Origin of the sequence: Streptomyces sp. 7N604 (genome assembly GCF_052245475.1) — a bacterium.
Taxonomy (GTDB): Bacteria; Actinomycetota; Actinomycetes; order Streptomycetales; family Streptomycetaceae; genus Streptomyces.
The window spans coordinates 55,627-170,969 of sequence record NZ_JBQQBX010000017.1; the positions used below are offsets into that span (position 1 = coordinate 55,627).

At 70.1% G+C, this 115,343-nt stretch carries 78 protein-coding genes and 2 pseudogenes (1 of these 80 running past the window's edge); 21 read left to right on the plus strand and 59 right to left on the minus strand.

The genetic code is table 11. From position 1 onward, the window contains the following. Nucleotides 1-153: 153 nt before the first annotated feature. Both ACTWP8_RS19805 and ACTWP8_RS19810 read right to left on the minus strand, forming a co-directional pair. A complete protein-coding gene (locus tag ACTWP8_RS19805; protein WP_443323481.1) occupies nucleotides 154-591 on the minus strand; it encodes a hypothetical protein in 438 nt (145 codons plus the stop codon). A gap of 308 nt (nucleotides 592-899) precedes the next feature. Further along, nucleotides 900-1,877 (minus strand): ParA family protein, encoded by a 978-nt coding sequence (locus tag ACTWP8_RS19810; protein WP_443323482.1) that lies wholly within the window; start codon nucleotides 1,875-1,877, stop codon nucleotides 900-902. A gap of 3,362 nt (nucleotides 1,878-5,239) precedes the next feature. On the opposite strand from ACTWP8_RS19810, the gene ACTWP8_RS19815 reads away from it, so the two are divergent. Then, a complete protein-coding gene (locus ACTWP8_RS19815; RefSeq protein WP_443323483.1) occupies nucleotides 5,240-5,644 on the plus strand; it encodes a hypothetical protein in 405 nt (134 codons plus the stop codon). Between the two features lie 5 nt (nucleotides 5,645-5,649). Next, nucleotides 5,650-6,123, plus strand: a complete 474-nt coding sequence (locus tag ACTWP8_RS19820) for a hypothetical protein (protein ID WP_443323484.1) — start codon at nucleotides 5,650-5,652, stop codon at nucleotides 6,121-6,123. Nucleotides 6,124-6,348: 225 nt separating this feature from the next. Here the strand turns inward: ACTWP8_RS19820 and ACTWP8_RS19825 are convergent, their stop codons facing one another. After that, nucleotides 6,349-6,567: a hypothetical protein gene (locus tag ACTWP8_RS19825; RefSeq protein ID WP_443323485.1), complete on the minus strand. Its 219-nt coding sequence runs from the start codon at nucleotides 6,565-6,567 to the stop codon at nucleotides 6,349-6,351. 444 nt (nucleotides 6,568-7,011) lie between these two features. Further along, nucleotides 7,012-7,542, minus strand: coding sequence for an AlbA family DNA-binding domain-containing protein (locus tag ACTWP8_RS19830; protein WP_443323581.1), 531 nt, complete (start codon nucleotides 7,540-7,542; stop codon nucleotides 7,012-7,014). A gap of 36 nt (nucleotides 7,543-7,578) precedes the next feature. On the opposite strand from ACTWP8_RS19830, the gene ACTWP8_RS19835 reads away from it, so the two are divergent. The 9 genes from ACTWP8_RS19835 (at nucleotide 7,579) to ACTWP8_RS19875 (ending at nucleotide 60,313) form a co-directional block, all read left to right on the plus strand. After that, complete coding sequence (locus ACTWP8_RS19835) at nucleotides 7,579-7,860, plus strand: hypothetical protein (protein WP_443323486.1); 282 nt, start codon at nucleotides 7,579-7,581, stop codon at nucleotides 7,858-7,860. A 726-nt stretch (nucleotides 7,861-8,586) separates the two neighbouring features. Next, nucleotides 8,587-8,823, plus strand: coding sequence for a hypothetical protein (locus ACTWP8_RS19840; protein ID WP_443323487.1), 237 nt, complete (start codon nucleotides 8,587-8,589; stop codon nucleotides 8,821-8,823). 1,534 nt (nucleotides 8,824-10,357) lie between these two features. Further along, nucleotides 10,358-11,356 carry a bifunctional DNA primase/polymerase gene (locus tag ACTWP8_RS19845; RefSeq protein ID WP_443323488.1) on the plus strand — a complete coding sequence of 333 codons (999 nt, stop codon included), beginning with the start codon at nucleotides 10,358-10,360 and terminating at the stop codon, nucleotides 11,354-11,356. After that, nucleotides 11,353-12,873 (plus strand): DNA primase family protein, encoded by a 1,521-nt coding sequence (locus tag ACTWP8_RS19850; RefSeq protein ID WP_443323489.1) that lies wholly within the window; start codon nucleotides 11,353-11,355, stop codon nucleotides 12,871-12,873. The genes ACTWP8_RS19845 and ACTWP8_RS19850 overlap by 4 nt, the downstream gene beginning before the upstream one ends. Then, nucleotides 12,870-13,271: a DUF6009 family protein gene (locus ACTWP8_RS19855; protein WP_443323490.1), complete on the plus strand. Its 402-nt coding sequence runs from the start codon at nucleotides 12,870-12,872 to the stop codon at nucleotides 13,269-13,271. The genes ACTWP8_RS19850 and ACTWP8_RS19855 overlap by 4 nt, the downstream gene beginning before the upstream one ends. 480 nt (nucleotides 13,272-13,751) lie before the next feature. Further along, the gene (locus tag ACTWP8_RS19860) at nucleotides 13,752-14,240 is read left to right on the plus strand and encodes a hypothetical protein (RefSeq protein ID WP_443323491.1); all 489 of its coding nucleotides are present in this window, start codon (nucleotides 13,752-13,754) and stop codon (nucleotides 14,238-14,240) included. A 63-nt stretch (nucleotides 14,241-14,303) separates the two neighbouring features. Then, nucleotides 14,304-42,584, plus strand: coding sequence for an SNF2-related protein (locus ACTWP8_RS19865; protein ID WP_443323492.1), 28,281 nt, complete (start codon nucleotides 14,304-14,306; stop codon nucleotides 42,582-42,584). Nucleotides 42,585-44,430: 1,846 nt separating this feature from the next. Continuing rightward, nucleotides 44,431-57,978, plus strand: a complete 13,548-nt coding sequence (locus ACTWP8_RS19870) for a hypothetical protein (protein WP_443323493.1) — start codon at nucleotides 44,431-44,433, stop codon at nucleotides 57,976-57,978. Nucleotides 57,979-57,991: 13 nt separating this feature from the next. Continuing rightward, a complete protein-coding gene (locus tag ACTWP8_RS19875) occupies nucleotides 57,992-60,313 on the plus strand; it encodes a hypothetical protein (RefSeq protein ID WP_443323494.1) in 2,322 nt (773 codons plus the stop codon). 366 nt (nucleotides 60,314-60,679) lie between these two features. Here the strand turns inward: ACTWP8_RS19875 and ACTWP8_RS19880 are convergent, their stop codons facing one another. Further along, complete coding sequence (locus ACTWP8_RS19880; protein WP_443323495.1) at nucleotides 60,680-61,513, minus strand: AraC family ligand binding domain-containing protein; 834 nt, start codon at nucleotides 61,511-61,513, stop codon at nucleotides 60,680-60,682. 66 nt (nucleotides 61,514-61,579) lie between these two features. On the opposite strand from ACTWP8_RS19880, the gene ACTWP8_RS19885 reads away from it, so the two are divergent. From ACTWP8_RS19885 to ACTWP8_RS19895, 3 genes are all read left to right on the plus strand, one after another. After that, a complete protein-coding gene (locus ACTWP8_RS19885) occupies nucleotides 61,580-62,557 on the plus strand; it encodes a DMT family transporter (protein WP_443323496.1) in 978 nt (325 codons plus the stop codon). Between the two features lie 728 nt (nucleotides 62,558-63,285). Next, on the plus strand, nucleotides 63,286-63,846 hold the full coding sequence (locus tag ACTWP8_RS19890) for an NUDIX hydrolase (protein ID WP_443323497.1): 561 nt from the start codon (nucleotides 63,286-63,288) through the stop codon (nucleotides 63,844-63,846). A 266-nt stretch (nucleotides 63,847-64,112) separates the two neighbouring features. Beyond that, nucleotides 64,113-64,268 (plus strand): hypothetical protein, encoded by a 156-nt coding sequence (locus ACTWP8_RS19895; RefSeq protein ID WP_443323498.1) that lies wholly within the window; start codon nucleotides 64,113-64,115, stop codon nucleotides 64,266-64,268. An 87-nt stretch (nucleotides 64,269-64,355) separates the two neighbouring features. Here the strand turns inward: ACTWP8_RS19895 and ACTWP8_RS19900 are convergent, their stop codons facing one another. The 4 genes from ACTWP8_RS19900 to ACTWP8_RS19915 are packed head-to-tail and all read right to left on the minus strand — an operon-like array spanning nucleotide 64,356 to nucleotide 67,174. Continuing rightward, entirely contained in the window at nucleotides 64,356-65,528 is a 1,173-nt protein-coding gene (locus ACTWP8_RS19900) for a GNAT family N-acetyltransferase (protein WP_443323499.1), read from the minus strand. Between the two features lie 10 nt (nucleotides 65,529-65,538). Further along, the gene (locus ACTWP8_RS19905) at nucleotides 65,539-66,069 is read right to left on the minus strand and encodes a MaoC family dehydratase (protein WP_443323500.1); all 531 of its coding nucleotides are present in this window, start codon (nucleotides 66,067-66,069) and stop codon (nucleotides 65,539-65,541) included. Further along, nucleotides 66,066-66,935: an HpcH/HpaI aldolase/citrate lyase family protein gene (locus ACTWP8_RS19910; protein WP_443323501.1), complete on the minus strand. Its 870-nt coding sequence runs from the start codon at nucleotides 66,933-66,935 to the stop codon at nucleotides 66,066-66,068. Before ACTWP8_RS19910 ends, ACTWP8_RS19905 begins: the two co-directional genes overlap by 4 nt. A gap of 8 nt (nucleotides 66,936-66,943) precedes the next feature. Further along, nucleotides 66,944-67,174 carry an acyl carrier protein gene (locus ACTWP8_RS19915; protein ID WP_443323502.1) on the minus strand — a complete coding sequence of 77 codons (231 nt, stop codon included), beginning with the start codon at nucleotides 67,172-67,174 and terminating at the stop codon, nucleotides 66,944-66,946. A 205-nt stretch (nucleotides 67,175-67,379) separates the two neighbouring features. Here ACTWP8_RS19915 and ACTWP8_RS19920 point away from each other — a divergent pair. Then, nucleotides 67,380-68,582 (plus strand): annotated as a pseudogene (locus ACTWP8_RS19920) (IS110 family transposase). A 5-nt stretch (nucleotides 68,583-68,587) separates the two neighbouring features. Here the strand turns inward: ACTWP8_RS19920 and ACTWP8_RS19925 are convergent. The 4 genes from ACTWP8_RS19925 to ACTWP8_RS19940 all read right to left on the minus strand — a co-directional run bounded on the left by ACTWP8_RS19925 (nucleotide 68,588) and on the right by ACTWP8_RS19940 (nucleotide 72,337). After that, nucleotides 68,588-69,580, minus strand: coding sequence for a beta-ketoacyl-ACP synthase 3 (locus tag ACTWP8_RS19925; RefSeq protein WP_443323503.1), 993 nt, complete (start codon nucleotides 69,578-69,580; stop codon nucleotides 68,588-68,590). After that, nucleotides 69,580-70,602 (minus strand): 4-hydroxy-2-oxovalerate aldolase, encoded by a 1,023-nt coding sequence (gene dmpG, locus ACTWP8_RS19930; protein ID WP_443323504.1) that lies wholly within the window; start codon nucleotides 70,600-70,602, stop codon nucleotides 69,580-69,582. Before dmpG ends, ACTWP8_RS19925 begins: the two co-directional genes overlap by 1 nt. Nucleotides 70,603-70,612: 10 nt before the next feature. Further along, on the minus strand, nucleotides 70,613-71,479 hold the full coding sequence (locus ACTWP8_RS19935) for an acetylating acetaldehyde dehydrogenase (protein WP_443323505.1): 867 nt from the start codon (nucleotides 71,477-71,479) through the stop codon (nucleotides 70,613-70,615). 69 nt (nucleotides 71,480-71,548) lie between these two features. Then, nucleotides 71,549-72,337: a 2-keto-4-pentenoate hydratase gene (locus ACTWP8_RS19940; protein ID WP_443323506.1), complete on the minus strand. Its 789-nt coding sequence runs from the start codon at nucleotides 72,335-72,337 to the stop codon at nucleotides 71,549-71,551. 229 nt (nucleotides 72,338-72,566) lie between these two features. Here ACTWP8_RS19940 and ACTWP8_RS19945 point away from each other — a divergent pair, with 229 nt between their 5' ends. Then, nucleotides 72,567-73,940: a hypothetical protein gene (locus ACTWP8_RS19945; protein ID WP_443323507.1), complete on the plus strand. Its 1,374-nt coding sequence runs from the start codon at nucleotides 72,567-72,569 to the stop codon at nucleotides 73,938-73,940. A gap of 77 nt (nucleotides 73,941-74,017) precedes the next feature. Here ACTWP8_RS19945 and ACTWP8_RS19950 read toward each other — a convergent pair whose 3' ends face one another. The 3 genes from ACTWP8_RS19950 to ACTWP8_RS19960 all read right to left on the minus strand — a co-directional run bounded on the left by ACTWP8_RS19950 (nucleotide 74,018) and on the right by ACTWP8_RS19960 (nucleotide 75,761). After that, nucleotides 74,018-74,776 carry an NUDIX hydrolase gene (locus ACTWP8_RS19950; protein WP_443323508.1) on the minus strand — a complete coding sequence of 253 codons (759 nt, stop codon included), beginning with the start codon at nucleotides 74,774-74,776 and terminating at the stop codon, nucleotides 74,018-74,020. A gap of 297 nt (nucleotides 74,777-75,073) precedes the next feature. Continuing rightward, nucleotides 75,074-75,391, minus strand: coding sequence for a hypothetical protein (locus ACTWP8_RS19955; protein ID WP_443323509.1), 318 nt, complete (start codon nucleotides 75,389-75,391; stop codon nucleotides 75,074-75,076). A gap of 97 nt (nucleotides 75,392-75,488) precedes the next feature. Next, nucleotides 75,489-75,761: a hypothetical protein gene (locus tag ACTWP8_RS19960; protein WP_443323510.1), complete on the minus strand. Its 273-nt coding sequence runs from the start codon at nucleotides 75,759-75,761 to the stop codon at nucleotides 75,489-75,491. A 281-nt stretch (nucleotides 75,762-76,042) separates the two neighbouring features. Here ACTWP8_RS19960 and ACTWP8_RS19965 point away from each other — a divergent pair, with 281 nt between their 5' ends. Then, nucleotides 76,043-76,270, plus strand: a complete 228-nt coding sequence (locus ACTWP8_RS19965; protein ID WP_443323511.1) for a hypothetical protein — start codon at nucleotides 76,043-76,045, stop codon at nucleotides 76,268-76,270. Here the strand turns inward: ACTWP8_RS19965 and ACTWP8_RS19970 are convergent. Continuing rightward, nucleotides 76,218-76,409, minus strand: a complete 192-nt coding sequence (locus tag ACTWP8_RS19970; RefSeq protein ID WP_443323512.1) for a helix-turn-helix domain-containing protein — start codon at nucleotides 76,407-76,409, stop codon at nucleotides 76,218-76,220. The genes ACTWP8_RS19965 and ACTWP8_RS19970 overlap by 53 nt on opposite strands. A 926-nt stretch (nucleotides 76,410-77,335) precedes the next feature. Here ACTWP8_RS19970 and ACTWP8_RS19975 point away from each other — a divergent pair. The 3 genes from ACTWP8_RS19975 (at nucleotide 77,336) to ACTWP8_RS19985 (ending at nucleotide 80,952) form a co-directional block, all read left to right on the plus strand. Further along, complete coding sequence (locus ACTWP8_RS19975) at nucleotides 77,336-77,902, plus strand: peptide deformylase (protein WP_443323513.1); 567 nt, start codon at nucleotides 77,336-77,338, stop codon at nucleotides 77,900-77,902. Between the two features lie 126 nt (nucleotides 77,903-78,028). Then, complete coding sequence (locus tag ACTWP8_RS19980; RefSeq protein ID WP_443323514.1) at nucleotides 78,029-78,202, plus strand: DUF6087 family protein; 174 nt, start codon at nucleotides 78,029-78,031, stop codon at nucleotides 78,200-78,202. Nucleotides 78,203-78,300: 98 nt separating this feature from the next. Then, on the plus strand, nucleotides 78,301-80,952 hold the full coding sequence (locus ACTWP8_RS19985; protein ID WP_443323515.1) for a TOTE conflict system archaeo-eukaryotic primase domain-containing protein: 2,652 nt from the start codon (nucleotides 78,301-78,303) through the stop codon (nucleotides 80,950-80,952). Nucleotides 80,953-81,294: 342 nt separating this feature from the next. Here the strand turns inward: ACTWP8_RS19985 and ACTWP8_RS19990 are convergent, their stop codons facing one another. From ACTWP8_RS19990 to ACTWP8_RS20100, 23 genes and pseudogenes are all read right to left on the minus strand, one after another. Continuing rightward, nucleotides 81,295-81,516, minus strand: a complete 222-nt coding sequence (locus ACTWP8_RS19990; RefSeq protein ID WP_443323516.1) for a hypothetical protein — start codon at nucleotides 81,514-81,516, stop codon at nucleotides 81,295-81,297. A 342-nt stretch (nucleotides 81,517-81,858) separates the two neighbouring features. Then, a complete protein-coding gene (locus ACTWP8_RS19995) occupies nucleotides 81,859-82,839 on the minus strand; it encodes a hypothetical protein (RefSeq protein WP_443323517.1) in 981 nt (326 codons plus the stop codon). A gap of 1 nt (nucleotide 82,840) precedes the next feature. Next, nucleotides 82,841-83,872, minus strand: coding sequence for a helix-turn-helix transcriptional regulator (locus ACTWP8_RS20000; RefSeq protein ID WP_443323518.1), 1,032 nt, complete (start codon nucleotides 83,870-83,872; stop codon nucleotides 82,841-82,843). Beyond that, nucleotides 83,872-84,618 (minus strand): SDR family NAD(P)-dependent oxidoreductase, encoded by a 747-nt coding sequence (locus ACTWP8_RS20005; RefSeq protein ID WP_443323519.1) that lies wholly within the window; start codon nucleotides 84,616-84,618, stop codon nucleotides 83,872-83,874. The genes ACTWP8_RS20000 and ACTWP8_RS20005 overlap by 1 nt, the downstream gene beginning before the upstream one ends. After that, entirely contained in the window at nucleotides 84,615-85,031 is a 417-nt protein-coding gene (locus ACTWP8_RS20010) for a hypothetical protein (protein ID WP_443323520.1), read from the minus strand. Before ACTWP8_RS20010 ends, ACTWP8_RS20005 begins: the two co-directional genes overlap by 4 nt. A 22-nt stretch (nucleotides 85,032-85,053) precedes the next feature. After that, nucleotides 85,054-86,058 carry an amino acid--tRNA ligase-related protein gene (locus ACTWP8_RS20015; protein WP_443323521.1) on the minus strand — a complete coding sequence of 335 codons (1,005 nt, stop codon included), beginning with the start codon at nucleotides 86,056-86,058 and terminating at the stop codon, nucleotides 85,054-85,056. After that, nucleotides 86,055-87,017, minus strand: coding sequence for a S66 peptidase family protein (locus tag ACTWP8_RS20020; protein ID WP_443323522.1), 963 nt, complete (start codon nucleotides 87,015-87,017; stop codon nucleotides 86,055-86,057). The genes ACTWP8_RS20015 and ACTWP8_RS20020 overlap by 4 nt, the downstream gene beginning before the upstream one ends. Before the next feature lie 84 nt (nucleotides 87,018-87,101). Beyond that, nucleotides 87,102-88,505, minus strand: coding sequence for a B12-binding domain-containing radical SAM protein (locus ACTWP8_RS20025; protein WP_443323523.1), 1,404 nt, complete (start codon nucleotides 88,503-88,505; stop codon nucleotides 87,102-87,104). After that, complete coding sequence (locus ACTWP8_RS20030; RefSeq protein ID WP_443323524.1) at nucleotides 88,502-89,593, minus strand: radical SAM protein; 1,092 nt, start codon at nucleotides 89,591-89,593, stop codon at nucleotides 88,502-88,504. The genes ACTWP8_RS20025 and ACTWP8_RS20030 overlap by 4 nt, the downstream gene beginning before the upstream one ends. A gap of 343 nt (nucleotides 89,594-89,936) precedes the next feature. Further along, entirely contained in the window at nucleotides 89,937-90,587 is a 651-nt protein-coding gene (locus ACTWP8_RS20035) for a hypothetical protein (protein ID WP_443323525.1), read from the minus strand. Beyond that, a pseudogene (locus ACTWP8_RS20040) lies at nucleotides 90,584-90,682 on the minus strand (DUF5999 family protein); the annotation flags it as partial. The gene ACTWP8_RS20035 and the pseudogene ACTWP8_RS20040, both read right to left, overlap by 4 nt. Before the next feature lie 17 nt (nucleotides 90,683-90,699). Then, nucleotides 90,700-91,440: a lysostaphin resistance A-like protein gene (locus ACTWP8_RS20045; RefSeq protein WP_443323526.1), complete on the minus strand. Its 741-nt coding sequence runs from the start codon at nucleotides 91,438-91,440 to the stop codon at nucleotides 90,700-90,702. A gap of 530 nt (nucleotides 91,441-91,970) precedes the next feature. Beyond that, on the minus strand, nucleotides 91,971-94,163 hold the full coding sequence (locus tag ACTWP8_RS20050) for a tetratricopeptide repeat protein (RefSeq protein WP_443323527.1): 2,193 nt from the start codon (nucleotides 94,161-94,163) through the stop codon (nucleotides 91,971-91,973). Then, nucleotides 94,160-94,636: a hypothetical protein gene (locus ACTWP8_RS20055; protein WP_443323528.1), complete on the minus strand. Its 477-nt coding sequence runs from the start codon at nucleotides 94,634-94,636 to the stop codon at nucleotides 94,160-94,162. Before ACTWP8_RS20055 ends, ACTWP8_RS20050 begins: the two co-directional genes overlap by 4 nt. 123 nt (nucleotides 94,637-94,759) lie before the next feature. Further along, on the minus strand, nucleotides 94,760-95,887 hold the full coding sequence (locus ACTWP8_RS20060; protein WP_443323529.1) for a cytochrome P450 family protein: 1,128 nt from the start codon (nucleotides 95,885-95,887) through the stop codon (nucleotides 94,760-94,762). Then, nucleotides 95,884-97,338 (minus strand): cytochrome P450, encoded by a 1,455-nt coding sequence (locus ACTWP8_RS20065; protein WP_443323530.1) that lies wholly within the window; start codon nucleotides 97,336-97,338, stop codon nucleotides 95,884-95,886. The genes ACTWP8_RS20060 and ACTWP8_RS20065 overlap by 4 nt, the downstream gene beginning before the upstream one ends. Continuing rightward, nucleotides 97,335-97,928: a GTP-binding protein gene (locus ACTWP8_RS20070; protein ID WP_443323531.1), complete on the minus strand. Its 594-nt coding sequence runs from the start codon at nucleotides 97,926-97,928 to the stop codon at nucleotides 97,335-97,337. The genes ACTWP8_RS20065 and ACTWP8_RS20070 overlap by 4 nt, the downstream gene beginning before the upstream one ends. Beyond that, nucleotides 97,909-98,265 carry a DUF742 domain-containing protein gene (locus tag ACTWP8_RS20075; RefSeq protein WP_443323532.1) on the minus strand — a complete coding sequence of 119 codons (357 nt, stop codon included), beginning with the start codon at nucleotides 98,263-98,265 and terminating at the stop codon, nucleotides 97,909-97,911. Before ACTWP8_RS20075 ends, ACTWP8_RS20070 begins: the two co-directional genes overlap by 20 nt. 23 nt (nucleotides 98,266-98,288) lie before the next feature. Beyond that, nucleotides 98,289-98,693, minus strand: a complete 405-nt coding sequence (locus tag ACTWP8_RS20080; RefSeq protein ID WP_443323533.1) for a roadblock/LC7 domain-containing protein — start codon at nucleotides 98,691-98,693, stop codon at nucleotides 98,289-98,291. A gap of 3 nt (nucleotides 98,694-98,696) precedes the next feature. Beyond that, nucleotides 98,697-99,938, minus strand: a complete 1,242-nt coding sequence (locus ACTWP8_RS20085) for an ATP-binding protein (protein WP_443323534.1) — start codon at nucleotides 99,936-99,938, stop codon at nucleotides 98,697-98,699. Between the two features lie 131 nt (nucleotides 99,939-100,069). After that, a complete protein-coding gene (locus tag ACTWP8_RS20090) occupies nucleotides 100,070-100,564 on the minus strand; it encodes an ATP-binding protein (RefSeq protein ID WP_443323535.1) in 495 nt (164 codons plus the stop codon). Between the two features lie 630 nt (nucleotides 100,565-101,194). Continuing rightward, the gene (locus tag ACTWP8_RS20095) at nucleotides 101,195-101,443 is read right to left on the minus strand and encodes a hypothetical protein (RefSeq protein ID WP_443323536.1); all 249 of its coding nucleotides are present in this window, start codon (nucleotides 101,441-101,443) and stop codon (nucleotides 101,195-101,197) included. 81 nt (nucleotides 101,444-101,524) lie between these two features. After that, nucleotides 101,525-102,730 carry a helix-turn-helix domain-containing protein gene (locus tag ACTWP8_RS20100; protein WP_443323537.1) on the minus strand — a complete coding sequence of 402 codons (1,206 nt, stop codon included), beginning with the start codon at nucleotides 102,728-102,730 and terminating at the stop codon, nucleotides 101,525-101,527. 195 nt (nucleotides 102,731-102,925) lie between these two features. Here ACTWP8_RS20100 and ACTWP8_RS20105 point away from each other — a divergent pair, with 195 nt between their 5' ends. Beyond that, entirely contained in the window at nucleotides 102,926-103,552 is a 627-nt protein-coding gene (locus ACTWP8_RS20105; protein WP_443323538.1) for an HAD family hydrolase, read from the plus strand. A gap of 152 nt (nucleotides 103,553-103,704) precedes the next feature. Here ACTWP8_RS20105 and ACTWP8_RS20110 read toward each other — a convergent pair whose 3' ends face one another. The 19 genes from ACTWP8_RS20110 to ACTWP8_RS20200 all read right to left on the minus strand — a co-directional run. Then, nucleotides 103,705-103,836: a hypothetical protein gene (locus ACTWP8_RS20110; protein ID WP_443323539.1), complete on the minus strand. Its 132-nt coding sequence runs from the start codon at nucleotides 103,834-103,836 to the stop codon at nucleotides 103,705-103,707. Between the two features lie 31 nt (nucleotides 103,837-103,867). Continuing rightward, entirely contained in the window at nucleotides 103,868-104,308 is a 441-nt protein-coding gene (locus ACTWP8_RS20115; RefSeq protein ID WP_443323540.1) for a hypothetical protein, read from the minus strand. Continuing rightward, a complete protein-coding gene (locus ACTWP8_RS20120; protein WP_443323541.1) occupies nucleotides 104,308-104,838 on the minus strand; it encodes a WhiB family transcriptional regulator in 531 nt (176 codons plus the stop codon). The genes ACTWP8_RS20115 and ACTWP8_RS20120 overlap by 1 nt, the downstream gene beginning before the upstream one ends. A gap of 41 nt (nucleotides 104,839-104,879) precedes the next feature. Next, a complete protein-coding gene (locus tag ACTWP8_RS20125; RefSeq protein WP_443323542.1) occupies nucleotides 104,880-105,281 on the minus strand; it encodes a hypothetical protein in 402 nt (133 codons plus the stop codon). Between the two features lie 49 nt (nucleotides 105,282-105,330). Further along, nucleotides 105,331-106,065, minus strand: coding sequence for a hypothetical protein (locus ACTWP8_RS20130; RefSeq protein ID WP_443323543.1), 735 nt, complete (start codon nucleotides 106,063-106,065; stop codon nucleotides 105,331-105,333). Between the two features lie 83 nt (nucleotides 106,066-106,148). Beyond that, a complete protein-coding gene (locus ACTWP8_RS20135) occupies nucleotides 106,149-106,667 on the minus strand; it encodes a hypothetical protein (protein WP_443323544.1) in 519 nt (172 codons plus the stop codon). A gap of 6 nt (nucleotides 106,668-106,673) precedes the next feature. After that, entirely contained in the window at nucleotides 106,674-106,838 is a 165-nt protein-coding gene (locus ACTWP8_RS20140) for a hypothetical protein (protein WP_443323545.1), read from the minus strand. A 93-nt stretch (nucleotides 106,839-106,931) separates the two neighbouring features. After that, a complete protein-coding gene (locus ACTWP8_RS20145) occupies nucleotides 106,932-107,093 on the minus strand; it encodes a hypothetical protein (protein ID WP_443323546.1) in 162 nt (53 codons plus the stop codon). 114 nt (nucleotides 107,094-107,207) lie between these two features. Next, nucleotides 107,208-107,609 (minus strand): hypothetical protein, encoded by a 402-nt coding sequence (locus tag ACTWP8_RS20150; protein WP_443323547.1) that lies wholly within the window; start codon nucleotides 107,607-107,609, stop codon nucleotides 107,208-107,210. Then, entirely contained in the window at nucleotides 107,606-107,758 is a 153-nt protein-coding gene (locus ACTWP8_RS20155) for a hypothetical protein (protein ID WP_443323548.1), read from the minus strand. Before ACTWP8_RS20155 ends, ACTWP8_RS20150 begins: the two co-directional genes overlap by 4 nt. Beyond that, nucleotides 107,755-108,252 (minus strand): hypothetical protein, encoded by a 498-nt coding sequence (locus tag ACTWP8_RS20160; protein WP_443323549.1) that lies wholly within the window; start codon nucleotides 108,250-108,252, stop codon nucleotides 107,755-107,757. The genes ACTWP8_RS20155 and ACTWP8_RS20160 overlap by 4 nt, the downstream gene beginning before the upstream one ends. Then, nucleotides 108,249-108,890 (minus strand): GGDEF domain-containing protein, encoded by a 642-nt coding sequence (locus tag ACTWP8_RS20165; RefSeq protein ID WP_443323550.1) that lies wholly within the window; start codon nucleotides 108,888-108,890, stop codon nucleotides 108,249-108,251. Before ACTWP8_RS20165 ends, ACTWP8_RS20160 begins: the two co-directional genes overlap by 4 nt. After that, a complete protein-coding gene (locus ACTWP8_RS20170) occupies nucleotides 108,887-109,150 on the minus strand; it encodes a hypothetical protein (protein WP_443323551.1) in 264 nt (87 codons plus the stop codon). Before ACTWP8_RS20170 ends, ACTWP8_RS20165 begins: the two co-directional genes overlap by 4 nt. Before the next feature lie 157 nt (nucleotides 109,151-109,307). Then, nucleotides 109,308-109,619 (minus strand): hypothetical protein, encoded by a 312-nt coding sequence (locus ACTWP8_RS20175; protein ID WP_443323552.1) that lies wholly within the window; start codon nucleotides 109,617-109,619, stop codon nucleotides 109,308-109,310. 113 nt (nucleotides 109,620-109,732) lie between these two features. Beyond that, nucleotides 109,733-110,599, minus strand: a complete 867-nt coding sequence (locus ACTWP8_RS20180) for an AAA family ATPase (RefSeq protein WP_443323553.1) — start codon at nucleotides 110,597-110,599, stop codon at nucleotides 109,733-109,735. Between the two features lie 197 nt (nucleotides 110,600-110,796). Then, nucleotides 110,797-111,399, minus strand: a complete 603-nt coding sequence (locus ACTWP8_RS20185; protein ID WP_443323554.1) for a hypothetical protein — start codon at nucleotides 111,397-111,399, stop codon at nucleotides 110,797-110,799. Further along, nucleotides 111,396-111,989, minus strand: a complete 594-nt coding sequence (locus tag ACTWP8_RS20190) for a hypothetical protein (RefSeq protein ID WP_443323555.1) — start codon at nucleotides 111,987-111,989, stop codon at nucleotides 111,396-111,398. The genes ACTWP8_RS20185 and ACTWP8_RS20190 overlap by 4 nt, the downstream gene beginning before the upstream one ends. Before the next feature lie 513 nt (nucleotides 111,990-112,502). Then, a complete protein-coding gene (locus ACTWP8_RS20195) occupies nucleotides 112,503-113,147 on the minus strand; it encodes a hypothetical protein (protein ID WP_443323556.1) in 645 nt (214 codons plus the stop codon). Between the two features lie 323 nt (nucleotides 113,148-113,470). Continuing rightward, a protein-coding gene (locus ACTWP8_RS20200; protein WP_443323557.1) for a DNA translocase FtsK crosses the window boundary here: on the minus strand, nucleotides 113,471-115,343 show its 3' portion. The gene runs 689 nt beyond the window's last position; only the last 1,873 of its 2,562 coding nucleotides appear in the window; its start codon lies beyond the right edge, outside the window; its stop codon occupies nucleotides 113,471-113,473.

Here is a 115,343-nt window from a genome sequence, read left to right on the forward strand (position 1 = left end):
TCGGAGCCCAAAACCTGACCGCGACCTACGCGACAAGCACTTCGGGGCTACGCGCTGGAAGCTGCGAGAGCCTCAGTCACGTGGCTCCCGCTAGCTCACCTTCTGGACTCCAACGGCGCCGCGGGGCCTCGCGGCACCTGCTGCGACACGGACTCAGCCGTTGCCCTTGGCTCCGGATGCTTCTCCCCCATCCCTGCGGCCAGCACCTTCCGGCCTGTCCTTGCGGCCGGGCAGATAGTAGTTCAGGGAGATCGCGACCAGCTTGTTCCGGTCGGGAACCTTGGCCTCGGCGGTTGCCAGCTCGATCTCGTCCAACTCCTCTTCGGTCATACGGACATACACCGATTCGGATCCCGTACCGGCGTACTCCCGGTCCTTCGGCGCGCGGTTCGCTCCAAACCGCCGACGTGACGGCGCCTTCGGCAGCGCGAAGGCGACGACGGTGTCCCAGCCGACCTCGTGGGCATGCTCCAGCGCGTCAAAGATGAACTCGAGGTGCCCCTTGCGCTTCTGGCCGGTCGTCAGCGCCTTTGCCTGGGCCCTGTTAAGGCGACGCCTTACGCCGGTTGATACAGCGAAGCTCACTGGCACGCCTGTGGGTTCAGCAGTCTGATCGCTGGTCGAGCGCGGAGCCGGGGCCCGCCTGGTGCGCCGCCTCGTGCGTGCCGGTGCCTCCTCCTCGTCGACTGGCTGGCCAACAGGTTCGTCCAGGGGCTGCCCGACTGCAGGCTCATCGAGTGGCTGGCTGACAAGGCCAGATGGCCCCGCTGCTCCTGGCGTGGATTGATGCTGCCCGCTCGTCTGCGATGCGGCTGCGGCCTTCTTCTTCCGTCCGCTCAGTGATGAAAGGGACGGAGGAGCGTAGGCGTCGGTCTGTCCCGTGGTTTCCGTAGTCACTATCAGGACTCCTCGATGCGCTGCTTGAGTCCAGCCGAACGGGTGATGACTTGCTCGGTGAACTCTTCGTAGTCCTCGTAGACCGCCTTGACCGTGTCCGGGAGGCTGGCGTCTCCCTGCTCCATGCGATCGAAGAGGGCCACCAGTGGCTCGCTGTCTATGTCACGTGATTCCTGAGCAACGGCCTCACTGTGACCGATGTTCTTCTCGAACTTGTAGTAGTTCGGCCCGAGGATCTCCTTGAGGCGCTTCTCAGCCTTGCCGTGAATCTGGGTGGACTTGCGGCCCGTCGCGAAGAGCACCACCCCGAGGAGAGTCAGCAGAGGGTTCACATTGCGGGTGGTCTCGAACTGGTTCTTCATCTCCTTGACGCCATCGAGGGAACCTCGGTCCGTCTTGGCGGGAGTGATCACCCATCGCCCAGCGCCCATCGCAAGGCGCTGCAGGGTCGGATTCTCCGGCGGCGTATCGATGATGATGTAGTCGTAGTTGCCGGCGATCGGCAGGAGACACTGCAGCAGGCGCAGATCCGCGTTCAACGTGTACTTCTGCATCAGCCTGTTGTAGAGCGGGGTGACGTCTTCCTTGAGCTCCGATCCCCCGGGCACTAGGTCGAGACCAGGGCGCACGTTGATCGGCTTGAGTGAAGTGCCGTCTCTCAGGCAGTCCAGGATCCCTCGGCCATGATCGTTGAGCTCCTCAGGGGCTCCGAACTCGTGGATTGTCAGGTTGCCCTGCGCGTTGAGGTCGATCACCAAGACCCGTGCATCCGGATCTGGCGGGACGTCCCTCTCCGGATCCCCGTCCCGCAGCTTCTTGAGGAGCATCAGGGCGAGGTTCGCGGTCACCGAGGTCTTCCCCGCACCGCCCTTGTCATTCGCGATGACGTAGATGTGCCACAGATCCAGCCACGGAACCTCGACCGGCGTGTAGGGATCGAACTTACTGAGCACGAAGCTCTGGGGCAGTGCCAGGCTCAACTCATCAACCTCCGCTCGGTCCTGGAGAGACACCGCTCCAGGTGGTGGGCATGCGTGCAGCCGGACCTCTCGCTAGTCGCGGCGGTACGCAGGGAGCATTGAACCACGATGATCACGCTGCTGTATGCACAACACGCTGATCCTCTCGCGCATCATGCGTACCTCACCTCCGGAGGCAGCACTGTGACGCACCTTTGCTACACAACCACGAAGGCATGGCGCACGACGCCATCTGGTCACGTGATGTAGTCGCACGCTTCCCGCTTGGAGGTGTCCTAGGTGGCCCGCTACTGCTCAACGTTTGCGTAAGAGTTTGTGAGCACTTTTCGTAGTCCACATCGCTCCTGACCTGCCCATACACCTTGCTTTGCTTCCTGCATGCCTTCCTGCATCACTTCCTGCATCTGGTTCTGCTAGACGGACGCGTCCCGATGCATCAACACCTGTGGCCTAGCAGACGTCTAACCCAGAGTCTTCACTCTTCGTGAGCACTGGAGTTGGCCTGGGTTTACACAGATGGCGTGGCCCATCTTCTGCCAACCCGGGATAACTTGGTCTGCACACCCACTGCTTCAGTAGGTCAGTCATAGCGACTCACCCAGCTTGATGAGATGCATGACGCTATGGTGCTGCACTTCAGTGACATCCGTCTTGTTGACCTAGCGCTTCACTTCGTTGACCACGGTGTGAGACCACTGGATCATCACCAAGGTTCAGATTCCTAGGATCACTTGGGGTTTATCCTGAATTCTAAGCGATGTCTAAACGGCCTGCCTACCAGTAGTTCTACTAGTCGTGCACCACCAGCGTTATCAGTCTTGAGTCGAGTGCGTGTTGCGCTATTGCTAATACGTCCGCACTCTAGTATTCACTCCGTTCGTTCTACCGTGCTGTATGAGGGTTGATAAGATCGCCAACAACGCATGGGGGTTAATGCTAGCGAAACCCTAGCCTTCTCATCAGTTAGGTTCCCAAGTGGTCGAGTATGATTTAACATGCAACTCGCACTCCGCGCTCTCTCCATGTCTCCCTGACATGGAATCTGGCGTATATAGCTAATTGGAGCACATAGAGACACCCTTCGCCTAAGCGCATGAGTAAGAGGAATGACTAACCCCACTGGAAAAATAGGCACAACACCACTTGTCAAAACGGTGCTCAACATTGTTCTCGCAACACGGTGCAACACAGAGCACTCCCATAGAATAGAAGCCGTTCGAAATTCACTTACACAAGAGGTTGCTGCAGCAATAGCGACGTCACCTAGGCCATCACCCGTGAAGTCGAAATCTCCTATTTATGTGCATTGACGCATCCTCCGAAAGGCCTTCTGACCTGCGGAAATGCGCTGTGCGGGCCTCTCGGGGGGTCGGCGGGGTGATTCCCTTCAGGACCGGCAGTTGAGCCGCCAGAGGCGCCTCCAGCGCCTTGGCGGCCGTGCCGACTGCCTTGAATTCTCGCGCCGCCCGAGGCGAGCTTGCTGAATCCTCCGCGTGAAGCCCATCAGGCTCAAGCTCGGCCTCAGTACCAACGGTCTGCGGTGGTCTCTGTCACTAGCAGGTGCCGGTAGGTTTCCCGCTCTCCAGAAACACCAGCGACGAGTGGGTGCCTAGGGCCCGAGGTTCCCTGACCGCAACTGTGGGGGACAGCGAAACCAAATTGAGAGGGGCGGCGGCGTCGCTCGCTCGCTACTCATCGCGGAGGGGCAGGCGGGGGACGGACGCCCCATGACTCTCCGCCTCACAATCACGCCTGCCATCGCCTCAATGTGAACGGCGCGCGCAAACTCGGCGGAAGCGTCGAACATGTGGGCTGGCCAAACCGATGCTTCAACCAACAGGGGCGGTCTCATTTGGGGCCCGACCAGCACTCTCCCTTCGTGTCCCAAACGAGGAGAGGAGGGGTCAAGCTTGGGATGAGGCCCCGGTCGAGGAGCGCGTGTGGAGCCCGCAGTCGGCAAGTAGTAGTGCTCGAGGCGCCGCCGACCCCAGTCGACCGATACTCCCCCAATGCTGCCGCTGCTGCGGTAGTGGCTGCCTCGTGGGCACCCTGCTGCCTGCGGTCGCGTCACCTCGCCTTGAGACAACCAGACTTGCTGAACCGACCTGCGCCCTGCACCCCCCAATCCAGGGGTATCCCGTCGAGCAGCTGTAAAGCGTTGTCTCCCAGTTGCGGCGAAGATGATCTGGACGGGCGGGTCGGGGAGTGCGGGCCTGAAAACGTGATCCAGCAAGACCGACGGAGTCAGCCGAAACGTACTCCAGGCTTCGAGCGGCGCTCACCAAGGCTTATCCACCCGCGCGGGTGACCGAGCGGACTCTCACAGTCGGCCTATGGGCATTGGAGGACAAGCGATCACGCGGTGGGTCCGAGCGGGCTCACCGGCCATGATGAAGCGCAGCGCCTTGCAGCCGAGGGACGCGCATAGCGGGAGCCACGTGATGGGTGTGGGGGAGTGGCTGTGATGCCACGTCGGCCCCGGCAGCTCGAGCATATGACTGCTCCAGTCACCGATACGGAGGCGTCTGAAGCCGCCTCGTACCGGAGCACCTCGAATCCTGCCTGCATGGCGGGGGAGAGGGCTAAGATAGCCCTGCAACTCCGGCGTGGTAAGGCGCCTCAGAATCCGGCTTAGAGTGCGCAACTTAACACCAAGCCGGGAGCTAGGCGGCGGACCGCGGCCGGCAGGGGAGGGCGCCAGCATCGGTCCCGGAGCAGAGACATATGCCCGTTTTGCCCATGACTTTCGCTCCGCTCAGACGCCGTTTGACCTGCCGTTTTTCCGCCTGCTGGACGATCTCCGGCCTCCCGGTGTGATTCCCTTTGGGGAGGGGAGATAGGCCGCCAGGGAGGCGCTGAGGGCGTTTACGGGCTGCGTGGGCCCTGTGGCCCCAACGGCTCGTATCTCACGTCTCACTGACTAGCCGTGGGCGACCGAGGGGCCTCTCCCGCGTCGCCGGCTGCGCGCCTGGCCGGTGCTCCGCGAGAGTGTTGCGTGCCAGCTCCGTCCGGCCCCGCCCTGGGCTGTGGAATGCGAACGGCCTTCCCCCTGCCTGAAAGCGCCGGAGAGGGCCCGGCGGAGGACGGGCCGCTCAAGGACGCCAACGACGCCGTCGGCCTCGGCGGCCAACGCGTCCACGTCGCCGATCAAGTAGCGGCCGCCCTTACCCAGGGTGATGCGGCCCTCGCGTCCCGCGGCGTGAAGGACTCCTGCCGGGTAACCGGCGCGTCTCGCTGGGACGAGGACGCGGCGGCACCTCCACGCCGCCACGGAGGCTTTCTCCCTGACGCTGTGGCTGGCCCGCCACGTCGGCTGGGGGCACCGGCCCCTGGATCGCGCACTGGAGGCATTCGCCGACGGCGTGCCGGTTCCGGAGCGCACCGTGCGCCGGGCCTACCTCGCGGCGGTCGACGCCATCACCCTCAACGGCATCGCCTTCGAAGACCTCCAGGCACCGCCGGCCGGAGACGATGATGAGCAGGCGGCCGAGATCGCTTCCCGGGCCTTCGCCGCGGGTGCGCGCGGGACGATGCTGCCCGCTCGCATCCGGAGGTTGGATGAGCGCCTCGCTCAGCACCTGCGAGCGGCCGGAGCATGGCCACCGCAGGACCTGGACCGCCTCGACTGCGGGCCGACGGTCGGCGAGCGGTTCACCACCGCCGACTTCAGCACTGTCGCAGTGATCACCCTCTTGCGAGGAGGTGCCGCCGTCACGCCCGAAAGCATGGCCAGATCGCTCGGGCCCTCCAACCGACCAGCCCTGTAAACCCGATGGCGTCCCTGACCGAGCATGTCCTCGAAGCCCCCGCGGCGGCCACCGTGTTCTCGACCGAAGCAGGGCTGGGCACCGTCCCCGTCGGCGATATACGTGACGCGCTCCGTGCCATCGCCAATGCCACCGCGCTGGAGGACCTCAAAGCGGCGTGGTACGCCACCCAGGACACCCGCGCCTGGGCAGTGGACCTGTGCCAGCGCTCCGAAACGGCACTGGGCGCCCGGCGGCTGGACGACGACGCCGTGCGGGAATGGTTCGACACCCGCTCCTGGCCCGCGGGAACGTGGCTGATCACCATGCTCCGCGAGCGACACCCGTCTCCCGCCGGTGACGCCCTGACGACCTTGCTCCTGCTGATGCAGCGAGAGTCCTTCCGCATGCTGCGGCGAGCCATACCCGACGGGCAGTGGGACCTCCTGGTCCATCCAGCGGTCATCCCTCCGCCCCTGCAACCTCTACTCGCCTCCTGAACTCCGGTCTCCTCGGCCGCGCCCGCGCCCTCGCGTTTCCCAAATCTTCAGTCGCTTCAGTCGCTGCTGCCTGCCCTCAGGGCCTTGACCTGGTACGTCTGTTTGAGATGCGTGGCGATCACTGGACCGGACAGCGTCGCTCCCGCTCGTCCTGGGGCGTTACCGGCCACGAGACTTACGCAGGCCGAGCACCGGCGCGCCCGGCTCCTGGCAAGCGCGATCAAGTCAAGGAAGTCGTGTGGGACTCAGCCAGAACTGGTTGAGGATGCCCACAGCGAGTTCCCGTGCGACCGCCCGCAGGACATCGGGGTCCGTACGGGCGGGGAGCTCAGTGGTTGCTGGCTGAAGGGCGCCGCGGCCGCCGGGGGTAAGACGGGTCACGATGTCCCCGGAGTGGTCCGGGGCGAGGGGTGTGAACGAGTCTGCGGTGTCGGACGTGACCATACGCGCGGTGAGGTCCGCGCCGCCGTCCCGGCGTACGACCCGGCCGAGCGCTCGGTCAGAGCCACGGCGCCGAGAACGGCGGCTTCAACCACCTGATAATGATCGGCAGCGGTACCTCGATGTCCTGGAGCTGTTGCTTCCAGTTCCACGAGAGGTTGGCGGCCAGAACCCGCGTCCCCATCGCAATGGAGTTCGACCATGACCGGGCGCCTGAAGAGCGGGTCCACCTCGCTCAGCACGTTACTCACCACCCAGCGGCGCAGCCCAGTACGAGGATTGGCAATTGACGGGCCCAGCGCCTCTGCCACGTCAGGAGTGACGACCATCGGTCCTGCGGAGTGAAGCTGTCAGGCCGCGGCGCTTCGTTCACACCGCGTACCGCATCGTCGTGGGCGAGCGCCGGCCCACTGCGGGGGAGTGGCCGATGGGGCCGCGCCAAGATGATCAACCACGCCGTCTGGGAGAGGACTCGGCGAGTGCCGTGTCGGCCGCGAAGTCCAGGATCTCGCGCAGCCCCTCCTCGCCCGCTGTCGGCGGGCGAAGCGCTCCTGGTAGGCGCGGGCGAGCTGGTGCTCGGCATCCAGCCGGTGGGCGGGACATCCCGGAATGGCACGACCGGGCCCGCTGCTCCTTGTCCGTCGAGGCTGTGCCGTAAACCAAGTGTGGGGCCATCTCGCTAGCGGGCACGTCGACCAGGAGGACCGAGGTCTGGCCGTCGCTGGAGCTGAGGATGTCGATATACAGGTCGGTCAGGTACGGCTGGACGTGGTTGCGCACCCAGTGCGCCAACTGCTGCTCGATGACGGTTGGGTCAATGCCGACGAGCTGCGCCTCGTCGCTCACGCCGAAGACCAGCAGTCCGCCGCAGGGAGGCCATGGGGGCGACGTCCTTGGCCCATTCGTTCCAGCGGCCCTCGCGCGGCCGCCCTGCCATCTTGCCTTCGGAGCTCCACTCCCCAGCCAACACTCAAGCAGCTGGCCGCTGCCGAGGGCATGGACACACCGCGGTGGATGGTCATCAACTCACAGCTGTCGCCTGCTGCGATGGCCTCCTCCGTCCACTACACCCTGGGCTGGCCGGTGTTCTTCAAGCCCTCCTCGGGCGGCGGAAGCCTCGAAGGGGCCGTGGTCCGCACCGAGCTGCAGATGATCGAGCTGCTGAAGGCGACTCGGGAGCACCCGTACGAGCAGTACATGGTCGAGGAGTTCAGCCCGAGCCGCGTCCGTGCACGGTCGGCCTGCTCGAGGTCGACGGGAAGCTCACCACCCTGCCGGTCCTCGAGGTGGAGGTGACCGGCGGCCGGGCTTTCTACGACTACACCGCCAAGCACACCCCGACCAGCACATCGATCACTGCCCGGCAACCTTCCCCGACGAAGTCACCAGCGACTCCAGCAGGAGGTCCTGCACGCGCACCGCGTGATCGGCGCCCACGGCGTCCCCCGTGGACCTCCTGGTCACCCCCAACGGCCGCACCGCCCTGCTGGAGATCAACACGCTCCGGGCCTCTCGCACCGGGGGAACCTGGCCACCATGGCGAACGCGGCGGGCATCGACCATCCCGACCTGATCGGGCACGTGCTGGCGACCGCCTTCACCAAGCCCCTCGCCGCAACTTCCCACCAACAGGTGGCTCCCGCAGCGGCACCTGAACTCCCGGGCAGGTTGCCAGAGCGCGCCACCGTCGCCCGGCTCTGCCGGTCCGCGTCCGGCCGTACGGGCCGGCCGCGGCCAGCCCGTCTCGCCGCGGGCCGCCGGCTGTTCGCCGCCCGCCGCGCCCGCCCACCGCCCCGGCCTGGCTGGGGCGCTGCTGTTGCGAGCCCGACAACACCCCGGGCGCCCGTACGCGTTGCTCCCCGCCGCAGAACGCCGGCCCAGAGGCCGGCCGCCTGGCCGGGGTGTTGCGGGGGAGCAGCAACACCCCGGCCCGTCCGGACGGCCGGTGTCCGCCAATCCCGGCGCGGCGGCGGGCCCGGCGGCGATACTGCGGTGACCGACCCGACAGCACAGGAGGCACAGGTGGCCAAGACCGACATCCGGCACCCGGCGCTGACCGGCGACCCCTGGCCGGTAATCGGCGTGCGGGTACGCCCCGAGGACCGGCGCCTGAGGGCGGCGTCCTGGCGCCCAGCCCCGCTGGCTGTACCGGAGGACGTGCTGCTGCCCTGCCCGGGGCCGGAGCGTGCGGGCTACCTCGGCCGGACTGCCCACCCTCGGCGGGCGCCCCTGAACCCGCGCCGCGACAACCGCCCGTAGGCTTCTGGTTGGTGCCGCGGGACCAGCCTGGCCGCCGGGGAAGACGCCAACGTCGCAGGGTCGAGCAGGGTCGGGGCTGACATGGTCATGCCGCGCCGGAGCCGGGCCACCTCGTACGACTCCAACGCCCCCGCTGCCACCACACGGCGCGGCCCCTCGGTCCGACGGCGCTGAGCCTCCTCGCCGACACCGCCGCCGCGCACCTGAGTCGAGGCAGAGCGCTTCACCCTCTGCCTCGACAAGCACTACCGCCCCCAGAACAGGCGCGCCAGTCGCCGGGGCCGCCACCAGGCAGCCGCTGTCACGAATGGCCTTCGACCGCTCGGGCCCCGTGCCGCTGCCGACCCGCCGACGACGGCGTCCGGCAACCCCGCCTTCACGGCGCCCGGGCACTGCTGGCCCGCCGGCGCGACCGCCGGGCCTCGTCCAGGCTGACGCGGGGGCGGGGTGATCCCGGGGATATCGTGGCCGCACCTACGAGGAGGCGGACATGGCCCGGCCCTCCCTGTCCGCGCTGCCTGGCGGCCGCCCGTCGTGAGCGGCTGCCCGCCGACCGCGCCGACCTGATGGCCGCCATCTGGCGGTCAGGCCACCGCAACGTCGCCGAACTCGTCTGCCGGGAGGGGGCAATACCCCCGCTCCGAGCCAGCCCTCCAGGACAGTCAGCCGTAACAGCGCCTGGAGCTGACCGAGGACTGCGAGGTTGTGAGCCTGACCTCGGATGGCGTGTGCGTCCTTCATTCTGCTCCTCCAGAACAAGCCAGCTCACCGGGGCTACCGGCTGCTGTGCTGCTGGCCACCGCACAAGCGACGAGGCCGAGACCCACGCCCTGGACCGAGCCTGACCGTGATCATCGTCGCGTACGTCGAAGCCTGCCCCCTCACCCTGTTCCCGGCAATCGCCCGCTAGGAGGGGACGATGGGGCGTGCCATCCCCGACTGACTACGGTTCCTTGTGCCCGAGGTTCAGTCGCTTCGGTCGCTCGAGTCGCTGGTCGACATGGGGGTGCGACTGAACGGTCAGCGACCAAAGCGACCTTCGGTCGCTACCACGCCAGGGATGTAAAAGTGCAGGTCAGCCGGGTTGTGCTGTGGCTGCAGCGACTGAAGCGACTCGGGTTCTGCATATATGAGCGGCTTAGGTGTGTGCGTGTGCGTGACATATCGCAAGCTTCAGTCGCTTCAGTCGCTGTTTGGGCTCACAGGCCCCTCTGACCTGGCTGTTTGGCGTCTTCTGACGAACAGCGACCGAACTGGCCAGGGTCGCTGTGCTCTCTGCTCGGTCGCTGGAAGTGTCCTCGCTAGTCGCGTCCTCGGGACGGTGTCACCGATGTTCCGCATGTGCTCCACCCCCTCACCTGGCCCGTTCGCTAGTCTGTGTCCGTCGTTGAGTCGCTTCGGTCGCTGATAGGGGGTGTGGATGCCTGCTGAGCTGCGTTTTTCTCGCAGTGACTCATGGGTTTCTGTGCCCGCGGCTTCAGTCGCTGCACCGAGCCTTCTTGCAGCGCAGTGGTGCGCCCGCCGGGGATGGCCTGTGCACCCTCTAGCCCCTGGGCGTAAGTCCCCGGCTGGAAACTGCAGCGACTGCCGAGAGGACGCCCACGCGCCAAGTGACTGTCCCTGCGTGCGCGCTGGCCGCTGGTGCCACAGCTTCTACGCCGCAACCCTCAACCAGCAGCGCATCCAGCAGTGGTGGGGGCAGAATCCCGAGTTCGGCATCGGCGTCTCCTGCGGCCCTGCCGGGCTGGTGGTCCTCGACATCGACGCCCACTCCGCCGAGCCCCCCGCTCGCGACCGTATCCTGCCCGGCATCCCCATCGGCGAACAGGTCGACCTCACAGGCCTCGCCACCGGCTTCCACAGCCTCGCCGTCCTCGCGGCCCTCCGCGGACAGCGCAGCCCCGCAGAGGACACCACCACCCTGCGCGTGCGCACCCCCTCCGGAGGACTCCACGTCTGGTACCGGGCCACCGGCAACCGCCAATGGCTCTCCTCCGTCGGCTCAACCCCCGGCCGCGCCCTCGCCTGGCAGGTCGACATCCGCGCCCACGGCGGCTACATTGTCGCGCCCGGCACCACCACCCGCCACGGCACCTACGCTCCCCTCGGCGAGGCACGTGAGCCCGCCGCCCTGCCTCTGTGGCTGGCTCAGGAACTCGACCGCACCGGGCACTTGCCCGCACCCAGCATTCCCGCTCCCCGGCCCGTCCCGCCACGAGCCCAGCAGGCTGTTCTCGCAGCCGGCGGCGGCCGCCAGGAAGCCGGGCACACCCTCGCCACGATCCTCGCGCCCGTCGAGGCGTGCGGCCAGGTCGCCGAAGGCGCAGGCTTCTCCGACACCCTCAACCGCGCCGCCTACACCCTCGGAGGCCTCATCGCGGCTGGCCGCCTCCCCGAAGAAGCCGAGCAAGCCCTTAAGGACACCGCGGCCGCAGCCCGCCCGGGCCAGGAACTACGCATCCAGCAGATCATCCGTAGCGGCCTCGCCGCAGGCATGAAACGACCCCTTCACGCCAGCGGGAGGCGCCCATGACGTCGCCCCGCAACGAGACCCTCTTCGAGTTCGACGCCGAAGCCGTCGCCGACCAGATCCGCCACCAGGCCGCCTCCGTGCCGCTGCCCGCCCAAGCCGCCACCGAACGGCCTTTGGGCGAAGCAACCGCCAACGGCCTGCTGCCGGACACTCTGACCGACCGCGGCAACGCCAAGCTTTTCGTCAAGCTCTACGCCTCCGACTACCGGCACGTGTCAAGGATCGGCTGGTTCCGGTGGGACACCACCCGCTGGCAGATGGACGAGGACGACACCATCCTGTGGGCCGCCGGCGACCTCGCCGAGAACATCGCCACCCACGACCCGCGGGGCCGTTTCACCAACACTGCCCTGGACAAACACCGTCGCCGGGCCCTGTCGACCACCGGCATCAACGCCATGCTCGCCCAGGCTAAGTCGGCACCGGGCATGTCGCTCAGCCCCGATCGTCTGGATGCAGACCCCTACGCCCTGTGCACCCCCCGCGGGGTCGTCGACCTGCGCACCGGGCTACTGGCGGCACCCGACCCGAGCAAGGACTTCCACTCCCGCTCCACCACCGTCAGCCCGCAGCAGATGGCCACTCCTCGCTGGCTTCGCTTCTTGACCGACACCTTCGGCGACGACGCCGGAGGCCAGGAAATGATCGACTACCTGCACCTGCTGCTCGGGTACTCGATCACCGGCGACGTCGGAGCCCAGATCCTTCCCTTCCTCTATGGCAAGGGAAAGAACGGCAAGAGCGTCCTCCTGGACGTTACAATGAAGCTGCTCGGCGACTACGCGGACGCAGCCCCGCCCGGCTTCCTGATGGCCAAGCCCTTCGAAGGCCACCCCACCGACCTCGCCGAACTCCACGGCCGTCGCATCTACGTCTGCTCGGAGATCAAGCCCGGTGACAAGTTCGACGAGGCCCGGGTTAAACTGCTGACCGGCGGCGATCGAATCAAAGCACGCCGCATGCGGCAGGACCCCTTCAGCTTCGAACCAACTCACAAACTCTGGCTGCTGGGTAACACCCGCCCCGAAGTCGGCACCGGCGGCTTCGCGTTCTGGCGCCGCATGCGTCTGCTCCCCTTCGAGCGCATCGTCCCGGACGACCGCAAGATCGACAATCTGGCCGACATCCTCGTCACGGAGGAAGGCCCCGGCATCCTCAGCTGGCTGATCGACGGCGCTCGCCGGTACCTGGCCGGCGACCGCGACCTCACCGGCCCCGAACGCGTGCGCATCGCGACCACCGCTTACGCCGAAACCGAGGACCACACGGGCCGGTTCTACGAGGAGTGCTGCCGCTTGGGCCCAGACCTGCGTGCCGAGCAGACGGCGCTCTACGCCGCCTACAAGGACTGGTGCAACAATGAAGGCGCACTGGTCATGTCCTCGCGCGCGTTCGCCTCCCGCACGCGGGAACTCGTCGGGCTTGCTTCGCCCAAGGAGATGATCCTGTCAAATCAGCGCAAGCACTACCCGGGCATCGGACTGCTCACCGACGACGAGAGGGACACCGGCGCATGAGTTCCCTGATCAGCGCGGACGAGATCAGCCACGAGACCGAGCTCGTGTGGCTGGAGGACACCGACCAGCTCGACTACGTGCGCCAGAGCCTGGACCGGCTGCCCACCCGCAAGGGCAAGCCCGCGTACCACCGCGACGGCCGTATGGTCGGCTACGCGATCCTCGGCCCCAACGCCAAGTCCTCCCACGCTTCGGGAACCTTCCGCCGCCGCGTCTTCTGGCTCCTGCCCCACGACCGCGACAGCCAGCCCACCGGCCTGTACGCCAAGAGTGCCCCTGCCGAAGCCGTCGACCCCCGTACCCTCGAGCCCCGCATCAAGGGCTCGAAGACCGAACGCTCCGAAGGCGGTCCGCCCTCCCTCGCCATGCAGGAACTCGGCATACAACTCCCGCTGTAAGCCGCACCCCCACGGCAGCCCACTGATGGTCCAGGTACTCACCAGCCTCATTGTGGTGCACCCTGCTCGGAGGCTGCCTGGGCTCCTGCAACGGCACGCCCCGCCAGAGCGGCAGGAACGGCAAAGCTGAGGTTCGCCGCGCTGAAAGCGGTATCCAGCTTGAGGCCCTTCATCGCCGTGCGCAGCCACGGCCCTCGTCGCGCTGACAGGGGCCGTCTTGTGTGCCGCGAGCCCCTCAGCCGCGCGGGCACGGTTACCGACTGCACGCCCGCCGATCGCCTTCTCTTCTGCCACGGGGCCGCTCCCGTGCTGCAGGACGCTCAGCAAGATCTTTCGCCCGATCGTCCCGCCTCACGAAACGAACGAGGCCGCGGCCATTTTTGCCCTCCTTTGCGCACAGAGCATCGGCTCTGGCGGCGCAGAGGGCGCACCCACGTGAGTTCGTGATCGCTCTGCGCTGCCCACCGGACGTGGGGAGTGGTGGACGTGAATCGGTACGGGCGGCGCGCACAGCGGCACTGGGAGGAGTTCCGTCCGCACGGGGTCGCGGGTCTGGATGACCCGGAGGCGTTCTTCGCGCAGCTGGGCTACGACGTGCAGCGCGAGGTTCGGAGCCTCTGGACCGCCGAGCGCGTGGCAGCGCCTGTTGTAGAGGGTGAGTCCTTCCTCGAGCGAGCCGCGCGATTCCAGCAAATGCGGCAGGAAGCGGAGTCGGCGGTTCTTCGTGAGCTGGTCCTGTTGCCGGCCGAGGACGACCTGGACCAGCTGGACGACCCACACCTGGATAGTGCTGAGTTTGCTGAGGAGCGGTGGCGCGAGCACCACTTCCAGGAGCTGTTGGCTGGCCGGTGCACGCCCGCGGATTTCACGGCGGGGGAGCGGGCGCGACTGCGGGCCGAAGCTCCGGCGCGCCTGCTGGAGCTGACGGGCCTGTCGGACGAGGCCCTGCGGCGCCAGGGGCTGCTGTAGATGGCAGCCGACGAGGGTGGTTTCCGCCCCCAGGACCAGAATGACCTCGCTCCTGCTGCGCCCATGGCTCGCTTGGAGGCCAACCTCGAGGCCCTGCGTGTCTTGCGTCGGCTCCAAGCTGAAGAACGAACTGCCACCGACGATGAGCGGCGGGCCATGGCGCGCTGGTCGTCATGGGGCGCTCTGCCGAACGTCTTCGACCCGTCGAATGAGAAGAGTGGCCGGCGACGCCGACAGTACGAGGAAGCGCAGGCGGAGCTGCGGCAGCTGCTCAGCGAGAGGGAGTACGCCGCCGCGCGGCGCACCACGCTGAACGCGCACTACACCGACGCCGCGTTCGCGCGGGTGATCTGGCGCGCTCTGCAGGCCTTGGGCTTCAAGGGAGGCCGGGTCCTGGAGCCGGGCAGCGGCGCCGGGGTGTTCATCGGGATGGCGCCCGAGGGCGCCGAGATGACCGGTGTGGAACTCGACGGGGTGACCGCGGCGATCAGCCAGGCCCTCTACCCCCACGCGCGGATCCGCAACGAAGGCTATGAGGACACCCGGATCAAGCCCGGTGAGTACGACGCGGCGATCGGAAACGTGCCGTTTCATGCCGCCCGGCTGACGGATCCCCGGCACAATCCCGGCAACTTCCCCATGCACGACCACTTCATCATCAAGGCCCTGGAAGGCGTGCGGGTCGGGGGAGTGGCGGCCTTCATCACCTCGACCGGAACGATGGACAAATCGTCCAAGGCGGCCCGTGCCGAGATGGCCGAACTCGCCGATCTGATCTGTGCGATCAGGCTGCCCAATGGCGCGCACGCCGCGGCGGCCGGCACGGATGTCGCCACCGATCTGTTGATCTTCCGCCGGAAGGCCCCCTCGCACAACCGGCAGGGCGCGGCGTTCGCCAAGACCAAAGAGGTCCAGGTCGACGGCAAGTCGATGGATGTCAACGAGTACTTCGTCGACCATGAGATGAACGTCCTGGGCCAGCTGACGCCGGGCCGGGCGAGGGGGGAGAAGTTCCGGGCCGAGGTCACCGCGAGGCGCGGGGACACCGCCGCAGCTTTGGACTTCGCGCTGCAGCGCGCCCTGGCCGTGGCGGTGAAGTCCGGGCTGACCATGACCGAGAACCCCGTCCGCCGCGAGGAGGAGGTCAAGGGCCCGGACGCTTACGAGAAGTTCGGCGCGGACGCCGAGCGTTTCGACGGGCGGATCATCGAACTGGAGGACGGGTCGTTCTGGTCGGCGCGGATCGAGGACAGCGAACCGCACCCCTGCCCGAAGACCCAGCGGGACGAGCTGAAGGCGCTGCTAGCGATCAGGGATGCGGTCAGCTCGCTGCTGGACGCCGAGACCACACCCGACACCGACGAAGGCTGGCTGGCCTTCCTGCGAAGCCAGCTCAACCTCCACTACGACGCCTACGTCAAGAAGTACGGGCCGGTCAGCCGGTTTGAGCGGCGGGAGCGGAACCGAGCGCTGGTCTGGGACGACCTGCCCGAGGAGCTGGCGGAACAGCTCCTGGACGCAGCGCTGGAGGTCAGCGGTCACCGGCTGGGCGCCAACCAGCGGGCCGTGATCGAGAACCTCGGTGACGGCGTCATGAACGACGCCGACCTGAAACTCCTGCTCGGTTGGGATCCGGCCAAGGCACCCAGGTCCCTGCGCGAGCCGCTGACGGAACTGCGGCAGGTCCGCGACGAACTGCGCGACGCCGGCAAGCTCAAGGTCTGGGCCCGCGTGCCGCCGAAGCAGGGCGGGTTCGCCGACGACCCGCACGCTCCTCTGGTCTACGCGCTGGAGGAGTACGACGAGGAGACGGGCACCGCCCGCAAGTCCGAGATCTTCACTCAGCGCGTCGCGGCGCCCCGGCAGATTCCCGAGCGGGCAGACACGGCCGAGGAAGCCGCCGCGATCAGCCTGGACCAGCACGGGGAGATCCGTCTCGACGTCGTCGCCCGCCTGCTGGACCTGCCGGACGGGGACGCGGCGCGCGCCGCGCTGGGCACTGCGGTGTTCGAGGAGCCCCACACAGGGCGTCTGGTGCCGGCCGCCGAGTACCTGTCGGGCAACGTGCGGCTCAAGCTCGCGCAGGCCCAGGACGCCGCCGACATCGATGACCGGTTCGCCGTCAACGTCGCCGAGCTCACCCGGGTCCAGCCCGAGGACGTGCCGCCACACGAAATCCGCGTCAAACTCGGCGCCCCCTGGGTGGCCGCCCCGTATGTGCAGGAATTCCTGCGTGAGCTGCTGCGGGACGAGTCGATCAAGGTGGAGCGGGCTGCCGGGTCGACATGGACGGTCACCTGCAGCCGCGAGAAGACCGTGATGAACACGCAGGTGTGGGGCACCGAGGAGATGAACGCGATCTCCATAGTGACCGCCCTGCTCAACCAGAAGCCGATCCGGATCACACCCACCTTCCCCGAAGAGGCCACTCGCGAGGAGAAGGCCCGCCTGCGCGCCGAGGCGATGACCGCGACGACCATCGCGAACAAGCAGGCCGGGCGCATCAACGAAGAGTTCCGCAAGTGGCTGTGGAAGGACGACGAGCGCGCCGAGACCCTGGCCGACCTCTACAACACCCGCTTCAACAGCATCGTCCTGCGCAACTATGACGACCACCCGGCCATGTCGTTCCCCGGGCTGTCCACGGCGTTCGCACCCCGCCCGCACCAGAAGGCCGCGGTTGCCCGGATCCTCAACGAACCCGCGGCCCTCCTTGCCCACGAGGTGGGCGCCGGCAAGACCCTCGAGATGTCCATGGGTGCCATGGAGTTGCGGCGCCTGGGGCTGGCCCGCAAACCGGCCATCGTCGTGCCCAACCACATGGCCGAGCAGTGGACGCGCGAGTTCCTGCAGGCCTACCCCGGCGCGAAGGTCCTGACCGCCTCCACCAAGGACCTCGACTCACGCCGTAAGCGCAAGCGGTTCGCCGCCAAGGCCGCCACCGGCGACTGGGACGCGATCATCATGACGTACGGCGTGATGAAGGCCATCCCGCTGTCCGCGGCCGAGCACCAGACCTACATCGACGCCCAGCTCGCCGAGTTCGACCGCGACCTCGAACGCCGCCGCGAAAAGCTCCGTGCCGAAGGCAAGAACCCCGAGGACGACGACACCGTCAAGGAGGTCGAGGGCAAGAAGCTGGTCCGCGAGCAGGCGCTGAAGCAGCGCATGCGCTCCATCCGGGACTCCGGCCTGTCCTGGGAACAGCTCGGCATCGACTACCTGTTCGTCGACGAGATCCACAACTTCAAGAATCTGTACAACCCGTCCAACAACGCCGGGCTGTCCATTGCTGGGTCGATCCGCGCGACCGACCTGCACATGAAGCTCGAATACATGCGGCGCACCTATGGCGCCCGCGTGGTCACCGGAGCCTCTGCGACCCCCGTGGTCAACTCCATCGCCGAGGCGTACGTGTGGATGAAGCTCCTGCGCCCCGACATCCTCGCAGCAGAAGGCCTGGAGAGCTTCGATGACTGGGTCGCCAACCACGCCGAGATCGACACCTCGATCGAGATCGCGCCCGAGGGCGGGCTGCAGACCAAGTCGCGCTTTGCCCGCTTCACCAACATGCCCGAATTGTTGACGGCCTGGTGGGTGCCCACCGACGTCAAGACGGCAGAAGACCTGGGCCTGCCCGTCCCCGACATCGTCGAGGGCGGGCCGCAGATGGTGAAGTGCCCGGTCACCAGCGTCCATCCGGAGATAGCGGAGATAGCCAAGCGGCGCGCGGCCGACATCCGCTCCCGCGCGGTCGAGCCCGACGAAGACAACATGCTCAAGCTGGCGTCCTGGATGCGGCAGGCCGCGCTCGACCCCCGCCTGGTCGGCTACGCCCTGGATCCCGACGAGGTCACGAAGATCTCGATCGCCGCCGACAAGATCGCCGCCCTGTACCACCAGCACAAGGACGACATCTACCAGGGCCCCAAGGACGCCGATCCCGACGAACTGCCCGGCAGCCTCCAGCTGGTCTTCGCCGACCTCGGCACCCCCTCCAAGGAGGCCCTCAAGCAGGGCAAGTGGACCGTCTACGACGGCCTGCTCATGGAACTCACCGCCCGCGGTGTGCCGGTGGACGGCATCCGCTTCATGCAGGAAGCCAAGACGGACCGCGAGAAGGCCGCGCTCTTCCGCGACTGCCGCAACGGCAAAGTATCCGTTCTGATCGGGTCCACGGAGACCATGGGAACCGGGACCAACGTCCAGCGGCGCGCGATCGCCGTGCACCACCTGGACTGCCCCTGGCGCCCCGTCGACCTGCACCAGCGCAACGGCCGCGTCGTGAGGCAGAAGAACCTCAACTACGACCTCGGCCGGCCCGTCCACGTCTACAACTACGTCACCGAGAACAGCTTCGACGCCTACGTGTGGCAGCTCGTCCTGGGCAAGGCCAAGTTCATCCAGCAGCTGATGAGCGGCAAGCTCACCGACCGCACCATCGAAGACATCGCCATGGAGGACTTCGAGCACATGCTCGAAGCCGTCAGCATCGGCGCCGGTGACCCCCGCCTGCTGGAAGTCGGGCGCCTCCAGAACGAGATCCTCGGCATGGAGGCCGAAAAGCACGCCCACAACGCCGCCCAGGCCGGCTTGCAGTACACCCTCGACACTGAGAGCCGGCGCGCCGACCGCCTCCAGGCCGACATCGAACTGCTCACCTCCATCATCGGCGACGGCACCACCCCCGGCACCCGCCGCTCCACCCGCGGCACCGACTTCTCCATGACCGTGTCCGGGCGCACCTACACGCAGCGCAAGTCCGCCACCGCCGCCCTCGCTTTCCGCCTCGCCGACGCCATCGACGAACTGCGCGGACAGGTGGGCCACCCGCCCGTCGAGGTCGCCGTCCTGGGCGGCGTGCCCGTCTACGCCCGCCTGGACTTTCTCGACCTCAAATTGAACTTCGGCGCCGGGCAGGACGTCCCGGTCGACCCCAAGAAGCTGCGCGACGAGCCCGGCTCCGTCTACGGCACGATCCAGTCCCTCGAATACCGTCTCGCCCACCTCGAAGACGACCTCGTCAAGGCGGGCAAGGACCGGGCGGAGGCGCTGGGAGAGGTCGAGAACGCGCGGGCCCACGTCGGCTCCGAGTACTACGACGACGACAACCTTGCGCAGGCCAAGGCCCAGGTCGCAGCCCTGATGGCCGAACTGGAAGCGGAAGCGCCCGCCCAGAGCGGCGGGCCGGCCGGAGCCGTGCCCAGTTACGCAACTGCGGGCGGCGCCGACGACGGGGCGGTCATGGCCGGCTCCGGTGGTGGAGGGGGAGGCGGGGCACGCCGCTCCCGCAGCCGCTCTGGGGGCACCGGCAGCTCCGCCGGATCTGCTGGATCCGCCGATGGCGGCGCACCGGCGGACGAGCCCCAGGAGGAGCACCCCCACTACACCGACCGGCTCGGCACCCTCATCGCCGAGCGTCTGCTCGCCGAAACGCTCTCCGCGGTCATCGAAAGCCACCCCGATGCCGCCACCAGCCCCGGCGGCCGCAAGCTCGCCAAGGCCGTCGACCGCCTCCTGGACGAGAGCCGCGACCTGCGCCGCCAGCGCCTCGACGCCGATTCTCTCCCAGCCGCCGCCGCGATCGTGTCTCCCCAGTGGTGGCGCACCGCCATCGACGAAGCCACCAAGGCCCTGGGCCGCAACAACCCCCTGGCCACAGACCTCAAGCGCCTGGGCCGACTTGCCGACCTGCACGAACAGCGCTGGACAGCCACCCTGGCCACCCCCGCAGCCCTGGCCCAGTGGGAAGAGTCCGCCGAACCCGAACCCGACCCCTCCGCCGCCGAAGACGGCCGCGAATACGTACGCCTCGACGACCTCGGCCTGGGCGGCAAGTACACCGCCGACAACGAGACCCTCACCGCCCACGCACTGCTGCGCCGCCTCATGGAGGACGCCCCCGCCCTGCTGGCCATCGGCAGCCAAGGCCGCCACCTCGTCGCTCACTTCCGTGACCGCACCCGCCTCGAAGCCGTCTCCAACGACGCCCGCCTCACCGGCCTGGCCCGCCGCGCCGCGACGCCCTCCGCCGCCGAAGCCCCCACCGTCGAGAGCCCAGCGCAGAGCCCGGCCGAAGACCTCGCCGAGACGCCCACCGCGACCAGCACGCCGCCCGCGGCCGCCACCCCGTCCGCAGCCGACGAGCCCGCCCCTGCCCCGGCCGGCACCGGCGTACCCGGCCCGGCGGCGCCACAGCAGACAGCCGCCGCCGAGCCGTCTGCGGCATCAGCCCCCGTCTTCACCACCCAGCGGGAATGGAACCAGGCCTTCGCCGAGGTGGAAGCCGCCGAGCTCGCACTCAGCCGCGCCGCCGACCAGACCTGGGACCGCGCGGACATCCCCCGGGCCTTCACCCAGCTGCGCCGCGCCCTGTTCGAGGCGGTCGCCGCCCACGAGGACCGCGACGGCCACGACACGGAGGCCTCCCTCACCAACTCCCTGACCCAGGCCGAGCGGCTCCTGCGCTCCCTCAAGGGCCGCGACCGCACCACCATGCAGGCGCCCCTGAGCGCCTTCACCGACCTCGCCCGCACCTTCCTCGAACGTCACCGCGCCACCCTTGCCCAGCACGCGGGCGAAAACGACCTGGCCCGCACCATCGAGGCCCAAGCACGCGCCCAGTTCGAAGAGTTCATGGCCACCGGGAGCAAGGACAACCCGCCCCTCATCCAGGCCATCCGCGACGGCGACGACGACGCCGTGCGCACCCGCGCCGCGGCCGACCCCACCGCCAACGGCACCCCCGAAGCCCCTGCAGCTGACCGCGACCCGGCCCCCGCTGCCGTGCCCGGCGAAGACGCTGGCACGAGCGGCAACCCGGTGACCGAGGAGAACTGGATCCTCGGCGAAGACCGGCCCACGCCGTACGCCACGACCAACGAGCATGACTCGGCCGCGAGAGCGCGCGACGACCTGCGTGCGCTGCACGACCAGTGGCAGGAAGACTTCGGGCAGGACCTGCCCGAGGCGCCGACCGAACAACTCCGATCCGCGCTCGCGGAGTTCACCGACTCCTGGGAACAGGCCCGGCAGACCCCCGCCGAGGACTGGGCCCTCCAACTCCAGGCCTACACCCGGATCCGACTGGCCGTCGACACGCTCGCCGTGCACCCGGACTTCGCTCCCGCCGACCGCCGCAGCACCGGCCGGCTGCGCCACCTCGCACGCACCGCCGCCCTCTACGTCGACCGCCTCGCCCACACCCCGCCGCCCGAGCCGGAGGAAGCCTGGCTGCGCGATGCGGCCCGGCTCGCGGACGAACCCTACGCGAGCGCGGAGGAGGTCCAGCGGGCACTCGACGCCTTGGAGGAGGCCGCCGCACAGAGCACCGCGCCCGACGGACGAGGGCGCACCGCACAGCAGATCGCCCTCCTCAAGGCCCGGGTGGAAGCCGCACGGACACCGGGCGGCGCCACCGCCCACCTGATGGCCATGCACGGCCTCGCCCGCGCCACGGGCCTTCCTGACCTGCGCAGCGCAACAGGCAAGCTCCCCACCCATCTCGGACGTCTCGCACAGACGGTGCTCACCGATCCGGACCTGGCCGACACCCTCCTCGCCCACGGCACGCGCCCCCTCGAGGTCGCCTACCGGGATCTCGACCCGGCAGCGCCCTACGCGCACACGGACGGACGGTTCGACCAAGAAGGGCTGGAGCGCTCGCACAGCGCAATCGTCAGCTCCGCAAGCCGGGCCCACGCGCAGAGCCGGCCGAAGAAGGCGGTCACCGAGCGGCGCCTGTCCCGGCTCCTGGAGGAGCTCGACCGCCGCCCCCTGCAGTCTCCCGACGGACAGATCGACCTGGCATGGCCGCATCTGCTCGATGCGGCGGCACAGCTGGCCCGCCAAGTGGGCCGCGAACACGAGGAGGAGGGCTACCACGCCTACAGGGAGCGCGACTTCCAAGACTTCGCGACCGCGGCCGCCCGCCACGCCCGACGCCTGCACGCCACCCTCATCGAGACCGACGCGAACCTCGACGCCGAACTGGAAACCCTCACCCAGCAGGCACTCGCCGACCCCGAGCTGCTCGCCGTGATGGGCACCCCCGCCCACCCGCTCACCAGCAACGCCCCCGTGCCGTACGCCCCGGCGCTCCTGAACTGGCTGAGTGAGCGCGCGGACCAAATGAGCCCGCTGCTGCGCCACATCCTGCACGCCGACTTCACCCCGCGCGGCTTCACCGGCGCCTTCGCACGCCTGGCCCACACTCTCGGCCAGCACGCCACTGGTACCCACGCCGCCCGCACAGGCGGCCGACTGCCGATCCCGCCCCAGTGGCAGGAGCACGCCGACCAGGTTGACCGGCTCCTGGACGCCGCCGCCACTGACCCGAACACCTTTGGGCTCGTGGTCAGCAACGAACCCCTCAACGGCCTCGTCGTCGACCTGGTCCGTGAATGGATACAGGATCAGGTCTACCGGCAGCTCGGCGACCTTGGGTCAGCGCAGGACGCGGCCCTGATCGATGCCTTCTTCGGTGACGACGCCGCGATCGACCTGCTGGCCGTGCATGTGACCGCGCAGACCGCGCAGACCGCACGGCTCGCCCTCCTGCCCGAACCTGGCACCCTGTACGCCGTCCAGCGCGGCGGCGAGCTGTTCGTGTGCCGCGGCGAGGAGCTGACCGACCGGCTCCGCGACACCCCCGGCCTGCGGATCTCCTGGCAGAGCGAGGGCCCGTGGACCCTGTGGTCGCGCGACAGCGGCCGCGACGCCACCCTCGAGGCGCTGTCCGCGCAGGACGATGCCGCCCGCTTCGCCTCCGCCGCCCACGGCCTGGACCCCAAGGCCGCGCAGGCGCTCCTGCACGACAACGCCACCGCCTGGCCCGCCCTGCTCGACCTCGACGCCCCGACCCGCAGCGCGCTCGTCGCCTACGCCGCGACCGCGCCCACGGCCGCCACCGAAGCCGGCGCGCCGGACACCACTGCGGTCGTGCCGGTCGCCGCGGCGGGGGAGTGGGACCTGGAAGTCCTCCACCCCGTCCCCTACCCGCCGGGCTCGCAGGCCGTACAGACCGCCGACCTCCTCGTCCACGACATGGGCCCGTGGCTGGCCGAGAACCGCGCCGCTCTCGACGAGATCACGCCGTGGCACGCCCAGGCCACCGAGGACGCCCTGGCAGACGCCGCCGCGAGCATCCCCGATGAGGGCGGCAACGGCGGGCCCGAGGAGCACTGGCTGGCCATGTCCGAAGCCCACCAGCACCTGCTGCTCCTGCGCGGCGAAGTCACCGCCAAAAGGCAAGCCCACCCCGTGCAGCGGGCCCTGGAACAGCTCAACGTGCTGCTGCGCCGCAGCGACAACCACCTGGCGCGCGCCGCCGCGCGCGGCCTGCCCGAGCTCGACCGCAACCGTCTTCGTGCGGCTGCCGGGAAGATCATCTACGCGCGGCCCGAGGATGCGGTCGCCGCCCTGTCCGACCTGCAGACCGCCTGGCGCACGTGGGCCGAGGAGCTGGGCCCGCTCGACGCCCTGCCCGCGGCGGAACGGCACACCGTCATCGCGCTGTCCGCCCTGCTCAACGAGCCGAAGCCCGGCGCCATGCCCAAGGGCTGGTATGCCCTGCTCGCCCAGGTGGGCGACCTCACGCGCCTGAGGGCCGCAGAGGTCTCCGACCGCTTTCTCGGCTGGCAGGCCCTCGACGGCGTCGTGGAGGAAATGCGGCAGCGGTGGGCGGCAACCATGCTCGCCGAGCCGGACCTCGCAGCAGCCGCAGCGAGGCAGATCGGCATCCTGCACCTGACGCCGCCCGAGCTGGCCCCGGCCAATCCCCCCACCGACGGCAAGGACTTCGCCGCCCGGCACGCCTACTTCATCCAACTCCTCGGCCGGATCCAGGACTCGGACGCCCTGCGCGCCGAGGACCGGCACAGCGAGCGGGTCCTGCTCCGGCTGATCGAGACCGTGGCCACCGGCCACGGCGACCTCGATGCGGGCCTGTCCCCGGCGCTGCCCGCCCTGTGCCACACGATCAGCGAGCTGGCTCGGCAGGTTTGGCACGAGCAGGCCGAAGAAGGCCTGCTCCGGCACGGCGAGATGCTGATGGGCCTGACGGACACCGCGGCCCGGCACGCCCGCCTCACCCAGAGCCTCGTCGACGAAGCCGACCCGCAGCTCCAGCAAGAAGCCGCCGCTCTCACCGCGCAGGCCCGCGCCGACGAGCAACTGCTGGCCACGATCCGCTACGCCGCCTCGTCCTCCGCCGAGGTGCCCCAAGCACCGGCCCTGTGGGCGTGGCTGGAACAGCGCCAGCAGGACATGTCGCCGCGGCTGCGGCGCGCCCTGCACAGCGACATCGGCCCGATGGGCGACTTCGTCGGCCTCTTCAGCACCATGTGGCGCTCCCTGCTCGAGACGGCCCCCGCGGCACCGGTCCTGAGCCCGCTGCCCGCCGCCGGAACCGACCTGCCCGCGATGTGGCAGCCGTGGGCCGAACAGGTGGCCGCGATCGCGGATGCGGCCAGCAGCGACATCGACCTGCGTATCCGCCTCGACGGCAGCCACGGCGACGACCCGGACGACCTGATCAGCCGCTTCACCGAGGAACACATCGCTAACCTCCAGGGCCACGTTCCGGCCGGGCTGCTGGAGCTGTACTTCGACAACAGCGACGCGCCCAGCCACCCCTCCGACGTGCTGCACACCTACCTGTTGGAGGAAGTCACCGCCCGCCTGGACGCCGCCCGCCAATCGGGCGCTGCGGCACCGGCGGCCGTGGCGGCACCCGCGCCGGCCGCGTGGCAACTCGCCGACCCGCAGGGCGTGGGCGAGACCGAGGAGTCCTACCCCGACCAGGCCGCCGCCCGCGAGGGCGCCCTGAAACTGGTCGCGGCACTGGGGGAGTGGACCCGCACCTGGACAGGCCGGCAGTACACCGCGGAGAAGACCCTCAAGGAAATCACCGACGCCGCGGCGGCCGCGCTGTGGGCGGACGCCCTGGCCGACCAGATCGGCACCCACGCCGAGGCCGCACGTCTCGCGCAGCAACTCGTCGACCTCGCCTACCAGTTCACTGGCGTGCTCTGGGACGACGGGCGCGGCCACATCAGCGCGAACAACCTGTCCGACGCGGCCTACGACCACGTCGCCCGGATGCACGCCACCGCCGTCGAGCTCGCCGAGAGCGGCGGCACCTGGCCGGCCGGCCGCGAGAGCGACGCACAGCGCCACCTGCGGGAGACGGCCCAGAACATCGACGCGCACATGCCCGCCTCCCAACTGCTGCGCACCGCACGCGCGGACACCTGGGACGAGAGCGCGACCTACACGGCCGCCGAACTGTACGCCCTCGCCGTCAAGCCCTCCACCGGCGCGCCCCAGTGGGACAACGGCGTCCTGCTGCTGACCCGGGACGACGAGCGGCACGTCTTCACACCCGTCGGCGACGACGAGTCCATGAACCTGCGCCGACGCCTTCCCTATGGCAGCCCGCTGCAGGAACTCGCCGAGGCCTTCGAGGCGGCCACCGCCACCGGGCCGCTCACCACCGGAGCAGAGCTCGATGCGGCCGCGGCCGCGCTGGGCAAGCTCCACCGGGACACGGTCCACCTCCTACTGCCGCACCTGGAGCAGGAGCAGGTCAATGCCTTCGACCAGGCGCTGTCCCGGATCAGCAGCGGCGCCGGTGAATGGCGCACGCAGGCCGCCCAGGCCGGGCGCCTGGCGGAAGCCGCCCAGCAAGCCCGCCACATCCTCGAAGCCCAACTCGGCCGCCACAGCAGCCGGTACGCCGCCGTGCCCGCCCACCACGCCCTGGAGCTGGTCGAGCGCGCCGCCGAGCAGCTGGCCGAGCGCCTTGTCCCGGTGCACCTTCCCACGGAAGGTGTGCCGCTCACGCCCGACGAGCTGCGCCGCGACCAGCAGAAGATCGCCGCCCAGATCTACCTCCTCGACCACCTGGCGCCCTTCGACCCCGAAGCACAGAACCTCAGCGCCCAGGTGGAGGCGGCCGTGCGGCTGGTCGGCGGGCACCGCGGTGTCGGCGGATACGCCGGGGACCTCAACCGGCACCTGGTGCTGGCCAGCGCCGCCAAGGCCCTGGCCGACGGCTCCAGCGGCGCCCGCGCCGAGTGGGCTCAGGCCCTGCACAGCGCAACCGCCCACCACATCGAGCGGCTGCGCCGTCACCTCACCACCCTGCCGACCGACGAGCGGCGCCCGGCACCCGCCCCCATCCCCGCCCCCGTCGACGAACCGCTGCTGCCGCTGGGGCCCGAAGCGAAGGCCTACCCCACTGGGCAGGACGCGCGCACCGCGCAGAACGAACTCCTCGCCCTGGTGCGCGCGGTGGTCATCGACGCCGACCAGCCGCAGCGCATCGGGCTGGCCACGGTGGTCCTGGCCGGACTCCTCAAGGCCCGCGACTGGGGCGTCGTCTACACCGACCACGCCGCCCTGGCCGAGTTCGCCGAAGAGGCCCGCGAAGCCGCCCACATCCGCCGCAGCCGTGGCATCGACGGTGGCGCCGAACTCGAAGCCGCGGCCCAGGCCGCCCACGCACACGCCCTCAACCTGGCCGCGACCGCCCGCGATGCGGAGCCGCGCCTGCAGCTCGCTCTGCTGGAACTGCAGGCCCGTGCCGAAGCAAGCCCCGAGCTCATGACTCACGCCGAACCCGGCGCCGATCCGCAAGCCGCCCAGCAGGCGCTGACCGAGTGGCTGTCCGGCACCGCCTGGCAGCAGGACCTGCCCGCCGAACAGATCACTCTGATCACCGACGCGATCGCGCGCGCCGGGACGGTCCCCGGCGGCAGCGGCCCGCTGGCCGCGTGGTGGGGCCGGATCCAGTCCGGCCGCCCCACCGCCATCGCCGCAGCTCTGGAAGCGGAGTTCCCCGGCGGCACCGCCCGCCGGTCGATCACCGCGCTCCGCAACCAGCACACCCCGCTCCTGGCCCAGGCCGAGCGGGTCCTGGCCCTGGACTCCGTCCGCGGAGAACTCTCCAGCCCGCACCACGGCAACCTCGGCGCCACGGCCTTCCGCCACGCGATGCGGTTCCTGCGCGAGGACCCCAAGGCCGAACGGCGCGAGGAGGCCTACCGAGGCGCCCTCACGCTGGCCCGGGCCACCCGCTACCTCGCCGAGCGGGCCGCCGCCAGCAACGTCGACGCCGCCGACCAGGCGGTGATCGCCGAGACGGTGGCCGCCGCCGACGCCCTGGCGGCGGACTGGATCGCCTCCGGCAACGACGAGACGGCCCGCGCCAAGCTGTTCCGCAAGGGCGAGGAGGTCCCGCTCTGTCCGCCCTCGCCGGCCACCGCACCCACCGGCACCGTCACGGCGGCCGAGCGCACCGTCGCCCAGGCCCTGGACCACAGCGGCCTGGTGCCCGCCGCCTGGGGCGGAGGCGGCTACACCCTGCAACCGCGCCTGGACGGCACCGTCGCAATCACCATGACGATGCTCCCGTACGAGGCGCCCAACCAGCGCGACGCACGCATCGGCGAGCTGTACTCCCTGGGCTACAGCGTCACCACCGTCAGCGAGGACAACCCCCGCTCCGCCCACCGCGGCGAAGCCCGCCACGTCGTCGTCGAACTCCCCCAGGGCCGCGCCGCGGAGCAGTGGCAGCTCACCCGAGAGATCAGCGCCCTGCTGGCGGCCTACCGCTCCAGCCTGGACCCGACGGAGACCTTCCAGGTGCGGCCCGCCGACGAGCGGCACTTCCCCGAAGGCAGCCTGGCCACGGCCGTGGTCGTGCACGCACGGATCACGGCCGAAGCCGATCTGAAGCGCTCCGGATACCTCACCGAACGCCTCAGCGACGGCGGCCTGGTGGTCCGCCGCCCGCTGGGGGCCGTGCCCATCGGCCGACACACCCCCGCCGCCCAGGCCCGCCCCGCCCACGTGCGGCTGCACACCGTGGCCGCGGCGCTGCGCCCCCTCCACAACCAGCTCACCGACATCCTCACCCTGCTGCACGACCACCACCCCGGCCTGGTCGCCTTTGAAGACGTGCAGGGCATGTGGGACGAACTCGCCGCCATCGACGCACAGCTCCCCCTCGAAACCAACCCGCCCACCCGCGTCCTGGACCTCTCGCCACGTCGCGCCGCCATCGAGTCCACCCGCGCCTGGGCCGTCCTGGAGCGGCTGCAGAACTCCTTCGGCGCGTACGGCACCGACGTCGACCGCGCCCTGGTCGACCTCTACGGGGACGGCGCCGACGACTTCGTCCACGCCCGCGCGGCCCGCCTGACCCGCCTCCTGCGCGCCTACGCCATCGGCGACGCAGGCGCCGCCGAGCCCGACCTGTCCGCGAGCCCGACCCGCTCGGAGATGGAAGACCGCGTCCTGGCCCGCCATCAGGAACTCACCCAGCCCCCCGCGCCCGCTGCACAGCCGCAGCCTGCCGGCGCCGAAACAGCAACCGGCCGCCCGCAGGACGCGCCCGACCAGGTTCCGAACGAGCAGGACAGCCCGGACGCCGGCGCCGAACGTGACGCCGAGGACGACCAGCCCTCGGCGATGCCTCCCGCCGCCGGGGGCGGCGCCGGACGCGACAACGCGCCGCCGCCCGCACCCGGCGGCAACGACGAACCCGAACAGCCCGCCGAACACCCCGCGGACGAACAACCGGTGCCGGCAGGGGCCTTCACCCACCGCAAGGAGATCAGCGCACCGCGCCGCGCGCTCAACCAGGCCGTACGGGCACTGGCCCGCACCGCCCACTTCAAGAAACTGGCCGCACAGACCGGGCCCGAGACGGCGCTGCGCGAGGCCCTGGAGACCTTCACCCGAGTCTCCCTACGCCAGCCCGGCGACTTCCACGCGGCCGTCGAATCCATCCACGCGGCCGTCACCGCCGTCCAGGACGCCTGGTCGGACACGACGGTGCCCGACGACGCCGCCCAGGCACTGGCCGAGGCGGTGCAGGCCGCCGACGCCTTCGCCACCGCCTGGCGGGCCACCGCCTCCTCGACGGCCTGGGACACGCTGTTCGAGAACGTCCCCCGCCCCAGCCTCTCGCAGGTGCAGCCCGCCTTCGCAACCACGGGCCCGGACGCCGAGACCCCGGCCGAGCCGGACGGCTTCGAGATCGCCGATTCCGACGTGCCCGGCATCACCCTGGCCGAACAGCACGCCGTCATCCGCACCCTGATCAACGACTTCGGCACGCTCAACTCCGGTGCCACCGAGCCGGGATCAGGACTCGCGGCGTTCGTGCGGCGGATGGACGACCCCGCCCAGTGGCGCGCATGGCGCGACGAACTGGTCGCCTCCGGCCGCGGCACCTGGCTCGGCGGATCTCGCCAGGGCGAGGACCTGCGCGCCCTGGAACGGCTCGACCCCGCCCCCGAAGGCATCCTGATCTCCACCCAGGGGAGTGACACCCGGCCCGCGATGCGCATGGTGATGCGCTGGGAGGAGCTCCCCGCCTGGGTGCACCTGGGCCTGAGCGAGCAGCAACGCCGCGAACTCCTGGACGCCGACACCGCCTACACGGCCGCCACCCGGTCGACCCCGGAGCACGATGCGGCCTGGGCCCGGCTCAACGCCGCCGAGCAGGTGGTCTGGGACACCCTGCAGGCAGCCGGGGCGCCCGCCGCCGAAGCCCTCGCCGCTTCCTGGAACCGCTACCGCGCCCCCGAGCCGGAGGCAGAAGCGGACTCCCTGTTCGACCTGGACTCGACCACCCCCGAGGGCGGCCCCTACACCAGCCTTGAGGAGTTCACCCGCGCCACCGCAGACCTCATCACCGCGTCCTGGGCGCTGCTCGCCCACCCGCAGTGGCCGGCCGCCGACCCGCGCACCCGGCAGCTGCGCGAGGCGAGCGCAGCCGTGCGGGCATCCAGCCTCACCACCCCCTCCGAAGCAGTCCGCGCGGTACTGCTGCTGGCCCGGGCCACCCAGCAGGCCACCCACCTCCTTGAGGGTCTGCCGGCGGAGGTACGGCCCGCCTTCGCCACGCTCGCTGACCACGCCCGTCGGCACGCCGACCGTGCCGCCGCCACCGCGTGGGGCGAGACTTGGCGGCAGGTGTTCCCGTCCACGTTGGAACTCTGGTACGAGGACCCGTTCCTGCTGCCACGCCTGGGCTACCCGGACCCGCGCCCGCTTCTCACCCCGGCGCAGGCCATGGAGCCGCTGGGCGACCACGAGGCCTCCGGGAACCAGACCTACGAGCAGATCACCCACGCCGATCACCCCGACCGGCTGTCGTACGCGGTCCCCGGCACCGACGGCTTTACCGTGCTGGAGGCGCCGGGCATCTTCAACGGCCCCAGCTACACCCTGCGCACCCCGGACAACACCGTCGTGGCCACGCTGGTGAAGGAGGGCTCGGGCTGGCACACCGTGATGGGGGAGCACCTGCCCCACCACACCGACCAGGTACTCACCATCCTGCCGCCGCAGCCGTACGGGCCGGACAACTTCCACCACGCGGTCCTCAACGCCCTGCGCGTCTGGGCCGAGGAACACGCCCAGCCTCTGCCCGGCCACGCCACCTACCCCGATGCCATGCGCGTGTCCTGGGCCTTCGCCAAGCTCGAGCCGCTCGCCGGCGCGCTGCGCACCGCCAGCCGCCGCGTCTGGCCGCTCACCCACAGCCAGCAGCCCGCCCTGGCGAAGGTGCTGCGCGCACTGGAACGGGTGGAGCCGCACGACCGGATTCAGCTGGGCAACGACCAGATCCGCACCAAGGCCGACGCTATCGAGGGCCTCACCCCCGCCGTACGCGCGCTGCGCACTCAGCTCGAGAACGAGCACCTGCACACGAGCGACCTCTACGGGCTGGTCCGGGTGCTGTCCGGACACGCCCACGAGATGCCCGGACGCCTGCGGACCTTCGCCGACTCCCGCACCACGCCCAAACCCGGACCCGCGGCCGCCCCGACGCCCGAGACGGCCGCCCCCGCAACGAAGGCCGAGACGACCACCGCCCCCGCAACGAAGGCCGAGACGACCACCGCCCCCGCAACCGACGACGGACCACCGGTGACGGAAGGCGGCGTCTGGGACCCCCACTACCCCGTCCCCGAGACGGTTGCTCAGCTGTGGAAGACCGCCCAGGCACAGGGCTGGACCATGACCCGGAGCACCACCGACTCCGGCTTTGCCAGCCAGCGCCTCAACGTCGAACTCGAAGCCCACACCGTGGTCGGCGACTGGCGATTCAGCCTGGAGTGGCACCCGCGCAAGGGGAAGTTCGCTGCCGACAAGCAGCGGTCCTTCGCCCTGTGGCCCGACGGCCGTAAGGGACCGCGCGGCGGCGAGACCCACCCCACGATCGCGGATGCCCTGAACGCCATGCAGCGCTACGCGGCGACGCCCGCCCCCGTCGAGGAAGAGGCCGAGGTACCTGCTGAGCAGGCGGTTGCGGCCGAGCCGACGGTCACCCCTGGGGCCTTCGCCGGGCAGCCGGAGGCGGCGCAGCAGGTACCGGCCGAGGAGCCCGGCGCCACACCCGAGCCGAACCAGAACACCGCCATGCCGTTCGACGCGCAGGAAGTGGCGGGCATGCCCGGCTACTGGTGGCGACTGGAGCCGCCACGCGAAAGCTCCCGCGACGACGTCGAGCGCATCACCGTGGGCTACGGCACCGAGCAGATCGGCCACGGGCACGGCCCCAACAGCTGGGACGGAACGGTCAAGTGGCGGATCGCGGTCGGCACCGACAACATGCCCGGCGAACGCACCCCGTCCGCCAGTGCCAAGAAGATCGCCGAACGCCACCAGGCCCTGCAGGAGGCCGCTCTCGTCACCGGACCCAGGCCCGCGGAAACGGTGTGGATCCACCACGAGCGGGACCACGGAGAGGAGACCCGCACCTACGTCTTCGGTGTCGCCGAACACGACAAGGACGCCCTGGCCGCTCTGGAGGCCGAAGACTTCATCCGCATGCCCAGCGCCGGCGCCTGGGTCCAGCGCAAGGGCACTCGCCCGGAGACACGGGCCTACAAGACGGGCCTGTTCGTGCGGCGCATGCTCAAGCTGGGCCGCAGCATCGCCGTGCATTACAGCCGTGACGGCGCTCCGGCGGACACCACCCTGCCGGAGATCGGCCTCGACCAGCGCGGTGAACTCGATCGGCTCGCCCCCCAGCAGCGGCGGGACTGGAGCCCGATCGAGTTCCAGCCCGGCGATCAAGTCCTGCTCTCGGGCACGCAGGCCTGGTGGCACACCGTCACCGAGGTGCACCCGGAGCAGCTCACGCTGGAGCTGGAGAGCGTCTATTACGGCAAGGTGCTCGCGCGCCGCCGCGGCCAGGACCTGATCACCATCGCCGACCCGGTGGGGGAGGCCACCGCCGCGCGGCCAGGCAGCATCGACCTGCGCAACGCACCGACGGAGTTTCTCGAAGAGGAACGAGCACGCCTTGACCTCCCCCTGGCCGACGAGGCGCACCGCCCGTTCATCGAGGCCCGCAAGGAACACATCGCCGCCGCCATGGAGCGGCGCGCTGGCATCCTCGCGGAGAAGGAGAAGCTCCGGGCCACCCTGCAGGCCGTCCTGGCCAACGACAAGGAACTCAAAAGCCTCAGCGGCAAACGACTCTTCAACGAGCTGGGCGAACCTCTGGGAGCCGTCCTCAACAAGGACAAACTGCCAGATCCCCCGGCAACCTCCACCAAGAGCCACAAGTGGATCTTCGTCGATCTTGACGGCAATGCCCTGAGGGCGATGGAGCGCAAGAGCGACGTCGAGGGCTGGGCGATTCGTTGGGAGGACCGACTCCACGACGCCGCACCTCAGGGCTGGCGACGCGGCGCGTGGGCGCAGATCACCCCCGGTGCCACCATCCGACTGCCTGAACCCCAGGGCAACAAGCTGACTCCGGACAGTTGGTCGCCGCCGCTCACCGTGACCAGCATCAGCCGGGCAGCCGATGGCTCGGTCACCGTGGACGGAACCCGCGAGGATACGGCCGTCAGCTACCACCTCACGGCGGCCATGGCGAAGGCCGGTCCGCTGCGGGAGGCGGTGGGCGAGCTGGCACTGCGCCCGGAAACCGTCGTGACCCGAGCGGCGCGGCCTGCCCTTCTCGCGGCGCTCGACCACCCGACCAACGGTGTGCTGTTCCCGGTGATCGGCCACGACGAGCTGATGGGCAGCATGCGGGCTGTCCGCGCCGCCGCCGAGGCGATCGAGACCAGGCCGACCCCGATTGCCAAGCTCTGCGAGCAGGTGCGCACGGCGCGCGGCGCCCTCACACGTCTGGCCGAGGTGGCCACTGCGGACGGCGTCGAGGTGATGCCGGAGCGAGCGCGTGCCGGGGTGGAGGTGATGGAGTACTGGGCCGCGCAGCTCCAGGACCTCGATGCGGCCGCCGCCCGCCTGCTGTCCGGTGTGGCAGCAACGCCCGCCCCAGCGGCGCCCGCCGAACCCGCCGTTGCTGCGCCGGAGACCCCTGCTGACGTGACTGAGGCGGAGGACGGCCGTGCCGAGGGTCCGGTCGGCCGGCCCTGGACGGAGATGCGGCGCGAGGACTTCACGGGAGACGAAGCTCCCCCGGCGCCGGAGCAGGAGGCGGTCCCAGAAGGACAGATGGCCCTCGACACCCCCGCCCCGGCGGGCGGCGACGCCGAGCCGGGAGAAGAGACGTCGCCCGACCTGCCCGACGACGGCATCGCGGCATCGGGATCGCAGGACCAGGAACCAGCTGCGGCTGCCTCGGCAGGGCAGTCGGCCAGCTCCGCCCCGGACACTGAGTCCACTCCCGATGCCTGGGCCAGCGACCCGGTATCGGTCTACGACGCATTCCGGCTCGGCGGCCGCGAGAGGGCACAGGCTCTGGCGGCCCGCGCCAGGATCGGGGAGCTGCAGGCCGACGGGCAACTCGTGCGGGCACCGGTCATCATGGACGGCCAGGTCATCGGCTCTGTCGTCACCCGGCCCACCGGCGGCTACGCAGCCACCACCATCGAGAACTGGACGACCAAAGAGCCCTACGAGACCGTGGCGGGCGCGGTCGCCCTCGTCGTCCAGGCCTTCGACGAGTGGGAAGTCACCCGCGAGGAGCGCGAGGCCCGGCAGCGCGAATTCGGGCTCGCCGAGTCCCAGCCCACCCCCGAGGGCGAGCTGCCCGACGACGCCACCCCGGTGCCCGGCTACCCGGGTTACCACCAGGCCAGCGGCTACCCCGGGACCCGCATCTACGGGCCGGACAACCACGTGATCGGCACCGTCGAGAACGGCACCTTCGGCCAGGGCAAGCACAAGACCACCTACGGCGGCAGCCCCATCAAGGGCCGCGACACGATCGCTGACTCCGTCCAGCACCTGATGGACGTGCACACCGAGCTCACCGACCTGCCCAACGCGCAGACCTGGCTGGACGTCTGGATCGAGCACAACCAGGAGCGCACGATCGTGTGGGGCGCTGCCCCGCACTACCGTGAGCTGATCTTCGCGCTCGAGGTCGTCAGCGGTCCTCAGGGCTTCAACAGCCGCACCATCGACGCGGCCCACCGGCAGCACGGCCTGTACTGCCATGCGCTGCCGTCGAACTGGTCGTACGCCAAGCGCACCGAAACGGTCGACGCACTCCGGGAAATCATCGTGGGCCGCGGGCGTGAACTGCCCGTCTACGAAAGCCTGGAAGCCAAGCAGGACGCCGCCCGCCAGCAGCAAGCGGCTGCCCCTGAGACTCCTGCCACAGCGGAACAGACCGGCCCCTCGGCCGCGGAGTCCTCCAAGGCATCCGACCCCGACGACACGCTGGAATCCCTGGCTGTCGAGTACGACATCCCCGCCTTCCTCGTCGAGGAAGCCGAAAAACGCATCGCGGCCGCGAACCGGCGGGCAGAACGCGCCGGCATCGAGGCCCGCTTCACCCACACGGTGCGCACCTACGAGCAGGAGTACGAGGACGAAGACGGCACCACCCGCTACCGCGAACGCGCCGTCCTCCACCTGAACCGTCCCACCGTCCAGCACGACGGTTTCCGTTTCGTGGCCACGCTGACCTGGGACCCTGAAGCGGGTCTGGTCACCCGCACCATGCCCGGGGAGACCCTCAAGCACCGGCCGCGTGCCTGTGAGTGCGATGTCTGCCACACCAAGCGTGACCGCAAGGACACCTATGTGGTGCGCGGCCCGGACGGTGAGGAGACCCAGGTCGGGTCCAACTGCCTGCAGCAGTTCCTCGGGATCCGCCCGACCGGTTTGTGGATGCTCGGGTGGGATGACCTAGAGGACCTGACCCGCCCCGACGAAGAACGCGACCTCCTGGCAGCCGGGCGGGGCTACCAGGACCGGTTCAACACGCTGGACGTCCTGGCGCTGACGGCAGCCGTCGTTGCCGAAAGCGGCTGGAAGTCCAAGGCGGCTGTGGAGTTCACCAACAAGGCCAGCACGTCGGACGCCGTCCACACGATCCTCTTCCCGCCGAGGAACCCGCGGCCGGAGGTCGGCGCCTGGATACGCGAGACACGGCAGCGTGCCGAGGGCATGCAGTCCCAGGCTGAAGAACTGCGCGAAGCGGCACTGGAGGTGACCGGCGACAGCGAGTGGGCCATGAACCTGCGCGCGGTCGCAGGCGCGGAGAGTGTCAGCGTACGGAACCTGCCGCTACTGATCTCCGCCGCAGCCGCCAAGCAGACACGGGATCGCCGCAAGGTGGCCGAGCGTCTCGCGGAGAAGTCGCAGTGGGTCGGCGAGCCCAAGCAGTCCCTGGAGGGGGTGGCCGGCGACGAACGCGGCGTGGCCGCCGAGGTCCTGCACGTGTCCACCTACGACGGCATCCGGACCTCCACGCTGGTCAAGATGGTCACTGCCGACGGCAACCTGCTGGTGTGGTGGGCTTCGGGCTACCGCCTCAACGAGTTCGAGATCGGCGACGAGATCTGGCTGCGCGGCAAGATCAAGGAACACAAGGAGTACAAGGGCCGCAAGGAGACGGTCGTCACCCGCTGCAAGGTCGCCCCGCGCGCCGGGAAGGCCCTGGAACGCGCTCAGGCGGCGGCAGCGGCACGCATCGAGATCCCCGAAGGCTTCGCTGTCACCTTGCTCGAACCTCGCCACCACCTGGAACTGGGCGAGCAGGTCCGCATCCCCGACCACCGCAGCCCGCATCGCATCGGTCTCTCCGTCCCCTACGAGACCGTTACCATCACCAGCGCCGCCGACCGGGGCGACTACATCCGTTACTCGGGCCAGTGCGCCGACGGGCGGACCATCGACTTCTCCCCGGACATGGTCGTCGCCATGCCGCAGGAGACCGCACCCCCTAACCCCTTCGACCAGGAGGCCGACAACACCGACCCCGTCGACGTCTGGCGCCGCGTGCGTGAGGGCGCATTCGGCACCACTCTGCGGCCCGGCGGCGAGGAACAGCGGACGCCGGTCGCCGATGAAGCACAGGCCCGGGAGCTTCTGCACGAACTGGCAAAGAGGTTCGACCACCTCACGCTGCCCGAGCCGTTGGCCGAATACGCCAAGCGGCCTCGGCGGCGCAGCGCGAGCACCGCGGCTCCGGTGCAGCAGACCGAGAACTTCGCGTCGACCGGCACGGCTGACGTGCTGGAGCTTGCCCCAGGTACCGGGATCCTGGCCGACGGCTTGCCCGCCGTCGTCGAGTCCGTCCGCAGCGTCAGCAACTTCACCAGCCGCGGTTACACGTCGGCCGAGGTGGGCCTGCGCGGTGGCGACGTGATGCACCTGTATGCCGGTGAACCGCAGGAGGTGGAACTCACCGACGCGGTCGACCGGCCCGTGCACAACTTCGCCGGCCAGCTCCTGGGCGTGCAGGTGCGGGCCGTTGAGGTTGCGGCTGGCGAACACATCGAGCTGCACTGCAGCCGTGCCGAGGTGAGGGCCGCCAACGGTGTCGGAGGCGCACTGCCCGAGCAGCTGATCCTGCGCGGCTACGTGGCACCCGACCCGCAGGGCACGGGCCTTTCCCTCGTCGACACGGACATTCACAGCCTCGATGGAACCCTGCTGCGCAGAGGACTCGACCTCTCTCACCTGCCCGCGAAGGGCATGGTGTGCCGCCTGAACACTCCGCCCCACCCCGCCTACCAGGTGGAGGAAATACCCAAGACGAGCCTCAAGCCTGGCGACGCCGTCATGTCGGCATCGTGGCGCATCTACCACCACGGCGCGACCCGCGGGCATGGCTTGCGCGGCGCCGAAGTGGTCGATGCGGAAACCACGGACAGCGGCTACCGCAGGCTGACACTCAACGACCCGGTACAGGGCACGGTAACCATCCACGCGCGCACCTCGTCGTCGTCGGTTGCCGGGATCCGGGCCGAACAACGCGCCCTCCCGCCAGCGGTGGGGCCGGGTGAGCTGCCGCCGCCCAGCGTCATCGGCAAGCAGGAACCCGCCGAGGAGACCACGCCCTCGCTTCAGGCTCCGCCTCAGCCCGTCTTCACCTCGATGAAGCCGGGCGAGGCACGCGAACTGTCCTCCCCGGACGGCACGCTGTGGTGGGGCGGCAGGGCAGCGGGCCGGAAGAAGGCGATCAAGCAGCCGGTGCTCGTCCGGCTCCGCTTCGGGTCGCACGGTGTCGTCGATGTTGAGAACGCAGAGTCCGGCAAGCGCATCGACCGGATCCGCACCGGCACCCCCTTCTTCGCCGCCCCGGTCCAGTCCGCAGACCAGCCCGGTCCCAAGGCCCCCACCGAGAACGAAGACGCAGCTGCACCCGCCGTGAAGGAGCCCTCGCCTTCCGCACCGCGCACGCCCCGATCCACCGGCGAAACCGACGCAACCGCCGCCCCAACCCCTGCGCAGCGCGCGCCCCGATCGAAGGACGGGCCGGACGCGCCCACAGACCCGACCCCGCCCAAGCGCAACGAGGCGGCCACGCAGCGGCCCGAGGCGGACGCCCCGGCCTACCGGGTCAGCGCCCGCGCCACCGACGCCGGCCGGCGCTGGGCCGTGGTGGACCGCGCCAACGGTGACGTCATCTGGATCCGCAGCCCGGGCGAGGAACCCTACGAAGCCCTCTTCGCGGACAAGGACGACGCCGAGCGCATCCGCGGCAGTCTCGCCCTCGCCCCCGAACTGCGCGTCCCCGCCCCCGATCGGGCGGCCCTCGGCCCGACGACGGGCGAGGTGCTGCCCAACCGTCCGGGCCCGACCCTGGCCCCAAAGCTGGGCAAGGTCATCGCCAAGGAGACCCGCGGCACCGACCAGCTGGTCAAGGTCCAGGTCGGCGACGGCACCGGCGGCACCCGGGTCTTCGTGGCCTGGAACCCCGTCGGCGGCGACCAGGTCGAGCTTCACCAGTCCGTCTACGTCTCCGGCACCCTTGGCGCCAAGGTCCACTTCAACGGGCGGATCGAGACGCCCGTCGAGGGCGGCACCGTGGAAGGCGAAGAAGCCACCCACGACCGCCTCAACCGCGCACAGCCCGCCCCCGAGGGCTGGATAGCCGCCGACCCGAGCGTCCAGCCCACCATCGAGGTGGGCGTGCAGGTCCGCATCCTCGATCCGCACCACCCCGCCCACGCAGCCACCGACCAGCAGCTGTACAGCACGGTCACCGTGGAGTCGGCTGACGGCGCCTCCTACACCGGCACCAGTGCGGACGGCCGTGCGCTGACCTTCACTCACGACCAGGTCGTCGCGGTGCCGGCCACCGGCACCTCCCAGGCGCCGCAGCCGACCCTCCCGGCCCCCACCCGGGAGCCGGACGCCTCGCGCGAGGTGTCCGCCGCTCTCCTCAGGCAGCTGAGGGGGCAGGAATTCCCCTACGCCAAGCGCGTCGGCCGCTGGACCGTGGCCGAACTCGAGCCGCGCGAGGACGGGACCCGCATCGAGGTCCTGCTGCGCAAGAGCGGCGAATGGGCCCAGGCCGTCGAGGTCGGACCGCACACCCTGCGGGACGAGCGCGGCCACTACCACGGTCTCGAAGAGGTGCTGGCCTGGCGGGATGCCACCCAACTCGTCACCCTGCTGGACCGTCCCGAGCGAGCGCCCCGCCCCGGCGCGGCGACCCCCGTCCTGGTACAGGAGCCTGCTCCCAAGCCCCCGCTGGTCTCCCGCGCGCCGCAGAGCATGGAGGTCGCCGAGCTCGAAGCCAAAGCCGCAGCCCTCGACCAGTGGCTCGACGCGTACGCCACACACGAAGACACCGGCGCGAGTGTCCGCGCCAAGGCACAGCGCGACGCGCTGCGCGCCGAACTGGCACAGCGCACCCACCAGCAGACGGACGCAGAACAGCTCGGCGGCCAAGACGCCTTCCGCCAGGACCTGGACGCGCTCACCCTGGAGCCGGCCGACCCCGGCGGCACCCGCGACGTCACGCGCAACGGCACCCTCCTGGGCACGATCGTGGCAAGCGCCGAGGGCTACCACTTCGCCCCGGACGGCCAGCTGGCCCTGGCCGAGGGCACGGCCTACGCCAGCCCCGAGGGCGCCGCGGTCGCGCTCAGCCGCTTCCTGGCCGGCGTTCCGGAGAACCAGCCCCTTACCGCGCCCACGGCAGAGCCCGCCCCCTTCCCGGCCCCGCGCTTCGTCCTCACCGCCGAGGACAAGAAGGCCGACCCCGGCGCCGAGCCCAACATGCTGCTCAAGGCCCACCTGAGCAGCGTCGTCCGCTACAAAGCCGACACGGATCAGCGCAGCCAGCAGATGGTCGTCGAGCTCTGCCACAAGCACGGCAAGCCCGAGGCCGGCACCCATCTGAGCTCGGGCGGCCGCCTCGCGATCATCACGGTCGCTCCCGACCGCTACGAGGTCCGCGCTCCGGACCGGCTCACCCGCGTCTTCGGCCCCTGGGGCAAGCAGATCAAAACCCGGGAGCGGGCGAACCGCATCGCGGACGCACTGGAGAGCATCCGCGACGCCCAAGGGCGCCCCTTCCCCTGGGACATGCCCAACCCCACCCTTCGGGCCCTGCCCATGAAGGCCATCCACTGGAAAGACGAGCACGGCCACGACATCAAGCAAGCGATCCTGCATGCCCTGGTCACCCAGGGCCTCGACGAGCGCGACGGGCGCTACGCCAAGGAGTACTACGAGAGCACCGGCCAGCGCCTGAACGCGCCCGCCCGCCAGACCGCGGCCGCCACGAGCCCCGCCCCCGAGCAGGCCGACCCCTCCATGCCGGGCCCAGAGGCCTTCGAGATCACAACCGTCAAGAAGATCGGAGAGGTGGCCGCCTCGGACGGCACCTTCTGGTGGAAGGGCGAAGTCAACAACCCGCACCAGAAGGGACAGCTGCGCTCCGCCCTTGAGCCACTCGAGGTTCCGGTCCTCGTCCGGGTCCAGGAGTCCACCTCGGAGAAGGGCGCGAGTATCGGCTGGGTCCAGGTCCTGGACGCGGCCACCGGCGAACACCGGCAGAACATCCGCTCCACCAGTCACGTCCTGGTGGCCGCGCCCCTGGAGTCGGCAACGCCGACTGGGGGAGTGGCCGCGGCGCAGCGGCGCTTTGCCTCCCTCGGCCAGGTCCGCACCCACCTGATCTACGACAACATCCCCGGCTTGACCCCGCAGCGCCGCAGCGACCTGCGCAAGCTGGCTAAGGACCGGCAACTCGTGGAGCTCACCGCCGACGGGCAGTTCGCCCTGCGGCAGAACCCCGCCACCGACACCTACGAAGTGCTCCCCGCTGGCAGCGGCCTGCCCTTCGACGGACTGCTGCCCGACCTCTACCTCACCCCCGAGTCCGTGCGTGACCTCGCCGTCACCCCCGAGCCGCTGGAGGGCCTGCCGTCCCTGGAAGAGGCCCGCGACTTCGCGAGCCGACTGACCGAGCTGACCCTCGCGGACGGGTCGGCGCTCGACTGGAGTGACCCCCAGCTGGGCACCCGCCTCAGCGGCGAGGACTTTGTCCGCCTGAGCCACACGATCCTGGAAGAACGCGCCCACCACGACCGCGCACACGGGCACGACAACTCGCCCAGCGACGCGCTGTGGCGCCTCTTCGAAGAGCAGACGAACCGCCCCGAGCTCCCCACCGAGAGCCACCGCTGGGCCGACGCACTCGCCGAAGGCGAATGGGCCTGGATGACCATCAACGACGAGTTCAAGCCCTGGGAGATCCTCCACCGCGCCGACACCGAGTTCGGCACCGTGGCCCTCACTCTCGACGACGGCAGCACCTGGCATTTCCCCCGCAATCTCCCCGTCGAGCACCCCGGCGAAGACACCGTTCTCGACACCGATGGACAGCCCATCGGTCTGCGACTGGACGCCGGCTTCGTCCTCAACGACGACATCATCGAGTTCGACCTGGACGCGGACGGATCCGCCGTGGCGCCCACCGGCCCTGCTGGCACCCCCGCGCACGACACCACCCGCATCCGCGGCCGCGCCATGGTGACCCACCAGCACCCCCACGGCGGCGGCGAGCGCACCTACCTTCTGGACGCCACCGTCGTAGACGGCACCGTCGTCCACCCCGCCTCCGCCGAGCTCGCCCTCACTGCCTTTGCTCTGCCCGAGCACGTCTACCGGCTCTCCTCGCGTGCACCGCTTGCACACCAGCCCACCCAGCCGCAGGCAACAGCGCTGCCCCGACCAGCCCTCCAACTGACCCCCACGCCAGAACCGAGGCCGGAAGAGGAAGCGGGGCTGGACCCGGCGCTGGAACTCGCCTCGGAGCTGGAGTCCGAGCGGGAATGGGAACAGGCGCTTGAGGCGGTACTGCAGGCCGAGCCCGACGAGCCAGACGCCGCACCGGAACCGGAGCAGCCGACCGTAGCTGTGCCCGAGCCGTCCGAGGGTGAGGAACTACGCCGGAGCCTGCTGCACCTGGTCAACGATTCCACGGCGCCTTCGACGCCTACCGAGCACACCACCCTCGACGACACTCCGCTGTTCGTACGGGTCGCCGACAGCCCTCGGCACGGCCGGGTGCTGCAGTTCGGATTCGACCCCAACGCACCGCGCGCAGCTGCTCAGTTCACCGTGGCCGATCTCGAAGGGGCCAGCGGGAAGCAGGTGTTGCACGCCGTGCTGGCCCACCGGCCTCAGCAGTCGGCCGAGCGCGCCCCCATCGTCCCCGAGCGGCTCCGCGAGGACCTGCTGCGGCTCATGGACAACCCCGCCGCACCCAGCAGGCCCACCCTGCACGGCACGATGAGCCCCCTGGACCTGTACGTGGCCGTCACGCCCCATCCCGAGCACGGACGTGTGCTGCGCTTCGGATTCGACCCCAACGGCCCGGCGGCCGCCCAGTTCACCCGCTCCGATCTGCACGGCGCCACCAACGACAAGGTCGTCATGGCCGTGGAGCGTTACGGCTCGGCCTTCGTCCAAGACCGCGTCGACACCGAGCGGACCCGCCGCGCCCGCGACCGCCTCAGGGCCGCGGCCGAGGCGCGCCAGGCCACGGCCCCCTCCCCGACACCCAAGGCTCAGCAGGAGCGCCAGCCCCGTCCAGACGCTCACGGACCGCAGGCGACACCGGCCGTTGCCCAGAGCCGGTGAAGCCCACGGACCGCCTGGGGGGATCCGCCGCAAGTTTTCCGCGCGGCGGATCCCCCCAGGCGGGAGGGGTGACGGCGCACAGCGCCCCGCCCCGGCAGCGATCCCTAGCGTCGAAAGGCACTTGACCTGATCCAGGGGAAGCAGGCGGCCCGGCCGCCACCGTGATCGTCAACGAGGTGACGAATTGGCCACCGCTCCCGAAGAGTTCCCACTCCCGACCAGCGCCCCGGCCGCCTGGGGAAGTGAAGACGCGCCCTCGGCCCTCGAGACCGCGCCCGAGAGCCCGACGGGCGAAGCCACCGGGCCGCGCCTGATGGACGCCTCCAATGCGGGCCCAGAAGCGGGCTGGACGGCGCAGGAGGAGCCCCCCTCCGCGCTCGCCCCGCCCGCGTCCTGGTCCGCAGATCAGGACGTTCCATCGGCGCTGGCCCATCCGACCGGCTCCGGCCACCCCGCCGCGCGCACCGAAGCTCAGCGCGCAGAAGCCCGCACGCCCGACGGCACAACTGCCGGATGGACACAGCAGGATGCGCCCTGGGCGCTGGCTCCGCCCGGCCCTGCGGCCGAGGGCTGGGACGAGGCGGAGGTGCCCTCTGCCCTAGCAGACGCGCCGACGGCACCAGCTGCCTCCGCGGGCTGGACGACGACGGAGGCGCCCTCGGCCTTTGCCGACCCGCAGCCCCACCCCTGGGCACGTGACGACGTACCCTCCGCCCTGGGCCCTGATGCTGCTGCCGTTCCGGTGCCCCCGTCCGAACAGCGATCCGATGCTTCGCCGGAACCGCCAGCCGTACACGATGCAGCAACCCGACCCGCGGCGGCGTGGGATACGGACGACGTACCCTCCGCGTTGGCCCCCGCGCCGGGGTGGGGGAGTCAGGACAACGTCCCCTCGGCCCTCCAGCCCGCGATCGAGGAAGGGGCCGTGGCGCCCGGGGGATGGACAGACGCGGACGACGTGCCGCTCGCCCTGTCAACCGGCGAGCCCGCCCTTGCGGACGGGTGGGCGGACCAGGACGACGTCCCACCCGCATTTGAGCCCTCCGCAGATCCTGAGCCGAAGGCCGAGCACACCGCTCCCGGCGAAGGAACCTGGGCAGCGGATGATGCTCCGTCGGCCTTCGACGCACCCGTGCCGGGCGCGGGATGGGCGGCTTCCGATGAGGTTCCCTCGGCCCTCAACCCCGACGCCGACGACACCACAGCCCGCAGTGGCCGACAGCCCGCATCCAGCCGGAGCCCGGAGCAGCGTTCCGCAGGTGGTGCCGGCGATGGCCCGCGGCGCCAGTCTCTCCCCGAGGCTCGGGCACCGCGCCCCGGCTGGACGGACGAGGATGCGCCCTCCGGTTTTGCCGCCGTCGATCCGGCCCCGGGATGGTCCGGTGCTGACAACGTTCCGTACGCGCTCGCACCCGAACTGCGGCCTGCACCGGGTGGCCGCGCCAACCCGCCGCGACAGCACGCGCCCACCGATGCCGGCACCGCAGACCAGACGGGCGACCGCGCGGTCACGGCGACTCCCCGCGCTACGGCGCGCAGCCCCCGCAGCACCGGCGGCCAGGGGTCGGATGCCGACGCACGCGGTGACCCAGACCCACCCACTCTCTCCAACGCTCCTGGAGCTGCCGGCGACGGCACCCCTGAACGGGATCACACCGGAAGGCCACCGGCGCAACCTGACTCCGCAGCGGGCAACCCCACGAGCAATGAACCGGCAGAGCGACCCGACGCCGAGCCTCAACCGGCCCCCAGGCAGGGACGGGACACCGCCTCAGGAAAGGGGGAAGAACAGGCTCGGTCGTACGGCGCGCACGAGGAGGTCGTCACACCCAACGGCACGGGCTACGTGGTCGGTCAGGAGCCAGACGGCGTCCTCGTCAACGAAGGCGGCACCTACCAGCTCTACCCGACCGAGCAACTGTCGCGGCCGGGCGAGGACCGCGCGCCCGAACCAGTGGACCCTGCCGAGGAAGAGCGGCAGGCGCAAAACCTTGCCGCCGCGATGTCGCCCGAGGGCCTGGAACTGCGCGGAGACAACGCGCGTCTGGCCCGCCTGAACCTGGACGAGGGCCATGGTGAGGTTCTCGACAACTCCGGAGAGGTCATCGGCTGGATCCGGCGCCGTGGCCGAACCTGGTACGGGCAGGACGCTCGTGGCGGCACCCGCAGCAGCACATCATGGACCGAAGACAACAAGGGCGGTCCCCTACGCGCCGCCGAGCTCATGGCGAGCTTCGTCGTCCTGGGGGCCCGCAGCGACACCATGCGCGGAGGGCAGCCGTTCCGGCACATCCGGCCCGAGGAAGTCACGGCACCGATCTTCTATTCGGCGCTCACCGACGCCCAGACCCGGGAACTGCGCACGCTCGCATCGCAATGGAAGACCGTGGCCGACCCGGATCTTCGGACCGCGGCAGCGCAGTGGTCACAGGAGATCTCCACGTCCCAGATGCGCCGCCTGGCCACGGCCGTAGAAGAAGTCGCCGCGCACACGGGCACCACGACGCCCCAAGGCCGACGCCGTCAGGGCGTGCTGCAGCGCCTGGCCGCGAACATCCGCAGTCAGGCGCACGCCGCCGAAGGGGCGTTCTCGACGCTACCCCCGCCCGGCGAGCCCGACCCCTGGGCCCAGCCTTACCGCCCTGAGGAGACACAGCAGGTCGCTGCTCCGACCAACGCCCCCCTGGACACGCCCGCCCGGCCGGACGCGGCTCCTCCGATGGCCTCTGAAATGCCCGGGACGGTGACGGCTGACGAACACAGCGAGGAAGACGTAGACGACGCCCCTCAGCCGGAAGCCGCCGCACAGCAGGCGACCCGAGACGTCTCCACTCCCCCCTTTGCGCCCCAGGACAAGAGTGCCGCTGCGATGCCCTCCAGCGCGCCACCCCCGCTGACAACCGGCCGACGCGCCCCATTGGCGGCCCCAGACAGCCCGGCCGCCACGAACCTGCCCAGCCCAACTGCCGAGACAACCGCGGCACAGCCTCAGAAGCCGCCCGGGGAGGCGACCGCGTCCACCCCAGCCATCGCGCTGGCCGAAGACTGGACCCTCCCCCAGGCCGACGTAGGCGCCCCGCACAGCACGGAGGCGGCGGCCGCCGCCTGGGCACTGCGCGGGGTGCTGTCCGACAGTGCCCTTATCGACCTCATGGCCGCGGTGGACGACGACGAGGCTTTCGCCCGCTGGAAGAGCCGGCACATGCGCTACTACGGCGAGGGAACAGGGCACGTCAACAAGGACCTCGCCCCCGCCGACGGCCTCAGCTACAAGAAGGACGCTAAGCACTTCGAAGCACGGATCGCCGATCAGACGGTCAACGTGACCTGGGACCGCATCCGCGCCTGGCTGCGCGAAGCCACCACCCCCGAAGCGCTCAGCCTGCTGCATGCGGCCGAAGAGGCAGGCGCCCGCCTGCGGGGCGGCAACCGCGGCGACGCTCTGCTCACGGCCACCGGAGAGCTGGCCCTGTCCCGTGACCTGCGCTCCCAGGTCCAGCGGCTGACCACTCAAGTCCTCGACCGCGTCGTGCAGTTCCTGGCGACGACGCCGGTGCCCACCGGGCGCCGGGGCAAGCGGTCTCCCCGCGCGGCGGAAGACGCTGCCCTCTTCGACCTGACCGAAGCACCCGTCTTCGAACTGCCCGGGGCGGACGCGGTCCGCTCCGACCTGGACCGCCTGATCGCCTACCTTCCCGACCTGCGTCAGGACAGGGAACCCCTGTCCGTACCGCTGTCCAAGCTCCGGGCGGGCATGGTGCTGGACCGGGGCGACCAGCCCGTAGTGATCACGGAGATCATCCGTCACCCTGGGCGCTGCGACATCGTCGGAGAGTTCCGGGGCCCGGTCTGGCCCGCCCGCATCAAGCACAGCGTCGAGCTGACGGAACAGGACCCCGATCCGCCCATTCCGCTCGCGCCGCTCTTCCCCTCGCTGCAGGAGCTGACCGGCCGGCAGCCCGAGCCGGACGACGACGAGACCCCAGGCCCCCTGGTCGAGGGACACCCCGCGCTCAGCGCACCCGCCGCCGCGCCGCGCGCCCAAGGCGAAGTCGCGCCGCCATCCACCCCGCCGGTGCCCCGCATGCCGGATCTTGTCTGGGATGAGCAGCGCCGACAGGCACATGGCCAGGCCATCGCCGCCCACGCCGGAGAGCGCCCCCCGCTGTCCGCCAGGCGCCGCGAACTGGATCCGGACGACCCCTACGCCCAGTTCACCGACAACCTCGAACACCAACTGCAGCAGCTCAGCGACCACCCCGACGAGCACGCGACGGTGGAAAACGCCGCCCGCGAGATCCGTGCCACGGTCTCCGATCTCGCCGCGAGGGCACGCGCCTACAGCACCGAGCGGCTGCGCACCGCGGAAAGCGACCCGGCCCAGCTGCTCCAGATCACTCTGGAGCCCTCGCTGAGCGCCCCGTTCGTCCGGGTCGCGATGAACGCCATCATGCGCGCCATCGACACCGCCGAGGCTGCGGTGAACAGCGCCCGCGCGAAGGGGCGGGTACGTGCCGCGCTGGCCGCCACCGTCTGCGCGCGCCCGCCGCATGATCCGCAGGGCGACAGCGCACGGGACTTCGGCGACGCCCTGGTCGAGTTCGAGTCGGTGGCATCGGACGAACAGGACACGGTCGCCGAGGTGCTGGCCGGCCCCGCTCAGTGGGCACACTTCGCCGACATGGCCGCGCGCGTCGAGGCCGCCACCGCCACCCCCGATCCGAACCCGCCCGCCCCACGATTCGCCGACCTCGACGAGGTCCGCGCCCACCTGGCCGACCTGGCGGTGCGCCCCCTGCCCGACATCGAAACCGACCCCGCAGGGCTCATCCGGCACGAGCTGCGCGGCCGCGCGAAGTTCGCGGGCCAACTCGCCAATGACCCGACCCTGGAACTCACCCCCAGCGGGCGGCTGGCGATCCACGGCTCACCAGGCCGCGGCTGGCAAGTGGTCGCGCCGGGCTCTGCCGACGCGATCGTGCCCTGGAGTGTGAAGTCGCGTCGGCACGCGCTCCGGTATGCCGCACTGCTGGAGCGCCTCACCGATACCGACGGCAAAGCGTACCCCTGGGACGCCGACGACTTCCCCAGCGCCCAAACCCCCTACGAGCCGCAGGGAGGACATCTCCTCTACGACTGGGTGGAGAGCAACCACTCCCACGACAGTCTCGGCTTCCACCACCGGCTGAGAATGCTGCGCGAGACGTCACCGGCGTACGGCTGGATGGAAGACCTCTCGCGATACGGGTTCTCGGCCTTCGACTACATCCACCCCGCAACCCCGGCGGACCTCCAGCCCGGCGACGAGGTGATGTTCACGTTCGACCAGGACGAGCTGGACTATGCGTCGGGCCTGGCTGGCTACTTTCCTCCGCTCCAGGGCGGCAACCTGGCCATCGGCACCGCCGTCGTCGGCGAGAACCGTCTGCTGATCCCCGGCTTCTGGTGGCCGCACCGACACCCTGACCAGGCCCAACGCCTCACCAAGATGGTGTCGTTGCGCGACGGGGCACGCCGCCCCCGCCCCGGCGAGTACACGCTGCATGCCGGCATCACCGCGCACCTGCCCGAACTGGTAGCCCACCAGGCCATCGAGGCCCCACCGCTTCCGGTCACCGGCGCCGCCCCCGACAGCCCGCGCGCCGAGAACAGCCCGGCCGCCACACCGGGTGCGACGCCCGCGGAAACCCTGAGTCCCGAGCCCGCCCACGAAGCTCCCACGACGCACGAATGGTCTACCGAGGCCCCATCGGCGTTGGCGGACGCGCCCTCGGCCGAACCCTGGGGCGATGACGAGGCGCCCGCAGCACTCTTCGAGCCCGGGCTGCAGAACGAGAGCGCGCCCCAAGCAACTCCCGCCGCCCAGGACTCACCGGCGCCCCCTGCTACAGCCACCGCCACCGATCCGGCGCCAGCACAGGCGGAGACCGGGGAGGAGAACGAGGCACCCGACGCCGACCCCGACGCACGCTGGCGAGAGAGGCTGTCCCGCAATGCGGCGGCAGGCGCAATCCTCGGGATCGACCCGAGCGCGGGGGAGAGCTTCGAGGGGTACGCCGGCCGGTTCGACGGCGACTACGACATCACCCTGCCGAGCGGCCGGTACTGCTACCGCACACCGGGCTTCGACCGCAAGAAGTACACCGTCCGCTACATCCCGAATCCAGCACGCGCCTGGGAGTCTAAGCAGATTGGGACCGTCAGCCGCGAACGCGACATCATGCCCATGGTGCGCAGGCATGCCGCCAAGCATGCCGACCCCCGCGACCCGCACACGGTGGGACTGACTGAGGCCGAGCAACAGGCCCTGGACGCGGTGGCCCGTGGGGTCATCTTCCGTTCCTTGGGGGAGTGGTACCGCGTCGGCCGGGACGGGCGGGCCAGCGAGCCGGCATTCGACTGGATCACGCAGGCGCTGTGGAGCCTGAGCGCACTCGGCCTCATCACCGTGCCCCCTGCGCAGCCCGATCACGGCCGTCTCGGTCACCGTCAGCATGCACAGCTCACGGAGTTCGGCGAGCAACGATGGAGCGGCCTTCGGGGGGAGCCGGACACCAAGACGATGCAGCCGGAAGGACCGGAACCGTCCGCCTCTTCCGCCGATGCTGAGCCTCCTGCCACAGCGCTCAACGAACAGCACGCCGACGGGGCACCGCCGAGCCCCACCGCAGTGGAGCCGCAGTTCCCCAAGCTCACCAAGGCACGCACGAGGGCCCTCTTCGACATCGCACGCGGCGACATCACCGAGGTCGACGGCGTGTTCATGAAGCGGACCCCGCAGCGGGGCATCGTCACGAAGGCCCGCTCCCAGAAGGCCGTCACCGACATTCTGGAATTGGGGCTGGCCGAACGCGCGGGCCAGCAGATACGACTGTCAAAGCACGGCACCGGCTGGTTCACCCACCACAACATCAAGCTGCCGGCCACCGGTCTTAGGGACACCGCGGCACTCGACGCATCGGCGCTCCCGCCGATCGACTACACCCCCCTGGTCGCCCGTCCGGCTGCTGACGATCAGCCGGGAAGCCCCCAACCGCCGGCGCCGGCCCCGCTACCCGCCGACTGGCACAAGCTGCCCCGCTCGGCGCGGAAGGCGGCGAACATCCAAGCGGTCAAGGAAACCGCGGCTGCGGCCCGGGCCCGGGCGGCCAGGTCCACGGCCCGCGACCTGGAAGAACTGGCAGCGGGCTCCGACCGCACCGACCGCTGGGTGTGGCGGAGCCAGTACCCGCTGGCCCAGTACGACGAGAACGCCGCCGCCGCACTGGAACGCCTCACCGACCCCGTCGCGCACGCCTACGCGACGCAGGCCGTGCACAAGATGCGCGCCGCCATCGAGGCCGTGGGCCGCGAGGCGACAGAGGACTACGTGCAACGCATCCGCGCCGCCGGGTCCGATCCGGTGGCCATGGACAAGGCGTGGCGCACCACCCAGGGAATCCAGGCCGATGACACCTATCGCCACCGCGTCCGGGGCATCGTCATCACCTACCTCCAGGCCATCGGCGCGCACGCCGAAGAAGCCGGCCTTGACTACGAGGCCATCGTTCACGTCCTCGAAGACGCCGCCGGCTGGAACGGCGGACTGCAGCCGCTCAGCCTCCGCCACCAAACCGCGCACGCGTACTTCCCCGCCGCCGAGGAAGTCGCTGACGCCGCTCGCTTCGTGGCGGGTGCCCTGCACGACTACGCGCTGGGCGAGACCGGCACGGTCGACGCCTGGGCCGACCGCCGGGAGACCTGGCGCACCATCGGGCCCCGCCCCGCCCTTGCCGACCGCACGTCCACCGATGAACATGGTCCAGCAGGTGCTGACGGCACCCTCGTCGGAGACGTGGCGTCGCCCGGCCCGGACGTCAGCCCGGCCGAGAAGGTCCGCTTCGAACGCCGCTTTGACTTCCCCTACCGCGTCGGCCAGTTCGTCGACCACCGAGACGACCAGGGCGACATCGTCACCTCCCGCGTGGTGAGCGAGGGCATCAATCCGATTCTGCGCGGCGATGACGGCCATGAGTTCCGCGCCCTGCGCGAGTTCCGCCAGAGCCGCTTTGTGGACGTACGCGAGGACGACGGCTCCGCGCTGCCGCCTCCGGCCTGGACAGCCACTCTGCCTGACGGTTACCGCGCCGTGGCGCCGGACCAGGTGAAGCCCGGCGATGTGGTCCACGACTACCGGGAGAACGGGGCCCTGTGGACCTCCAGGCTCGTCATCGAGGTCAAGGAGAACGACGGCACGACAGCCCTGACCACCGTGGGGCTGCAGAAGTTCTCCGGGGTCTGGCTCCACTACGACCACCGAGCCATCGCGATCCTTGACGAAACGGAACAGTCTCGCCAGCTCGCCGAGGCGGCACTGCGCGGCCGGGAGGTTCGCAACTTCGCGAAGACCTTCGGTATCTCCCTCGCGGGCACCCGCATCAGGCCGGCTACGGAAGCAGGTGCGCCCGCATCGCCCCAGAAAATGCAGGAGGATGCCCGGCCCGATCAGCAGGCTGCGGATACACAGGATCCCGGAAGCGACACAGCCGCCGAGGAGGCGCCGCCTACGCACGCCCCCACCGCGGCCAAGGCGGGCGCACCGGCTGACTCGGCGGCCAACGACAACACCCCCGCCCCGCGAGATGCCCGCAAGGCCCCTGCCCGGGAAGAGGCGACGCCTGCCCCACCCGGCCCCGCCACGCAGACTGTGGATGAGGCGACGGAGCCCGCCTCCGCGCCCATGGGCGCGGAGGGCACCAGCGCGCCGCAGGAAAAAGCCCCGGCCGACCCGGGGCAGAACCGGCCCAACCCCGCCTCGCGCCCCGGGACCACCCAGACCCGCACCGGCCAGCTCCAGGAGGCCGACACCGTGCCCAGCGGCCCACCGGAGCGTGCCACCCCCGAGACCAGGAACGACTCGACGTCCAAGCCACCGGCCACACCACAGGATGAGGGCAGCGTGGCGAGTCGTGTGCCGCCGAGCGCGGACAACGGTGAGGAACCCGCTACCCCGACCACAGCCGCGGCTCCCGACGTGCAGTTGGACCCACAGTCCGCTGAGCCCTACCCGGACGCGGGCGCGTACTCCGCCGCCCACGAGGCCCTGCTGAGGGAACTCGACCAGCACGAACAGTGGCTCGCGCAGACCCCGGCAGCAGCTGAGGCCGCAGCCGCCCTGGCCGGAGCGGACACCCTCAGCCTGCACGCACTGACGAATCTGCTCGCCTTGCAGGCCGCCGTCGAACCGGACGCGGACCACGGCAACCCGCGCACTCGCCTTGCCCAGCGCCTCGGCCACCACATCCGGTGCACGCAACTGACCATGGCGAAGCTCATCCTCGGCCAGGCCGCACGCAGCACCAACACCGAGCATCTGCGCGAACCCCACCACAAGGCGTTCCAGGGCCAGTTCATCGACTTCGTCCAGCAGACCGAGGACGGCGAGATGGAGCTCAGCCAGTACCTCCAACACCGCAACGAGCAGATCACCCAGCAACCCGCCCGCACAGAAGACCTCTCCGACGAGGCGCCCGCGACGGTAGAGGAGGCCACCACCATGGCGATGGACCCGGACGACGACATCCAACTGCCCGTTCTCGAGCTGCCCGGCGAGGCCTTCATGACCGCCGAGGAAGCCGCACCGCGCCTGCTCGCCCACGCGCAGACCCACCTGGCCGGCGGGCGCCCAGCCGTCGAGCCGTTCGCCCACATCCGCGGCCGCCCGGTCTACGCGATGGTCAGTCAGGACGAGAGGTTCGGCCCCACACTCCTCCTCGGCCTGGCCCTTAACAACGCAGGGGGCCATGCCCGGCCCGTCACCATCCCTGGCGACGATCTCGCAGCGGTCGCCGCAGAGACATTGCTGACGGCGGTGACCGCGTGGGTGCACGCGGGCGACGACGGCAATCGCCCCCTCCTGGACTACGCCCCCATCACTGCCGCCCCGGCACGCGTGACGGCGACGCAGGGCCGGGAACAACCGACCCCGGCCCAGACGGAACAGCCCGCATCGGCGGCTGAACCGACCGAGCCGACCGCCGCGACCGGCACCGCTCCGACTGCCGCTGCGCCGGAACCGATCGCCCCCAAGAGCCCCAAGAAATCCGTTGAGCCCCCGGCTCCCGCCGCCGCCCCGGCGCAGGCTGCTGCGGCACCTGCCGCAGCGCCAGCCTCCGCCGCACCCACGGCTCCCGCGGCGGACGGGGCTGTCCCGGGCAACCCGGCACAGGCAGACCCGGCCCAGGTCCGCACCGCCGACTCTGGCTCTGGGCAGACTTTCTCTCCGGCACGGCCGCCGCAGCCGCCGGCCGCTTCCCCGGCCCCCGGTGCGCCTCCGGCATTTACGGCACCCAGGTCTCAGAGCGAGACCAGTGGTGCGGCCTCGGTAGAACCGGCGGGCACGAACCTCTCGTCCACGGCTCCGACGTCTTCTGCTGCGGGAAGGTTGTCGGACGCGGAGGTGGAGCGTGCGGTGGCGGGGCTGGTGTCTCCGCTTCTCGAGGCGCATGGCCTGGCCGAGCATCAGGGCATCACCGTGGACGGGGACCATGTCGTCGTCAGCATTGATCCGGGCACCAGCGTCATCAATGCGGGCCGGGCGACGGCGCGCCGCATCGAGGAGGAACTGCGGCAGACGAAGGCTGATACGGGGGATCGGCGGTTGGACCGGTTCCGGCTGGATGTGCAGCCCGCCCCTCCCGGCCAGTCCACCCTCGGGAGTGCGGTCGCCGGCGTGGACGACCTGCCGGATGTGCCGCGGGACCGGCTGATCGCTGCGTGTGCGGCCGCCCACCGCTTCTACATCGACGCGCTGCACGCGGAAGGCTCGGAGCAGGCGGAGCTGGCCCGTACCTACCTCGGTGACGGTGATGAGGCCCGGGATATCGAGGGGCGGAGGTTGTCGCCGGAGGCCCAGCGCAGGTGGCAGCTGGGTCTGGCGCCCGCGGATAGGTCGCAGGGCCGCTGGAGGCCCCTCGTCACCCACTTGAAGGGCCGGGGTTTCTCGGACGATGAGATCGTCGCGGCAGGCCTGGCCTGGCGGGCCAAGAACAACAAGCAGGTCCTATATGACGTGTTCGCGAACCGGATCATGTATCCGGTACATGACGCCCACGGTGCGGTAGTCGGATTCACCGGCCGCATGCTGGAACACCCCGGGGACACAGCCGAGCAGGCGAAGGACCGGTGCGGCGGCGACCAGAAGTACTACAACACCCGTACCACCAGCATTTTCTCCAAGGGCGAGTTGGTGTTCGGGCTGTTCCATTCGGTGCAGGCCGAAGCCAAGGCCGCCTCGCAGGCCGACGGCCGTCTCGGGGTGACGGTGAGTGTGGAGGGCCCGCACGACGTCATCGCCGGCGGCGAGGCGGCCGCCACGCTTCCGCTTGCTGAGCGGCCCGTGTTTGCCGCGCCGATGGGTACCGCCATCACCCCGGAGAGTGTGACGGCGATCCGCGATGTGGATCCGGCCAGCGGGCAGGCCCGCCGCACGCAGGTCGTGTGCATCGACGACGACAACGCGGGCCGTGCAGCACTGGCCGCTCCCCGCGCCTGGAAGGCCCTGCAAGGTACGGCGGGCGAGTGCCGGGTCACGCGGGCCGGTGGCGGGGCGAAGGATCTGGCCGCGCTGCGCGAGAACGACATCGCCTCGGGCGGTGATGGTGCGCGGGTGGTGCTGGATGCGGTGGCCGACACAGAGCATCTGCTGGAGACGGCGCTGCCGGCTGCGCTGGACAAGGTCGCCGGCGAGCATGCGTTGGACAACGGCTCGTTCGCTGGGGCGTCGCAGCAGGCCCGTCTTGAGGCGGTGCGGGAAGCAGCGCGGCTGATCGGGGACTGCCTGGACGAGCTGGCCACGGACGATATTCCGGTCGAGGTCGTGATCGCCCGGATGGCCCTGATTGTGGAGGAGGGCTGGGGACTGCCCGCGGAAGAGACCTCTACCCAGCTTCTGGCAGGTCCGGGCTTCCACAACCGGCGGGAACTGGAGCAGGCCCGCACGCAGGCGGTGCAGCTGCTGGAGACCGAACGTCAGGCCGCTGACCCGGAGGGGTTCGAGCCGGTCAGTGAGCAGGCCGGCGCCCGTGATCGTGCGCCGCGACGCGCGGCAGGCTCTGAGCCGTCGTCTGACCGAGGGGATCCCCTTACCACTCGTACCGCCCCGGTGCCTCCCGCTGAGGAGACGGGTGCGACGGTTGGCGCGACGTCTTCAGAGGCTGCGCCCGCGGCTGCTGCTCTGGTGTCGCCGGATCCGGCAGTGGCCGGTGAGTCCGTTGAGTCTGAGGGCTCCGGAGACGGGCAGGGCGACACTCCGGAGGCATCGTCGGGCACTGCTGTGGGACCAGCCGGTGGGGAGGACCTGGACGAGGCTGATGAGTGGCTGCCGGTGGTGGATGTGCCGGGGGACTCCGCGTTGCGTGCCGAGGATGCAGGGTCGGTGCTGCACCGGCGGCTCGCCGCTCTCCTTGGAGGCGATGCGGGGGATGCGGTCTTCGGGCATGTCCTGGATCGTCAGGTGTATGCGCGGGTGGTGGACGGGAAGTCCGACCGCGGTGTTCTTCTGAGCCTGGCCCAGGGGGCGGATGTTCCTCGGGTGCACTTCACCCGCCGGGACCTGGAGGGGCTGGAGGAGGCCCGTCTGTGGCAGGCGGCACAGGCGTGGATCACTGCCGGGGGGCAGGGCGGTGGGCCCCTGCTGTCGTACGCTCCCGCCCCGGCGCAGGCTGCTGCGGCACCTGCCGCAGCGCCGGCCTCCGCCGCACCCACGGCCCCCGCGGCGGACGGGGCTGTCCCGGGCAACCCGGCCCAATCCACCCCGGCCCCCGCAACCGACAGCCTGGCGCAGCAGGGCGCCACGGTGAAAAAGAGCGCCCCTGCCCCCGCACAGCCCGCGCCCGCCGGTTCCGACCCGGTCGATCGGCTCACGGGGCTGGCTCGCGCCGCCTTGGCCGACCTCGGCGTCACCCTGGACGCCACGGGTGTGCTCACCGCCGACCGCACGGTAGTGATCACCCTGGAGACCAGCGGCACCCCCGAGCGCGACCGCGAGCTCGCGGACAACCTCCGCCCTGCCCTCGACGAGGCGATCCGGCAGCACCCGGACCGGGGCTTGGCCGCCTACCGCGTCGACATCGCGCACACCCCCCAGGTCGGCCAGGGTGCCCTAAAGCAGGACGCTCCCAACGCGCAGGCGGCTCCCGGCACCGACAGCAGCGACACGGACCGCGCCCCAGGGCAATGGCCGACCGGAACTGCGGCCGCCGAGGACTCGCCCAGCCCCACACCTGCCCAGGGCACGGCGCCCGCGGCCACCGACATCCGGCCCGCCGCGCTCGGGCAGTGGCCCGCGGGAGCGCGCGCGAGCGGCCCCGTGGCCTCCCCGCGCCCCGCCCCCGAACCGGCCCCCGTCCCAGGGGACTTCGACCTGAGCATGTTCCTGCCGTCACCGGTCGACGGGCAGCTGACCGAGCACACCGACCGCACCACCGCGGCGTACGCCCTGCACCACGCCGTGCACGAACGCCTGGGGCAGCACACCGCCGAGACACCGGAGCCCGACCAGCTGCCCCAGCCCCTGGCCCTGGGCACCGTCCACGGCGTTGAACTGAGCACCTCCGGAGACGACCAGACCAGCGAGGACCCCACCGTCGTGGTGTGGCTGGGCACCTCCCACAACGACTCACTGCGCCTGTCCTACAGCCGCTTCATCGAGATGACCGGCCCCGAACTGCTCGCCGCGGTCGAGTGGCGCGCCGCCCAGTCCGCCGGACTACTCGGTACCCCCCTGAGCCAGACCTGGCGGGCCGCAGTGCGCGCCATCATCCCGCCCACCTTCCCCACCCAGCCGACCCCCAGCCAGTTCGCCGACCTCCTCGACACGATCGCCCAGAGCCCCGACGCCAGTGACGACCACATCCGCCACCGTGCCGAGCAGGCCGTCGCCCTCTACACCGCAGGCCACGCGGACCTCGCCCTGAACCACCTCGCCGCCCACGACCACATCTGGGTCCTGCGCAACGACGGCTCCTGGATCCAGGAGGAGGCCCCCGGCACGAAACAGACCTGGGAGGAACTCGACAACGGTTTCCGCCAGGCGTCCGCCGAGCTCGGCGACATCACCCAGGAAGCCGCCGCCCATTCCCGCGGGGAACCGATACCGCCGGCCGCCGACCTCACCGTCGCCCACCACAGCGCCCACGAAGCCCTCGCCGCACTGCGCCCGTACTCCATCGGCCTGCCCGGCACCATCTACGAGAAGATCACTGACCTCGTGGCCCAGATGGACGCCGCCGAGCCCGCCCTGCGCCGCCTGCGCGGCCCGAGCGGCGAGCCGCTTATGAACCGGGCCAAGACCGCCTTCGTCCGCGTCCTCGAAGGCCTGGCCACCGTCGCCTCCAAGATCCGCCTCACCGGCCTGAGCACCCGCCTGGAACGCACCGTCGCCCGCCTACGCGGCCAGGACCCCGACACCCTGCCCGCCGAGCGTGCCGTGCGCACCGACCGGCGTATGCAGGACCTCGCCCACATCGAACGCGACCTCGAACGCCGCATGGCCGCCCCCACCACCACGCTCGCCGAACGCGGCGAACTCCAAGAACAGTGGATCATCAACCGGGCCCGCTGGCGCGCCCGCTTCGAGCAACTGACCGGCCTGCCGCCGGAGTCGGACTTCCTGCCCGACAACGACCTCGTCGCCGGCGCCCCACCCGTCCCCAACCCCGTTGCCGCGCATGACCTACTGCTGGACCGCCTCACCGCCCGCGTCGTCGAACTCCGCGACACCGACCCGCACACCGGAGAGGACGGCAGCCCCTACGACCCCACCGCCGACCTCTTCAACGGCGTCGCCTGGGCCTACCAGCAGCGCCTGATCGGAACCGTCCCGACCGGCGATGACCCGCAAGGCCCCATCCCCCTCACCCAGTTGCGGCGGGCCGCCCTCATCGTGACGTCCCACCAGGACGCCTCCCCGCTCACGCTCCGGCGCACCATGAGCGTCACCGCCGAACGCGCCGACCGCCTCCTGCACCGCCTGGAGGAACAGCAGATCCTCGGCCCCTACCGCCCCGATGCTCCCCGGACGGTCCTGGCACGTCCCTCCGACATCGACGCACTGCTCGCCCGGCCCGCCACCCCGCCCGCCCTGCGTAAACCGGCCGCCGAACCGGCGCCCGCGCCAGCCGCCCCGGGCGCGGATCCCGACGCACTCGATGAGGCCCGGATCCACAAGATGGTCAACAAGATCCTCACCGACCAGCAAAAGCGCAGCGAGACCCGAGGCGAGCCGGACCCGGCCGAGCGCACGGCGCCCGCATCCCGCGTGCGCAAGACCGGGCGCAAGTCCGCGCACAAGGAAGCCGAGGCGAACGCGCTCGCAGCCGGCCAGCCCACCTCACTCGCACCCAGCCAGACCTGATGAGGAGATCCCGATGACAACACCGACCCCACTGCAGACCGAACCCACACCACCCGTGCCCACGCTGTCCCCCGATGCACCGGCGGCCACGACGGAGAAGGCGCTCGAGCGCTACGGGCGCCTGATGAGCCTCCAGCGCGGCCTGCGCCGCGCGCGTGCCCTGGACGACGCGGACGCGCCACCCCAGGCGGGCCCCCGCGATCTGACCGGCATCTACGACGCGCTGATCACCGCGCAGAACAACAAGGCCTACTACTACAGCCACCCCGACTGGCATGCCCTCCGCGACATCCGCCAGCAGGTCGACGGCGTACTCGCGCGCCTCAACGAGCAAGCAGAGACCACACCCCAGGCAGCGATCCACGCGGCCAAGATCACCACCTTGGCCGCCAGCCTCATCGCCCGGCACGCCGCCAAGGTCAGCGCCCACCTCGATGCCTGGGATCAGCGCAACACACCGGGCGGCCGGGCCATGCGCACCCTCACCCGGGTCGCAGAGGACCACGCAGCCCGGGCTTCCGGTCTCGACTCCGTACAGGCTCTGGACACCCCGCGCCTGCTCATCGCCCACGTCCACAAGCTGAACAAGGAACTGCGGCGGGCCGAGCCGTCCCAGGAACTCGCACGGGACCTCAGCCTGGACGACCCGGACGACCCGGCACTGGACAGCGCGCTGTCCACCGGCGCGGCCACCGACCCGGAACTGGCCGAAGCCTCCCAGCTGATGAGCGCCCTGAGCGAACTCGCAGCCCGCGCCCGCCGCGCAGGACACCGCCTCACCCTCGACGTACGCCTGCACGGCATGATCGAGACCGCACAGCTCCGCGGCTTCGAAATGATCTCGGGGATCGCGCAGGCCGTCATGCGGCGCTACGACAACCAAGGCCGGGGCACCGAGGGGCGCCGCACGATCGCCGCCATGATCTACCACTACGCGGAGCAGCGCCTCGAGCGCATGCGCGGGAGCCTCGGCGAAGATGAGCACCGCGAGCACGGCTACTACGAAGGTGAGACGCCGGACCGCTACCTGGACGCCCTCTTCGACGAGTCACGCACTGTTCTGAACGAACTGAAAGCGGAGAACCTCACGCCGCAGGAGCAGACCGACTTGCAGATCCGGTTCCTCCTCGCCCAGAACGCGATCGCCGCCCGCGTTGACGAGGAATACCCGATGGAGGCGAACTTCCCACCCAAACCGTGGGTCGCCGGCCTGCGCACCGACACCCCCGTCGCTACCCGCCTTGCCCTGATCGACGAGCTCCGCCGCCGGGTCGAGAACGACCCGTATCATCGCGACGCGCCGTTCCTGAACAGGGCTAAAGACCGCTTCGCCCAGGAGATCGCCGGGCCCACGGAGCTCACCGCCGAGGCAGTGGACGCAGAGGTCACCGCCACCGAGATCAGGGCGATTGCGCAACACCTCGTCGAGCACGGCACCGTCGCCTCCCCCCTGGTGCTGAGCGACACTCCGGAGCTGAACGTCAGCCATGCCCAAGCGGAGCGAGCCCTCGACGTGCTCCATCGCCTCAAGGTGGTCGGCCCGCCCAACGGGCTGAAGCCTCGCGAGACCACCGCAACCACGCGCAGCCTGCCAGACCAGTTGATGCTGCTCGAGGAGCGCCTGCCCAACCTGCTGCGGCTCCAGGAGGAATCAGCGCAACTGGCGACGTCCCCAGCACCCCCGGCAGCACCACCGGCACCGACTCCCGCGCAGACTCAGCCCTCCCCTTCGGCCGAGGTCACCAACGACCAGCTGCGCAGAGCCGCACTCGCTGCCGCCGCGAACAAGGTGGCCTCCCCTCAGATGTTCGCAAGCACCCTGAACGTCACACCGGAGCAGGGCCAAGCACTCATGAACGCGCTGCAGGAGCGCAACCTGCTCACACAAGCCCCCGACGGCGCGTGGGAGCCGCAGTTCGATGTCCAACAGGTGGATGCCCTCATTCCTGCCCGCACACCGACGCCGCAGACCGCAGAGCCGCCCCACACCGCGCCCACTGCGACCGTCGACACCGGCCCGGCCCCAGCTGCCACAGCACCGCCGGACCTACCGCGGCGGCAGCGTGGTGTAGAGCGCCCACACCCGGGCAACATCGCTGCGCGCCACTCGAAGACACCCGCAGCCGACACAACGGACGCGGAGCTTGAACAGCTGCTCTCACCCAGCCAGGACCGCATCGCGGCGATCAGCAAGGCGATCATCGATGGCGCCGAGACCCGGGCCGCTGCACATCCGGCGCCAGCGGAGGCCACCACGTCCAAGCCAGCCCACGTCGACGAGGCACAGCAGAACGCCCAACAGGCGCAACAGACGACAGGCGTGGGGATCAGTTGATCTCGCGCACCAACGGCATCGAGAGAGGGGCTATCGCCATGGAAGACCAGCAGGAGCTAAGGGAGCAGGAAGCGAAGAGGATCAAGAGGGTAGTCGAGGGCCTGAGGCGGCGAGCCATGCTCCGGCAGTCACACGATGAAGCACGGCAGGGCCCTCAGCAGCCCACCGAGGAGCACTACGCACAGCTGCCCTCTCCTGCCCCCACCGGTATCCGCTGAGCGCCGAGTGACGGCGGATCGAGTGAGTCGAACTCGATGTCACGCTTCTCGTGTGCTCATCCCGGTCTCGGAACAGGCCCGGGCTGGACCAAGCGCCTGAATGCCGCAGACCCGCTGATCTCTCAAGCCGGAACTAGTGGTGCCGGGTTCACGCTTGCGCTCGTTGGAAGGTGCTCGGTGTGATGCCGTAGGTGCGCTGGAACCAGCGGCTGAAGTGGGCCTGGTCGGCGAAGCCGGTGGCAGCAGCCGCGTCGGCGGATGTGGCGCCGGTCGTCAGCAGGTGGCGGGCGCGGCGCAGGCGGAGTTGGCGCTGGTAGTCGCTGGGGGCCATGCCGAACTCAGCGCGGAAGGCGCGGTAGAGGGCGAATCGGCTGCAGCCGACGGCCCGGGCCAGGAGGTCGGCCCGGATCGGTTCGAGGTATGCATCGGTCAGCAGCGCACGGGCCCGTCGGGCGGCCTGTCGCTGCGCACCTCTGGCCAGCGTTCGCATGGGGGGTGTCCGGGTCGCGCCGCGGTGTGCCATCGCGGTCACGGCCGCGGTCAGGCGTTCGTCCCGTAGAAGTGGATTCTGGCGGGTGACCAGAGCGGCGTGCAGGCGTGCGAGGGCGTCGGCGAGCACGGGGTCGGTCAGAACGGGCTGTACGAAGAGCGGCATGGCCTCGGAGCGGCCGTCGGTGGCGTCGGCGAGGACCTCGCGCACCACCGCGGGTCCGATGTGCACGATGCGGTACTGGTAGCCCAGTTCTGCCGCGGCCTGACCGTCGTGCACCTCGTCCGGATTGAATGCCATCACCATCCCGGCGCCGCTGGTGTGGGCTGCGCCGCGGCAGCGGAAGCGCTGAGCGCCGGCGTCGGTGATGCCGAAGGAGTATGTGTCGTGGCTGTGCGGCGGGTACACGTGGTCGAGGAAGTGTGCGTGCATGGCCTCCAGCGGGCGCGTACCGTCCCGCCAGTACCGCACCCAGCTCTGCCCCATCCCCATGGCCTCATTGTGGCGTGCGCACCAGCGTTCAAGACGGGCAGGGGGCTGGGCCGCCAGTGTCGGGACATGCAAACGAAGAGGGGATTGAGCAGTCCGTATCTGCTGCTGATGATCACTATGGTGCTGTGGGGGAGCGCCTTTTCCAGCTCCAAGTCGGTGGTGGAGCAGGTGCCGCACGCCGTGGCTGCGCTGCTGCGCTTCGGGGGCGGTGCCGTTGCGCTGCTTGCAGCGGTGTGGCTGTTCGGGAGCCGGGAGGCGACGGTGACGGCGCGCGGGGGGTGGCGCGCGGCGATGGCTGGAGTGCTGGGCGTGTTCGCCTACAACGGCTTCTTCTTCTGGGGGTTGTCGCTGGCGCCTTCCCTGGACGCCGGCATTCTCATCCCCGTCATGAGCCCGGTGCTCACCAGCGCTTTTCTGCTTGTGACGCGTCGGGAGCGCGCCTTGTGGGCGCGGATAGCCGGTCTTGGCCTCGGTCTTGCCGGGGCTGTGGTCTTCTTCCTGGGGGCGGGCGGCAGTTCGCACGGAGGCTCGACGCGACTCGCGGGGGATGCGCTGTTCCTTCTCAGTGCGCTGTGTTGGGCCGCCTACACGCTGGCCGGCCCGCGGGTGCTGGCCGGTATCGAACCGCTACGGGCCACGACGTACGCGACCTGCGCGGGGGCCGTTCTGCTCGGTGTGATCGCCGCACCCGATATCCCGGAGGTGCGCTGGAGTGAACTGCCGGCCGGTGTCTGGCTGAACGTCGCGTATTTGGCCCTGGGTGCTGCTGCCGTCGCGAACCTCCTCTACTACCGGGGGGTTGGGGCAGTGGGTCCCGCACGGGCGTCCTTCATGATGTTCACCGTCCCGGTCACCAACACCCTGTGCGCCACGCTCTTCCTAGACGAATCCTTCGGTGGGCTGCAGGGAGCGGGTGCACTCGTGCTGCTCGCGGGTGCCGTACTGGCTGTCACCCAGGGGCGACTGCCGAAGCGCCCGGCCCGGTCAGCAGGGACTCGGCGTACGAGTGACGCCCGTGAGCCGGAGGGCCATGTGGAGCGATGACGACCATGTGGGGTGGCGAAAACCAGGGCTTTCGCGTCCACCTCGCGCTGGGCCAGGACCAGGCCGGTCCCGTTCATCGCGGCCAGCAGGTGGAGGACCGTGCGGCAAACTCGACCCCGCCACGGTTGATGGAGTGGGAGACAGGGCTGCCGATATGATCACCGGGGGTTGCGGCTGGAGCGGCACGACGCGCACCGCCAGGCGCGGTCTTCTCGGAGCGTGATGCTCGGCTGCCAGTAGAGCGCACACACTCGTCGCGGCGGTCCAGCTGCCCGAAGCGATGTCGATTAGTCCCGAATTCGCCATCGCGCTACCGAGTCGACTCATTGGCTTTCTGCCGAGCGCCCCGCCGTACCGCCCGGCCGTCATCACCACAGGTGTGGCGCCCGGGAGCCACATCCTCAGACCGCTGCGCTCATTGCTCCGCTCGGCCGAGGACAAACGCGAATCGTTCCTCGAACTCGAGCATGTGCTGCGGGTGCTGGTGTCGGATGGTGGCGATCCCGGCCTCGAGACACCCGCGACCACCGGCGGCTGGCGCCGCTGCCGCCCGTCCGATCGCGAACACGGCGTGGCATGCGCGGCACCGGTCGGGCCCAACCTGTACGGTACGAACTCCCTCGTACGCCACGTGCTTTCTATGGAGCTGACTGTGTCAGTGCTCGTCGCTCACATCCGAGCAGTCGGTCACGGAGAGCTTTGCTCTCGGGCTGGTGTGGGGGTGCACCGTGGCGATCAGTGACTCGGACATCTCAAGCGCGCTTTCTGCCTACCTCGAGCGCTACCCGGACGAGGCCGCGCTGCTGTCTGAGCCGGTGCAACTGCTGTCTCAAGGAGGGGATTTCGCCTCACGGCGGCATTTTCCGATGCACGTGACTGTCGGTGCGCTGCTGGTCCGCGGTGACGCCGAGATCCTGCTTGTCGAGCACCGCGCGTACGGGATCACGTTGCAGCCTGGCGGCCACCTCGAGCCGACCGACACCACACTGATCGACGCGGCAGTACGCGAGTTGGCGGAGGAGACCGGTGTTGACCCCCACAAGGTCCTGCCGGCGTCGCAGACCCCCGTCTACATCGAATACGGCAGGGTTCCGGCACGACCGGAGAAGGAGGAGCCGGAGCACTACCACCTCGACATCGGGTACTCCTTCGTGACGGCGCATGCGGACGTGGGGCGCATCCAGGAGTCCGAGGTGAGGGGTGCCGCCTGGTACCCGCTCGCCGTGGCCGAGCGCCTTGTCGGGCACCGCATTGCGCGGGCGGTCGGCGCGCCGGCCCGGATCGGTTGACCGGGCCCCGTTGAACGTTTCCGGTCGGCAGCGGCACCGGATCACGGTGCGCACCGGTCGAGGCTCCGTAGTCGTTGTCGGCTCCTTGTCGAACCGAACGCGGGAGCCTCGACGGTCGCAGCTTCAGCCGATGTCGGCCGAGCTGTGGTGTCCACTCACTCGTACGCCGCGGCGCACAGCCGCCAGATCGGGCCAGCGCTCGGCCGACTGCACACCGCGCTGGCCTCCTGCCCCACGAGCTCGTTCAAGCCGAACAGGAACCGCTGGTGGGAGGCGTCCGCCGAGGACTGATCGGGCGGGGCGAGCGGCTGCTGGAACTGATCGACGCGGTGCCGGAGCCGTCCGAGGACGACCTGCGGCGGCGCGAACAGGCCGCCGAGCGCATCGCGTCCTGGTGCTCGCGGTCACGCTGGAGCAGGTAGTAGGAGCGGGCCGCGGCCGACCCCGAAGGCACGGCCGCCACCGCCGATGATTCTGGAGGCTGCACTCATTCGGCGTGCACGTAGGTGCTAGAAGTGGTCGGGCAGCCATGGTTCGAGCTCTGTCGTACTGCGGATAAGGGTCGCGAGCGGCTTCTCTGACGCGGCGCGGACTCCTGCCATGCGGGCCGAGGTGACGGTTCTGTAGCCGCCGGCGTACCAGACCGCGAGCTGCCTTCGGGTGAGGGTCACTTTGCCCTCGGTGTGCGTCGGGCTGATCTCGGCTGATCCGGTGGTGATCCGGAGGAAGTATCGGTCCCAGGCGCCGCCGTTCTCGTTTTCGATCTCGATGGGAACGTTGGCGTTGAGGTCGGCGGGCCATCCGCGGAGACGGATGGCTTCGGGGATGTCGAGGATGCGCAGCATCCAGGGGTGCCATGCTTCGGCGGTGGGCCGGTGGCGGTGGAGGTTGTGAAGCAGGGTGGGGTAGGGCGGGAGGGCGCCGCGCCGGAATTCGATGGTCTCGGCGCGGGCGTTGTGGCGGCCGAGGAAGGCGAGCATGGCTGCGGCGGTGCTCTGACTGGCTGCCCAGAAGTCGTGGACGACGAGCTTCATGCCGTGGCGCTCGTGGCGTTTCGTGGTGAGGGACAGCATCCCGGCGGGGGGTTGGCCGGGCTGGCGGAAGCGGTACGTCGTCAGGGCGTTCTTCCTGTGCTTCCAGGGGAACCACCAGTCGGGCCGCTCGACGGGGCCGTTCCAATGCCGAGCGAGGCCCCGCTGGAGGTCCTGGGCGTCGGGGGTGAAGCCGTGCTCGATCTCGAAGTCGTCGCCAGTGAACGACCGCTTCAGGTCGTCGGTGGACACCGCCCAGGCGAAGACCGGCACGGGTGCCTCCCAGCCGAGCTGCCGGGCGTAGCCGGTCGAGGACGTCGAGATTGCGGAGATCACTGCGCCTCGCTCTTGCAGGGGCTGCAGGCGTTCGGCGGCCATGCGGGTGGCCAGGTGCTCGCCGCGTTCCTCCGGGGCGACGCAGCCGGCGCCGAGGCAGGCGCTGGGTACGGGGGAGCCGCCGAAGAACTGGTTGACGAGCAGGCCGAGGCCCCCGGCGACAACCCGGCCTTCGCGGGTCGCTACCTGAAGGTCGGCGTGCTCGCGCAGGTCGGTGATGTCGCCGACGCGGTGGCCGTAGGCGCGGGTGGCCAGCTCGTCGTACTGCTGCCACAGGCCGTCATCGGCCGGGGTGAAGGACAGCTGTTCGCTCATGGATCGCCTTCTAGTAGTTGGTGGCGGCCCGGACGGCGTCGGCGTCGGTGGGGACGAGGAAGGTCCGACTGAACGTCAGTACGCGCGTGTCCGCCTGGTTGTGGCCGGAGGTACGGCACGTCACGATCCCGTTTTCGGGGCGACTCTCGGAGAGCCTGCGGCTGAGGACTTCCGTCTCCGCGTAGAGCGTGTCTCCGATGAAGACGGGGGCCTCGAACCGGACGTCGGTGAGCGCGAGGTTCGCGACGGTCAGGCCGCTGGTGCTGCGTACGGTCATGCCAGCGACGAGGTTCAGCGTGACGCCACCGCATACGAGGATGCGGCCCCACTCGGTGGTGCTGCTGAAGTGGGCGTCGGTGTGGATGGGCGCCGCGTTGCCGGTCAGCGCCGTCCCCAGGAGGTTGTCCGTCTCGGTGACCGTCCGTCCCGGACGGTGCTCGATGACCAGGCCGACGGCGAGCTCGTCGTAACCGAGGCCGACGTTCTCACGGATGCGGCCCTCGGCGATGTGCCGGTAGCCCCTCGGGAGATCGTTGCTCATGGCGTCTCCGATGCGTCTGCGCCCCGGGCCGACTCGTCCACCTCGCGAACGAGGGCCTGGGCTGCGGTGAAGAAGGGGGTGCCGACCATCTGGCCGCCCACGGACGTGATGCCGCTCCCGCTCCGCTGGCCGGCGGCGACGATCGCCCGCGCGCGGGCGATCTCCTCCTCGGAGGGCGCGAAGGTCTCGTTGATGACGGCCGCCTGGCGGGGGTGGACGGCGCCCTTGCCGTAGAACCCGAGCTCCTTGGCCTGCTCGGCTTCGCGCCGCAGCGCGTCGAGGTCGCCCAGGTCGAAGGCTGGCGCGTCGATGGCGGGGATACCGGCGGCCGTCGCGCTGTTGACCAGGGCGGAGCGGGCGTACAGAAGGGCCTCCCACGCCAGGCCGCAGTGGACAGTCGCGGCGTAGTCCGCCGATCCGAAGACGACGCCGCCGAGTCGGGGCGCCTTCATGATCGAGGGGAGTTTGTCGAAGGCGCGCGGGGTTTCGATCAGTGCCCAGATGTCCGGGGTGTAGCCCTGGGCGTCCAGGACGCTGGCGACCAGCTCGATGTCCCGGGCGGATTCGGTTTTCGGGACGAGGATGAGGTCGGGCTTGGACGCGTACGCGGCCAAGGCGACCAGGTCCTTGGTTCCCTCCAGGGTCGTCGGCGCGTTCATGCGGACGCCCAGGGTGCACGGCGCGTCCGGCCGGTCGAAGAACTGCTGTGCCGCGGTGCGGGCGGCTTGCTTGTCCTGCATGGCCACGGAGTCTTCGAGGTCGACGAGGGCCACCCCGGCGCCGGAGGTCTGCGCGGCCTGGAACCGGCTGAGTCGCAGGCCAGGTGTGATGATCCAGGCCCGCCCGGGGCGTGTGTGCTGCTTCATCACGGAGCTCACCTTTCGTCGCGCTTGCGCTGGATGAGGCGGTCGAGCTGTTCGAGGGTGGCGGCGCCCTTGATGTCCGCGTCGGTGACGTCGATGCCGAAGCGGTCGCCGAGCAGGACGGAGAGCTCGACGATCGCGAGCGAGTCGAAGCCGGCAGCGTCGAGGCTGGCGTCCGGCGTCAGCCGGTCCGCCGACAGTTTGAGGTCCTTGAGCAGGATGTTCTCGAGATCACCGATCACGGCGTCTCCGTAAGTTGTTGGGCGGGCCGGGGGGGCCGGATGTGGCTGATGGCGTCTTGCCAGTTGTGGCTCCGAAGGAGTGGCCATCCGGCTCTCCGGGGCGCACTGGTCGCTGATTGAAATGCGCGGTCTGGTCGCTGTTTACGGAGATGACGACGGGGGTTCCTCGGGCCGACGGCACGCTGTGCGGAACGAGGAGGGGCGCGTGAGCGAACGCAAGGCCCAGGTCTGGGTCGGCATCGATGCTGGCAAAGCCCATCACTGGGCGGCAGTGGTCGACGTGAGCGGCGCTACGGTGTGGTCCAAGAAGATCGACAACGACGAGTCGGCGATCCTGACCGCGCTCGGCGAGCTCCTGGACGTGGCCGACGCAGTGCACTGGGCCGTGGACATCTCCGGCAGGTCCTCGGCACTGCTGCTGGCCCTGCTCGCCGCCCACGGCCAACAGGCCGTCTACGTGCCTGGCCGGACCGTCAACCGCATGACCGGCGCCTACCGGGGCGAGGCCAAGACGGATGCCCGCGACGCCTACGTCATCGCCGAAACCGCCCGCCACCGCCGTGACTTCGCCGCCATCGATGTGCCTGTCCAGATGGCCGCCGATCTCGCGCTGCTGACCGTCCACCGCTCCGATCTGGTGGCCGACCGGGTACGGATGATCAACCGGCTGCGGGACGCCCTGACGGGCGCCTTTCCCGCACTGGAGCGGGCCTTTGACTACTCGGCCTACAAGGGCGCGCTGGTGCTGCTGACCGGCTACTAGACCCCGGCCGCGATCCGTCGTCGGGGCAGGGCCCGGCTGACAGCCTGGCTGGCCAACCGTGGTGTGCGCGGCGCCAGTGCGGTCGCGGCCACAGCCCTGGAAGCCGCCAAGGCCCAGCAGACCGCGCTGCCCGGCGAGGACGTCGCCGCTCAGATCGTGGCTGACCTGGCGGCGCAGATCCTGGCCCTGGGTGACCGCCTCAAGCGCATCGACCAGCAGATCCGGGACACGTTCCGCGCCCATCCGCAGGCGGAGATCATCGAGTCCCTGCCGGGCATGGGTCCGATCCTCGGCGCCGAGTTCGTTGTCGCCGCCGGCGACCTGGCGGCCTACGCGGATGCCGGTCATCTGGCCTCGGCGGCCGGGCTGGTGCCCGTTCCACGCGACTCCGGCCGTCGTACCGGCAGCCTCCACCGACCCAAGCGATACAGCCGCCGCCTGCGCCGGGTGTTCTACATGTCCGCGCAGACCAGCATGATGCGCGAAGGACCGAACCGGGACTTCTACCTCAAGAAACGCGGCGAAGGGCTCAGGCACGTCCAGTCTGTCATCGCTCTGGCCCGGCGACGGGCGAGCGTGCTGTGGGCCCTCCTGCGCGGCAACCGGGTCTTCACCCCCGCCCCGCCGGTCGCGCAGGCGGCTTGACTCAGTCATTGAAACTCCCTCGGTCGTGGGGTCAGGGTCAGGTCGGGCCAGTTGATGGTGGTGGCGCCCCAGGTCAGTCCGGCGCCAAACGCGGTCAGCACAACGCGATGTCCGGCCTTGAGGCGACCGTCGGCGGCGGCCTGTGTCAGGAGCAAAGGGATGGAGGCGGCACCGGTGTTGCCCACGGAGTCGATGTTCTGCAGCTGCCGGTCATCGGGGACGGCGAGCTGCCGGGCGACTAAGGAGGTGATCCGCGCGTTGGCCTGGTGCGGCACCAGACGGTCGACGTCCTCCATGCGCCAGCCGGCTGCCGCGACCGCCTGCGCGGAGGCGGCGGACATGCGGTCGACCGCGTGACGGAAGACCTCCGCCCCCTGCATCTGCAACGCCCCCGGACGCGCGGTCCGGATCAGCTCGGCGTAGGTGCCGTCGCTGCCCAGTACCACCGGGCCGACCGCCCCGTCCTCCCATGCCTGCCCGCGGCGCAGCACCACGGCACCGGCGCCGTCGGCGAAGAGCGGCACGGTCGTACGGTCGCCTCGGGCCGGGAGCGTGGAGAGCCGCTCCGCCCCGATGACGAGGACCGAGTCCGCCGCCCGGGCGGCGATGAAGCCGACGGCCGTGGCGAGCCCGTAGAGGAAGCCGGTGCAGCCTGCCGCGAGGTCGAGCGCCGGGATACCGGTCAGGCCCAGCTGGGATGCCACGGTGGTCGCGGTGGCGGGGCAGCACCGATCCGGTGTCGTCGTGGCCAGCACCAGCGCCTGGACCGGGCGCGGTGCGGAGCGTGCCAAGGCCTGGGCGGCGGCCTGCACCGCCAGGTCCTCGGTGGAGCTGTTGTGGCCCGCGATGTGCCGCTGGGCGATGCCGGTGCGGGAGCGAATCCACTCGTCCGTCGTGTCCAGGTGGGTGCAGAGCTCCGCGTTGGAGACGACCCTCGTAGGCAGTGCCGCGCCGATGCCGCAGATGACCGCCGCAGCGGGTTCGTTGTGGGGCGGCATCACGCCTCCTTGAGCTTGCGGGAGACGTCGCCGATAAGGTCTTCCTGGCCCGCGACCACCTGGCGCTCGCCGAGCGCGAAGAAGAGGTCGAGGGGGTCGATGCCCTCGCGGCGGGCGGTGGCCAGCACGGGATTCTTGAACCCGGAGAAGACGCCGGCCAGGCCGCTGACGAGGCTGACGGAGTCGATCACCGGCGGGGCCTTCATCAGCCGTCCCTCTGCGATGTCCGCCGCATTCAGGAGACGGCGGAGGTCGATGCCGGTGGAGTGGCCCATGCGCTCCAGGACGGCCACGAGGACTTCCAGCTGGGTGTTCCCGGCCCCGGCGCCGAAGCCGCGGGCGGTGGCGTCGATGATCTGGGCGCCAGCCTGGATCGCTGCGATGGAGTTCGCGATGGCTAACCCCAGGTTGTTGTGACCGTGGAAGATCACCGGCACGTCGACTGCCGCGGTGATGGCGGCGAGCCGCTCGGCCACGTCGGCGGGGAGGTAGTGGCCGGCGGAGTCGAAGATGCCGACCGCCTGCGCGCCGAACTTCGCCAGCAGGCCGCACTGTTCGGCCAGCTGGTCCGGCCTGGCCATGTGGCTCATGAGCAGGACGCCTTGGGCTTCGGCACCGAGGTCCCGCACGACGCCGAGGTGGCGTTCGGTCACGTCGGCCTCGGTGCAGTGCGCGGCGATCCTCACCACGTCCGCACCGAGGGCGACGGCGCCGCGCAGGTCGTCGGACGTGCCCCAGCCCGGGGCCATGAAGACGCCCATCCGGGAGTGGGTGAGGGCTTCGCGGACGACCTTCAGCATGTCCGTGTCGCTCAGGCGGGCCCTGCCGATCTGGAGGGAAGAGGCGCCCAGGCCGTTTCCGTGGCCGATCTCCACCACCGGCACCCGGGCGGCGTTGGCCGCCGTGGCGTAGTCGCGCAACTGGTCGGCGTCGAGCTGGTGGCGCACCGCGTGGTGGCCGTCCCTGAGCGTGGGGTCGTGGATCAATACCTGGGCCGCCTGGCCGTTCGTGACTTCGTCCATGAGGATTCCTTCACCGGAACCGGGCCGCCGTGTGCTGCTCTGCCAGCAGGACCGCAGCCGCGTTGATGATGTCGAGATTTCCCGCGTACCGGGGGATACGGCCGCCCTCGGCGGTCACCTCCACGGCGACGGAGATCCGGCCGTCGTCCACTGCCACCGAGGTCACGGCGAACCCGGGCGCGTACGTACGCACGCTCTCGGCGGCGACCGCAACGACCGAGTGGAGCGGGTGGGGCCGGAGGTCGGTTGCCAGCACGGTCAAGACCACGCGGAACGGCGGCGCCGGCCGAGCGGGGCTCAGGTTGACCATTACCTTCGCCTCCGGCACGCCGGTGAAGGCACGGATGGCGGCCTGAGTGGTGGTGATGTACTGGTCGAGGTTGAGCCGCGTGGCCCGGCCGGCACTCGCGCTCGCCCCGGTGGAGATGACCTCGATGTACTGCGGGGTGCAGTGCTGGGCGAGAGTGTGCAGGATGGGGATCGACGCCTGGCCGCCGCAGCTGACGAGGCTGATGTGCTGGTGCGTGAGCGCTTGGTCGCCGTTGACGGTCGGCACGACCACCGTGCCGAGCTGCGCGGGGGTGAGGTCGATGAGCGTTGCGCCCGTCTGGCGCAGGCGGGACCAGTGCTCGGCGTGATCGTCGGCGTTTGAGGTGTCGAAGACGATGTCGAAGGGCCCGGACTCGAGTAGGGAGTCGATCCCGCCGGCCGTCGTCGTGAACCCCATCTCCACCGCCCGACGCAGGCCAAGGCCCTCGCGGTCCCGGCCCGACACGAGGCTCAGGTGCAGGGCGCGGGAGCGTTGGACCTTCTCGGCAAGATCGATACCGATCAGGCCAGCTCCGAGTACCGCGACGCTCGTCCTTCCATCGGCCATGGGCCGCTCCTTCTTCGGGGGTGAACGAGTACGGGCAGGCGGCAGGCCGCCGCGCCGGGAGAAGCAAGGTCAGGCGACCCGGAGGTCCACCGGGGGCAGATGGGGCGCGGAGGTCCGCACCCTCGTCGCCGCGTCGAGGGGGAGGCTGGCGTGCACTGCCCCGGCCAGGACGAGATCACCGGCGCTCAGGCCCGCGCCGAGTTCGCTCAACCGGCTCGCCAGCCAGACGAGCGGGCGGAACGGGTCGCCGAGGACGGCCCGGCCCTCCCCCGTGGCGACGGCCTTGCCGTCGACGCTGACGACCAGTTGCTCGGCAGCCAGGTCCCACGCGGGATCGAGGGGGACCATGGCCCCGGTGACGACCCGCGCAGAGGAGGCGTTGTCAGCGATGCTGTCCGCCAGGGCGATTCGCCAGCTGGTGAACCGGGTGTCGATCACCTCAAGGGCGAGGAACACCTCCGACACCGCGTCCTTGGCGGCCTCCACGCTGACCTCGGGGCCCTGAAGGTCGTGGCCGAGCCGGAACGCGATCTCCGCCTCCACCCGCGGCGCCAGGAAGTCGCCGCGCACCAGCTCGCTGCCGCTGGGCAGCACCATGTCGTCCAGGAGGACACCCGAGTCCGGCTCGTCGACGCCCATCTGCTCCTGCATCGCCCGCGAGGTCACCCCGACTTTGTGGCCGACGACGCGGGCCCCACCGGCGACCCGGCGCGCAACGGCTGCCGCCTGAATCTGGTAGGCGTCCTCAAGGGTCAGGCCGGGCGGCTGCGAGGTCAGCGGAGCCACCGGAACTCGGGACTGCTCTGCGGCGAGCAGGGCCGCCGCCGCGGAGCTCCACTGACTTCCCCGCTCATCCATGGATTCCCTCCCAGAGGGTTCGTGCGGTTCGGGAGATACGGCGCAGGAGTGCGGGGGCCGAGCGACCCGCTCGAGAGCGCGCGGTGCGGCGCCCTTAGGCGGAGCCGAGCGCGCAGAACCCGATCGCGCTGGACGCCCTGCCTGATGAAGAGTCAACCCGCGGCGACCCTGCGGCGGTACGGTGGCAGGCAGGCCAAGCGGTATATCGCGTATACACGGGCAGGTCCTCATGACCACGCGCACGCCAAACCACCAGCTCCGCGATCTGGTCGCCGAATCGGGACTGACCTACGAGGCCCTGGCCAAGGCGGTCCGCGCGGTGGCCGCCGAATGCGGCGTCGTCTTACGGACCAACAAGTCCGCCGTCGAGCACTGGATCGCTGGCACCACACCCCGGGGCGACACCGGCCGCTACCTCGCCGTCGCGTTATCCCGACGCCTCGGCCGCCTCCTCACCCCCGCCGACCTCGGCCTGCCGACCGCGCGCGAGACGGACGATGACACCATCGGGCTGTCCCTCGGGGCCGACCCGCTGGACGCCCTGCTGCCGATGTGGAGGTACGAGTTGGACCGGCGCCACTTCCTGACGACCTCCGCCTACTCCGTAGCCGCCGCCGCCCTGCCGCTCTCCCACGTCCAGGAGATCGCCGCCCGCACCGCCGCCGCCCGCACCGGCCACACCGTCGGCATGACCGAGGTCGCCGCCGTGCGCGACATGATCAGCGCCGTCTCAGAGATGGACGAACGCCACGGCGGACAGCACGGCCGCAGTGCCCTGGTCACCTACCTGCGCGACGACGTCGCCCCGCTGTGCCGAGCCCGCTTCCGTACCGACGAGGCCCGCCGGCAGATGCTCTCGGCCGCCAGCCGGGGCGTCCACCTCCTGGGCTGGAAGAGCTACGACGCGGGCCAGCAGGGACTTGCCCAGCGGTACTTCCTCCAGTCCTACGCGCTCGCCGCCGAGTCCGGCATCACCGGACACGACGGGTTCGTGATGCGCACGATGGCCATGCAAGGCCTCAAACTCCACCGCCCCGAACACTGCCAGGGCCTCGCCGCGACGGGCCTGAACCGGGCCAAGGGCCGGGTCGACGCCCAGACCGAGGCCCTGTTCCGGGTCGTCCACGCCCACACCCTGGCCAAGGCCGGGAAAAGGCGCGCTGCCCTAGCCGAGACCGAGCAGGCCCACGTCCTACTGACCGCGGCCCCCGGCGACGACGTACCCTTCTGGGCCCTGGCCTGGGGCCCCCTGGCAGCATCTGTGTACTCGCGCACCGCAAAGATCCACGAGACCCTCGGCGACCACCGGGCAGCCGCCGAGCAGTACGCCCTCGCGGCCGCGTCCCGCCCCACCGGGACCTACACGCGGATCGTCGCCCTCGATCTGGTGGCCGGCGCCGAAATGCACCTCAAGCGCGGCGGCATCGAGCAGGCGTGCGCCGCCTGGCACCGGGCCCTGGACCACATGGACGGTGTACGGTCCGTCCGCACTCGCAAAGCCGTCAGGCGGATGCGCGCCGATCTCGCCCGCTTCCGGGCCCGCGGCCTGCGGTGCGCGGCAGAACTCGACGAACGCGCCCAGGACTTTCTCGCCGTCACCTGACACCAGCCAGCCCCGGGGCGGAGCAGTACGACCCCCAGGTCTCCCTCGAACGAGGGACGACGTACCTCGGGAATCACTCAGACATTGCGCCGAAGCGATGCCTCCGAGTAACGCCGCACGACCGGCTCTAGGTAGTCCGCGTGAGGACCATCCAGATCCGCAAGCCCGGCCGGCGACCGCACCAGAGCGATCTCATCCAGCTCCGGTTCCCGCCCCTGGGCCTGCTCAGCGGCCACCAAGGCCGCGAACCGCTCATGCAGCACCGACGCCGACCGAGCCGGGGCAAGGTAGACGAGCCCGATACTGCCGTGTTCGCCCCGGGTAACGGCCCACAGGGCCAGTTCCTCAGGCGACAGGCCGACACCGATCTCCTCGGCGAGCTCCCGCGCCGCGTTCCGATGCAGGGCAGCCTCATCCAGCTCCTCGTGCTCTGCCGGCGGTTCAACTGATCCGCCCGGCAGCTGCCAACGACCCGGGGCGGCCGTCGACGACGACATCCGTGCCGCCAACACACGCCCGTCGTCCGTCGGCTGCACGACGTTCACGAACAGCGACGGCAACCACGACGTGGAACCCGGGACACGGCGCAGGGCGTAATGGCGGTACGTCACCCGCGCCCAGGACAGTACGAGACTACGTGGTTCCTCCCACTCCAGCCCCGCGCACGCCACCACCGGCCCGTCGAAGAGGCTCGGGTTGGCCTGGACCGCCTTGTTCCACACGCGGTCCCTGGCCACTTCGTCCGCGGGCGACAGCCGCGGCGCTTCGGCCTCCGTCAGGCGGAGCTGGTGAACATCGAAGAGGTCAACACCCAAAGGGGGCAGTGTCTCGGTCACCGGCCCATCGTAGGGCTGCCCAGGCTCACAACGAGGCGATCCCCTCGGTCGCCGTCCACGATGGGACCTCGCACAGCGAGGTCATGGTCGGCGGGGAAGGCTGTGGGGCACAACAAGTCGGCGAGCACCTTGGCCATCGTCACCTAGCTCTCGACGTTCCCGTTCTTCACTTCGGCAGCGAGGTGTGGTGACGGTGGCCGACCGGCACCGTTGGACGGCGAGCAGGTGCACGTAGTCAGGGCGGGAAGTCTTGAGCGGGCGCGTGTACGCCGTCTGCGCCTACTGTCGGGTGCTGCGTCACCGCCAGGGCCGCTCGCAGTGCCGCAGGCTGGGACCATTCTGGGCACACGGCGGGAGCGGACTGCCGACACGGTGGGTCAACGGCAGATACTGCACAGGCCGCGCGCTCCAGGCAAGGCGCAGCCGCCCGTGCCGCAGGGCGATGGTGAACGCCTCTCCGCTCTGCAGGGTGTCGATGGCCCGTCGGCCGCGGAGGAGGAGCCACTCGTGGACGGGCTCGGCCTCCTCCTCGTCCAGCGCAGACACCAGCATTGGCACGGCGATACGGATCCAGCGCACGGCATCGCGAGCCCCGTATGCGTCGAACGAGCTCACTTGCTGTCAGCCTCCGATGACGTCAGCGTGCATTTGCACCAGAACCTCGGCCGCGTGCCCGTGACGGCCAGAAGCACCCTCTTCGGGGACGCCAGGCTCATGCTGCAGGCCCCACAGGCAGCACGAGGGAAGCCCACACCGTCTTGCCACCCCGGTTACTGAGTCGCCAGCCCCACTGGGTGGCCACGGCCTTGACCAGGAACAGACCACGGCCTTCCTCGACGTCCTCGCCGACGTACCGCAGCACCGGCCGCTGATCGGACTCGTGCTCGACCTCCAGCAGCGCCTGGTCCTCGTCGAGCCGCTGCAGCACGGCGACATCGTGCTCGACGTCGCGCATCTCGCCCGGCGGCTGGGCACCAACCACCACCGCGTCGGCAGGGTGCAGGCGGACATCCTCCGGCTCGCACCCGAGGCATCATCGATCAGCACCACACCAGCCGCCCCGCGCACGGCGGCACGACCCCGGGAGGGAACTGATGGGCGGCAAACCCCGCGACGTGGCCGCCGACCGAGCCGCGATCACCGCCGCCGCCGAGCGGCTGCTGGCCGGCCCTCCGCTGCGCTCCAGCACGGGCAAGCTCACCACCAGCGAACTCGCCATCGAAGCCGGACTTGCGCCGCGACGTCCTCTAACAGCACGTCGACCTCGTGGAGTCCTATCAGGCCCAGGTCAAGGCCCGCGACGCCGTCCCGGAGGCCATGGCCGCGATGGCCCGCGAGCTGGAGAAGACGCGCGAGGAATTGCAGCAGGCCAAGGAGGAGCTGGCCATCGGCGCCCGCGTCGAGGTGGCGAACCGGTGTGCGAGGGGCCCGCAGGTCAGGGCTACTGCCTGGTCGCTCCTCCCCGGCCGCGCAGGGTGGCGCCGGCCTCGGTGAGCATGCGGTGGACGAATCCGTAGGAGCGTCCGTGAACCTCCGCGATCGCGCGGATGGACGCGCCGCTGTCGTATTCCTTCTTGAGACGTGCGGCGAGCTTCTCCCGCGCCTCGCCGGAGATCCGCTTTCCCTTGTCCACGACTCCTCCTCCGTCCGACAGCAGGCCGAGACGATCATCGCGTACAGAACAGGCCCGCGGCGGTGGATCCGGCGTAGCCGGCCGAGGCTCACCGGAGGCGCGGAATGCGCTGCAATCCATCGCGCTCATCGTAATTTGTTGCGTACTCTGCATTGGCCGAGGCCGAGATCCGCCGGCTAGTGGCGTACGGGAGGGAGTTCACCCGCCCCCGCCCCTCAAGCTGGCCGACCTTGCCGCCGCCTCCGGCATGTCCGTCTCCGGGGTGCGCACCGCCTACGGGCACGGTGACGTCGCCGCAGTCGAGCAGGCCACCGGCCGCAAGCCGCGCGAGTGGCGGGCAACCACCCCGGATGCCCGCCCGAGGCCGGGAGCGACGAATGACCACCCGGCCGCCGGTGCCCACCAGCTGCCGATGCCCCAACCCCTGGGATGGAGCTGGTGTCGGTCATCGAAGGGGAGCATCTGGCCGCCCGACCATCCGACAGCCTGGGGCCGGCCGCCGCGCTCTACCGGGCTTACTGCGCCGGCTGCGGAGCGGAGTACTCGGAACCGTGGCGCCTGAAGCCGGGCCAGATCCGGGCGGCGTGAGATGACGACCTGGAGCACGGCGGCATCATGAAGAACATGTGTGCCGAGATCAACGACGACGAGGGCCCTGTGCGGGACGAGGACCGCGACGCCGGATGGGGCGACGATGACGGCTACGAGCGGGAGCAGTGAGACGTCCCGCATCGGCTCAAGAGGCGGCGCGCTTATCCTCGGAGTCGCGCCGGGCCAGCCGGGGCCGTTCGGAACCTACGAGGAAGAGCCAGACTCCGGCGAAGAAGAGGACCGGGGCGGGACCGTCTCGGCCTGTGCCAGGACCCTCTCCACTGCCCCATCGGGCAGAATCCCGACGAGCGGCTGTGAAAGGGGAGTTGGTCTAGGTGCGGCCCAGCCAGCAGATGCACGACCTCGGCATCGTCCAGTCCGGCGCCCCCATCCTGGTCGAGCCCGCCCGACCCTTTGCACTCCCCGCCGAACGGGAGGCCGCCGACGACGCCATCGACCAACTTCTCGACGCCATGGAAGGCATCCGGCGCGCGCACGACTTCTCCGGCAAGGGTCTGGGCCTGGCCGCCCCGCAGATTGGCGTCGGCTTGGCCGCAGCGGTCGTCCAGCCACCCGCGGCCGACCCGATCGTGCTGCTCAATCCCCGCATCACCGCTGCCTCCGAGGAGATGGATGAGAAGTTCGAAGGATGCCTGTCGTTCTTCGACGTACGGGCCCCGGTCCCCAGGCCCCTGCGGATCACCGTGGAGACGGTGACGTTGGACGGCAGCACCGCGGCCGCGGTCTACGAACGGGGCGAGGCCCGGCTCATCGCACACGAGATCGATCACCTCGACGGGCTTCTGCTGCTGAACCGGATGCGGCCCGGCGTAAGGCCGATCCCCGTCGAGGAGTACCGCAAGACTGCCGAGGCCACCGGCCGGGCTTGGTCGTACGAGTAGGAGAGGCAGGGCACGACCGTGGGCAGGCACGCCCGTCCCGGACCGTCGGATCAGCCGTCCCGCGCGGTCCCGAGCATCGACCCCGACGACCCACTCGCCCCGTATCACCGGCGCAGGCGTGCGTCGATGGACGTCTACCGTCGGCACCGGCCCGTCAGCGGCGGCGCCACCCACGTGCGACCCGAGGAACCGCGCGTCCTGGAGTCCTGGGACGGCTTCGCCTACGTGCCCGAGGGCACCGCGCCGAACCTCGCCGCCGCGCAGGCCTGGGCGGCCGGTGGACCGGCGCCGGACGGGTAGGCCACCACCGGCCCGATCTGGCTCGATCGGCCCACGGCAGAGGGTGGGATCTCGACGAAAACGGCCCCGCCACGGCCACGAATCCGAATCATGGAGGCGTGGAGGACTGGCACGACTGCAACGACCCGGCCGAACTGCACATCCGGCTCGATGTGGCGCTCGAGGAGAACGCCGAATTACGCGCGAAGCTCGCCGAGCTCCAAACCGAGAACCAGCGCTTGCGAACCCGGCTGGGCATGCCCACCACCGCCACCCCGCAGGCGCTGCCCCCAGTCCCCGAGCCCTTGGCGCCGACCGTCGTGGGAGGCGAAGGCGGGCTGCAGTACGCGGACGCGACCTCCGGCACGGAGGCGAAGATCGCGCTGTTCCGGGCGCTGTTCGCCGGCCGCGAGGACGTTTACGCCACCCGATGGGTGAGCGCGAAGTCGGGCCGGACGGGCTGGAGCCCCGCCGAGGACAACCCCTTCGCCAAGAACAAGAACGATGCCGAGCGGGTGTTCTGGCCGCTGGTCGACAGAGCGGTCTACAACCACCTCTCCCGCCCCGAGCCCGGCGCCCGGGAGACCCACCTGGGGCTGTACCCGTTGCTGGCCGACGACACCTGCCGCCTCCTTGCGGTCGACTTCGACGGCAAGGACGGCAGCGACTGGCGCGGCGACGCGGCCGCCTACACCGCTGCCTGCCACGACGCCGGTGTCCCCGCGCTGGTGGAGGTCTCCCGCTCCGGGGCTGGCGCCCACGTGTGGACCTTCTTCACCGCACCCGTCGCCGCGGTCACCGCACGCACCCTGGGGATGGCGCTGCTGCGCCGCGCCATCGATGTCCGAGGGCAGATGGCATTGTCCAGCTATGACCGGCTCTTCCCTGCCCAGGACCTGCTGCCGACGAACGCGAAGGGCAACGCCCGGTTCGGAAACCTGATCGCGCTCCCGCTGCAGGGGGCCTCCCGGCTGAAGGGCACCACGGTCTTCTGCGACCCGCACACCTGGGAGCCGTACCCCGACCAGTTCGCTCACTTGTCCCAGGTGGAGCAGCTCTCCCCGGCCCAGGTCGAGGCGCTCGTCGACCAGCTCGGTGAGGTTAAAGCGGGCCCGTCGGCGACCGCGCCGGTCCTGCCGCCCAAGCCCCGGCGGCGCGCTATGGGCAAGGCCCCCGAGGTTGTCGAAGCGCGGTTGTCGGCGATGCTCGCGATCTCCACCAAGGGGCTGTCAGCTGCCTTGCTCGCCGCGCTCAAGCACACGGCGTCGTTCCACAATCCGGAGTTCTACCGCCGTCAGAGCCAGCGGTATTCCACCTGGGACACCCCGCGCCTGGTCTGCTCCTTCGACGCCACCGACCCGGACTGGCTGAAGCTGCCGCGCGGCCTGCGCGACGAAGCGGCCCAGCTCATCGCCGCAGCCGGAGGCACGCTCACAGTCATCAGCGAAATCCCGGACGTCGAGCCGATCAGCGCCCGCTTCACCGGCGAGCTGACCGACGTGCAGCGCCAGGCGGTCGACGCGGTCAAGGATATCGCCAGCGGAGTGCTGGTGGCGCCGCCGGGATCGGGCAAGACCGTGATGGCCTGCGGGCTGATCGCCCACCACCAGACGCCCAGCGCGATCATCGTCAACCGCTCCGAGCTGCTGTCCCAGTGGCAGGACCGCCTGGCCACGTTCCTTGATCTCGGCGAGGGCCTCGTCGGTTCCCTGGGCGCGGGCAAGGACCGCCGCGGCCACGTGGTCGACCTGGTCATGCTGCAGACGCTCAGCCACCGCGACGCCCCCGACGGCCTGCTGGACGGCTACGGCCTCGTGGTCGTCGACGAGTGCCACGCCGTCGGCGCACAGGGCGCCGAGGCCGCGATCCGCAAGGCCCGCGTCCCACGGTGGATTGGCCTGTCGGCCACACCGTACCGGGCGGACCAGATGGATCCGCTGATCACCATGCAGTGCGGGCCCATCCGGCACGAGATCGCCGACACCAGCGCCTTCGACAAGCACCTCATCGTCCACCCCACCTCGTTCACCACCGACGAGCCGGGCAACGACGGCGCCTCCTTCCAAGCGATCTACACCGAACTCGCTGCGAACCAGGACCGCAACGCCCAGATCGCCACCGATATCGCCGACGCCGCTCGGCGCGGCCGGTGCAGCCTCGCCCTGACCAACCGCGTCGAACACCTCCACCAACTCGCCACCGCCCTGTCCGCACACGGCATCGAACCGCTGCTCCTGCACGGCGGCATGCCTTCAGCCGAACGCGCCCGCGTCCGGACCCGCCTGACCGACGAGCCGACCACCGCGCTGGTGCTGCTGGCTATCGACAAGCTCGCTGGCGAGGGCTTCGACGCCCCCAGACTCGACACCCTGTTTCTCACCAGCCCGATCTCCTTCAAGGGCCGAGTCATCCAGCAGGTCGGCCGGATCATGCGCAACACCGAGGAGAAGAAGTCCCACGTCGAGGCGCACGATTACCTCGACGCGGATGTGCCCTGGCTGGAACGCATGCACCACAAGCGGCGTCGCATCCTCGAGCGCCGCGGCTTCACCGCCACCGCTCCCGAGAAGCTGCCCCAGCCGCCCGCCTACCCCGTTGTCCCCGCGCGCCGCCGGCCGGAGCCCGCACGATCCGGGACGACACCGCCGGTTGCCGAGGTACGGCGGTGGGCCAAGGACCAGGGCATGGATGTGCCACCGCGAGGTCGACTCCGCAGCGACATCTGGGACGCCTGGAACGAGGCCCACCCCCAGGCCCAGCCAGTCACCTGATCCAGCACGCCACGAGGACGGACTCAGCGCCAATGGCGTGACCGGACAGGCTTCCGGCTACGCGGTTCGGAATCCGACAACGCCCACTCCGACAGAGGACTTTGACTAGTGAATGGCCCAACACGCCGACCACCACGACCTCGAGTTTCAGAGTCTTTAGCAGCACCAGTTGGGCACCGAGCACCTTGGCTCCGGTAGCGGCCTCGCCGTCGCGCACCTCATCGTGTGCCTTTGACCGCGACGATGACGGGCGTATGACGGGCGTGAAGGCGAAGGTTCCGCCTGCCCACAGCTCCGCATCATCGGGGTGCGCGAAAACACCTAAGAGAGATACGGGCGCCATCACCACATCCCCAACTTCTCGACGACATCCGTCGGCTTAGGGATGGCGGGGCTGACGTGTCCGGTGGCCTGCCAGGCGATGGGGACGTCGCGGCGCATCCGGCTCAGCTCCCTCCATCGCAGCACGCCCGTCCACGCCGAGGTAATCGCCTTCCCCTTGGCGCCCGTGAGCTGTCCGGAGCCGGGCAGGGCGTCCAGGGCCGACCGGGACGTGCCACTCATCGGCGGCGAATACGGCGTCCGGGCTCCGCTGTCCCAGGAAGACGGCGCCGTCGCGCTCGAGGTAGAGGTGCCCTCCGACAAGGTTCAGCGTCGCGCCCATGCCCACCGCCTCGCTGCGGGCCAAGCCGCGCTGCCGGAAGCGGCGCCATCGTCACCAGCGTGCCAGTGCGCGGCCAGCCCGTCGTGTAGGGATTCGACGCCCCGTGGCGGGCAGCGGCGTCGGGGACAGGCTTCATCAGGCTCTCCTGAGGTATCAATCGAGTGCTCGATGCTCGGGTAACGTGCCTGCTCGCGAGTCTGTAACGGCTCGAAAGCGCCGGTGCCCTTGGGAGGCGGAGCGAGTCAGGTTCCGGGGTGTTCCAGGGCCTCGTTCCAGGCATCGATCCCGGCAAGGTCGAGGAGCGGGGTGACCGGAGCACGCAGGTATTTGTGCTCGACGAAGTACAGGCCGGCGGTACCCGCGTGACCGGGAAACAGCTCGTTCAGGCAGCCCATGACGGCTTCTGGGGAGGCGTCGTCAACGTCGAGGAGCCGTCGGGCGAGGATCTTGCGGTTCCACACGTCCAGGCCGAAGGTGGCGGGGTTCCTGGAGGCGTGGGAGGCCATGATGGCGGCGGTGTAGGGGCCGACGCCTTTGATCTGCTGGAATGCCTGCGCCAGGTTGCCGGCTTCCTGGAGGTCTTCGGTGGTGTGGTCCCGGAAGAACGTGGCGAAGTGGGGCAGGGTCTTGGCGCGATAGCCGAGCCTGTCCTGTTCCTTAAGTGTCTCGGGGGTGACGTGCGCGAGCTCGGCGGGGGTGAACCAGGCCCGGAGGGTGATGCCGTCGAAGTGGACGAGCTGCCCATGGTGGGTCAGCAGGTTGCGGGTCATCTGGGTGGTGCGGGCGATGGTGACGTTCTGCAGGAGCAGTGCGACCACGGCGATCTCAAAGTGGTCTTCGGGGCAGCTCTGCCGCATGCCGGACAGCTCGCTCAGGGGCTCCCGCATCGCCGGAACGGCGGAGGCCAGTTCGGTGAACGTGGCGAGGTCCTCTTCCAGGCCGTAGGAGGCGGTAAGCCGGCGGACGAGGTGGTCGCGGTGGGCGGGCTTGTAGTCCCCGTCGGTGTAGACGTCGGCGATGACGAGCCGGTCCTCCGCCTGCATGCGCACCCCGGCCACGAGATCACCGACACGGAAGGTGCGCCAGCTGCACGCGGCGGTGTGCGCCTCGAGGCCCGTGGCGTAGTGGGACGGCTTCCACACCGTGTGCAGGAAGTCGAAGGGCCCGTCACCGGTGACGGGAAGCTGGAGGGTGTCGGCGTGGTCGAGGCGGCGGGGGGTCACGTCATGCTCCTGGGTGGCGGCCGTGGGTGGATCGGAGGCGGGAGTCGTCGTGCGGCAGACCGTCGGGCGGTGCCGGGCCCGGGAGCGCGGCGGTGTCGTAGACGGCCAGGGCGCGGCGCAGCTGGTCGGCTATTGCCGTGCGCAGCGGGGCGGGTTCGGTGACGGTCACGTCGGAGCCGTAGCTGCTGACCAGGGGGATCAGCCACTCCCACCTGTCGACGAACAGCACGATCGTCAGGGAGCCGTCGCCGTGTTCGTGGACTTGTGAGGTGGACTTCAGGCTCAGCCGCAGCATCTCGTCGCGTGCTGCGGGAGTGACGTGCAGTTCGACGCGCTCCTCACCTTTGCCGTAGTCCTCCATGGCCGCCGCCCACCAGTCACGGATGGAGAAGTCCTCGGGATAGGTGAAGGTGAGATCGGTGGGCTGGAGCCGGTCGACCAGGTTGAGCCGGAAGCGGGTGGGGCCTGCGGTGGCCCGGGCAGCGACCATGTGCCACTCGCCGGCCTTCCACACCACGCCGTATGGCTTGAGCAGGGCGGTTTCCTGGTTGCCGTTCTTGGTGCGCCAGGTGGCTTCGAGAGCGGTCGCGGTGAGCATGGCGGTCCGCAGGACCGGGAGGTGGCCGGAGCCCTCGTCGCGCCAATACCAGTCGGCAGTGTCGAAGTGGATGCGCTGGGCCAAGCGCCGCATGACCTCCTGGACGGTCTCGCTGATGCCCGCCGCCCGGGCACGGTCCCCTGCCGTACTGTCCGTGTTCGGGGGGTCGAGGAAGCCGAGCACGTACAGCCGCAGGGCGTGGTCGGAGTCGACGGTGAGCGGGTCAAGCGCGGTATCAGGTGCGAGGCGGTAGCCGCCGACCTTGCCGGGGCTGGCCTGGATGGGGATGCCGTATGCGGTGAGCGTGGTGATGTCGCGGTAGATGGTGCGTTCCGTCACGCCGAAGCGGTCGGCCAGCTCCCTCGCGGGTACGTTGCTGCGGCTGCGGAGCATGTGCACGATACCCAGCTGCCGGGCGCGGACGGCATCGACCATCACAGCGCCGCTGCGAGGGGATAGATCTGGCCGGTGGCATAGGACCAGTGCGCGGCGGTGGCCAGCTCGATGCAGGTGGCAGCGACCTCATCGAGGGCTAGGGGCCGCCCCCAGGGCAGCTGCGTGTAGTAGGCGTCGGGGTCGGTGACGCCTTTGAGCGCCATGACGTGCCGGGCAAGGGGGGAGTCGATCAGTGACGGGGCGAGCAGGTTGACCCGCACGCCGTGCTGAAGCTCCTCTTTTGCGAGGGTGATGACGAGGGAGGCCAGGGCGGCCTTCGCGGCGGTGTAGGGGCCGTTGTGTGCGCGAGCTGCCTGCCCGGCGTCGGAGCCGGTCGCCAGAACGGATGCGCCGTCACGTCGTGCCCGGGCGGCGACGGCGTGCCACGTGCGGACGAAGCTGACGACGTTGGCCTGGTGGACGGCATCGAACTCGCTCACGCCGGTGTCGGCGACGGCCTGCTTGGTCGAGGGGGCTCCGACGCAGGCGAAGACCGCGTGCAGCCGGCCCGGGCAGGCGTCGACGGCCTGGCGTAGCGCCGTGGTGCTGGCGTCCTCGGCGGCGTCGAAGCGCACCCAGGAGGTGCCGTCCTGCCGCTGGTCGCGGGCGGGCGGACGGGTGCGGTAGGTGGCCACGACCTGCCAGCCTGCTCTGGTCAGGCGCGTGTGGATTGCTGCGCCGAGGGCCCCGCTAGCGCCGGTCACGACGGCCAGCGGGGCGCTGGTGGCTGGGGGAGTTGCGTTCACCGGGCGTCTGCTGTCGGCTGGGCGGGGGCGTCGGGGTGGTCGGTGTCCCACATCTCGGCGAAGCGCATCTGCTCGTCGGGGATGTCGAAGAGCGCGCCGACGGACCGGGCGTGGGCGATGGCCTCCTGGTCGCCGCGAGGGATGTCGACAACGGTGTGCGGGAAAGCCACGAGCATGCGCGCCTCGTTCAGGAGGTGCGCGTAGTACAGCCGCGGCTTCAGCGCTGCGGACAGCTCGAGCGCCAGGCCGGGCGCCTGGTCGGCGGGCACGGTGAGTTCGATGATCTCGATGGGGGTGCGCTCGTCGAGCAGATGCGGGTAGCGGCGGGCCTCTCTGCCGGAGAAGGCCTCGGGGAGCTCACCTGTGGTGAGGCTCTCCCTGATCACCACGGCGCGCATGGTCGGCCAGGTCACTGCGGGGCACTCTCCTCTCGGTCTAGTGATAGGGGAAGGTCAGGGCCTCGAAGACCGTCCGGCCCGTGCACAGGGCCAGCAGCCGCTCGACGCCCAGACCGAAGGTGAACACGTCGGCGGGGTCACAGTCGATGTCGGTGAAGAAGTCGACAGGCCCGCGGTCGGCCGGCACGCCGTGCAGTTGAGTGCGCAGGGCGATGTTGGCCTCGACCATCGGCCGGTAGTCCGCGGCGGTGCGCAGCTTCACTCCGCCGTCGCAGATCTCGATGCCACCCGCTATCAGGGAGAACCGCTGTGCCCGCCCGGTGGCTTCGTCCACGCGGGAGTTGTGCCGCAGCTCCCAGGGGAACCCGTACAGCACGGTCGGACTGGTGACGGGCTTCTCGACGGCGTGCTTGACGAAATCCTCCATCACCGCCCAGTCGGTGCCGTCCGCCGCCATGCCGCGGTCCTTGAGCCAGCAGCGCGCGGCCGCGACGAGGCCGGCGCCGGTGGGAGCCTCGGTGACACTGAGGGCCTCGGCGATCGCGTCGTCCACGGGCCGGGTGCGGATGGCCGTGAAGTCGGCGCCAGCGGTGTCCATGGACGCGAACGCGGCCCGGACAGCGTGCTGTACCAAGTCGGTGACGAGGTCGATGCCGTCCTCGAGCCCGATGTCGCGGGCCGCGGTCTGCAGCATGGTGAACTCGATGGCGTGGCTCTCGTCGGCCTGCTCGGCCCGGATCGCCTTGGACAGGTCGTAGACGCGGTTGATGCTGACGACCACGCGCCGCAGGTGCTCCTCGGCGGAGTGCTTCAGGTGGAAGGACTGCCCGGTCAGCGGGTGTCTGGTGGAGAACTGCGGGATCGGCGCGCTCTCGCGGTCCTGGCACAGCACAGGGGTGGCGACCTCCGCGTAGCCGAACTCGTGCAGCCACCCACGCATCGCGCGCACCAGGTCGGCCTTGGTCAGCAGCAGGGTCCGCTCGTCGGGGTTCTGCTTGAGCAGGGTCCCGTACAGGCGCCGTTGGTCAGGAGCGGGGCTCACCTCTCATCTCCTTCGGAGCCGGTGGCGGCGGCCCACGGGGAGGTGACGGTGAAACCGTGCTCGGCGGTCGAGTCGAGCAGGACATCCGCGCCGACGGGCAGGGTGTACTTCTGGGGGGTGTGCCCGAAGGGCAGGCCGAAGGCGATGGGGAAGTCGTACTCGGCGCACAGGTCCATGACCATCTCCTGCACGCCCAGACCGGCGGAAGGCTCGCAGCCGAGGAGTTCACCCACGACCATGCCGGAGATCTGGTCGAGGACGCCGCTGTCGCGGAAGTGGGTGAGGGTCTGGTCCAGCAGCTCGATCGGCTTGAACGCGTCCTCCCACGCCAGAACCGCGCCGTCCCAGTGCGGCTCCCACACGGTGCCCAGCAGGCAGCGCAGCGAGGACAGGCAGCCGGCAACCAGGTGCCCCTGCGCCGTACCGGCGCGAGCCCACTGGAGCGGGGCGTCGATCCGGGCGGCGTGGGCCTCGCCGGCGAGGACGGCGGCAAAGTGGTCGCCGGTTGCGGCGGGGGAGTCCGCTGAGCCGAAGTCCCAGAGAACGGCGGGACCGTGGAAGGTCGGCATGCCCGTGCGGGCGGTGATCGCGTTGAGTAGGAGGGAGGGGTCGCTCACCCCGACGATCGGCTTCGGATGGGCGGCGATCTGGGAGTAGTCGAGCCCCCGCAGCAGCCGGTTGGCGTTCTTCCCGCCCCCGGCACACACCACGGCCGCGATCTCGGGGTCGGCGATGAAGGCGTGGAAGTCGTCCAGCAGCTCGGCCTCGCTGCCGGCGCGGTAGCCGTGTTCACCCAGCGCGTGCTCGGCGATAACCGGTTCGAACCCGCGGTTGCGCAGGCTATCTAGCCCGCGGTCGAAGAGGCCACGGTTTTGGGCAGGTTCGGGCGCGGACACGGTGATGATGCCGATGCGGTCGCCCTTGGCGAGCGGTGCGGGCAGAAGACGTGCGGTACTCAACGAGGTTCTCCTTAATGTGCCGGCCGCCACGCGCCGGGACCCGTGGGGTGACGCCCTCGGCGCACAGCGTGACGGTAGGGGGTGTCAGCGGGCGGGGGCCAGCCGCATATGGGTCTCTTCCCGGGCCCGTGCGGCGGTGGCGTCACTCGTCCACGGCGTCAGGGAGGTGTAGTAGTCGAAGGTGGACCAGCCCTCCAGGGAGTCAGGTGGGGTAAACCCGGCCGCCAGGGCCGTCTCCCACAGCGGCGTGCCCGGGTACGGCGCGAACAGATGCACCCGCGTCTCGGGGGTGGGGGTCAGCGCGCGCAGCTCGGCGATGAGTGAGTAGGTATCGTCCTGCTCGGCATCGCTCTCGCCGGGGAAGCCGACGATGAAGGTGTAGGAGCCCAGGATTCCGTGGGCCGCGATGTCGGAGGCGACATCGAGGATCTGTGCCCGGGTGACCTCCTTGCGTACGACCTCCGACAGGACCCGGTCGTTGCCTGACTCCACGCCCATCAGGAGCCGGGAGCAGCCGCTCTCTGCGATCCGCTCCAGCAGCGGGAGCTTCCCGCGCCGCGCCTTGAGGATGTCGTTGGGGTTGATGCTCGCTGCCCACCTCAGACCCAGCTGCCGCTCGATCAGCCCGTCGCAGAACCCGATCGAGCGACGCAGGTTGACAAACCAGTCGGCGTCGTAGAACTTCACCCCGTTGATGCCGTACCGGGCCTGGAGATCGGTGACGTCGTCCAGCAGGTCGGCTGCAGACATCGCGGAGTACTTGCGCTGGTAGGAGAGTTCGAAGCAGAACTCGCACTTGTAGACGCAGCCCTGGCTGGAGACGTAGTTCAGCGTGTGGGAGGCGACCGTCGGGTCGTCGCGGATGTACTTCGCGACGTCCAGCAGCGACCACGGGTAGGCGCCCAGGTTCCCGGTGCGCGGCGGGTTGACCTTGCCGGTCACGATGTGGCCGCAGCTGTCCATGCGCAGCCCCGGGACCAAGCGCCGAGGCACGCGGCCCAGCAGGGACTTCACGAAGTCGAGCATCGAGTTCTGGCCCGGCCCCTGCAGGACCGCGTCGACGAGCGGATGGGCAGCGGTCTGCTCCGGCTGAACGTTGACGTGCGGCCCGCCGAAGACCACCGGCGGGCAGAAGGGCCGCTGCTTCGCGGCCCGCACCATCTCCAGTGCGTGCCCGATCTGCCCACCCCCCGTCATGATGCTCACCCCAATGCACACCGCGTGATCGAGGTGCTCGTCCATGACGCGCTCCCACGCCGCGGCGTCCTGCTGGTTGCCGTCGAACAGGACCACGTTCACCAGGCCGCTCTCCATGAGCGGTTTGGCGATGGTCAGCAGCGAGAACGGCATCCAGAAGTAGACATAGTCCTTCTCGTGGTCGATCTTCGGATACAGCAGGATGACCGTCGGCCGGCCCGATAGGAGCTCGGGGACGGGCACGGACGGGGCCCGGGTCAGGCCGCCGGGCAGTCCCATGAAGACGCTCACCGGTGGGCCTCCAGCAACTCCTGTGGGGTGGTGTCGCCGGGGCGGAAGTAGGCGTCCGCGTACATCTCGAACGCCGCCTCCACCTGCCCGGCCAGACCCTCCTCGTCGCCCTGCTCCAGCAGCGGGGCGAGATCGACCGTGACGTCCTCCCGCAGGAGGCAGAACTGCAGCCGGGCGTCAGCGGTCAGGCGCAGCGCCATGAGCGCGTCGTGGCAGGGGAAGAGCGGACAGCCGCGGCACACCGCCCCGTACCAGGCGCCCGCGGTGGAGTCCTTGATGACGACCTCTGTGCCCGACGGCATGGTGAACACCGTCAGCGGATGGCCAAGACCTCCCTGCTGCACCGTCCGCTCGTCGATGGCGCGGCCCCGGAGATCGCCCGCGAGCTCCTCCATGGGCACGTACAGGTCCGGCAGCTGCCGACTGCGTTTAATCTCTAGGCGGCGGGCGAAGCTCTCACTTCCCTCGCCGAGGTCCTTGATGATGTCCAGGAGCTTCACGCTGTCGACGCCGGCGTCCTCGCAGAAGGCGATCAGCGAGTCGATCTCCGGGGTGTTGATCCCGGACATCACCACGACGTTCACCTTCACCGGGACACCGGTGGCCACGCACGCCTTGATCGCGGCCAGCACCTCGGCGTGATCATCGACACCACACACCTCGTGGTGCAGACCCGCATCCAGCGTGTCCAGGGAGACGTTGAACAGCGTCACCCCAGCCTCCGCGAGCGCAGGCGCGAGCTCACCGATCCTCGGATGCCGTGAGATCACCTCGACCCCGGTCATGCCGACGTCCTGCCGCAGCCGGCGCACGACGTCGACGAGCGGCTCGTACAGGGCAGGGTCCCCGCCGGTCAGCTTGATGCCGTCGATCCCCTGGCCCCGTACAGCGGCTGCGACCGCGATCAGCTGATCGGGATCCAGATCGGTGCCTGACTCGGTGGCCACGGCCTCGCCTGAGGGGCGACAGTAGAAACAGCTCCTCTTGCAGCGGGAGTTCACCGTCACCCGCACCTGCGGTAAACGCATGTCGTAGCTCCCTTGCTTCTCGCTGACATTCACTCTCAAAGCCTTCCGATCCCTTTCCATGGCCAGCAACAACGTTGGACGGAGCCGATGTCAGGGTTGGCTACCGCGGTAGTGCCGAACCCTGACACCGCGCCGGCGAGTCCGGTGCGTCGGATAGTGGAAACCGTGCGAGCGTGGCGCGCCGCCAGACCGGCGGCTTAGCGATGCGCGCGCAAGAGGTCGCTCCCGCAATCGGCTCGCGCAGTTTCGTCCGGCTGAGGTGCCTCGCCCACCTTGCTTGCGTTATGCGTCCCGACGCGGGGCCTTCTCCGCGCGGTGAAGGGACGTGAGCTTCCACCCCGCGCCGGGGGTCCTACGCCGTCCGACGGACCGGCACCGAAGCAGCCGGGCCGCCGGACGGAATCTAGACCGCGGCCTGAGCCGCGAGATCGTTCAGGTTGACGGTGGTGCAGCCATGCAGAGTGACGACTTCGCGAGCGGCGAGGGTCCATCGGATCCTCGGGTCGCCGTACGCCACGAACTCGAGGCCGTCGTCGTTGTCGCAGGGCAAAGGCTGAAGGGTCTGGGGGTCGTACACGATGCCGGCGACGCCCCAGGACGGGGCGTACTCCACCAGCGACGTCACAGCCCCCTTTCGCATGTGCGGGCAGTCCCGAACGGACTCGGCCGCGCAGCTCTCGTGTACCGGGGGCGTGGCGGTCTTCTCGCCCTCCGCGATCGGCTGATCGCCGCGCACCAGGAAGAGATGCCGCTCATCGGGTCTGCCGAAGGTGGATTCGCCGCAGACCTGGCACAGCATGTGGGTCATGCACTGTCGTTGGCGCAGCGCGTGCACGCCGGCCAGCCGTGCCCGGCCGATCCCGCGCACGGCCGGAACCCTGACCCACAGCGTGTCGTTCCTGCGGTCGGCACTGCCGTCCTCGTCCGCGTAGCCGATCCCCTCGCCGCCGACACCACGCCGCAGCACGATGGTGCCCCGAATCGTGTCCTCGCTCGACCAAGGTGCGATGAAGGGGACGCGGAGGCCGTTCTGGTAGAGCTGGCGGGGGCTCATGCGGCTGCCTCCGTCGGCCGGTGGGGGGCGATGATTTGGCCGTCCCGCAGCAGCTCGCCGGTGTCGAAGAGCAGGACGCCGTTACAGAGCAGGCTCCTTCTCTGCACCTCCATCACCTCTCAGAACCGGGTGTGTGGTGGGCATCGGCCGTGGTGGGCCGAGCACTGCGGGATGGGCGGGTTGTACGTCCCGGGGCTGTCGCTGCTCTCATCCAGGCGGCCGTCGCGAAGAGGCCGGTGCCGACCGCCACAGCCAGCGGAACGCCGGACCAGGCGGGGACGAAGGTGTTGTAGCTGGCGTGGGCGAGGACGAGCGGAGTCACCCGCCGGTAGCGGTGATACAGCCACGCCGAGGCGACGCCGAGGGGCAGAACCGCGAGCATCGGGAGCCCCACGTAGGCGTGCGGGAGAGTACGCATCAGCACGCTGACAGCGATGCACTCCCACAGTGGGCGCCGTGCGGCAGTGAGCACACCCACCACGACGGCTGTGATCAGCAGCTCCTCCACGACCGCCGACCAGAACCCGTGCGCCAAGGCCGCGCCGAGTGTCGGGACGCCAGCTGCTGCTGCCTGATCCCCGTGGAGCACTGGGCCCGGCACCAACGCCAGGACGGTCCACGCCGCCATGCCCACGATCGTGCACATGGCGTAGGCAAAACCGATCATCCATGCCTGTGCCCTCTCCCGGCTGCCATGTCCCCTGACCAGGCCCAGATGCTCCGCGCTGATCCCCCAGCGACCGGCAACCTCGAGCGCGAGCCAGACCCACACCACGAGCTCGGCGAGGTGCCCGACCATCTGCGTCGAGCGTCCGTCCGCGGCGAGCACGCCAAACTCGTCAACAGCGATCACGACCAAGGCCGCTCCCACAGCGGTCACAGGTGGTAGACGCCGCCTGGCTGTTTCGTCAGGACGCGGTCGTGTGCTCAACATCCACAACAGCCAGATTCCCGCCGCGGCGATGCCCACCTGACGCCCGATCTCTTCGACCCGGGTGGCCTGAACTGGGAAATCGATGCCGCACAGTTCCGCAAAGGCGAGAGCAGCACCTGCCAGGTGAGGGCCACCCACGAGCGCGAACAGACTCAGCACGGTGGCATACGAGCGGGCAGTCTCTGTGGGGACGCTCCGCCGGTTAGCGCCTTGCGGGCGATGTGAAGCAAAGCGGAGGCGAATGGACGTGGTTGGCGAGGACATGCGTTCCTTCAACGGCTGGATGAGGTAGTGATGCCGGAGCGGTCTGGCCGCCCGGGGTTTCTGGCGGAAGGAGGGGACCGGCTGTCAACAGGGCGGCCGGAGCATGGGGGAGGACAGAGGGCGTGGGCAGCTGTGCGGAAGGCGATCAGCCGAGTTCGTGGTCATCGGCTCTCTTTCGTTTCTGGTCATGCCGACGGTGTTGCTTCCGGACCCTCGCCGTGATGAGCCTCCCCGGCCGGTGCGATGGCATGGAGGCGACCGCGTACACGCTCGGTGTCGGGCATGCTGATGGGCTCGTAGACCGTCAGCGCACGGGCGTAGAGCTGTGCGGCGTCGTCCGGCCGGCCCTGGTCCTCAGCGGTTTCGCCGAGCAATTCCAGGCTTCGCGCGATCCAGCGCGGGGAGCCGGCGCTCACAAACTCGGCGTGGGCCTGGACGCCGAGGTCTTCGGCCGACGTTAAGTCGCCGAGACGTGCGTGGGCCCGCCCGAGCCACGCCAGGGCCCGCGCCGCATCGAAGGGATCGTTCACTTCGAGCAGCGTGGTCCGCGCCTTGCTGAAACGCTCGGCGGCTTCCTCTGCACGGCCGGCTTCGTAGGCGACAAGCCCGAGGCAGATGTCGCTCAGGGCGACCCCTCGCGGGTAGCCGATTGCCTCGCGGATCTGCCGGGCCCCGAGTAAAAAGGGCAGTGCCTCCTGACCGCGGCCGGCTGCGTGGTGCGCTGATCCCAACTCGTGCAGGGCCTGGGACTCACTGCGCTGGTCCCCGACCGAACGCGCCAGGAGGAGCACTTGGGTGAAGCACTCGATGGCGTCGGCGTGGCGCCCAGCCCCGCGATGGCCTAGCCCGAGGGTGTTGAGCATCTCGCGCTCCGCTTCCGCGTCGATGCAGTGACGGGCGGCGTCGAGGCCCAGCTGGTGGGCTTCGGCCCACAGGTCGTACTGGTGGAAGCGATGCCACCAGGGCCACATGGCGTGGACGAGCTGCCAGGTCGATGAGTACAGCCCGTACTGGAAGGCCGTACGTACGGCGGCCATGAGGTTGAGGTGGTGGGCGTCGAGCCAGGTCAGCGCGCCGGCGTTGTCGTCAAAGGGGACGGGCAGCGTGGGAGGGTAGACGTAATCGCGTGCCAGGAGGCGGTGGCTGGGGGTTAGGCGCCGCTCCGCAGCGGTGGCGACGGTGAGGTACCAGTCCAGGACGCGGCGGGTGGTCTCGTCGGCCGCGCCATTGGTCTCTTCGCGCTGGGCTCGGTCGCGGGCGTGGAGGCGGACCGAGTCGTGGAAGCGGTACACACTCCCGCGGCCGGGGCGCTCCCCGAGGGGTTCGAGGAGCCGCGCGCAGGCGAGGGCCTCCAGGGTCTGGGCGGCCTCAGCCGACGAGAGAGTGCAGGCCGCTGCGGTCAGATCGGCGTCGAAGTCGGCGGTGAACAGCCAGCCGATTTGGCGGTAGACCCGGGCTGTGTTCCGGGGCAACGCCCAGTACGCGCCTTCCAGCGCAGAGGTCACTTGGGCTCCTTGGTCGGGCCCGTGGCTGGCGATGTGAGCCTGCCGGCTTCCGGGCAGCGTGATGAAGTCCGCGATGCGGCGGCCGGGGTGCGTGGCCAGGCGGGTCGCCGTCACGTTCAGGGCCAGCGGAATGCCCGCTGACAGCGCGGCGAGTTGCTGGGCGGCGGCCAGTTCACGTGCAATGCGATCCGGTCCGATGCAGCGACCCAGGAGTTCCGTCGCTGCGGTCGGGTCCAGTGGGCCGAGCCGGTGAAAGACGGCACCGTCGTGCAGCAGTTCGGCCAGCGGCTCTCTGCTGGTCACTACCACCAGGTGTCCGGCGCCGCCGGGCAGCAGAGCACGCACCTGGTCGGCGGTCACGGCGTTGTCCAGCAGCAGTGCGACGGGCCTCTCGCGCAGCTCGTCGGTGACCGAGCGCCACCACGCGCCGAGCTCGTCCACGCCCACGGGCAGCGGCCCGTTCCGGAAAGCGCGCAGCAGCTGGCCGAGCACCTCGCCGGTGCGGGCCGGGCCTCCGGGTGCGTGGCCGTGCAAGTCGGCGTAGAGCTGCCCGCCAGGGAACTGATCACGTAACCGGTGCAGGAGAAGGCTTGCCAGAGCCGTTTTCCCGATGCCGGGGAGTCCGCTGATCGCGATCAGCCGTATGGCGAAATCCTGCTGGTTGGCCAGCCAGTCACCGAGCGCCTTCAAATCCTCGGTCCGGTCGGTGAAGGTGACGGGGACCGGAAGCAACTGGTGCGGCGTCGGCGGCCCGAGTGGGGCGGCACCGTGGAAGTGGAGGCCCTGAATGCTGCCCGCCTGGACGCTCGTACCGACCTGCACGTTCCCGCCCAGAAGATTCGTCGTGACGGTGTGGTTGGTGGTGTCCTTCATCGTCCGCAACGCACCTCCACCGCTTGCCCGGCCGGGTTCGCGAGGTCGACGCGGGGGATCGGCGCCGCTCGGTGTTCCGGCGTGCTGGTCTCGGCAGCTTGAGGGGCTGTCAGGAGGGTGCGAAGGACGTTCGCATCGATGCGATCCAAGCCCCGGCCGGGTGGGACGATCCAGTACGGAGCGCCGCTCCAGTGGTGGCCGCAGCTGGCGTTGTCGTCGGCGGCGGCCAGGACGCCGGGCACGTCTGTGAAGGCGGCGGCCTGGTCGGCGTCGACGAGGATGTGAATGACGCGGTGGGTGTGGCAGACCTGGACGGGGCCGAGCCGGTGGCCGGCGCTGCGGACCCGATCAAGAGCGTGGATGCCCGTGCGGAGGGTGACGCGGACGGCCGTGTAGCGGCCGGGCACCTCGTAGGTCCCGTCAGCGTGGACGTCTCCGGCGTCGGTCCGGCGCAGCGCAGTCGTGGCCTTCACGGGCGGGCTCCCTGCGCGGTCCAAGGTCCGAACATTCCAGCGAGTTGGACTGTGGGCGCCAAGTAAGCCAGGACGGTCTCGTCTGGCGATCCCCAGAGCTTTGTGAGCATGCTTCCTTCTTCGTCAGGCCGCCGCGTCGGTGGACGGCGAAGTGGTCGCGGCGGAGTGGAGGATGACGGGCAGTGCCTGATGACCGTTGGCGATGAACGACTCCTGGGAATGCAGTTGGTCTTCGGGAACCGCGAGTACGAGGTCCGGGAAACGGTCGAACAGGACGCGCAGGGCGATGTCGGCTTCCATGCGGGCGAGCGGTGCTCCCAGGCAGTAGTGGACTCCGTGGCCGAAGGCGAGGTGGGTCTTGACCTCCCTGGTGGCGTCAAAGCGGTCGACGGTTTCGCCGTGGAGTGCGGGGTCCCGGCCGGCGGCGCCGAAGGCGAGGAGGATGGCGTCGCCCTGGCTGATGAGGACGCCGTCGCCGAGGTCGATGTCCTCGACGGCGTACCGCAGCGGCATATGCATGATCGGGCCTTCAATGCGCAGGGTTTCCTCGATCACGTCGGTCCACGTCACCGTGCCGGCCCGCAGCAGCGCGAGCTGGTCGGGGTTCGTGAGCAGCGCGAGCGTGGCCTTGGCGATGAGGTTGACCGCGGTCTCGGAGCCAGCGCCGATCATCAGGATGAGGGTGGACACGAGCTCCTGCTCATCCAGCTGGGCATCGCCGTCCCGCGCGGCGATCAGGTCGCTGGTCATGTCCTCGCCCGGCTCGGCGCGCTTGGCTTCGATCAGGGTCTTCATGCAGGCGAACAGGTCGTCGAAGTCGGCCTTCGCCTGTTCGGGGGTGGCGGCGGTGTGCAGGGCGGCGTCGATGACGCGGCGGGTCCAGTTCCGCATCGTGGCCGGAACGCCGAACAGATCGCAGATCACCTCGGTGGGGATCACGTACGCGTAGCGGCTACGCAAGTCGACGACCTGGCCGGGCTGCTCGGCCTCCAGCTCCCGTATGAGCCTGCTGACGAGATTTTGGACGAGGGGACGCAGCGCCTCGGTGCGCCGTGGGCTGAACGCCTTCGAGATGAGGTTCCGCAGTCGCCGGTGCTCGGGGCCGTAGGAGGTGAAGGCGCTCACGACGCGGACCCACACGTTCAGGGGCCAGTCCTCGGGGAGCCCTTCGAAGGCGGGCCAGTGCTGGCGTGGGTCACGGGAGACCCGGCGGTCCGTGGCGAGCTGCTTGATCACCTCGTGGCGGGTCACCGACCATGCAAGAACGCCGTCAGGGAGCTCCACCTGCGTCGCCGGGCCTTGGGCGCGGAGGCGGGCTGCCTCGCCGTGGAGGTCGGCGCCGGTCGGGTCGAGGACGGGCCAGGGCGTGAATTCCATGTCGAGCCTCCAGCGGTTGCGGCGGGCGGTTCGGCGGGTGGGGCCGAAGTGGCGGCGAAGCGCACGGGCAGGGCGGTGAGAGCCCGGTGGAACGGGCCGGGTCGCCATGTCAGCTCAGAGGCGGCTTTGGCGAGCTCCATGTCGGGGAGTCGATCGAGGAGTGTCTCGATGGCGACGTCGGCGATGATCCCGGCCGTGTCCTGGGCAGGGCAGGCGTGCGGGCCCGCCCCGAAGGCAAGATGCGAGGTGTTCCCAGCCCGCTGTTTCTGGCTGGCGGTCAGGGTCGGGTCGGTGTTGGCGGCGGCGTGACTGATCAGGACGGGGACACCGGGAGGTATGCGCACCTCGGCTCCGGTGCGCGGGTCGCGCAGCGCATAGTCCTGGATGGCGTAGACGAAGGAGAAATTCGACAGCGGCGAGTGCAGCCAGAGCACTTCGTTGAGGGCGTCCGCGACGGTCAGGCTGCCGCCGGTCAGGTCGCTGGCGAAGCGGTCGTCGGCGAGCAGCATCATGGTGGCGGTGGAAATCCATGCGGCCTGGGGTACGGTGCCGGCGCCGATGAGCACCACGAGTTGATGGATCATCTCCTCGTCCGAGAGCTCGGCAGGGTGGTGCAGCAGCCACGACGTCACGTCTGCGCCTGGGGTCTGGCGCTTGGTGGCGATCAGTTCGCCCAGGCAATGGGCCAGGTCCTGCCCGCCCTGCTGGGCGATGGCGGGCTCGGCGTCGATCATCTGGCCGCATGCGGCGGCCATGCGGGCCGTGAGGTGGTCGGGGCAGCCGAAGAGCTGGGCGAAGACCAGAGCAGGGATCGGGTCGGCGTATTGGGAGACAAGGTCCGCTGTCCCGTAGGGAGCGAACTGATCGATCAGATGGGCAGCGCTGCGTTGAACGTAGGCGCGCAGGCGGTGGGGGTTGACCCGGCCCAGGGCGTCGTCGACGGAGGCGCGCAGCCGCAGATGCCGTTCCCCGTCGGCGAACCACAGGCTCGGCCGCCAGCCCATCATCGGGACGACCTGGTTGTCGGCCGGAACGCGTCCTTGGGCCAGTGCAGCCCAGCGTCGGGCGTCCTTGCTGAAGTACGGGCTGCGCAGCACTTCCAAGGCTGCCGCGTATCTGGTGACCAGGATGGCCTGGACGCCGGGAGCGATCTCCACCCAGTGCACGGGACCTTGTGCGCGCAGCCAGTTGTAGGTGGTGTCCGGGTCGGCGGCGAACTGGGGTCCGTACAGGGTGGGGAGGCCGGACGCTGGTGGGGAGGCTGGTTTGTGGGCGGGGCAGCCCGGTGGCGGCACCGGGCTGAGGCCGGAGGGCGGCGGTGTCACGACGACTCCTGGAGGCGGGTGAACAGGTATTGGACGAGCTCGACCAGCGCGGTCTTCGCCGATTCGCGGTCTCGGGCGTCGCAGCGGATCAGCGGGGTTGCGGGGTGGAGATCGAGCGCTTCGCGGAGCTCGGGCTCCGGATAGTTGGGTGTGTCCGGGAAGGTGTTGAGGGCGACGACGTAGGGCAGGCCGTACTGCTCGACGAGGCTGAGGGCCTCGAAGGATTGATCAAGGGACCGGGAGTCGGCGAGTACCAGCGCGCCATAGGCTCCGCGGGCGAGGTCACGCCAGATTTGTGTGAAGCGCTGCTGCCCGGGGGTGCCGAAGAGGTACAGGGCCAGGTCGTCGGCGAGCGTGAGTCGTCCGAAGTCCAAGGCCACGGTGGTGGTGGTCTTGCCCTGGATCCCGGTCAGGTCGTCCACGACCGCGCCGGCCTGGGTCATGAGCTCCTCGGTGCGCAGCGGCTCGATCTCGCTGACGGCGCCGATCAGGGTGGTCTTCCCGACGCCGAACGGCCCGACGACCATGAGCTTCGCGGTGATCTGCACGGTGTCGCGGACGTAGATGCCGTCAGAGAGCCTGGAGGCCATGCAGCACCCTCTCCAAGATGTGGTTGTCGTCATTCGGCACCGCGACGGTGGCGGCGGATGCCTCAGCTGCCGGTCGGCTCACCCGGGTGACGAGGTGGCCGGAGTCGAGAAGGTCCCCAATCAGGACGCGGGTGATGGTGAGCGACTGGCCGAGATGGCCCGCGACTTCGACGACCGACAGGTAGCCGCCCCGGCACAGGTCGACCATCGCCACCTGTTCCGGCGACAAGCCGGAAAGCGGCTTGTCCGGGACGGTGGTGACCATCGTGATCACGTCCAGGACATGCGTGTTGCGGGTGGGCCGGGTCCGGCCACCGGTGAGCACGAACGACCGCACCAAGTCACGCCTGCGCCGCGGCGTCATGTGGGGCTGCCGACGTCCTGGCGGGGCTCACTGCCCATCTCGCGGCCGAGCTGGTCCACGACCTCGTGCATCCGGTAGGCCACCTGACCGACATCCGCGGCACCGGAGGTCGCGACCGACAGGTACGTGGAATCGTGCGCGCGGATGGTGACGACGAAGCCGCCCTTGAACTGCTGCAGACTCTGCTGCCACGAGTCGGCAGGGGCGCGGCAGAATTCCGCGGTGGCGCTGCTGGTGGACTGCACGCCTGCCAGGGCCGCAGCCACGCGGTCCGCCCTGTCCTGATCCAGTCCTTCGGAGAAGGCCCTCACCAGACCATCTGCGGTGACCAGGATCGCGTCGTAGACCTCGGGCTGGTCGAGTACCTGCTGGAGCATCCAGGCGTCGCGGTTCTGGGTCATGACTTAGTGGGTCCCTTCAGTGGTCGGACGGAGGTGGTGGGCAGCCGCCTGGCTTCCGCGCAGGAACGCGCCGATCGGTGCCGCTGCTTCGCCGGGCGTGCGATGCGCGGGCGCCGTGGCTGGGCGCGGCTGTGATGGCCCGGCTGCTGGTGCGGTCTGTCGTGTTCGTTTGGGCAGGCCGCCGGCCGTGGTTGCCCGGGGCGTAGCAGCCCCGTTGGTCTCAGGGAGCGGTGTCGGCGTTGCTGCGGACGGCGCCGGGGCGGCGGGGGCATCGGTCAGGAGCGCGCTGGGGATGTTGACCACGGCCCGTACCCCGCCGAAGGCGGAGGCGGAGTCCACCGATACGGAGAAGCCATACCGCCTGGCCAGCGCGCCGCAGGCCGCGAGCCCGAAGCGAGGCGGATTGCCAAGGCCCGCGACTCCCAGAGATTCGTCGTGCAGCAACCGGGTGGCCTTCTCCCGCTCGGCCGCATTCAGGCCGACGCCGGCATCCTCGATCACAATGGCCAGCCCGCTGTGGGTGAGCTGGACGTGCACCTGGACCGCCGTGCTGGGGTGCGATGAGCGGGTAGCGTTCTCCAGGAGCTCGGCGACGGCTACCACCAGGGCTTCGACCGCGCGGCCCGCCACCGCCCGGGAGTCCTCGATCCGTACGACGTGGACGCGCTTGTAGTCCAGGATTCGGCCGATGGCTCCGCGGACGACGTCGTACAGCGGCGTCGCGTTGTGCTGCCGGCCCGGCCAGGCTCGGCAGACCACGGCCATTCCCGCGGCCCGCCGGAGGATCTGGGCGTTCGTGTGATCGACGTCCATCAGGTCCTGGAGGAAGTCCGGATCGTCGTGGCGCTGGGTCATTTCCGTGATCTTCACTTGCTGGTTGTTTGCCAGCCCCTGCAGCTTCCGCGCCACAGCCAACAGCAGCTCTTGGGCAGACTGTTCGGCGTTCTCCGCGGCCTCGCTGAACATCGCGAGAACCGAATCCAGGGCGTGCCCGAACGCTGTACCAGCGAGCCCTTCGTGCAGCGGCCCGGGAGTCTCGCCACGATGGCCCCGCCGCAGATCGGTCGCCAAGGCCGGCAGCCGTTGCTCGAGCAGGTGACGGGCCTCCTCATCCCGGAGGCGAAGATCCTGTTCGAGGGTGTCGATGCGTTGGCCGTGCAGGCGTGCGGTCTTCCGGTACCGCAGCGCCGCGATCCCGGCCACGACCAGGGCCGGCATCAGGAGCCAAAAGGCTATGCGTGTCATCAGATCCTCGAACGGAAGGTGAGCGAGTAAGGGGAAGGCCGCCGGGGCGCACCCCGGGCCGTAGACCACGGGGGAGCCGTACGGTCCGGGGCGGCGCGCAGCGCCCCGGCAGCCGGTCTGGGTGGAAAGGGCTAAGTGCGCAGCCTCGGAGGCGATTTGCACGAACTGGATTCCCGCGGAGCGGCCACATCCGTCCCTTCGTGTGGTCGGAGCACGCACCAGGTGTGGGTGCCGTCCTCACTGGTGCCCCAGTCCTCTGCGAGGGCGGAGATCAAGTGCATGCCGTGGCCGTTCTCCTCTTGCGGACCGACGGATCGCACGACCGGGGTTCCTGGGGAGCCGTCCACGACCTCGACCCTGACCAAGCCATCGCAGAAGGCGATGGAGAAGCCGATCTCATTTCCGTGGCCGTGTTGTAGGGCCTTGGTGACGAGTTCGCTGATCAAGAGCCGGGCTGAATCGATCAGTTCAGTGAAGTCCCAGTACCGCAGCCAGGCGAGGGCGATCCGGCGCATCTCCCCGACCCGCCGAGCGTCGCGCTCACTGAGCGGCATGCCCTCCACCTGATCGGCGCGCTCGAACGCCACCGCCACACCGTGGCGCTGAGCCACCAGGTGCCGGTGCATCCGGCTTGAGGCTGCTTCAGCGAGGGTCACGTCAGATCGCCCCCGGATCGAACGGGGTCCACGTCGTCTTCAGAGCGTTCAGGAACGTGTCCAGTTGGCTGGCGTCCAGGGATGATTCCTTGCGCTCGGCAGACATCGGGTGCCCGGGGCGGCCCCGCGGGGGCACCGGGCGGTGCGTCGAGAGTGCTGGGGAGCATCGGGGAGCCTCCGTCGGTGGGAGCCGGAGGTAGGGGTCGGCGGTCATCACGGGCATGCCTGCAGCGGTGTCGGCGGGGCCACATGCTCGACGAAGCTGAAGTGGTCCAGCAGCCAGCGCAAGGTCTGCTCATACGGCTCGCTGGCGGGCGATACGGCTGGTTGGCGGGAATCCGTGGCGGCTCTGCCGCCCACTCCAGTTCCAGGGCGGTGCTGTCGAGGAGGGCGAACAGCGGGTCCGCGAGGGTGGGGATCATCTCACCGCACCCCCGTCGTGCTGCTCGACGAGCGACGTCATCAGTGCCGCACGCCGTGTTCGCTGTCCCGGTACGCGGCGGAGGACCGGACGGGCCGACGGGGAAGGCGCGGGCGCGGCCGCGGCGTCGGCGAGAGTGAGGCGCCGCATCCACTCGCCGAATGTGCGGCGCGGGGCGGTCACGACGCCGCCTCTGTGGCCGACCGAGAGGGGTAGAGCAGCTCGCCGAGTTCGCCGTGGAACGCTTCCGTCTGCTCGGCGGTGAGTACGAGCACGATGTCTTCGACGGGCTCGGCGCCGCGCATGAGGGTGAGCGGTACCGCGATACGGCCCGCCTCAGTGTGGTGTACCGGCCGACCCTCAGCGCGTTCGATGCGCAGGGCGGGTAAGGACACCGCTGGCTGGGACTGGCTGTGACCCATCGTCATGCCACATGAACGTAGGGCCACTTCCCGGGATCAGCCCTGAAAAAAATTCAGGGCTGATCCCAGTTCAGGGGTCTGGGTGAGTCAGGCGGCGATCCCGATGTGGGCGGCGACCTTGCGGAGGTCATCCCGGAACAGCGGTTTCTCGCGCTTCAGGAGATCCGTGACGGCCTCCCTGACCAGCGGAGAGAACACGATTTCTTCGGGCGACTGCTCCCGGAGCTTGCCCAGGACGTGCACGGTCGCGTAGTCGTCGCGCTGGATCCGGTTGCAGTTCATGACCTCGATCAGGTACCGCGTGCGGCGCTCCAGCGGCAGCTCGGGATTGATCTCGACAGTGTCGGCCAGACGCAGGGCCTCGCTGGCATTGCCTTCTTCGGCGGTCAGGTGCACCTCGTGCATCGCGACGTTGGTAGGGCCGAAGCTGGTGTGCCAGTGGTTGCGATCCGCGCCGACCCGTTGGGCGGCGGCCTTCGCGCCGTGGTAGAGGTCCCACGCAACGGGGCCCTTCGTCGCGCGGACGGCGGCGACGGCGGCCTGCAGGTGCAGGGCCCCGTACGCCGACCAGTGTTCCACCGAGGAGTTGTCGTTCGGGGTACAGCTCGCGATCGTCTGCCGGGCAAGCTCCACACTGTCGTGAACCTCGCCAGCGGACGTGAGGACGCAGGACAGATTCCAGGCGGCCGCCGCCATGAGCGCGGGGTCTCCCGCACTGTCGGCGAGCGCCAGGCCCCGGTCTGCGGCGATGCGGGCGAGCGTCGGTTCGCCGACACGGCGCAGCCAAATCTGGTGCAGGCCGTAGAGGCTGATGAGCTGTCGCAGAGCCACCTGCTCTTCGTCACCGCTGGTGTCACGCAGGGCGGCGTGACCGACGCGCAGGAGCTGCGGCAGGCGGGAGCCTACGTCCTGGTACCGGCCTTTGGACTGCGTCTCGTACACCGTCCACGCGTCGTCGACGGACTCCTTGAAGTCCTGGACGCTCACCGACCCGACGTTGCTCGGCAGCAGGGAAGACGGCAGGGCAAGCGCGCTGCGAATCGCCGGGACGTGCTCATGCTCGGTGTCCAGGCCGGTGCTGACGCCGGACAGGAAGCCGCCGGTCAGGTCCTCGATGCTGCACCGGAGTACCCGGGAGAGCTGCACGAGGACCGAGATGCGGTCAATCGGAATCTGGTCGTGCTCTACCTTGAAGACCCAGTTCTCGGACTTGCCGATCAGCTCGCCGAGCCCCTTCTGCGACATCCCGCGGCGCTCTCGCTGGTACTTGACGCGCTGGCCGATTGTGAACAACTCGCGTAGGTTCAGCATGGATTGACCTATTCTCCGCGTGGGTTGGGCACTCGCTAAGAGCGTATGCCCATTCCGGACGCGGCCGGGTAATACTGGAGGCCTCTCCCTATGGGAGGGCACTCAACGGTCCCCTGCCGTCCGTGGCGGGGGACCGCAGCCTTCCCTCCGAACGCGCGTATCTCGCAAGGAGCCTCCTTGTCACCCTCCTACCGCGGCCTGATCCTCGACTTCGGCGGCGTCCTCACCACGCGGATGAGGCTCAACGGACAAGCGTTTGAGCAATCCGAAGGGCTCACTCCGGGTGCCTACTTTCACGCGCTGAACGAGCACCCCGACGGCGTGCGTGTCTACGCCGATCTCGAAGTTGGCCGGGCCACCCAGGAGGAATGGAACCAGGTCATCGGTGGAATTCTCGGTATCGACCCGACCAACCTGATGCGGCGCGCTCTGGCGAACCTGCGGCCGGAGCCGGCCATCGTGGCAGCCGCTCAGCGTGCCCGCGAGGCGGGCGCTAAGGTCGCGATGCTCTCGAACAGCTTCGGCCTGGAGCCGTACAACCCGTACGAGGCCCTGGGGCTGTACGACTGCTTCGATGCAGTGATCCTTTCTGAGGTCGAGAGGGTTCGGAAGCCCTCGCCGGCCATCTACCAGCGGGCTCTGGACGTGCTCGAGCTGGCGGGTCCCGAGTGCGTATTCGTCGACGACCACGCCGAGAACCTTCCGCCGGCAGAAGCCCTCGGGATCCGTACGATTCACCACACGACGGACCCCGAGGCCACTGCGGCTCAGCTCGGCGCGCTTCTCGTCAGCGCGGCTGCCTGAGCGATCACGGGAAGGACCGCAGCCGTTAAGGGCGCATCGGTGTCGATGCCTGCGGCGACCAGTCTGTCAAGCCAGCGCTCTCGACGAGGTGGGTGAAGTCGGGCGTCATGGCTCTGGAGACGATTGGCCGCAGCGGCGGACGAGGCGGCGTTTCATCGGGCGGGCTCCTGTTCGCGGGTGCGGTGGGTCCTGGGGAGGGCGAGGCCGTCGACAGCGGTGCGGGGGACCGGGTGACCGGCGGGGTACCGCTCCAGGACGGTGCGCTGCGACGTGGCGGCGGGCATCAGTCGTCACCGCCGTTCTCGTAGGCGTCGATCAGGTCGCCGATCGCGTCGGGGCTGGCCGCCTCGCCAACCCAGGCGCCGTCCTCGGTGAAGACCGGGACATGGTCACGGTCGACGTCGAAAACGCAGAGGTACGGGCCGTAGCGGTCAGGACCGTCTCGTGCAGCACCGGGAGCTGCGCGGCGGCCAGGACCTCCAGGGCGTCGACGGTGAGTCGGGCGGCCTCGCCCGGGTGCTCGAGCTGGACCACGGTGCCGGAGACGCGCAGCAGGTCGCGGGGCTGTATCTCGGTGAGCAGCGCGTAGGTGATGAAGGGGTCTCCGGTGATGCAGGCGAACACCGTGTCGGTGTCGGTGTCGCCCGTCCCGTCGTCGGCGGGGGAGGCGATCAGCTCGAACTGCACGGTGTCCCGCGGGCCCGGGGTGGGGACGGCGTCGACAAAGCCGTCTACGGCGAGGTGCGTGGTGTCCATCAGCTGGCCTCCGCCAAGGTCTCGGGATTGCGGGTGGTGCGCTGGGCGAGCAGCAGCAGCTCCTGGTTGCGCTTCTGCTGCTCGGGGGTGACTGGCTCGCGCCAGGGCTCGTAGTGGCTGGACCACATCGGGCTAGCCGCGGGGGCCGGGTCGGCGGCGGGCGGGCTGGGCGCCTGGCGTCGGGCTCGGTCGCGGTCGGCCTGGGCGACGACGCCGACCCAGTCGATTCCGAGGCGGAGCTGGAGACGGCGGCGCAGCGTGGTGCGCTGCCGGGCGGTGGTCGCCGCCCAGATGCCGGTCGGGATCAAGGGGGCGTTGGCGAGCGCCCATTTCAGGCAGCCGTCCGCGATGGGGCAGCTGCGGCAGGCCGTACGGGCGTGCTCGATACGGGCGACGTCATCCGGGCTGGTCTGGCCGTGCTCGTGGGCGAACCAGGCGGGGTTGGTGCGGCACGCCAGCGGCGCGTCGGTGTGGGGGAAGGGGATTCGGGGATCGGCCTCGATGGGGGCCGGGGTTCGGGTTCGGCTCATGGACGGGCTCTCCTTGCGGAGTGGTCGAAGCAGGGAGGAGTTCAGGCGTGGTCGTCGTTTCGGCGGCCCTTCGGCGGATCGGAGACGAAGCGGACCTCGCCGAGCCGCTGCGGCCGCGTGCGGCTGGGGCGCAGGGCCCTTCCGGCAAGGTGCTGCCGGGACTTTCCGGAAACGACATCGGTCTCGGGGACGACGTGGGTCAGGGCCCCGACGTTGGCGCCGTCACGTATCCGGCTGCCGCCGCTGAGGTTCTTGCGCACGGTGACCGGTACGGGGCAGGCGGCCACCAGTTCATCCCACCGCTTCTTCTCCTCAGTGAGCCGCTGGGCGCGAGTCCGCTCGGCTTGCGCCCGGCCCTCCTCGGTTGCACGACGGTTGGCCTCAGCTTCCTGACGGCGCGAGGCCTGGGCTCGAGTCTCCGACGGCGTGGGTTCCGCTTCCATAGCGAGTCAGGGCCGATCAGAACGGCGATTTGTCATCGGGGCCGGGACGCTACCGGGTGGGCTGCGGAGCGCTGGCCCACGGGTCGTCCGGGTCCGCCGAGGGTGCGGGGTGGTCCTGACCCTGCTGCGGTTCGTACGCCAGGCAGAGGTTGCGCTCGCCGTAGCGGGGGTCGTAGGTGTAGCCGGTGCCGCGGCAGCCGCAGTCGGGGCCGTGCGGGTCCTCCGGCTCACCGCGGTTGCACCACACCGGTTCCGGGTGGAGCGGCGTGCCGTCGTCCTGCCAGGTCAGGATCGTCAGCGTCTCGCCGGAACCGCCGCAGCCGCCGGGGCAGTTCGGCGGGTGCGGCACCGGGCTGTTCTCCCACTCGTGGTACTGGTCGCGCAGCCACGCGCGGGCGGCCTGGGCAGGGCGAGTCGTGAGCCAGTTGGCACCGCGTACGGCGTTCGCGGCCTTAGCGGCGTCGGCTGCGGCCCGGGTGTTGGCCGGATCGGCGAGCGCAACCAGATCGGCTATGACCGCGCGCAGCAGCAGGGCGGTGCGCTTGCGGTCGGCGAGGTAGTCGGGGTGGAAGAGCTCGGCGTCGCCGCGCACCTCGGCATAGCGGGTCCAGAACTCTTCCTGCACCAGTTCGGTGATCAGCCGGGAGATAGACGGCATCGGGTCGTACGCCGGGGCAGTGTCGGCGGCCGGTTCCGGCTGGGCGGTGCGGATCGCGTGCGTAGTCATCGGGGTAGCTCCTGCTGTGCCGTTGTCGTTGTCGTGGTGGTGATCGAGGCTGTTCATGGCGCGGATCCTGTTTGGGTGGTGGTGCCGGCCGCCCGGCGCGAGGTGGACATCGCGCCGGGCGGGGCGCCAGGGCTGGGTGACTACAGGTCCTCGTCACCCGGGTCGGTGTGCAGTGACGACGGGGCACATGTACCGACGCAGGTGTCCGCAGTGCCGTGGATGTGGTCCAACGCTTCTGCCAGGACGTACTCGTCCTCGATCTCGTGCTCGCGGAAGTTGCCGCAGGCGCAGGGAGCCCACAAGGTCAGGTGGCCCGTCCGCACTCCGATGTGGGCGTCGTTGACCTCGGTGTGGTGCAGCCAGACGCCGTCACCGAGCCAGGCCACGGCGCAGGCCTGGACGGTGAAGGGGGATTCGGTCTCGCTCTCGTCCAAGGTTCGGTAGCCCACCCACGCGTCCTCGGTGACGACGTGAGCGAGGGTCGCCGGGAAGTGGAGGCGGACGTAGGCGGCGGCCGACTCGACGGCGCTGCGACGCTCATGAGCGATGCGCTCGGCGCGTTCGCGCTCCCAGTTGAGTTCGGTGATCTGCCGTGACTGGGCGGCCAGTTCCCGCAGAGCGGGCAGCAGGTTCGGCGGCGCCGTGGTGGTGTGGGTCATCGTCGGTCAGCTCCCGTCGGTGGAGTGGGTGCGGTGTGTGGGGCGGGCCGTCTGGCGGCCGGTGCTGGGCCGCGTGGCGGCGTGGCTGCGCAGGTGGCTGAGCCCCTCGTCGTTGGCGCGGTCGGCGCTGCTGACGGTGGTGGACCAGGGGCAGGGGGGAGCACTTGGCACGGAAGCGGCTGCGGCCGGGGCATCGGGTAGCGGTTTCCTGGTGCTTGCAGGTGCTGCCGTCCTCGTGCACTGCGGTTACGGCGAGTTCGCATTTCACGGGCTCTCCTCGGCGGTGGTGGGTGGGAGGTCGAACAGCGGGGGCACCGGGTGCGTCGGCTCCGGTGCCGGGAGCGGTGCGGGCCGGGGCGGGGGCTCGACCGGGGTGAGGTCGGCCAGCGGCGCGAGGGTGAGCTGACCGGCGTCGGCGAGCTGCACGGCCCGGGTGAGGGCTGCGGTGACCCGGTGGTGTCCGGCGTCACCGGGGAAGTCCTTCGGTCAAAGAGCGCGGGCGGACCCGCTGCGGGCCCGCCCGTACGTTGATGCGGTGGGTCAGCGCTCGGTCGGCCCGCTGGCAGCAGTGCGTACGAGGCGCAGTGCCGGGCGCTGCGGGGGAGTGGACGCTGGGGCGGAGAAGGCCCCGTCGTGCTCCGAGTCCTCGGGCTGGACCGTGAGCACCACCAGGCGCAGGGGCTTGTTCGGCTGGTCGGGCAGCGCGAGGTAGCCGGTGACCTTGAGCGGGGCCCCGGGCTGCAGCGCGGCGACATCCGCTGCGATGACGGGATCGGCCAGGGAGCAAGGAAGGACGGCTTCGCGGATATCGTGCTCCTGCGGAGTGAGCTCCTGCCCGTCGTCGCCCTCGGGTGCGAGCAGTAGGCGGAATCGTGCCTGTCCGCCGTCGAAGACAGCGGGTTCGGCGAGCGCGCCGCTGAGCGTCAGCACAGGAGTTTTCATCGCGATTCCTCCTTCTCCTGGACGAGCGGTTCACGGGTCTGGTCTCGCCTGTCGCCGACCGCCGCGGTGACGGCGGCACGCAGAGCAGCTGTGGTGAGCTGGTAGCCGGCGAGCGGGTAGAGAGCGCAGGCGTATGCGATGTCGATCATGTGGTGCCTCCTGTGTCGCCTGAGGCGGTGCGGCGTTCGTAGGCGTGGATCAGGTCGCTGATCTCCGCCGGGTCATCGGTCGCGCCGACCTGGTCGCCGGTCTCGTGCCACAGGTAGGTGAGACCGTCGGTGTCGCAGACGACCAGGTAGGAGGCGTACCGCTCGATGAACGGTGTGGCCTCGTCGTCGGTGTCCGGGAGCAGCGTGGGGTGCAGGACGTCGATCGCGTGGACCTCCAGCCACATGGCGCCGTCCGGTGCCTGGGGGAGCTGGAGGTGGCCGGTGACGCGGAGTTGGTCCCCCCGCTTGCGTTCGTTCAGGACGGAGTGGGCCAGTTCCGGGTTGGCCACGACGCAGGGCAGCACGGCCTCGTCGACGCGGTCCCCGTCCGCGGTCAGGTGGATGCGGAAGCGGGCGGTGTCGTCCCGCTCACCGGGCATGGGCTCCTCGTCGAGGAAGCCGTCCACGACCACGGCGTTGTCCGGTGAGGTCATTGGCTTGCACCCTCCGTCGTCTGGAGGCTCGCTTCGCTACCGGGGTTCGCGGTGGTGGTTCGGCGCGGGGCGCGGTGGCCGTGTCCGCCTCGGGCTTTCTTGACGGCGTACATGGCGTCATCCGCGCATTTCAGCACAGCGGATGCGGATGGCTGCTCCAGGTCGGCGATGCGCACGATGCCGATGGAGGCGGTGACGGTGAGCGGTCCTCCCGGCCACGGCACGGGCTGGGCGAGCTCGTGGGCCAGGCCGTCGGTGAAAGCCCGCACGTCGTTGTCGTTGATGGTGACCGTGGCGACGAACTCGTCCCCGCCCAGGCGCGCGCACTCGGTGTGCCGTCCGCCGTGCTGAGCGGCGAAGTCGGCCAGACGCGCGCCGGTTGCCCGCAGAACACGGTCGCCTGCCGGATGGCCGTAGGTGTCGTTGACCGGCTTGAAGCCGTCCAGGTCGATCATGAGCAGGTGGGTGGCCTGCCGTCGGCGGATCAGCCGGTCCGTCCGGCGCATCCACGGAATGCGGGTCCACAGGCCGCTGAGCGGGTCGCGGCGCGCGGCGTACAGCTTGCGGCCCAGTAGGCCGGCGGTCAGTGCCCAGCCTGCCGTGGGGAGGGCGGCGGCTGTGATGACTTCGGCTATCACGCGGTCACCTCGTCCGTGTCTGGGTCGACAGCGCGGACGACGGCGAAGCAGTCGTCGGCGAGGGAGAAGTGGACGTGGGCGCCGTTCCCGTGGCGGATGGCGGCCATCTTGGCGCTGGTCTCGGCGCGCGGCTGGCCTCCGCCGTAGGAGTCGAGACGCCGGGCACGGCGGCCGGCGCACGCATCGCACCCGGGAGCGCAGTAGGTGAGGGCAACCTGTCCGGGGTGGGTGGTTGCGGTGCTGGTGCTGGCTGTGTTCATCTCGTGAGACCTCCTTTGATGGGGTGGAGCAGGGCGCGCCCAGTGCTTGCAGGCCAGGGGCGCGCCCCGCGCATGTGACCGTTCAGGGGCAGCCGGATCACGTCCGGTTCGTGAGCGCGACGGGTACATCTCGCCCGGCGGGGTGACGTGAGCGTCCTTACGGCGTAAAGACCCTGGGCTCAGATGGCAGCGGCCGCCGTGAGGAAGGCGTGGTCTGCCTCGCCGCGCAGTTCGCCGCGTAAGCCGCTGCCACGGCTGCGTCGGGCAGCCGTAGCAGCTCCGTGTCGCGGGTCAGGACGCGCAGCTCGTACAGGGCGAGGGTCACGTCGCTGCGGGAGGCGTTGCTCGTGTCGTTGGCGGCCCGTATCTCGTGCGGGAACGGGATTCTCCTGCCGGGCGATGTCCCAGCGGTCGTAGAGTGCCCGCGGTGCACGGCGAGCCGGTGGGCGACGCGGGCTGCGGGGTGCACAGTTGGCCCTTGCGGGTGGTGTGCCGCTGGACGAGGGTTTCCGAGGACCGTGCCGAGCAGGGTGCCGATGACGGCGATGAGGCTGGCGAGTACGGCGTCATCGGTGCCTGAGGTCAGCCGACGGCCAGGCCGTGGCTGTCGCAGCCGTCGCACCAGGGTTCGTCGGGTGCGCCGCCGAGGTAGACGGAGTGCACATCTGCCGCATCATTGACCTTCACCCAGAGCGGGCCGGGGCAGCCGTCGGTGCAGGCCTGGTTGAGTTGCGCCTGCCAGTGGTGGTCGTAAGGGTCGCCGTCGTCCATCCAGCGCACCGTGATCTCACGGTCGGCCACGGCGAACGTGCCGGTGGCGAAGCCGTGCTCGCGCCCGTTGTGCCATGTGAACACTCCGGCCAGGTCCTCGCCGAAGGTGTGGCGTACGTCGTTGAGCGGGTCGGGGTCGGCGGTGGCCGAGCGGCGCAGCAGCAGGCCGAGCAGGTCGAGTTCGTCGGCGTAGTACGCGGCGTCGAAGCCCTCCTCGATCAACTGGCCGGTGGTGGGCACGTCGGCGCGCTGGCGGGTGACGGCATCGGGCGGCACCTGCTTGGCGGGCGGGCGCGCCCCCTGCCGGGCCAGGCATTCATCCAGTGAGGTCCGGACAACGATCGCCACGGTGGGCATCCGCCAGTGCCGAGCGCGCTGGAGCAGGTAGGCACGCACGCCGCGCTCGCTGTTCGTGGAGTCCACCAGGGTCGGCATTTTTCGGATGAGGCGGGCTTCCAGGAGTTCACGGAACACCGTGACCGCAGTCGGGGTCGCCGTCTGGTCCCCGGGGCTGCCGGAGGCCTGCTGGCGGAAGCTGTCCAGCTCGAGGCGCCAGTCGGGCGGGAACGCCCGGGCGACGCGGCTCTTACCGCTGCCGCCCGCGCCGACCAAGGCAGCCAAGAACGGGGCGTCGGGCAAGGGGAGCGGGGCGAGCGCGGACTCGCTCTGGGTGTGCACGCAGTCCTCCCAAAGGGGGCGTCGGACGCGCACGGAGCACGGGCGGCCGGGGCCGCCTGCCCATCATGCGCATGATCAGGGGGCGGCAGTCGCCGAAGTGGACACGGATGCTCTCCGCTGTCCAGGGGGCCGTCCAGGTCTGGCCGGTCCTCCGCACCGTCCCGATCCGGGCCGGATCGGGACGGCACGGAGATCCGTCAGCGGCGTGGAACGCTGTCGGTGGTGGGAGCGTGGCCGCGCAGCGTGTCGACGCGTCCGGCGATACGCGCGGTGTGCCCGGCCAGCCGGACCAGGTGCTGCGCGTCGGCAGCCACCGGTTTCCGGTAGACGAGGCCGGCCGTGAACTGGACGGATTGCCTGGTCAGTTCACCCGCCTGCGCGGCGAGGTGCTCGAGCTGCTGCTCGGCGGCGTTCAGGTCGACGGGCTCCCCGCCGTCCGTGAGGGGCGGAACCGGCTCAAGTTGGTCGAGCAGGCTCTGCAACCGTTGCTTCATCGCGTGACCGGCGTCGGTGAGATCACCGCACGACAGCCAGTATGCGAGGTCACGGTGGCCCGCCGGGTCGACCGTGTAGACGGCGGTGGGAGTCACCCAGTCCCAGTCGACCCAGGCCTGGAGGATGATGCGGTTCGTCGCCGGGTCGGGGGTCGCGCACATGGCGCGGCCAGTGCGGGTGCGCAGCAGTGCGCTGTATCCGCCGGTGACCGGATCCGGCACCCAGGCTTCACCGAAGCGTAGACGCAGCAGGGACGCGAGGCGCTCGACCGGATCGGGAGCGAGGCTGAGATCGAGGTCCCTCATCGGCGGCCGCCACTGCGGGTGGCGAGCCACGTGGTGACCGCTGCGGCACCGACGCCGATGAATCGGTGGAGTGCGGCGTCGAGTTCGATCCACGCGGTACCGGGCCCGTTGATCTCCTTCTGCGGGGCGCCGTCCTTGTCCAGGCGGACGGCCTGGCAGTGGTCGATGTAACCGGCCTGGCCCGCCTTCCTGGCGAGCCATAGGAAGAGTGCGCCGCGATCGATCACGGCGTGAGTGAGACCGTTGATGGCGGCACCGGCCAGAAGGGCGGAGGGCGGAACGCGGTAGCCGAACGCCCGGGTGAGGGCGGCGGCCGCGCCGGTCTGGATCGCGGTGTACGTCGCGACGTGGAGCGCGACGGCCCGGCGGCCCCGTTCGCTGGCCCTCATGGTCGGCTCGCCGCTGCGATCGTCCTTCTCCTCTCCGACTTTCACGCCGTCGCGGTAGACAAGGTGCCGGCCGTAGAGACGCTTGCAGCGGGCGGTTTCACTTCCCTGGGCCCAGTGGTCGCAGAAAGGGTGGATCTCGCCGAAGGCGGCGAGCAGGCAACCGAAGAGCGCCAGTCGCTCGATGGCGCGGGTTCGGATCATGGTCGGGTGTACTCCTCAACTCGTGGGGTCGGTGCAGGGGTTGTCGGGTTGGGCCGAGGCCGTGCAACAGGCGTGTGCTGACCGTTCAGAGCGCGACTGATCAGCTCACGGCTGGCGGGGCCGGTCGGGGAGGACGAGTCACGTGCACGGCTGGTGGGCCAGCGGCCTCGTGGCGGCCGTGTCCGTTCTCAGCGAACCCAGTCGACGCCGGCTCGCTGACCAGGCCGGACTAACTTCGTTGAGACGACCGCTCATCGAGCCGTCGCCGCCACCCCATCCGGTCGACCTGCGACGACTGGATTCGTTGAGACGGATCGCCACTCGACTCGGTTCGTTGAGACGGGACAGGCCGGTACGAGGGGCTCGTGGATCAACTCCGGGGGCGGCAGCAGTTCTTTACGCCGTAAAGAGCCCCCGTGCCGCACCTGTGTTCGCCGGGCACGATCCGCCCTGCCGGGCCTCTGCACCGCCCCGGCCTGCGAGGGACCGGGGCGGCACAGGGGGTCGGCAGGGTCAGACCGCGACCGGCTTGTCCTCCAGCTCGCGGGTGACGTGCTTCTCCAGGAGGTCACGCACCTGCCCCATGGACGTGACGGGGACCGGCTCGGCCCCGGTCGCGGGGGCGACGAAGGAGTACTCGTGGGTCGGGAAGTGCTTGCCCTCGCTCTTCCGGTAGTGCAGGTACGCGCCGTCGGCGAGGGGGAACATGGCGTTGGTGCCGTCGATGCCCACCCACAGCTTGCTCTTGTCCAGCAGGCCGTGTGCCGGGTCGATCTTCCCCGAATACCACGCGGCCTCATGGGCGGCACCGGCCTGGGCCGCCTCGGTCAGGAGGTCCATGACGTCCTGGGTATTGCTGGGCAGTGTCTCCTCGAGCTCCTCCACGTTCCGCTCGGAGGCCGCGGAGGACGGGGTGCGGGTGAGTGCGCGCAGCGACGCCCTGAACGAGTCGAGCAGCTGCATGACGCCGGCGGCGAGGCCGAGCCCGAGGATGCCCCCGAGCGCCCCGGCCCAGCCAGTGGGCACGCCCGGCGCGTTGGCGCCCGTCCAGCCTCCGATGGCAGCGGCGGCGGCCAAGATGACGCATTCGAGGCCCGCCACGGCGATCGCTCCGATGGGGGTGGCAGGCGCCGCGGCGGCTCGCTTGGTCCTGAACATGAAGATCTGCTCCTTCTGGAGTCGGGAGTGGGTTGGAAACACAGGTAGGCCGCCTGGTCTGGGATCAGGCGGCCGCGGAGAGGTGTTGTGGTCTGGAGCCCGGACGTCAGTCCGTCCGGTGCCGGGCTGCGGAGACGAGTGGGGGTCCATGGAGGTACCGCACCCTGCGCCCCCGACCACGCGGGCGACCATCAGCCCCGACCATCGGTCACGATGAGGCAACGCGTTGGCGGTGCTGCGACGGTCAGGGTGATGGTCGGGCCGACCATGGCGGGTACGGACGCCGGCATGCTCGGTCCCGTTACTGCGGTCGCGCCGTCTCCTTACGCACTGCCGGGTACGGGACGGAGCAATGCCAACACCCCGTCCAACTCGTCGGGCTTCACGAGGACGTCGCGCGCCTTGGAGCCCTCGCTGGGCCCGACGATGTCCCGGGACTCCATGAGGTCCATCAGCCGCCCGGCCTTGGCGAAGCCGACGCGCAGCTTGCGCTGGAGCATGGACGTCGACCCGAACTGAGTGGAGACGACGAGCTCGGCCGCCTGGCACAGCAGGTCGAGGTCGTCGCCGATGTCCTCGTCGAGCTCCTTCTTCTCCTTGGTGCCCACGACGACGTCGTCCCGGAAGACGGGCGCCATCTGGTCCTTGCAGTGCTGGACGACGACCGCGACCTCCTCCTCGGTCACGAACGCGCCCTGCATACGCACCGGCTTGTTTGCTCCCATGGGCAGGAACAGCCCGTCGCCCTTGCCGATCAGCTTCTCGGCGCCGGGCTGGTCGAGGATGACCCGGGAGTCGGCGAGCGAGGACGTGGCGAAGGCGAGCCGCGACGGCACGTTCGCCTTGATCAGACCGGTGACCACGTCCACCGACGGGCGCTGCGTGGCGAGCACCAGGTGGATGCCGGCCGCGCGAGCAAGCTGCGTGATGCGCACGATCGCGTCCTCGACGTCCCGGGGCGCGACCATCATCAGGTCGGCGAGCTCGTCGACGATCACCAGCAGGTACGGGTACGGCTGCAGCTCCCGCTCGCTGCCCTCCGGGGGCTTCACCTTGCCGTTGCGCACGGCCTCGTTGAAGTCGTCGATGTGCCGGAAGCCGTACGCGGCCAGGTCGTCGTAGCGAAGATCCATCTCCCGTACGACCCACTGCAGCGCCTCGGCAGCCCGCTTGGGGTTGGTGATGATCGGCGTGATCAGGTGCGGGATGCCCTCGTAGGCGGTCAGCTCGACGCGCTTGGGGTCGACCAGGATCATCCGCACGTCCTCGGGGGTCGCCCGCATCATGACCGAGGTGATCAGGCAGTTGATGCAGGACGACTTGCCGGATCCGGTGGCGCCGGCGACCAGCATGTGCGGCATCTTCGCCAGCGAGTGCATGACGTAGCCGCCCTCGACGTCCTTGCCGAAGGCGACCAGCATCGGGTCGTCGTCCTCCGCGGACTCCGCCAGCCGCAGCACGTCGCCGAGGTTGACCATCTCCCGGTCGGTGTTCGGGATCTCGACGCCGACCGCGGACTTGCCGGGAATCGGGCTGATGATCCGCACGTCCGGGCTGGCCACGGCGTACGCGATGTTCTTGGTCAGCGCGGTGATCCGCTCGACCTTCACGGCGGGGCCCAGCTCGACCTCGTAGCGGGTGACCGTCGGCCCGCGGGTGAAGCCGGTGACGGCCGCGTCGACCTTGAACTCGGTGAAGACGTTGTTGAGCGAGGCGACGATTGCGTCGTTGGCGGCGCTGCGCGCCTTTCCGGGGCCGCCGCGCGTCAGCAGATCGAGCGGCGGCAGGGCGTAGGTGATGTCGCCGGACAGCTGGAGCTGCTCCGCGCGCGCGGGATGCTCGCGTTCCTCGCCGGCGGGCGGCGCCTTGGTGAGGTCGGGAACGACCCGGGGGGACGGCATCGTCCCGTGCGGTTGGGCGCTGGCGGGCGCTGGCGTTGCAGCGGTCTTGAGTTTCCTGCGCTGTGGGAGGGCCCCCTGCTCGACGTTGTCGTGGTCGTACGCCGCGGCGGCGGACCTGCGAGGGCCGGAGCGCGCGGGCAGCGCCTCGCGCCGCTGCTTCTCGTATCGCTTGTCGGCCTCGCTGGGCAAGTCGGCCACGTGGTCGTGGACGACGCCGAGGCGTACGCCTAGCGCCCGCAGCCTCTGTGGGACGGCGTTGACCGGGGTGGCCGTGGCCACCAGCACCCCGAAGACG

Excerpts from the sequence above, each read along its gene's own strand:
- ACTWP8_RS20195 (WP_443323556.1), bottom strand. The coding sequence starts at position 113,147 with ATGTTCAGGACCAAGCGAGCCGCCGCGGCGCCTGCCACCCCCATCGGA.
- ACTWP8_RS20190 (WP_443323555.1), bottom strand. The coding sequence starts at position 111,989 with ATGATCCGAACCCGCGCCATCGAGCGACTGGCGCTCTTCGGTTGCCTG.
- ACTWP8_RS20150 (WP_443323547.1), bottom strand. The coding sequence starts at position 107,609 with ATGAAAACTCCTGTGCTGACGCTCAGCGGCGCGCTCGCCGAACCCGCT.
- ACTWP8_RS20030 (WP_443323524.1), bottom strand. The coding sequence starts at position 89,593 with ATGGAAAGGGATCGGAAGGCTTTGAGAGTGAATGTCAGCGAGAAGCAA.
- ACTWP8_RS20170 (WP_443323551.1), bottom strand. The coding sequence starts at position 109,150 with ATGAACACAGCCAGCACCAGCACCGCAACCACCCACCCCGGACAGGTT.
- ACTWP8_RS19990 (WP_443323516.1), bottom strand. The coding sequence starts at position 81,516 with ATGAGTGGCACGTCCCGGTCGGCCCTGGACGCCCTGCCCGGCTCCGGA.
- ACTWP8_RS19825 (WP_443323485.1), bottom strand. The coding sequence starts at position 6,567 with ATGGTCACGTCCGACACCGCAGACTCGTTCACACCCCTCGCCCCGGAC.
- ACTWP8_RS19820 (WP_443323484.1), top strand. The coding sequence starts at position 5,650 with ATGGCGTCCCTGACCGAGCATGTCCTCGAAGCCCCCGCGGCGGCCACC.
- ACTWP8_RS19855 (WP_443323490.1), top strand. The coding sequence starts at position 12,870 with ATGAGTTCCCTGATCAGCGCGGACGAGATCAGCCACGAGACCGAGCTC.
- ACTWP8_RS19945 (WP_443323507.1), top strand. The coding sequence starts at position 72,567 with ATGACCACGCGCACGCCAAACCACCAGCTCCGCGATCTGGTCGCCGAA.
- ACTWP8_RS19900 (WP_443323499.1), bottom strand. The coding sequence starts at position 65,528 with ATGAGCGAACAGCTGTCCTTCACCCCGGCCGATGACGGCCTGTGGCAG.
- ACTWP8_RS20050 (WP_443323527.1), bottom strand. The coding sequence starts at position 94,163 with ATGAAGGACACCACCAACCACACCGTCACGACGAATCTTCTGGGCGGG.
- ACTWP8_RS20000 (WP_443323518.1), bottom strand. The coding sequence starts at position 83,872 with ATGGTCGATGCCGTCCGCGCCCGGCAGCTGGGTATCGTGCACATGCTC.
- ACTWP8_RS20185 (WP_443323554.1), bottom strand. The coding sequence starts at position 111,399 with ATGAGGGACCTCGATCTCAGCCTCGCTCCCGATCCGGTCGAGCGCCTC.
- ACTWP8_RS19885 (WP_443323496.1), top strand. The coding sequence starts at position 61,580 with ATGCAAACGAAGAGGGGATTGAGCAGTCCGTATCTGCTGCTGATGATC.
- ACTWP8_RS19835 (WP_443323486.1), top strand. The coding sequence starts at position 7,579 with ATGGTCATCAACTCACAGCTGTCGCCTGCTGCGATGGCCTCCTCCGTC.
- dmpG (WP_443323504.1), bottom strand. The coding sequence starts at position 70,602 with ATGGACGAAGTCACGAACGGCCAGGCGGCCCAGGTATTGATCCACGAC.
- ACTWP8_RS20135 (WP_443323544.1), bottom strand. The coding sequence starts at position 106,667 with ATGACCCACACCACCACGGCGCCGCCGAACCTGCTGCCCGCTCTGCGG.
- ACTWP8_RS20080 (WP_443323533.1), bottom strand. The coding sequence starts at position 98,693 with ATGACCCAGAACCGCGACGCCTGGATGCTCCAGCAGGTACTCGACCAG.
- ACTWP8_RS19875 (WP_443323494.1), top strand. The coding sequence starts at position 57,992 with ATGACAACACCGACCCCACTGCAGACCGAACCCACACCACCCGTGCCC.
- ACTWP8_RS19880 (WP_443323495.1), bottom strand. The coding sequence starts at position 61,513 with ATGGGGATGGGGCAGAGCTGGGTGCGGTACTGGCGGGACGGTACGCGC.
- ACTWP8_RS20110 (WP_443323539.1), bottom strand. The coding sequence starts at position 103,836 with ATGCCCGCCGCCACGTCGCAGCGCACCGTCCTGGAGCGGTACCCCGCC.
- ACTWP8_RS19935 (WP_443323505.1), bottom strand. The coding sequence starts at position 71,479 with ATGGCCGATGGAAGGACGAGCGTCGCGGTACTCGGAGCTGGCCTGATC.
- ACTWP8_RS20070 (WP_443323531.1), bottom strand. The coding sequence starts at position 97,928 with ATGGCCTCCAGGCTCTCTGACGGCATCTACGTCCGCGACACCGTGCAG.
- ACTWP8_RS20120 (WP_443323541.1), bottom strand. The coding sequence starts at position 104,838 with ATGAGCCGAACCCGAACCCCGGCCCCCATCGAGGCCGATCCCCGAATC.
- ACTWP8_RS19905 (WP_443323500.1), bottom strand. The coding sequence starts at position 66,069 with ATGAGCAACGATCTCCCGAGGGGCTACCGGCACATCGCCGAGGGCCGC.
- ACTWP8_RS20125 (WP_443323542.1), bottom strand. The coding sequence starts at position 105,281 with ATGGAAGCGGAACCCACGCCGTCGGAGACTCGAGCCCAGGCCTCGCGC.
- ACTWP8_RS20130 (WP_443323543.1), bottom strand. The coding sequence starts at position 106,065 with ATGAACAGCCTCGATCACCACCACGACAACGACAACGGCACAGCAGGA.
- ACTWP8_RS20115 (WP_443323540.1), bottom strand. The coding sequence starts at position 104,308 with ATGGACACCACGCACCTCGCCGTAGACGGCTTTGTCGACGCCGTCCCC.
- ACTWP8_RS19865 (WP_443323492.1), top strand. The coding sequence starts at position 14,304 with ATGGCTCGCTTGGAGGCCAACCTCGAGGCCCTGCGTGTCTTGCGTCGG.
- ACTWP8_RS20160 (WP_443323549.1), bottom strand. The coding sequence starts at position 108,252 with ATGACCTCACCGGACAACGCCGTGGTCGTGGACGGCTTCCTCGACGAG.
- ACTWP8_RS19940 (WP_443323506.1), bottom strand. The coding sequence starts at position 72,337 with ATGGATGAGCGGGGAAGTCAGTGGAGCTCCGCGGCGGCGGCCCTGCTC.
- ACTWP8_RS19925 (WP_443323503.1), bottom strand. The coding sequence starts at position 69,580 with ATGCCGCCCCACAACGAACCCGCTGCGGCGGTCATCTGCGGCATCGGC.
- ACTWP8_RS19850 (WP_443323489.1), top strand. The coding sequence starts at position 11,353 with ATGACGTCGCCCCGCAACGAGACCCTCTTCGAGTTCGACGCCGAAGCC.
- ACTWP8_RS20090 (WP_443323535.1), bottom strand. The coding sequence starts at position 100,564 with ATGCACCGGCACCTGGTGGCTCAGCGCCACGGTGTGGCGGTGGCGTTC.
- ACTWP8_RS20095 (WP_443323536.1), bottom strand. The coding sequence starts at position 101,443 with ATGACGATGGGTCACAGCCAGTCCCAGCCAGCGGTGTCCTTACCCGCC.
- ACTWP8_RS20155 (WP_443323548.1), bottom strand. The coding sequence starts at position 107,758 with ATGATCGACATCGCATACGCCTGCGCTCTCTACCCGCTCGCCGGCTAC.
- ACTWP8_RS19910 (WP_443323501.1), bottom strand. The coding sequence starts at position 66,935 with ATGAAGCAGCACACACGCCCCGGGCGGGCCTGGATCATCACACCTGGC.
- ACTWP8_RS20035 (WP_443323525.1), bottom strand. The coding sequence starts at position 90,587 with ATGAGCCCCCGCCAGCTCTACCAGAACGGCCTCCGCGTCCCCTTCATC.
- ACTWP8_RS20085 (WP_443323534.1), bottom strand. The coding sequence starts at position 99,938 with ATGACACGCATAGCCTTTTGGCTCCTGATGCCGGCCCTGGTCGTGGCC.
- ACTWP8_RS19980 (WP_443323514.1), top strand. The coding sequence starts at position 78,029 with ATGGACGTCTACCGTCGGCACCGGCCCGTCAGCGGCGGCGCCACCCAC.